Here is a 115,343-nt window from a genome sequence, read left to right on the forward strand (position 1 = left end):
TGAAAATGATTCAAGCAATCATTCGCGTGGAAAAAACGGAAGAAGTTTCAGAAGCTTTGTTAACAGCAGGCTTTCCAGCTATGACAAAAGTTGATGTTTATGGTCGAGGCAAACAACGAGGACTCCAAGTAGGTACCGTATTTTATGATGAACTACCAAAAACATTACTCATTATCGTAGCAGAAGACAAGGATGTCGAACAGATACTGGACATTATTTTAACTACGGCAAAAACAAGTAATTCCGGAAATTATGGTGATGGGCGTGTTTTTGTTAGTGAAATTGACGAAGCATACACGATCAGTACCAAAAAAGCTGAACTGTAGTGGAGGGATTATATGATTGAAATTATGGCTATTGTAAGACCAAATAAAACATCTGCAACAAAGCAAGCACTTATCAATATCAATCATCCAGGTTATACCTGTATTCGAGCAGTTGGTCGAGGGAAGAAAACTGTGGAGGTTATTTTATCCGATGGAAAAAAATTAAAAACCAAACTCGTTAGTAAACGAATGTTTTTAATTGTTGTTGAAGATAAAGCCAAAGAAGAAGTTATTCAAGCAATTATTGAAGCTAATTGGTCGGGAAATGAAGGCGATGGCAAGATTTTTGTGACAAAAATTGTCGATAGCTACAATGTACATCTAGAGTAGAAAGAAGTGAATTTATGAAAAATAGAGTAAATATTAATACGTTGATTTCCATGACAACCATTCTCGTTATTTTCGCTGTCTGGTATATTGCTACCAATTTTAATCTGGTAGATGGTCGGTTAATCCCTACACCACAAGCCACATGGACAGCATTCATTCAAGTGCTATCTGATTATAAAGGGCATTCTTTACTTGAACATTTTGGAGCAAGTATGTATCGCTTGTTATCTGCATTCTTTCTAGCTGTCATTACAGCAGTACCTATCGGATTATTAAGTGGGTATTCAGATAAAGCACGAGCAGTACTTACGCCAATCATTGAATTTTATCGTCCATTACCGCCACTAGCGTATTACACATTATTAGTTTTGGCACTAGGTATTGATGATGAATCAAAAATTGCCTTGCTTTACTTAGCTTGTTTTGCACCAATTTATATCGCTTGTGTTTCTGGGGTAACTAAGGTTAAAGCAGATTTTATTCATAGTGCTGAAACACTTGGAGCAAGTCAGCTACAAATTTTTGGATTTGTTATTTTTCCAGCTTGTCTTCCAGAAATGTTTATCGGTATTCGAACAGCAGTTGGGGTAGCCTATACGACACTAGTTGCCTCAGAAATGGTTGCTGCTCAAAGTGGAATTGGTTGGATGGTGCTAGATGCGAAAAACTGGTTTAGAAATGATGTCATTTTTGTCGGAATTATCGTAATGGGCTTAACAGGAATCTTAATCGATTTTCTACTGAGATTGTTAGAGAAAAAACTAGTGCCGTGGAGCGGCAAAGTGTAAAACGGAGGGAAAAAGATGAAATTAAATAAAAAATGGGTAATCATTGCAATGGTTAGTGTGGGTCTATTAACAGCATGTGGAAAATCAGAAGGTAGTGCAAAAGAAAGCGACACGGTTGACAAAGTGATTATCGGAACTCTTGTGATGCCAAATGATGAAGGAATTGCGAAAGCTGAAAATTATTTTGAAGAAGAAATGGGCGTACCTGTTGAAGTAAAAGTATTTGATGCTGGTCGTGATACGGCAACGGCAATGATGACAGAAGATATTGATTTTGGCTTAATGGGATCAAGTTCAGCAGCTCTTTCAATTGCGCAAGGTGTGAAATTGGAATACATTTGGACCCATGAAATTTTAGGAAGTGTAGAATCGCTAGTCGCTAAACCAGGCATCAAATCAGCCAAAGATTTAGTTGGTAAGAAAATTGCGACACCTTTTTCTTCGACTGCACATTTCTCACTTTTAAAATATCTAGAAATGAATGGAATTGAAGAAAGTAGTGTTTCTTTAGTCGATATGCAAACGGCAGAAATTTACACAGCATGGGAAAGCAATCAAATTGATGCTGCTTATATTTGGGAACCAACTTTATCTCAATTAACAGACAAAACAGTTCTAGCAACGAGCGAAGATTTAGCCAATGAAGGTTTTATGACTGCTAATGTTGAAGTTGTCTCATCTTCGTTTGCGAAAAAAAATCCTGAGTTAGTAGAAGCTTATATTCGAGCAGTCGATAAAGCCGTTAGACTGTATCAAGATAATGAAGATGAAGCAGTAAATATTATTGCTGAAGCTTTAGATTTAACACCAGAAGATGCGAAGTTTCAAATGAATGGTTCAAAATGGTTAAATTCAGAAGAACAATTATCACCAGAATATATGGGAACAACCGATAACATTGGTGATTTATCACAAAATTTATATGATTTGGCAACTTTCTTAAAAGCTCAAGGAAGTATCAGTGAAGTGCCGGAAATTGCTGTTTTTAAAGAAGCTATTAATCCATCATATATTGAAAAATTGAAATAGAAAGCAAGGTGTTTAGATGAGTAACTATTTAAGAGAAGAAGAAGTCGTGGTTTCAATTAAAGATGCTAGTCTTGTCTATCAAGGGGATAAAGCAGAAGTCATTGCCTTGCAAAACGTAAATTTAAACATTCAAAAAGGAGAATTTATCTGTGTCTTAGGGCCTAGTGGCTGTGGGAAAAGTACACTTTTAAATATCATTGCTGGCTTTCATCAACCGACTAGTGGAATGGCGATGATTGACGACAAACCTATTACTAAACCTGACTGGGATCGCGGTGTTGTCTTTCAGACACCTACGCTTTATCCTTGGCTAAATATTTATGATAATGTTGCGTTTGGTCCGAAAATGCGCAAGCAAGGTAAAGAACAAGTGAAAACAGAAGTCGAAAAATATTTAGAATTAGTGCAGCTGGAAAAGTTTCATAAGAGTAAGCCATATGAATTATCTGGAGGGATGCGGCAACGTGCATCTCTTGCTAGAGTATTGATTAATGAGCCGAAGATGATTTTGATGGATGAACCTTTTGGCGCATTGGATGCTTTAACACGAATTAATATGCAAAAATTGATTCGTGACATTTGGAATCTGACACAAAACACGATTTTCTTAATTACCCATGATGTGGATGAAGCATTAGCATTAGCAACACGTGTGATTGTGATGACTAGTCGTCCTGGGAAAATTGCGAAAGAATTTCATACAGAATTTACGTATGACATTAATGGAACCAATCAAGAGAGTGTGACCTATTCACCAGAATATACTGAATTACGAGAAGAGATCTTAAATATTATCAATGCACAACATTGAGACGGGAGACAATAATATGGGAAAATTAACAGGAACTCAAGTACAAGAACTACATCGCGATTATATTTTACAATCATGGGGAAAAGCGGGGCAAAATGCGATTCCAGTAGCTAAAGCAGAGGGGATTTATTTATACGATTACGAAGGCAATAAATATGCAGATATGTCTAGTTTATTGGTTTGTACGAATTTAGGACATGACAATAAAGAAATTGTCACAGCATTAAAAGAGCAAGCAGACTGGATGTCATTTATGGCGCCATCTTACGCAACAGAAGCTAAAAGTTTATTAGCGAAAAAGCTAGTTGATTTAGCAGGACCGACTTTCCAACGTGTTTTTTTCACAAATAGTGGAGCAGAATCCAATGAAAATGCGATTAAAATGGCACGGATGGTTACTGGACGTACCAAGATCTTTTCATGTTACCGCTCATATCATGGAGCAACACTAGGTGCAAGTAATGCCAGTGGTGATTCACGTCGTTTTGCAGCTGAATTAGGTGGTGCCAACGGATTTGTAAAATTTATGAATCCTCATATGTATCAAGATGGGTATACACGAGGTGTTGATGATGCGGAATGTACAGAAAAATATTTAAGAAATTTAGAACAACAAATTCGTTATGAAGGTCCTAATCAAATTGCTGCCATCTTAATGGAAAGCATTGTGGGAGCAAATGGTGTGATTTTACCACCAAAAGGGTATATGGAGGGGATTCGCGCACTTTGTGACAAGTATGGAATTTTACTTATTATGGATGAAGTTATGGCTGGTTTTTATCGGACAGGAACAGCATTTGGTTGGCAACATTTTGATTTAGTTCCTGATATGATTACTTTTGCTAAAGGCGTGACGAATGCTTACGTACCGCTAGGGGGTGTCATTGTAAATGAACAAATTTCTTCTTATTTTGAAGAAAATGTCTTGCAATGCGGTTTGACTTATAGTGGACATACGCTTGCTTGTGCGGTAGGGATTGCCTGTGTTGACTATTACGAAACACAGAATATCGGAGCGCATGTTGTTGAAATGGAAGCCATTTTAAAAGAATTTATGGAAAAAATGGTTGAGAAACATGCTTGTGTTGGTGAAGCACGCTGCATTGGTCTGTTTTCTGCTTTTGAGATGGTTAAAGATAAAGAAAGTAGAGTATCTATGGTCAACTACAACGAACCAAATACGATAATGCCAGCAATCATGCAACAATTAAAAGAAAGAGGATTCATTGCCTTTAATCGCGATAATTATGTAAGTATCTGTCCACCGTTAACCATTACCAAAGAAGAGTTGGAAGAATACTTACCAATTGTAGATGAAGTATTCACATGGGTAGATGAAACATTGATTTAGGAGGTGTCAAATGAATTTTGACTACGTACAACCTGTAAAGATTCATTTTGGTAATGGCCGTTTACAAGAATTACCAAAATTATTAACTAATTTTAAAGGCAAGGGCTTATTAATTTGTAGCAAACGTTCGATAAAAAATGGCTTAGCAAAACGTCTGCTTCAAGATAATCCCCAGTTGGTCACAACGTTTACCGATATTTCAGAGAATCCTGATGTTACTGAAGCGCAAGAATGTATTCATCTGATTCGACAAGAAGATATTTCTTTTATTGTGGCATTAGGTGGAGGTAGTGTCATTGACTTAGCAAAAGTTTGTGGCACATTATGTTTCTCTAATGAAGAAGTTGCTGCCTATCTTGGTTCAGGTATTGCGTTACCTAAACAACGCTTACCTTTGATTGCTATTCCAACAACTTCTGGAACAGGTACTGAAGTAACGGCTGCTGCTGTATTGACCAATCGAGAATTAGGAAAAAAATCCCCAATTGTTTCGGATAATTTTTATCCTGATATTGCGTTAGTTGATCCAGAATTAACGTTATCAGTTCCAAAGCAGGTTACTGCTAATACTGGAATGGATGCATTATGTCAATCCATTGAAGGCTATTGGTCAAAAGGGCATCAACCAATTTGTGATGCATTAGCTATTCATGCTGCACGCTTGATTTTTGACAATTTAGTGATTGCCTATAATGATCCAAATAATTTGGAAGCAAGAGAAAAAATGAGTGAAGCTGCTTTGATTGCAGGACTCGCATTTGCTTTGCCAAAAACAACGTCCTCTCATGCGTGTAGTTATCCATTAACGAATATTTATGGTATTCCACATGGTGAAGCTTGCACGCTAACAATTGATTATTTTGCAAAAATTAATGCTAATGATCGTTTGCTGTCTTTTGCACAACAAGTCGGATTTGAATCTATTGATGAGATGTGCGAAAAAATTTATGAAATGAAACTAGCGATGAACATGCGTGTGGATCTAAAAGATTTTGCTATTTCAGAAGCCCAATTAGCAGATTTAGTTTGTTTGTCACACCATCCCAACTTATTAAATAATCCAGTAGAAATTACAGATGAAATTTTAGAAACAATGTATCGGAGCATGATTTAAAAACGAATGGAGTATTGTAATGTGTAAAATACATTACAGTACTTTTTTTGAGTGATACTGTTGTATAAGTAAAAAAACAATATATTGTAATGGTTGAATTATTACAACCTGTCCTGGATGAAATCAATTGTCTTTCAAATTCAGACAGGTTGCATCATTTGAAGCTTGCCGTATTTTTGTCATTTTTTCGTAAGAATTCATCATAAAAATCGTAGAAAATAATAAAAAAACAAGAATAACTTTTTTAAAGGTCTCTGCTATTCTAAAGAGGTAGAGGAGGCAAATGAATGAAAAAGAGAAAAGCTTCAATTATTTGGGTGATTGTGCTAAGTATAGGTCTGGTTGGTTATTTGTATTTGAAAAGTCCAAAACAACCAAGGTATCTGAAGGAAGAATTACATACATTTCAAAAACAAGCAAATCAACAGTTAACGCTAAAGATGCCTTTATTGTTACAAAAAGATTCACGTTGGGCTGATATTGCGTATGGTTTTGGTTCGCAAACAGATGACTTGGCAACAAATGGTTGTGCGATTGTTTCCTTGGCAATGGTGTTATCTTATATACAAGGAGAAGAAATTTTACCTCCAGATATTTTAGATTGGGCGCAAAATAATTATTTTGTTGCAGGACAAGGAACTTCTTGGCAAATATTTGAAGATTTTAGCAAGCATTATCAAGTAAACTATCAAGCTTTAGGCAATGATTACCAAGCTGCGAAAGAACAGGCAAGAAATCATAAAGCAATTATCGTTTCTGTCAATCCAGGCACATTTACAACTACGGGACATCTGATGGTACTCATGATGAGTGAACAAGACCAAATTATTGTCTTTGACCCAAATGATTCACCCGAAAAAAAGCACTATCAGCAAATATTTTCGGATGAGATTTTTCAACAAGAAGGAATTGCTTATTGGGCATTTGGCTAGTTAAAAACGATACTATTAAATTAACAGACCTCATGTATAATAGATGTAGAAACGAACATGAGGTGAAAAGATGACAGATACGATTGTGGTAGTGGATGATGAACAAGCAATTGCCAACTTATTATCAACGTTTTTACAAAATGAAGGATACCAAGTTTACACGTTTTATAATGGACTTGATGCACTTGCATATATAAAGGAGCATTCAGTTTCGCTATTAGTATTAGATGTAATGTTACCGGATAGAGATGGATTTTCGATTTTGCAAGAAATTCGACAAAAATATTTTTTCCCAGTAGTGATGTTGACGGCTAAAGGAGAAGCAATCGATACGATTACGGGTTTGACTTTAGGTGCGGATGATTACATTACTAAACCATTCAATCCTTTAGAGGTTGTGGCTCGTATCAAAACCCAGTTACGGCGCTACCAACGCTATAATTCATCAAAGCAAGAACCAATCGATGAATTTGAAAAAGATGGATTAACTGTTTCGACAGCTAGCCATAAATGTTGGTTATATGGAGAAGAAATTAAATTAACACCCATTGAATTTAAAATCTTAGTCTGTCTTTTTGAGCAGCAAGGCAAAGTAGTGACTTCTGAAGAATTATTTGAAAGGGTATGGCAGGAAAAATATTTAGAAAACACGAATACTGTCATGGCTCATATTGCCCGACTTCGAGAGAAACTTCAGGAATTACCGCGAAAACCAAAATTTATTAAAACCGTTTGGGGAGTAGGTTATATGATTGAAAATTCAAAGTAAATTAGCTAAAAATCTATTAACGAGGTATTTTGTCAGTTTAACATTGCTGATTGTTCCAATGATTACTGTTCCCTTAGTTATCAAATACATTGCCCGTTTTCGTATTTGGTATAACGGAGATCCTATGTATGAGTTACTGAAATTTATTGAAACAATCTCATATCCGAGTATCGTCGTTTATGGATTAGGTGCTTGGATTATTTTAACGACGTATTTTATTAAAAAAGCCCTTGGGTATCTTGATGAAACGATTCAAGCCACCAATCAATTAGTAGCAGAGCCAGAGCGTCCCATTCACTTATCAGCAAATTTAGTTGAGGTTGAAAACGAAATGAATGAGATTCGTGAGCGTAATTTATTGGATCAACGAGCTGCTAAAGAGGCAGAACAGCGGAAAAATGATTTGCTTGTTTATTTAGCACACGATTTGCGCACACCTTTGACCAGTGTCATCGGTTATTTAACCTTATTGCGTGAAGAACCACAATTATCTACGAATTTGCGTGCTCGTTATACTAACATTGCTTTAGAAAAAGCCGAGCGTTTAGAACAATTAATCGGTGAATTTTTCGAGATTACTCGATTTAATTTAACAGCGATGACTTTGGAAAAGGAAAAAGTTGATTTAAGTATAATGTTAGAACAATTAAGTTATGAATTCTTGCCAGTTATGCAAGAAAAGCAGTTGACGTGGGAATTAGCATTGCAAAAAGCAGTACCTTGCTTCATTGATTCAGAAAAGATGGAACGTGCATTTGATAATTTAATTCGGAATGCGATTAATTACAGTTATGAGAATACAATCCTGCACTTATCTTTAAAGGTCATTGATAAAAAAATTAGCATTCAGTTAATGAATCATGGAAAAACTATTCCTAAAGAAAAACTATCACGGATTTTTGAGCCGTTTTATCGTATTGATAAAGCAAGACAAACAACAACTGGAGGAACGGGATTAGGTTTACCAATCACGAAAGAAATGATTGAACTACATGGAGGAACAATCCATGCAGCAAGCGAAGATAATAAAATTATTTTCACAATATATTTGGATACTATTAAATAAACGAGTAATGAGAATAAAATCATTATTCGTTTTTTATATAAAAAATTATATTAAACGGAAAAAATATAGTTTATATGCTGTTTTATTCTTATTTTTAAGAGGAGAATCATATTTTTTATATAAAAAAATATATGATAGCGTTGACAAATGAGTTTGTGAAGAGTAGAATTTGATTCGTTAAGTAATGTGAAATAATTATCAAGATAATATTTTTCCTTTAAGAGGTGAGCAAATGAATATTGAATATTTTGTGGAAGCAAGGAAAGCCTTAGGGATTTCTCAAAATGAATTAGCTGAAGGTATTTGTACACAAGCGACATTAAGCCGTTTTGAAAATAATGGACAAATCCCAACGCTGAAAATTTTATTAAAATTATGTCAGCGATTGAATTTGTCATTAGGAGAGTTGTTTCCTAAAGTAGAGATTCCTAATTCAGAACTTATTGAAAAGATGAATCAAGCTGAATTTTTCTTAATTACTAGTGAGTATCAACAAGCTGCTGATTTATTGGCAAGTATTACCTTGACTGAAGTAGAAGAAGCCAATGCTGAATTACGTTATTTTTATTTAAAAGGCTTCATTATGTTTTTTCAAAACGAGCCAATTATGGATATTATGTTTGTTTTTGATCAAATTTTATTAACAGAAAGTACACCAATTTTTCGTTTGTTAGCTTACACCGGAATAGGAATGATTTATTTAAGAGAACAGCAAGAGGAAAAAGCCGAGTTTTACTTTAATAAAGTATTGGAGCGAATTTACCAATACCCGATCAAAGATATGGAAGACACTTGGCGTGTATTACACATTGTTTTTCAAAGTGGTGTATTTTATGCACAGATTCAGGAATTAGAAATAAGCAATGCCTTATTACATTACGCTATAACCATTTGTTCAGATAATCACGTGACCTATTATTTGGCTCGTGCAGCAGTTCAAATAGCTAAAAATGCCATAACCACAAAGGAAGAGCAAGCAACAATTCTTGAATTAATTTACGATGCACGGGCGTATTCTAAAATTAATCGTAACCAAATCGCTTTGAATGAATTAGCTATCCTTGAGAAACAAGTAAAACAGAGGTAGTTCGAGGAGGAAAAATCATGCAAAGGACTAAAACGATTCGTCGAATGGGAACGGTTATTCAATTAACTATCGAGCATCCAAACCCAGAGCCACTTTTAGAAGAAGCCGATCAGCGATTAAAAGTTTATGAAGAACGTTTTAGTGCGAATACAACGACTTCTGAACTAGCTTTTGTGAACAAATGTTCAGGCGTTAAACCAGTGAAAGTTCACCCGCAATTGTACGAATTAATCAAAATTGGAAGAGAGCATAGCTGTGCAGCTAATAGTCGATTAAACATTGCAATTGGTCCTTTAGTTCAAAGTTGGCGTATTGGATTTGCTGATGCTCATATACCAAAAGATAGCGACATTCAAAACTTATTACAAATAACAGATCCGCATCAAATTCAGCTAAATGAAGAACAGCAAACCGTTTATCTAACAGAAAAAGGCATGGCTATTGATTTGGGTGCTTTAGCAAAAGGTTACTTTGCAGACTTATTAGTCAAGTATTTCAAAGAAAATGGCGCACAATCAGGAATTATCAATCTTGGTGGAAATTTAGTAGTATTTGGTGTTTGTCCGACAAGAAAAGAAGGGTATTTTAAAATTGGTATTCAAAATCCTTTTGCAGCAAGAAATGAGTTTGCACTGAATTTAAAAGTGAAAGATTGTTCAATTGTGACTTCAGGAATTTATGAACGCCATTTAGAAAAAGCGGGGAAATCGTATCATCATATTATCGATTCGACAACAGGGTATCCTGCTGAGACAGAGGTTGTTAGCTTAACGATTATTTCTACCAGTTCATTGGATGGTGAGATTTGGACTACGCGTTTGTTTGGCAAAAGCGCAACTGATATTTTAGATGAACTAAATCAATTACCAAATATTGAGGGAATTATTATTAAAAAAAATCAACACATCCTGTATTCAAACGGGATTAAAAAATATTTATAAAAATGGAAGGAAGTTATGACATGGTTAAATTTATTGGCCTCGTTGGCACAAACTCAGATTATTCAACAAATCGTCAATTATTACATTTTATGAAACAGCATTTTGCAGACAAAGCAGAAATTGAAGTCGTAGAGATTAAAGAGATTCCTATTTTTAATAAACCGGCAGAAATTCAAGTTCCAGAAATTGTTCAACAACTTGCAGATAAAATTGAAGCAGCAGATGGTGTGATTATTAGTACCCCAGAATACGATCATGCGGTACCTGCATCGTTAATGAATGCGTTAAGTTGGTTGTCTTATGGCATTTATCCATTTGTTGACAAGCCTGTGATGATTACAGGAGCTTCTTACGGGGCATTAGGCTCGTCTCGTGCCCAAATGCATTTACGCCAAATTTTAGATGCCCCCGAATTAAAAGCGCGCATTATGCCAAGCTCAGAGTTTTTACTGAGTCATTCTTTACAAGCCTTTGATAATGAAAATAAGTTAAAAGTTCCTGAACAAATTGAGCAATTAGAAGGATTATTTACCGATTTCTTGGTTTTTGTCAAGATTATGAAGCAATTAAACCATGCACATGAGATGAATAAAAAAGCAGCAGAAAATTTTTCTTGGGAAGAAGTATAAAGGAGCGAATCAATATGAGACTAGTAGGTATTGTCGGATCAAACGCAGAATTATCGTATAATCGCAAGTTATTGACTTATATAAAAAAACATTTTGGTAATTTATTTGATTTAGAAGTATTAGAGATTAAAGAGATTCCTTTGTTTAACCAAAGTGATGATCAGACCAATAGTGAAGCAATTCAAAAGCTAAGTAATAAAATTTTGCAAGCCGATGGTGTGATTATCGCAACACCAGAACATAACCATACAATTCCAGCAGCCTTGAAAAGTGTATTAGAATGGTTATCGTTCAAAATTCATCCGTTAGAAAATAAACCAGTAATGATTGTTGGCGCATCTTATTACGATCAAGGTTCATCACGTGCCCAACTCCATCTACGTCAAATCTTAGATGCTCCGGGTGTGAATGCGATGGTTATGCCAGGAAATGAATTTTTATTAGGAAAAGTCAAAGAAGCATTTGATGAACATGGCGATTTAAAAGAAAAACGCACCGTGGAGTTCTTACAAACGACTTTAGAAAAATTTGTTCAATTTATTAATGTTGTCACAGTGATGCAAGAATCAAAACCCGCATTAAAACCTGAAGATTTATTCGCTACGGGCACCATTGACACAACGGTTTCCGGCATAGATATGTATGCAGATGACTGGTTGGAGCAAGCGTCAGAGAGCGTTAAACCAGCTGCAGGCAATGATTATGTGAAATTAAATCGTGGGTTGTTAACTGTCGATCAATTGAATTATTTTCTTGCATCGATGCCGATGGAATTAACTTATGCGGATAATAACAATCAATTTTTATATTACAATTACACAAAAGAAGCTGCGGATATGTTGGCATCACGTACTCCAGGACAAGTCGGTAACCCATTAGCTAACTGTCATCCAGAACGAGTCTATAAAGGAGTTGAGTGGGTTATTCAACAACTTCGCTCAGGAGCACAAGATTGTGTTAAAGTTCATGTACCTACACATGGTCCAGATAAATATGTGGTTCATAATTATCAAGCAATGCATGATGAAGAAGGTAACTATGTTGGAATTAATGAATATATTTGGGATTTAAAACCAACGATTGATTGGTATCTACAACAAACTGGTCAAAAATTAGTTGGGGACGTGGATGCAGCAACAAGCGCATCTGTGAATGATCATCAAGACGGCGATGTCGATGCTGTCTCAGGTGCATCTGAAAAGGCTTAAAAAAAGACTCGTGGTTTTCATTTAGGAAACCTACGAGTCTTTTTCCATTTTTTTTACAAGAATACCACTTAATTCGTATAGGACAATAAGTGGTAAGGTCATTGCTAAATGTGAGGTAAGCTCTGGTGGTGCGAGAATCCCCGCAATAATTAAGATAATAAAATAGGCGTATTTCCGCTGTTTTCTCATAAAAGCGGCATTGATAAGCCCTGTTTTTGCTAGAAATAATAGCAAAACAGGCAGTTGAAACAAGATACCAAATGAAAAAACCAACTTAACTAGCAACAAAATGTAATCTTTTAAGGTAATAAGCGGTGTTAAACCTAATTCAATTGAAAAATGTAACATTGCTTCAATGGTGATAGGGAAGACAACCAGATATCCGAATCCTATACCTATCATGAATAATAAAAAGATATAGGGAAAATATTTTTTTCCAAGAAGTTGTTCTTCCGGATATAAGCCGGGCTTTACATAAGACCAAATATTCCATAAAATCATCGGGAAAATCATAATAGTACTTAAAAGAGCTGCCAATTCAAAGGATAATTCTAAACCTTCTGTAATGCGTAATGTATATAAGGTCAAGGAAAATGGAATTTGTGTTTTTAAGTAATGAACTAGAGTTGGGTTAATAAAGAAAAAAGCAACTAAAAATACGATAAAGAATAAACAAGCAATTTGAATCAAGCGTCCGCGTAACTCTGCGAGATGTTCAAGAATGGTCATTGTTCCAAGTCGTGATTATCTGATTTTTTTATAACATAGTGGGTCGTTTTTTTTGTAGAGTTCCGCTTCAACTGATAGGTTTGTTTGGATTCGTTTTTTTCTTCCTCACTCAAAATGCCAGAAGTTGCCTTTTTAAATTCGCGTAATGTTTCACCAACCGAGCGACCTAAATCAGGTAGTTTTTTTGGTCCAAAAACAATTAAGCCTGCAGTAACAATCAATGCGATACTTCCTGGTCCTAAAGCCATGATAAATTCCTTCTTTCTAAATGAGTGTCATTCTCAATTAATAAAATTTTAATCCTAAAATACTTTGATGTCAACGATTAAAAAGTATTGACAAATAAAATGTTAAAGGATTATTATGAGAATGATTCTCAATTGGATAGAATAGGAGGTTAGAAGATTATTGTGAACAAGAGAAGAATGCTTGTGCAAATTTTCTTTAGTGTAGCCGTGTTTTTTGCTTTTTTGACTACGACAAATAATTGGGCAGAAGAAATATCACTGGACATTGCTCAACCAACAGCGAGTATTGAAGAAACGCTGACGTGGGTAGATAAAGAAAATTTCGATAAAGCCAAACAAACGTATCAAGAAGTAAAGCAATGGTGGACACAGGAAAAACAAGCAGTCAAACAAAAAAATACCACTGTCGCGCAACAAATTGATTTAAAAGTCGGACAAGCATCAATTGCGTTGTTGTTAGAAGATCAAACGGATGCTAAGAAAGAGTTAATTGCTTTGGATCAAGCCATTGTAGCAATTAATCAAAAAGAGCATTCGTTAGGTGCGTATATCAATAAGCTGGCGCAATTAAAGACAATGGCTCAAGAAGAATCTTGGGAAGAAATACAAGTAACAACCGAGCAATTAGCCTCTGAATGGTTATCTGTTGAAGGGGATGTTGTTAGTCGCTCGCAAACGATTTACGATCATTCAGAAAAAAAATTATTGGATCTAAAACATGCTGCTGAGACTAAGAATAAAGAAACATTGATAAAAATTGTTGATGAAATGCAAAAAGAGTTGTCATCGATTGATTCAACGGAATATTCGATAGTTGATGTAGCCATGATCCCATTTCGTGAAGGCTTAGAAGCGATGTTAATCATCAGTTTACTGCTTTCAGTTGTTAAACAACAAAAGAAAAGTAAAAAAGCGAAACGTTGGATTCTAGGAGGCAGTGCATTAGGTGGTTTAACGAGTTTAGCGATTGGCGTAGCGGTTTATTACGTGTTATCAGTAGTTGCATTTGGTACCAATAGTCAGTTGATTAATGGCTATTCAGGTATTTTTTCAAGTGTGATGCTAGTTTTCGTCGGAATTTGGATGCACAAATCTTCAGATGTGCAAAAAATGACGAACTTTTACAAAGAAAAAAGTCAAAACTCTGCCACAGGTGGGGTTTTGGGGTTAGCTGCATTAGCCTTTTTAGCTGTGGTTCGTGAAGGTTTGGAAATCGTTATTTTTATCATTGGTTTAGTTGGAAAGGTTTCTATGCAACAATTAATTGCAGGTTTTTTATTAGGTATCTTTTTATTAGCTCTTGTTGCAATTGCTTTATTTGTTTTTGAACGACGTTTACCATTAAAAGCTTTCTTCACCTTGTCTAGCGTAGTGATTTTTTACTTAGCAATTAAATTTATGGGGTCAGGAATTCATAGCTTACAATTAGCCAATCAATTGCCAAATCAGGTAGAAAATTATTTACCAACATTTACGGCATTAAGTATTTATCCATCATGGATTTCATTTATACCCCAACTTGTGATTATTGGGATTATTATTGTCTATTTACTTCAAAGAAAAAAGGAGAATTCTCATGAAAAATAAAATTTTAGGTGTTTTATTAGTATCAACAATGGTTTTAGGCGCATGTGGAACAACAACGAAATCTGCTGATTCAACGGAAGAGCAAACTGCTACATCTACGACAACGAGTGAAGTTGCTGCAACTGATGTTGATGATGCTGCTTTAAAAAAAGAAATTCAGACAATGCGTGACGAATTACAAATTGTCAAAGATGCAGTAGATAAAAAAGATGCGAAAGCTTTACTGGACAATTCAAAAACAATGCACAAACATTGGTTAGATTTTGAAAATGATGTTCGAAAAGCTTATCCATTAGAATATAGTACAGTTGAAAAATACGAAACCCCAATTTTTTATGGTGCTCAATATGATGAGCCAGATTTTGATGCTATTGCTGAAAATGTTGCTGGTTTAGAAGATTCATTGACAAAATTAGAAAATGCAAAACAAACAAAAGCAAAAACTTCAGAAGTTTTAGATCAAGCAGTTCAAAATTATCAAATCTATTTACAAGAACAAAGTGATTTATTAGTAACTGGCACTAAGAAGTTCACAGATGCGGTACGTAGCAACGATATTGAAACTGCAAAAAATGAATATGTGAAATCACGTGTGTTCTATGAGCGAATTGAACCAGTAGCTGAAAGCTTTGGTGATTTAGACCCTGATATTGATGCCCGAATCAATGATGTTGACTCTGAAGCAGATTGGACAGGATTCCATGTGATTGAACGTGCGCTCTGGGAAAAGAATACAACAGAAGGTATGAAAGAATTTGCAGATAAACTGGACGCTGATGTTAAAAAATTAGACGACCAAGTGAAAAGTTTGGAAATGGAACCAACACAAATGGTTGCTGGTGCAATGGAATTACTTAATGAAGCAGCGACAACAAAAATCACCGGGGAAGAAGAAGCCTATTCACATACTGATTTATCAGATTTAGCTGCGAATGTGGAAGGTTCAAAAGTTGTTTATCAAGCAATTATTCCCGCTTTAAATGAGAATGATGAAGAATTAGCTAATCAACTAGATACGCAGTTCAATACAATGGAAGAAAAATTAGCAGTATATCAATCAGGTGATAGTTATGTTGATTATACAGAGTTGAGTAAAGAACAAATTCGTGAAATCAGTACAGAATTATCAACGCTAGCTGAATTAATGGCAAAAACTGGCGCGATTTTTAATTAAGGATTGAAAAAAATGAGTAAAAAAGAAGAGAATTTGTTTGAAAAAAAGATTTCTAGACGAGAAATGTTAAAATTGTCTGCGTTGACTGGTGTAGGGATTGTTGCGGCAACTTCTGGCGTGACAACTTCAATTGACTTGTTAAAACAAGCAACTAAACAAACAAATGCACAGCAAGTTGTTGATTTTTTTGGAAAGTATCAAGCGGGCATTGTCACGCCACAACAAGAATATGGTTATTTTGTCACTTTTGATTTAACTTTAAAAACCGTTAAAGAACTAAAACAATTGCTAAGAGATTGGACCATGCTTGCACAAACTGTCACTAAAGGTGAAACTATGGAGAATCCCAACAATGAGTTATTACCACCGAATGATACGGGGGATAGCTTGGGACTAAATGCCCAAAATTTGACGATTACCATCGGTTATGGATTGTCTTTATTTGAAAAAGATGGTGTCGATCGTTTTGGAATTCGTGATAAGAAACCAGTTTATCTAAATCCAATGCCTAAGATGGCTCATGATTCCTTGCAAGCGGATTTTTCTGATGGTGATATTTTATTTCAAGTCTGTTCCAATGATCGACAAGTTGCTTTTCACGCAGTTCGTAATTTGATTCGAATGAGTTCAGGACGAGCGACTGTCCGCTTTTTAGAAAATGGATTTATCAAAGGTGGTAAAGATGAAACACCTCGCAATTTATTTGGTTTCAAAGATGGTACTGCAAATGTTGAGCATGACACAAAAAAAGGGTATGACTCAGTTGTATGGACCGACCAAACAGAACCAAAATGGTTTCAAGATGGCACATATTTAGGCTATCGAAAAATCAAGATGCTTTTAGAAATTTGGGATCGCTCCAGTTTATTAGATCAAGAAGATACATTTGGCCGTAAAAAAGAATCTGGTGCAGCTTATGGCCGTAAAGAAGAATTCGAACCGGTCATTTTATCTAAGCAACCAATTGATTCACATGTTAAACTAGCTAAAGATGTTGAAAAGAAAATGCATCGGCGAGCATATTCTTATCAAAATGGCATTGACGAGATAACCGGTAATATTGATGCTGGTTTGTTATTTATTGCATTTACTCAAAATCCTGAGGAACAGTATATTCCAATGCTGCAACTAATGGGTAGAAAAGACAAGTTAAATGAATATACAATTCCAGTTGGTAATGGTTTGTATGCTTGTCAAAAAGGACTAAAAAAAGGCGAGTACTTTGGGCAACAATTATTTGCGAATTAACAGAAAAACTCTCGAAAAGAAATTTTTGAGAGTTTTCCTTTTGTTTACGTTATACTAGTGCTAAAAGGATGTGATTAAATGGTTCAATCAGAATTAACGGTTCATGGTATCATCGAAAAAATAGCAACTTTTACGACTGGACCAGTACCACAAATTACACGGTTGGTTTACCAAGAAAGCTGGATACAAGCGCAAGACTATCTCTTAGGACTTGCTCAAAAAATAGGTATGAATGTGGCTATTGATGAAATGGGCAATGGTATTTTAACGATTAAAGGCACAAAAGAAGGCGCAGTGACTTTGGGTAGTCATATTGATTCCGTAGTAAATGCTGGTAAATACGATGGGGTATACGGTGTTGCAGCAGCAATTGCTTCTGTAAAAGAATTGGTTGAGCAATATGGTCAACCGACGTATGATTTGCAAGTATTGATCTTTTCTGAAGAAGAAGGTAGTCGTTTTCCCATGAATTTCTCAGGTTCATTGAATGTGATTAATGCCTTACCAGATATAAAAAAACTGCAAGATCGCGAGGGATTCTCTTTTATCGAGGAGCGTGAAAAGGCATTGGCACCGTTAAAAGCCAAATTTCCGATAGGGGAGGCACAAATACCAATCAGTTTTGCTGAAATCCATATTGAGCAAGGGCCTGTCTTGGAGCTCAAACAAAAACAAATTGGTCTTGTAACAGGCATTGTTGCACAAAAAAAATTCACTGTAACCATTAATGGTGAAGCAAACCATGCTGGGACGACGCCTATGTCGATGCGTCAAGATGCCTTCAAACATGCGATTCAATTGATTACTTACTTAGAAAATGTTGCTCAACAAATTGGCGAACCTTTCGTTTACACTGTTGGAGAGATGCAACTAAGCCCTAATGTAGTCAATGTTGTTCCTGGAAAAGCTGTTTTCTCAATTGATGTTCGCCACATTGATGCAGAAAAATTGGATTATTTTGAAGAGAAGTTGAATCACTACATTGCAGAACAAGAAATAACCATTACAGTAGAACGTTGGTTAAACGAACCTTCTGAGAAAATGGATGAAGAATTCTTAACATTATTGGAAAAAATTTGTAATGATAAAAACGTTAGCTATGAAAAGATGGCAAGTGGTGCTGGACACGATACTCAAATTATGAACCTTGTAACTAAAACAGCTTTATTGTTTGTTCCCAGTTGCAATGGAGTTTCACATTCTCCGCATGAGTATACAACTGCTAAAGATTTAGAACAAGGTAAAGAAATTTTGAAAGAATTTATTTATCATTTAGCCTATTAAAAAAGAAACTAATTTGAGTGGGATTACTCAAATTAGTTTCTTTTTACTCTTCTTCTAAAAGAATAATCTGATGCCCTTGCTTTTGTAGTGTATTAACATGCAATTTTCCCCATTCACAGAGATTATCTAAAACTGTGCTTAGGGTTTGTCCATAATCACTTAATGAATATTCTACTTTAGGCGGTACCTGGTTATAGGATTCGCGATGCACAATATTGGCTTGTTCTAATTCTCGCAATTGTTGCGTTAGCATTTTTTGACTAATTCCGGGGATTTTTCGTTGAAGATCGCTTGGTCGCAATGGAGCATCTCGTAAATTACACAAAATAATTGGTTTCCATTTTCCACCGATAACATCCATCGTCGCTTCAACGCCAATATTATAAATTTTTTCTAGCATTTTTTTATTTACAACTCCTTTACTTATCCATTTCATACTTTTAGGTAGGTATCATACAAAAAAGTAGGTACTATACAACTGTATAGTCTCATTATATGATACTGATAGAAATTTTCAAGGAGATGAATAAAATGATTCAATCGTTAACTGATACAGTAAAATTAAACAACGGTGTAGAGATACCAGGCTTAGGCTTGGGTGTTTTTCAAATACCAGAAGAAGAGACTGCAGAAGTTGTCAAAGCAGGTATTATCAATGGCTATCGTTTAATTGATACAGCACAAATCTATGGAAATGAAATGGCAACTGGTTTAGGCATTCAGCAAGGAATAAAAGCTACGGGGATACAGCGTGAAGAGTTATTTGTTACAACCAAAGTCTGGAATAATCACTTGTCTTATGAAGAAACCAAGCAAGCATTTGAAGAAAGTTTAGCACGCTTACAGTTGGACTATTTAGATTTATATTTAATTCATTGGCCTGGCATCGATGCATTTGAGGAGACATGGCGTGCTTTAGAAACGTTATATGATGAAGGAAAAATTAAAGCTATTGGTGTCAGTAATTTTCAAATTCATCATTTAGAAAATTTATTTTCTTTTGCTAAAGTGAAACCAGTATTGAATCAAATTGAGTTACATCCGAAGTTATCACAACGAGAACTTCGTGCATTCTGTCAACAACAAGGAATCAGGGTACAGGCTTGGTCACCTTTGATGCAAGGCAGGCTACTAACCCATCCAACGATTGTAGAGATAGCTGAAAAACATCAAAAATCAGCAGCACAAGTTATTTTACGTTGGGGTGTACAACAAGATATTTTATTAGTTGTAAAATCCACACATGTAAAACGGATGCAAAGTAATGCAGCAATTTTTGATTTTGAGTTAGATCAAGCAGATATGGCTAAGTTGCATGCATTAAATGAAAATCTACGTGTTGGGCCAGATCCGGATGTATTTGATTTTTAAGGAGGAAAAAGATGGAATTATATTTAGCAAATAAGACAGTATTGGTCACTGGTTCAACGAAGGGAATAGGGAAGGCAATCGCTGTAGAATTTGCACGTGAAGGGGCAAATGTCATTATCAATGGTCGTAATGAACAACACGTGCAAGCAATTGTGGATGAATTAACGCAACAATTTCCTCAAACCACACCACAAGCTGCACCATATGATATAACCGATCAAAAAGCGCGCACAACGCTTTTTACGCAGTTCCCAGCTGTCGATGTGTTAATCAATAATATGGGGATTTTTCAGCCGATGGATTATTTTGACATTGCGGATGAGGTATGGGAAACGTATTTCCAAACCAATGTTTTAGCAGGCAATGCCCTTGCTAAATTTTACTTGCCGAAGATGTTAGCGAAAGACTTTGGTAGGATTTTATTTATTGCAAGTGAGGAAGCAATCATGCCTTCTGGTGAGATGGCGCAATATAGCATGACTAAAACCATGAACTTATCTTTAGCTAAAAGTTTATCAAAATTAACGAAACAAACAAATGTCACTATTAATACAATTTTACCAGGATCAACTTTAACAGAAGGCGTTCAAGAAATGCTAGTGACAATGTATCAAGAAAGTGGTTTAGATCAAGCTGAGTGGGAAACAGATTTTATGAAAAAACATCGGCCCTTATCACAGGTTCAGCGTTTCATTCGACCGGAAGAAATTGCTCGCTTCGTTACTTTTGTATCAAGTCCAGCTGCTCGATCTTTCTCTGGTGCAGCATTACGTTTAGATGGCGGCTTAGTTCCAACTATCTTCTAAATTAAAAAGTCAAACTGGAAAAAATAATTATTTTTTCCAGTTTGACTTTTTTTATAATAATTCTTTCCTTAAATCTTCGTCAGATTTGTCAGAGAGGTATTTTGGGGCAATATCTAGAACTGTGTAGGCACCAAAAGTTTGTTCGTTTGCTAGACGTACACAGGCACGTGCATAAGCAACAAGCACGCTGGCTGTAAATTCAGGATTACTCTCTAAATATAAATTGTATTCAATAACTTGTTTAGTCTGTTCGTGCGTAGTCCCTGTATGCAAAACGGTTCCACCATGTGGCATTGCTTTATGGTCACGATTTAGTTCTTCTTGAGAAATAAAATGTACTTCGGTATCATAATCAGCAAAATAGTTTGGCATCGTTACAATTTCTTCTCGAATGCTATCCGCATCGGCGTCGTCTGTTAACACAACAAAACATTCGCGCAAATGTTTGTCACGAGTCGTTAAAGCTAAGTCCTCGCCAGCTTTTAGTCGTTCAATAATTTCTGTATTGGGAATGGTATATTGTGTGGCATCCGCAACACCTGCGATACGTCGTAAGGCATCTGAATGTCCCTGACTCACACCTTTGCCCCAGAAGGTATAGCTTTCGCCTTGCGGTAAAATACTTTGAGCATATAGGCGATTTAAACTAAATAAGCCTGGATCCCAACCAGTAGAAATAACGGCAACCGTTTGATTCTTTTTGGCAACTTTATCAACAGCTGCAAAATGCTCTGGAATTTTTGCATGTGTGTCAAAGCTATCAACGGTATTAAATATCTGTGTGAGCTCAGGTGTTTGAACAGGTAAATCAGTAGCCGAACCGCCACATAAAATACACACATCAATTTTTCCTTGATATGAAGCTAACTCGTTCATGGTATAAGCTGGAGCTCCTTCGGTCGTAACTGTTTCTGGTGCGCGACGAGTAAATACACCGACTAATTCCATATCTGTATTTTGTTTTAATGCACGTTCAACACCACGGCCTAAATTACCATAACCAATAATTCCTACTTTTATCATTGTGACACTTCCTTTTATTAAGATAAAAAAATTATAACATGTTTCATCACCATGGTAGTAGGAGAGAAAATAATTTTTTGAATATTTTGAAAAAAACAAGAAAACAAGTCCGGAAAAAAATGGAAAAATAACAGAAAAAACTAGACAAATAAGATGGTCGATGTTATACTAATTTAGTCGTTGAAATTTAAACGGTAAATTGTTAGGTAATCTAACATGATGGCGACCGTGGCGAAGTGGTTAACGCACCGGATTGTGGCTCCGGCACTCGTGGGTTCGATTCCCATCGGTCGCCCTTTAATTTAATCTTGGGGTATAGCCAAGCGGTAAGGCAAGGGACTTTGACTCCCTCATGCGTTGGTTCGAATCCAGCTACCCCAGTTATTGAGACAATTATCATTTTGGTAATTGTCTTTTTTGTGCAATAAAATACCCGTAACGATTGTATGAATCGTTACGGGTATTTCTCAATTAACTTAATAATAACTGATCATCTTTTAACTCAGTACCACTATTTTTTTGGAACATTTCCATTAATTGTGGAACTGTTAGATTTCGTTTTTCTTCATCAGAAATATCAACGACAATTTTGCCTTGATGCAACATAATTAAACGAGTACCATATTTAATTGCGTCTTCCATATCATGTGTAACCATGAAAGCTGTTAGCTGATGTTCTTTAATTAAACGATCTGTTAATTCCATCACCGTAATGGAGGTTTTAGGATCAAGTGCAGCGGTGTGTTCGTCTAATAAAATTAAATCTGGTTGAACTAAAGTTGCCATTAGTAAAGTAATTGCTTGACGTTGTCCTCCTGAAAGTAGACCAATCTCAGCAGTTAAACGATTTTCTAAGCCTAGATTTAATGTTGCTAATTGTTCCTTGAAGAAAGGTCGATTTTTCATTTTAACAGCAAGACTAAAACCACGTCTTTGTCCACGTTTTAAAGCTAAGGCTAAATTTTCTTCAACAGTTAAACGAACAGCTGTGCCAAGTTTTGGATCTTGGAATACACGGCTAATTGATTTGGAACGTTTAATTACTGAATCTTTGGTTACGTTTTTTCCATTCAATAAAATAGTTCCTTGCTTGGGAGGAATTGCACCAGCGATGCTATTTAATAAAGTTGATTTGCCAGCACCGTTCCCACCAATAATTGTAATGAATTCGCCAGGTTGAATGGTTAAATCAATCCCTTTTAAGACATGATTTTCATTAATAGTTCCTTGTTCAAAAATTTGATGTAAGTCTTTAATTTCTAATACAGGAGTCATTTTTTTGCGCCTCCTTTTGGTTTATTTAGTCCTAATTTTCCACGAATTTGTGGTAATGATAAGCACAAGACTAGGACGATGGCAGAGGCAATTTTTGAGTCAGCGGGTTCAACATTTAATTCAAAAACGATTGCTAGAATAAAGCGATAAATAATGGCTCCCACAATAATCGTAATAAGTCTGAGCAATAAAGGTTGATTACGGAATAAAACTTCTGCAATGATAATTGAAGCTAAACCGATAACGATTGTTCCAACACCTGAGTTTAAATCAGCAAACCCATTGTTTTGAGCAATTAAGGCACCTGATAAGGCGATGCAACCATTTGAAATCATATAGCCAATCATTTTCATATTATCGGTGTTAATCCCATTGGCTTCACTCATGTCAATATTATCACCGGTTGCACGAATTGCTAATCCCGTTTCTGTTCGGAAAAATAAAAATAATAATAAAACGACAAGTGCAGCAATCAGTGAGCCGACAATAATAGTTGCATTAATTTTATTTAAGCCTAACGCTTGAAACCAGCTAAAGACGGTTTTTTCTCCTAACAATGCAATGTTCGGCGCTTGCATCACGCGTGAAGTCACGGAGTATAAACCAGTCATTGTAATAATTCCTGCTAATAAAGCCGGAATTTTCAATTTAGTATGAAGCAATCCGGAGACTAAACCTGCTAATACGCCTCCGACAAATCCTAATAATGTCGCAATCCATGGTGAATAACCATTGGTAATGCTAATTGCCGCAATTCCAGCTCCAAGTGGAAAGCTTCCTTCGGCGGTTAAATCGGCAATATCTAAAATTCGAAAGGTGATAAACACACCAATCGCTAACAATGCCCAAACGACCCCTTGAGAAGTCGCTGATTGTACTAGAATCAATATATCCATGATCATTCCTCAAATCTTATAAAATAATAGCGAGGACGAGTGAGTATTGTCCTCGCCAACACCTTATTCTGGTGCTTTAATACTTGTTGGGTCAATTCCTAAAGCTTTTGCCATATCTTCATTAACGACTAATTTTAATTCATTAGCAAATTCAACAGGCATTTTATCAGGGGTAGCATCACCATCAAGAATTTTTGCTGCCATTAGGCCGGTTTGTTTTCCTAAAGATTCATAATCGATACCGTATGTTGCTAAACCACCAGCTTCTACTTGTTCAATAGAAGCGGCAACGATAGGTGTTTTTGTTTCTTTGGCTACTTCACCTACTACAGTTGCAGCACTTGCAAAAGTATTATCTGTTGGAATATAAATACCATCAACATCTTTTGCTAAACTAGTAGTTACTTGCTGTACATCATTAGTAGTATTTGCAGTTAATTCTTTGACCTTAACGCCAGCTTTTTCTAAGGCTTCCTTGGCTAATTTTGCCTGAATTTTTGAGTTTGCTTCACCAGCATTATACATGATACCAATTGTCTTTGGGTTATCAATGATGCTTAGTAATAAATCTGTTTGCTTGCTAATATCTGGAACCATATCAGTTGTTCCTGTCACATTGCGTCCAGGTTCTTCATTTGAATCAACTAATTTTGCTTCTTCTAAGTCGGTAACGGCTGTCACAACAATCGGAATATCTTGCGTTTCATTGGCTAATGATTGAGCAGCAGGAGTAGCGATACCTAATAATAAATCAGATTTATCTTTTACTAATTTTTCACTCATACTTTTTAAATTGTCTTGATTATTTTGAGCATTTTGGTAGTCAATGACTAAGTTTTCGCCTTCTTTATAACCACCTTCAGCTAAACCTTCTTTGAAACCTTCGTAGGCTGCGTCTAATGATCCGTGTTGAACAATTTGTAAAACACCCACTTTTTTTGAATCACCAGCACCTTTTGATTCCTCGTTAGGTGTGCCGCAAGCGACTAAAGCTAATGCGCTCAAGGTAACAAAGCTAGTTGTAACTAATCTTTTCATTTTCATCTTTTTTCCCCCTAGAATAATTTTTAAAAATAAAAAATCCACTCAGACAATTGTCTAAATGGATGAAAAACATCTTAAAATCAACATTTTCAGCCATTTAGGAAGTGTCTACATGGCTAACGAAAGACCCTAGCCAAATAGATACGAAAATAATTTTTCCGCCTGTACCCAAATGCCGACTACAAGCCTATCTAAAATAGCTAAAGTAAAAGTAATTCAATTGTGTTTGCGTATTTAGATTTGTCATGATAATCCCTCCACATTGAATGTATTTAGTATAAGAGAAAATAGGGCACTAAGTCAATCGAAAATTTTAAATTTTCAGAAATTTTCGCCAATAAAAACATCCTCCCATTTTACATGAAAGGATGTTGGCACTTATTTTGTACGATAAGAACGAATAGTATTTTGAATACCTGAGATACTAAATAACGTTTCATCGTCAAAAGTAGTATTGATAGTTGTATCTAATTTATCCTTAAATAGTTTTTCATATGCATCAATTGATAATTTTACACGTTGTTCCAATAATGTAGTATGCATATCTGCTAACAGGTGTTTTTCATAACCTGCTACTAAGTGACCACTGAAAAATTCAGAAACAGCACCAGAACCATAACTAAACAGGCCGATTCGATCGCCTGCTTTTAAACTTGTAGCATGTTCCAATAATGAAATAAGCCCTAAGTATAGCGACCCTGTATAGAGATTCCCAATGCGACGACTATAAGCAATACTTTCTTCATAGCGTGCTAGGATACGTGCTTGTTCTTCTTTAGTTTCGTCTTCTAAAATAGCTAACAAGGCTTTTTTACCCATTTTTGTGTAGGGAATATGAAAAGCTAATGCTTGGTAATCAGCTAATGTATAACCGTTTCTACGTGTATTTTCTTGCCAGACTTTTTGAAAAGCGTTGATATATGTTTCATTTGATAACGGACCGTCAACTAGTGGATAATCATGGCCAACTGGTCGCCAGAAATCATAAATATCTTGAGTTAACATCACATTGTCATCATTTAGACTCAAAATTTTCGGATTAGCAGTAATTAACATTGCTACTGCACCAGCACCTTGTGTTGGTTCGCCCCCAGAATTTAACCCATAACGCGCAATATCAGTTGCTACAACTAACACTTTACTTTCAGGATGAAGACGTACATGATTTTTAGCAAATTGCAAACCTGCTGTACCACCATAGCAAGCTTCTTTGATTTCAAATGAACGAGCAAAGGGTTGAACGCCTAATAGACGATGAAGTACAACAGAAGCGGCTTTTGATTCATCGATACCTGATTCAGTTGCGACAATTACTGTATCAATTGATTCTAAGTCGTCCTCTGTTAAAATATGTTTGGCTGCATTGGTTGCAAAAGTCACGATATCTTGCGTTTTGGCATTTATAGCCATTTGATCTTGGCCAATCCCGATATGGAATTTATTTGGATCAACATCACGAGCATGAGCTAAATCCGTCATGTCAATAAAATAAGGCGGAACAAAAAAACTGATTTTATCTATACCAACAGTCATAGTTAATCTCCTTTAACGATAGTTTACTTTTATAAAGTAACATATTTTTGTGAAAATTAGGGGAAAAATAGCAGATAATTTAAAGATTGTTAAAGAATCTTTAGTAAAAAATGGTTATAATAAAGAGAAAGTTTTTTTTTAAACAGAAGAATGCTATAGTTCATTTTGGAGGTGGCAAAGTGGAAGAAGTTGTAATTATTGATGCCTTGAGAACACCGATTGGAAAGTATCGAGGTCAATTTAGCCAAGTTTCGGCTGTTGCATTAGGAACAACCGTTACACAGGCGTTATTAAAAAGAAATCCAGTGCTACAAGAAGAAGTACAACAAGTTATTTTTGGAAATGTTTTGCAAGCGGGAAATGGACAAAATCCTGCTCGTCAAATTGCTTTAAATAGTGGTTTGTCTTATGACATTCCTGCGTCAACAATCAACGAGGTTTGCGGCTCTGGTTTAAAGGCAATTGCTTTAGCAAGACAAGCAATTCAATTAGGCGAGGCGGATGTTGTATTGGCAGGTGGTATTGAAAGTATGAGCCAAGCTCCGTATTTGTCACAATACGACAAACAAACAGATTCTTATAGCCAACCAAAACCGGTAATGATTAAAGACGGCCTGACGGATGCTTTTAGCGGCAAACACATGGGCTTAACAGCCGAAAATGTAGCTGAACAATTTGGCATTACACGTCAGCAACAAGATACATTTGCTTTACACTCACAACAAAAAGCAGCCGAAGCTCAAGCGAAAGGCTATTTTATAGAAGAAATTTTACCAGTAGTAGTTGGCGAGACTGTTTACGAAAAAGATGAAGGAATTCGCCCAGAAACAGCTTTGGAAAAATTAGGAACGCTACGTACTGTATTTAAAGAAGAAGGAACGGTGACTGCTGGAAACGCATCAACTTTAAATGATGGTGCAGCGGGTGTTTTACTTACGTCAAAATCATTTGCAGAAAAACATCAATTACCCTATCTTGCTGTCATTAAAGATGTTACAGAAGTCGGAATCGATCCAAGTATTATGGGGATTTCACCAATTAAAGCGATACGATCACTTATTGAACGCAATAATTTAACCTTAGATGCAATTGATTTGTTTGAGATTAATGAAGCATTTGCAGCATCTTCTATTGTTGTTCAGCAAGAATTAGCAATCCCAGATGCAAAACTCAATATTTGTGGTGGTGGTATTTCTCTAGGTCATCCCATTGGTGCTAGCGGTACACGCATTGTCACTACTGCTGTCCATCAATTGAAACGTATAGCTGGTAAATATGCGATTGCTTCTTTATGTGTGGGCGGAGGTCTTGGATTAGCTATCTTGTTAGAAAGACCAGAAAAATCCAAAAAAAAGTTTTATGAGCTGACTAGAGAAGAACGTTTGGATCAATTAGTTGAAAGATATGTGATTACTACTAATGAAAAACAAGAATTGAGGACTATGGCATTATCGGAAGAAATCGCGGATCATTTGATTGAAAATCAAATTAGTGAAGTATCAACACCGCTGGGAGTAGGATTAAATTTTATCATTAATGATAAAAACTATGTGGTTCCAATGGCAACAGAAGAACCTTCTGTAATTGCAGCATGTAGTAATGGAGCTAAAATTGCAGCTTCTTTAGGTGGGTTTACGAGTAAAATGTCACAAAAGTTACTACGTGGACAAATCGTATTTATGAATGTCCGCAATGCACAAATGATTCGTCAAACAATTGAGAACAATCAAGCATTGTTATTTGAAACAGCTAAAAAAGTGTATCCTTCGATTGTCAATCGCGGTGGCGGACTAAGAGAAATCATTATTCGAGAATTTTCAGATGATGAAAATTTTTTATCAGTCGATTTACTCGTAGACACCCAAGATGCAATGGGCGCCAATATGTTGAATACGATTTTGGAAGGAATAGCGAATGTTTTTCGTGAATGGTTTGATGAAGAAATTTTATTTAGCATTTTGAGCAATTACGCAACAGAAGCAGTGGTTAATGCCTCTTGTGATATTTCTTTTGAGGCATTAGGTAGCAATGGGCGAGAAATTGCTACAAAAATTGCAGCAGCTTCAACTTTTGCGCAGCTTGATTCTTATCGTGCTGCAACCCACAATAAAGGAATTATGAATGGTGTTGAAGCAGTTATTTTAGCAACGGGCAATGACACTCGTGCGGCATCAGCAGCTATTCATGCCTATGCTGCGCGTGATGGACATTATCGTGGTCTGAGTCAATGGACAATGACTGATACACATTTGCATGGGATGCTTCAACTTCCATTAGCTTTGGGAACAGTAGGTGGTGCAACGAAAGTTTTACCTAAAGCACAAATTGCCCTGCGAATATTAGGTACAAATAAGTCTAGAGAATTAGCAGAAGTGATTGCTGCAGTAGGACTAGCTCAAAATCTAGCTGCCTTGCGTGCATTAGTATCAGAAGGGATTCAAAAAGGTCATATGTCATTACAAGCCCGATCTTTAGCATTGAGTATTGGTGCAAAAGGAGAAGACATTCAGAAAGTCGCTGAAGAATTGAAAAAAACAACAATGAATGAGGCTACAGCAAGGATGATTTTAGCATCTTTTAAAAAATAAACTGAAACGATCGACAAATGTTTGGTGAAAATGTCGATCGTTTTTTTGATTTTGACGTTCAGGCATGAATTTCTAACGTTTAGGACAAAAACGGTTCTTGTAAGTTTCCGATGTTATAATAGTAAAATATTGTTGGGCGAGGGGCAGGAGTAAGATGAAACGTAGAAAATCTGAATGTTTATTTCTAGCACTTATTTTATTAATTGCATTTGCATTCTTTTTTATTATAAATAATAACCAGAAATCAGAAACCTCAAAAACTGCTATTGTAAAACCAATTCCCAGTAATGAGGAAACAATCCATACATATGAAATTGTTGAACCTAAAGAAAAAAGTATTTATTTAATTAATATTAATCCTGTCCATCGGAAGATAGAACAAGAAGTGTTTAATACCACTAATTTAACTAGATCAATAGAAAAAAAGTATTATTTAGAATATACATCTGCTGATGGTTATTACTCTGTACGCTTATATGATGCCAAAGAAACTGTTCAAATAGGAACGGAAAAACAAGCTACAGATCGTATGACAGCATTTATTCCCTATGAAAAGATCCATGGTGGCGTAGTGGGGATTGTACTGACAACGACAAATGAAGAAACATTGAGCAAAGTTAAGAAAGATCCTGAAAATGCTGAAAAATATGTAAGTACTAAAGACACTATTCAAAAACAAAAAATAGTCATCAAGTAAAAAAGGTTTGCCTCTAATTAGTGGGCGGTGATTCCTTAAAGTTAGACCTTAGTTGATAGCTAATAGGCTGGTATGATTTTGGTAGTCCACTGGACGCATGCCAGTCATTTTTTTCATTGACTTATAATAAGGACCATCCGTCTCAATTTACCTTTATTAACTTTCATAAGCATAGCGACCCCCAAAAAGTTAGATTTTCTGGGGGTCGCTATGCGTTAGTTTTTGTTATAGTCGATTAATTACTTCATCTACGTTTTTGATTGTTACCGAAATCGTTCCATCGGGATTATTTACGAATTCGATTAAGTCAGGATTGCGATAAACATCTAAAGGCACAATTAATTCAATACCATTGGATAATTTTAGTTTTTGTTTTCCATATTTTTTTTCTGAGATTTCTTTAACTTCTCGTAACATAGGGGCACGATCAACAAAACCTTTTTCTACGACTTCTTCTTGAAATGCCATTTGCGCAGTAATATTATCTTTGAAAACTTTTTCGGCAATTTCTTTTGCATCAATTTGTCCAGTTTCCTCAATCGTATCAAAGACCGCTTCTTTTACATCTGCAATGATATCATAAGAGGGGGCTTCAAATTTTTGTCCTATTTTTTCAGCTACCTTTTTGATGACTTTGACATTCTCTTCTAAAGAAGGGATGGGTTGTGACTCAATTACTTTTGTTGAAAAATAAAATCCTTTGTCTCCAGAAAAAGTATATTTTTTTTCGACTAACTCATAAGCAAATGTTGCTAGATTTAAAGTTAAGCCTTCTTCTGCTTTTTGAGTTTTTCCTCCTAAGATGGCACGGTTAATAATTAATTTGTTTTGAATGCCTGTTTCATCTGCTTCAACGAAATGCGTGTACGCATCGGTGTAATTGACCTTTAGAAAAGCTATATGCATTTCTGTATCCATTTCATATAAAACGATAAAGACATCGGCACTAGGTGCGTCCTCACTTTGATGGTAGATATTATACCAATGGGCAACAAAGTGTTCGCTAAATTGAGTGAAATCTGATTCAGCCAATTTGGCCAATTGTCCAATAGTAGATTCCTCAACTAAAACGCCTGTTTTAGTTTGAGCTGTCGATAATTTTTGAATTTTTTTCGTTAAATAATCACGAATATACTCTGTAGCTAAATCTAATTCAACTTGAGAATAGACAGGATCACCTGCTTCGCGATCAATGATGTGTAAGATGGCACGTTTTAAATAAATATCCATTTGCTTCGCTCCTTCAAAGTCTAGTTTACAAGAAAATAACCTTTCTAGGAAGTAAAAGATGAAAGTTGTCAAAAGAATGCATGCTTGCTACACTAGGTAAAAAGGAGGCAACTTATATGGATATTAAAGAACGGCTGGCCAATCTACCAGTAGGAGTAACGAATGCATTTAGTGACAATTTTATTTTCTTAGTTGATGCAGATAAAGTGCAACATTATCCAGCGCGCGATTGGACGAAAGAAGAGGTTTTGGCCTCGCTAACAGAACGATTAGGTGTTGATTACACACTTGCAGAGTGGCAAGAGACAGTTATTGCAGTAAATAAAACGCAAGATTTATTTGCGATTATTCCTAAATATCAGCAGGTAAAACAATTGAAATAAGTCATTTATTTTTATATAATTCTCATTTTTTACATTTTTTCATGAAAATCTCTGTTCAATTCATCATTTTTTTCATATAATCGAAAAGGTATTGAAAGGGGAACATCATGAAAAAGAAACAATTAGAAAAATTAAAAAAACAATTTCGTCCTTCATTTGAAGTGGCACGTAAAATGCTTTTTGAAAGCTTGGAAAAGAAAACTGTTGAAAAATATAACTTGACAACAAAAGTGTATATTAAACCTGAAAGTAAACAGGAGATGGCAATTGAGCTTATTGATGGAAATACAGTAGAAAAAAATTATGTCATTACTGTACCTTTAGACGAAAACTTTAATGTTGCTGTGAAACGCGTTCAAAGTCAAGAAAAAGGATTTTTGGATCGTTTTAGTAGTAATTTAGCGGATGAAGTAGCTAGCTATTGGACAACTGCGGCACCTTCTGCTGATGAAGTTATAGAAACAAATGAAACAGAAGTAAAAGAATCAACAGTAGGATTAACTTTTGTTGAATTTAAAGAACAAATGCAAGCTTTTCCCAAATTTGATGTTGAACAAACAGAAGAAGAGATTTGTGTCATCGAAAAAACAGCCAAAGCAGATCGCTTGCTAGCAAGTATTTCAGCTATTAAAGAAAATGAGTTTATGATTGAATCTGCATTAGAACGTAAATACAAACTAAAATTAGATGTAATTCCAGTCATTGAGTCGTTTGCTCAAACACCGATTGAGAATCGATAGTAAAAATAAATGGTGACATCAGCAACAAGAAAATAAAATAGCCGAACTATGTGGAGTAGAACGTGCGAATTCTAGTGAATTCGCAACGAGAACCTGTTGCGACAGGCATGCTCTGACATAGTTCGGCTATTTTTTGTTTTATAAGAACGTTAGTTACTCCTCTTCGATTGGTTTATTATCTAAGATGAGTAGGGCAATCATTACATAAGCAATCCAACTATCTCGAGAATATAGTGTATAACGAGAAATCCATTGACTAGCATATTTTTCTTTATAATCACGTAATCCCTGGAAAGAGTAGAAATGACTGCCAAAAGAGTAGACAAGCGAAGCAAGCCGTTCTTGTAGGAAGCTTTTCCGTGATTGTCCTACATTGGCTAGCGGTGCCATACCTAAATCGAAATATTGAATACCAGTGTTTTTCATATAATCAAATAAATGAATGAAGAGAAAATCCATGCTACCAGAAGGAGCTTTTGTTGGATGGTGGCGCATCAAATCAATTGTGCCAATCTCATTGGTGTAGCTAGGAATAATATTGGCAAAAGAGACGATTTCATGTTCTGAATTTTTGACTACAGCAATAGGATTTCTTTGCAAATACGTTTCTGAGAAAAAGCCTAATGAAAACCCTCGCTCTTTCCGACCTTCTAACCATTCTTCAGAGATAGCTTGTAAGGTTGCCATCGTTTCTTCTGAGAAAGGAGGCTGTAAAACATCAAAGTAATAGCCTTCTTTCTTAATCTTATTTAATACCGCTCGTGTCCCACGCATCTTTTTACCTGAGGTGGTAAATGTGTCTAAATCAACTAATGCTTCTTCTCCCATTTTAATAAAATCATAGCCAAAATCATGTAAAATCATAACCATTTCTTCCCGTGATTCGTAAAAAACAGGGAGGTAACACCAATGGTCAGCTTCTTGAATAAATGCGTCTACTGCATCTGCAAAATCTTCACGTTTCCCAGAAGGATCGCCCATGACGACGCATTTATTATTAATGGTACTGAATTGCAAAAAAACAGTTGGTTCGTCGTTATTTTTATAAATAAAGACTGATTTATCTTCTAAAAAGACTAACTCACTATCGCTATTCCCACCGTATGTTTCAAGAATCGTTTGAACATCGGCGTGTTGGATGTCATCACCAATTTTTTTCTTAGATCCTTGTAAATAGCGAACCATCAATAACATACATGCTGCGACGACGCTAATAACGACAAAACCAGAAAGCCAAATTTTTTCAGAAGGTAATAAGAAAAAGCTCATAAAATGGTGAGGTCGATGAGGGATTTCAGGTAACTGAAAGACACCGATAATTAAATATAAAATCGTTAATGCTCCAAAAACAAGACCATCAATTGTTAACCATTCCCAAGAGTAAACTAATTGTTCTCGTGTTAATTCTGATTTTGAGACAATCACGATTAATAATAAACAAATAAGATAAAAAATTGTAATAAAACTAAAATCAATCATAAATGAATACAGTATAGCTGCGCCAATCAATAGAATTGTTGGCCAATAGGCACGTTTAACTTGAGCAGCAACGCCACGTCCCATAATTAAAAGCGTGAATCCAATCAAAATACTTGGGAATTGGACGACAATATGAAAGCGAAAAGGATTTAAATGGCTTAACCACGGAAAGTCAGTGAATGCTTGAGGGACCGTTGCTAAAAGGACCATCATAATGCCAGAAAAATAAAGTAAGCCAGATTCTACTTTATGGAAAATTTCTAATGTTAATTGCTTTGGAATGCCTTCATATTTGTCATCAAAATTTTTGAAAATATGTTTGAAGAAGAAAATCATTCCAATCCCGACTGGAATCCCATAATAACAAACACGGAATAATAAGAGCCATAAGACAACTACTTCACGCTCAATCCCTAATGCAGAAAGTCCTAAAATCATCATTACATCAAAACTGCCTAATGCCCCAGGTATCATGGACACAATTCCGATAACAATTGCAGAAATAAATAAGGGTAAGACTTCCCAAATTGAAAAAGAAACGTCTAATAAATAACCGATACTTAAAAAACTAACAATTACGCCAGTCCATTCTAAAAAAGAGGTGGCTAGTAATGCTAGGCGAAATTTTCGTTTGAGACCTCCAAGCAAACCTTCTTTTTTTAAACTAGTAACGAAATAGACGATAGGGAAATATAAACTTCCACCGACCAGCCAAGGCCAATATTGTTTAAGATATTCATTTGTATGGAAAAAATGAATGGCAGCAAACGAAATGAAGCTATAAATTGAAAGTCCTGATAAGACAAATAACAAAATTTTAGTTAAGGCACTAAAAATTTCTTTGTTAGCTTTTTTTCCATAGAATTCAGAACGCAATCCCATACTGACTAAGCCACCAAAACCAGCAATGTTATTGATCGTGTTAATTACCCAACTAGTTTCTAGAATATAGCTAGGTTTGTAATCTAATTGGAGCATCCTTTTCAAGGTGAAATCATATCCAGACATTGGTAAAATGGCAACTAGACTAATTATAACCATTGCACCAATTCGCCAAAAAGATGTTTCTTTGAATAATGTGGTTAATTGTTCAAATGAGATCGTTTTGGCAATGGATAGTAGTTCTGCGCTGACAATAATTGATAAAATTGCAATAAATAAAGTTTTTAATAAGGTCTTATGTTGAACGACCCATTGACTAATTTTTTTCAACTTTTTCCCCTCCTAAAAATGAAAGAACTTCTTGATTGAAATTATTGGCGTCTTTCCTTGCCAATGTGTGACCTTGCTTAGGCACTAATACGAATTTAGCTTGTGGGAGATGATTGACAATCATTAGTGTATGTTTCAATTTAATGTCATCGTGTTTACCTACAATTACTAAGGTTGGAGCAGTAATTTTTGCTAAATCGTTCTGACTTAAGCCGATATCATGGATCATTAAACCAATAATCGGTCGTTTTTCACGAGCACGTTCAAAGAAAAAGGCTAGTAGCCAATAAGCAAAATACTGTAAATAAGTTAGAACAATCCAATAATTTTTTAAACCCCTTACTTGGGTGTTGCCTGCATTTAAAACCATTCGATTTACTTTTTCAGGATAAGCATGTGCGAAAACCATCGCAATATTAGCCCCATCACTAAAACCTAAAATATTCGCACGAGTGATATGTTCATGTTCCATAATGGCATTTAGATCATCCGCCATTTGCTGAAAAGAAATTTTTCTGGCAGTGTTAGTTGAATGTCCTTGACCACGACTATCTAAGACAAAAACTTGGAATTCTTTCATAAAACTTTGAATCTGGTAATGGAAGTAAGTTCCATCGTTGTTGTTACCGTGTAGTAAAAAAAGTGGGAAACCTTGCCCATAAATTTCATAGAAGAGGAGACTACCATCCGCTACCTCTAAATATCGTTTTTTACTTTCCATGTTAATCACCTGTTTTCTTTTCCACTTAGAGTAAAGTATAGCGATTTTTCGATTTTTTTGATACTGAAAACCTGCGAACAATTCTGTAAGCTAATGAAAGGTTGTGTTTTTTTTAAGTTTTGTAAATTTATTTAGTCGAGATGGACATCTTTGCTGAGTCATAGTAGTCTGAAATCTGATATTAAAAAGTTTGGATGATTAGTATGAAATTAAAAAAGAAATCTTGGATTCGTTATTTATTTCAAATAGTGTTAGTCTTGCTATTAGTAGTAGGGAGTTATTTGGCCTATCGTAATTATCGGATTTTAAAACAAGTTCATCAATATGACGCACAGGTACAAGAAGCAGTTACTGCTCAAGGTATTCCTGAATATAAAGATTTAGTCTTAAGCATTATTTTTACTGAAACAAAAGGTATGGGGGATGACCCGATGCAAAGTTCTGAAAGTGCACATGGGCAACCGAATCAAATTGCTGAGACAGACCAAAGTATTAAACAAGGAGTGCGTTATTTATCTGAAGCAATTGAGAAGTCTAAAGAAGCAAATACCGATTTATGGACAGCTGTTCAAGCGTATAATTTTGGTTTAGAGTATATTGATTATGTTGCAGATAATGGAGGCAAAAATACACTTAAATTAGCGGAAGATTATTCACGGGATATTTTATCGCCGTTGTTAGGAAATGCCGATCAGACAACGTATCGTTATCTTGGTATACATTCTTTTATTTACAATGGTGGTTATTTATATCATAATGGAGGCAACCTGTTTTATGCAGAACTAATTAAATTAAACGAACAGAAAATTAAATGGACCAATTTTTTGTTTGAATAAAAACAGATGTAGGAGAGTATATCATTTATGGAAAACAAAAGTCACAACACAAAAAGCGGTGGAGCAGACTGGATTTTGCGCTTTGTGAAGGGAATGTTCATTGGCTCAGGATTCATTTTACCAGGAGTTAGCGGAGGTGCATTAGCAGCTATCTTCGGAATTTATGAACGAATCATTTCATTTTTGGCCCATATTACAAAAAACTTCAAAGAAAATGTCTTATATTTTATTCCAGTTGGCTTAGGTGGGATTACTGGCGTTTTCTTATTATCTTTTGCTGTAAGCTTTTTACTAGGTACGTACGAAACAATTATTTTATGGTTTTTCGTTGGCTGTATCATTGGTACGGTTCCTGCTCTTTGGAAAGAAGCTGGAAAAAAAGGACGTTCAAACCGCGATGTTATCATTATGATTGTTAGTTTCATTGCTGGTTTCCTTTTCTTATGGCAAGGATCAAGTCTTTTTTCTGAAGTGCCCCAAAATTTTGGTACCTGGATTATTGCAGGTGGCTTAATTGGTCTTGGGATGATTGTTCCAGGACTAAGTCCGTCTAATTTTTTAGTCTACATGGGGATGTATAAAGCAATGTCTGACGGTATTAAAAATGTTGACTTAGGTGTAATTGTTCCGATTGCTATTGGTGGTTTAGTAACAGTGTTAGGTTTATCTCGTGTTATGGACTATATTTTTAGTAAGGCCTATGCACAATTATTTCATTTTATTCTAGGTGTTGTTTTTGCTTCTACAGTAATGATTATTCCAATAAATTATGTTGGCTTTACTGCGATGAACTTCGTCATGTGTGGTGTTTTATGTCTAGCTGGTATTGCACTAGGCGCATGGATGAGCCGCTTAGAAGAACAGTATAAATAATAAAGACAGGAAATGCTTTTTTGGTATTTCCTGTTTTTTTATATCTAGAAATAATTGACTTTTACAGACTATCCGATTGATGTTTGGATAGTGGTTCTACCAATGAGTTTTATTTTTTACAATAAAAACAAATAACTTGAAAAGAAATGAGAATGTGATAGAATGAATGATGTGAAAAACTGTCTATTTTAGAATCGCGCTGATTTCGATTAGTGCGATTTTTTACCGATAGATAAGCTCATCTTACAGTAAATACAGGGGGTGAGTGTCAGTGGCAAAAATTCCACAACACGTGATTGATGATGTCCGTAGTCGAACGAATATCGTTGAAGTAATTGGTCAATACGTTCAGTTAAAAAAGTCTGGCAGTAAAAATTACACTGGTTTATGTCCGTTTCATAATGAAAAAACACCGTCATTTTCAGTTGCTGAAGATAAGCAGTTTTATTATTGTTTTGGTTGTGGTCGTGGCGGAAATGTCTTTAGTTTTATTCAAGAGCTAGAGGGGACTTCTTTTAGCGAAGCAGTGGTTAAAGTTGCGGAGATTGAAAATATCCCTATTGCTGAGAATTACCGACAAGCACCACAAATTAATCCAGAATCATCAAAAACACAACAACTGATTAAATTGCATGAAAAAGCTAGTGAGGTCTACCATCATATGCTGATTCATACGACAGCTGGTCAAGAAGCATTGGACTATTTGTTGCAACGAGGCTTGACAGAAGAACTGATTGAAGAATTTCAAATTGGATTTGCTCCAAATCAACGAGAGTTTTTAGAACGGGTTTTTCAAAATGAATCTTTAGATACTAAATATTTTGTTGAATCAGGATTATTTGTTGAAAGAGATGTTGGGTTAGCCGATCGTTTTTATCAGCGAATTATGTTTCCTATTCGTAACTTTCAAGGGAAAATCATTGGGTTTTCAGGGCGATGGTTACAAACAGAAGCTTTTCCAGGTGAGGATCAACCAAAATATTTAAATAGTCCAGAAACAAGCTTATTTAATAAACGTGAAGTATTATTTAACTTTGACAAAGCACGTAGCACAATTCGTAAAGAAGGTTCTGTCTTTTTATTTGAAGGATTTATGGATGTTTTAGCTGCTTGGCAATCAGGCATTCAAAATGGAATCGCATCAATGGGGACTAGTTTAACGAATCAACAAATTGCTGCAATTGAGCGAGTTTCCAAAGAATTGATTCTTTGCTATGATGGCGATAAAGCAGGAATTGAAGCGACTAATCGTGGAATTGAACTCTTACAAGAACATAGTCATCTTAACTTAACTATTGTGAGTGTTCCCGAACGTTTAGATCCAGATGATTATGTCCGGAAATATGGAAGTGAAGCTTTTCGTGAGTTAGCTTACCATGGTCGTGAAACGGTTTTTTCATTTAAAATGAACTATCGTAAAATGCATCGTAATCTCGCAAATGAAAAAGAACAATTAGAATACGTGCAAGAACTTTTACAAGATTTGTTACAAGTGGATTCATTGCTTGAACAAGATCGGTATTTAACACAATTATCAACTGAATTTCAAATTAGTCGGGAAACTTTGCAACAGCAATTACGTCAACTTAAACAAGCGCGTCGGAATGAAGCAAGAGTACCTACTCATATTGAACCAGAACAGATTCCACTTCCACCACCAAGTGTGGTTCGTAAAACCCAATTGGAAAAGGCGGAAGAACTTCTTTTGTATCGATTATTCAATGAAGAATCATTGAATCGTCGTTTCAAAAGTCTACAGTTAACATTTGCTCATGAAAAATATCAAGAACTATATGTCCTTTTTGACGCTTATGTTGAAATGGAAGGAGAGTTTATTGTTTCCAAATTCCTTGATTTTCTAAAAGATGAGCAAATGAAACATTTAGTCATTACAATTGCCAGGCTCAATGTTCCTGAAGAAAGTACGGAACAAGAGTTTCAAGATCTTGTACGCATTATCCAAACGTCTAGCATTGTTGAAGAAATAAATAAAAAAAGAATTCAGCAACAAGAAGCTAGTCAAAAAGGTAATCAACAGTTGGAACTTGAACTGGCAGTTGAAATAATAAATCTTACTAAGCAATTGAAACAAGCCAAATAGCACATTGAAGGGGGACTTCTTTCATGGCAGAAGAAACAAACAAAACATATGAAAAAGCAGTGGCCGAATTTATCCGCACAAACAAACCTAAAGGACAAGTTATCTATGATGAGCTGTCTAATCAACTAGCAACACCGTACTCATTAGATGCGGACGGAATGGATAAATTAATCCAAAAAGTTGAAGATGCTGGAATTAGTGTCGTTGATGAAAATGGAGAACCATCTGTTCACAGTCTAAAAACAACTGAGAAAAAAGCACCAGAGCAAGCCCAAGAAGATTTATCTGCGCCAACAGGTGTAAAAATTAATGATCCAGTGCGCATGTATTTAAAAGAAATCGGGCGTGTGCCATTATTGACTGCTGAAGAAGAAGTTGAATTAGCCCTAAAAATCGAAGAAGGCGATCAAGAAGCAAAACAACGCCTAGCAGAAGCAAACTTACGTTTAGTAGTAAGTATTGCCAAACGTTATGTCGGACGTGGAATGCAATTTCTTGATTTAATTCAAGAAGGAAATATGGGATTGATGAAAGCAGTTGAAAAATTTGATTACCGTAAAGGCTTCAAATTCTCTACCTATGCTACATGGTGGATTCGTCAAGCAATTACACGTGCTATTGCTGACCAAGCGCGAACAATTCGTATTCCGGTTCATATGGTTGAAACCATTAATAAATTAATTCGTATCCAACGTCAATTATTACAAGACTTAGGCAGAGAACCAACGCCAGAAGAAATTGGTGCTGAAATGGACTTGCCAACTGAAAAAGTTCGTGAGATTCTAAAAATTGCTCAAGAACCAGTCTCCTTAGAAACGCCAATAGGTGAAGAAGATGATTCACACTTAGGAGATTTTATTGAAGATCAAGAAGCAACAAGCCCAGCTGAGCATGCGGCTTATGAATTATTGAAAGAACAATTAGAAGACGTGTTAGATACTTTAACAGACCGTGAAGAAAATGTTTTGCGTTTACGTTTTGGAATCGATGATGGTCGTACACGTACATTGGAAGAAGTTGGGAAAGTATTTGGGGTAACAAGAGAACGTATTCGCCAAATCGAGGCCAAAGCTTTACGAAAATTACGCCACCCATCTCGTTCAAAACAGTTGAAAGACTTTTTAGAATAAACTCACATATAAAGACTTTTAAAAGCTCCTTAGACTTTTAAAAGTCTTTTTGTTAAAAAAATGGACAATTTTATAAAAAGAAGTATGAATTTTATGCTTTTTAGGAAATTTCAATATGAACTTAACAAAAACGTAATGTGAAGGGTATTGGCTAACTTTTCAATATATGGTAGATTATTTTTGAGAAAGTAAAAGGAGCAAAGATAGATTGATGAATAAATGTCCACATTGCGAATTTGAATTAATTGCTGATCAGAAGTTTTGCCCCAATTGCGGAGCTAAATTAATTGATGATATCGCAATAAAACCAGAAAATGATAATATTAAATGGTCAGAATATCAAGACGTACCTATTGAATCCGTTATTGAACATTTTTCTGAACTACATGCCGAAAATGATGAGGCAGAAGCGGATGAATTTGCAGATAATCCAATTTTAGCTGAATATATCCGTAAACATAAAGACGGTTATGCAGATGCAGTTCAAGAAGAACCAGAAATATCAGAAGACCCCGTTGCAGAAACTTCGGAAACAACAAATCCGATTGAAAAAGAACCAGAACAATCAGAAACGCCCGTTGTCCCAGTGACTAATGAGGATCCTGCAAAATCGGAAGTAGCAGAAGAGTCAGTCGAAGTAAAGGATGCCTCTGAAGAAGAGGAAGCTGAAGAACCAGTGGTAGCTCCGATTCCTGAACCAATCAAGGCATCTGAAAAAGAAGTGAAATTAGAAACTAAAACTGAAAAACAACCAACGCCACCTAAAAAATCTAAGAAAAAATATTGGTTAACTGCTGCAGCATTAGTGGTTGTTGCAGGTGGTGCTTGGATGTACTACGACAATCAGCAAAAAGCACAAGCAGAAGCGGATCGTCAAGAACAATTGCGTGTTGAAACTGCAATTGCTCGGATCGAAAGTGAGTTAGGAAACTTTTATTTAGATCCAGAAGAGCAATTTATTGTTCCTGGTAAAACAGCAGCAGATGTTGAGAAACTAATGAAAGAATTAGAATCCTATTCTTCTGAACCAAAATATGAAGAACTGCGAGATAAAGGTCAAAAAATCCAAGTTAAAATTGCTGTTTTAGATCAAATTAATAGCCACTTTTCTGAGCCAATTGTGGTTGGTGATGAATTGAAAGAAAACGTTCATGTAAAAGATGGCGATGCAGTAGATATGGCATTATTGACTGAGAATACACCTTTTGCTAAATTAATTAATCAAGCCATCAAACAAGGAAAAGAAGAGTTCAAAGAATTAGAGGCAACCGGCACAGCTGTTGAATCCTTAGCATCAAGTTATAAAGACGGACAATTAAATGAGTCTGTTACGCGTAAAAACTATGAAAGCACAAAAGAAAAAGTTGACAAACTATTTGAAGGTGAAGAGAAAAAAGCTTTTCTAGCGCAATTAGCACCGATTGAAAAAGCTTTAGATAAACGTGAAGCAGAAGCCCAAAAAATAGCTGAACAACAAGCTCAAGAAGCGGCAGCAGCCCAAAAAGAAGCTGAATTAAGTCAACAAGCTGAACAATCGCAAGCTGATTCTGAAGCATCTGCGCAAGTGCAAACACCTGCAATGCCGCAATATAATGAAGGAATAGAAATTTTAGGTCCTAATACGCCAAAAAATAGTGATAATTCACCAATTATCTCTTCACGTCAAAGTGATATTGATGATGCAAACAATCCAGCATGGAATTGGGCGCCAGGTATCTATGATAAAGTAATTAATGAATCAATTAAACGTGGTTATATTGTTGAAGGCGGGTTCTATGTTGAGCGTGTTCGAATTGAGAATGGTGAAGGATATTATAATTTATATGCAACATCAAATAAATCATCATTGCTAACAGGAATCCAAGAATCAGATTTACCAATGTATTTATTTACTATTAACGCAAAAACAGGTTTCTTCCGAGGAAATGGAAGCAATTAAAAAAAGAAGCGAGCAACTCTTGTCTCCCCCCTTTATTTTCGATATGATAGAAACTATCAATCGAAAAAAGGGGGATTCTTTTTGCAAGAAGTAAAATATGAAAGTTTTGTAGATGGTGTCAAGGCATGTGTACCCACAATTTTAGGCTATGTTGGCATTGGATTTGCAATGGGAGTCGTTGGAAAAGGGATTGGTTTAAGTGTCTTTGAAATCTTTTTAATGTCTCTAGTGGTTTATGCAGGAAGCGCGCAATTTATTATATGTGGATTATTGGCAATCAGTGCACCCATCTCATCAATTATTGTCACTGTTTTTTTAGTTAATTTACGGCACTTTTTGATGAGCCTATCTGTAGCGCCGGCTTTTCGTAAAGAAAGCATGTTTGGCAATATTGGTGTTGGAACATTGCTGACAGATGAGTCTTATGGTGTTTTAGCAACCGCATTACAAGATGGAAAACAGCCTTCTTTAAGCTGGATGAATGGTTTAAACATTTGTGCCTACATTTCTTGGATTATTGCGACAGTATTAGGTGCATTGTTAGGGAAATTTATTCCTAATCCAGAATTATTTGGCTTAGATTTTGCCCTAGTTGCGATGTTTTTAGGGCTGTTTTTATTTCAAGCGGAACGACCTTTAAAAAGACGTACCAAACAGACAATTGTTGTTTTAGTTAGTGTTGTCGTCAGTTTATACTTATTTATGTGGTGGACAACACCTGAGGTTGCGGTTATTGTAGCAACTTTAATTGGTTGTTTTGTAGGGGTGGTGACGCATGGTGAATAGTAACTTTTTATTACTGATGGTAGGCTGTTTTATTGTGACATGGATTCCGCGGATTTTGCCTTTTATTTTTGCAAAAAAATTAGAATTTCCAGAAAAACTACATTTATTTTTAAGTTATTTGCCTTTATGTATTTTAGCAGCATTACTTGTACAAAGTTTATTGGTAGTGCCCACTGGAAAAGCGCCTGTCTTAAAATTTGAAGAAACTTTGGCATGTATTCCCACATTAATTGTTGGTTATTATACGAAAGATTTGATGAAGATTGTGATTACAGGTATTATTACCATAGCGGTTATTCGCTTGGTTTTATGAATAAAAATGAGTACTTCTAAAGGAGAAGAATATGAACGAGTTATTAGCATCTGTGTTTAGCGGATTAATTATTGATGAAAATGAAACACATTATTTTGTCCAAAAAAATGGCTTAACATTTAAATTAGCAAAATCAGAAGGTGAGCATCGTTTAGGTGAAGGTGTCGAAGGATTTGGTTATCAAAATCAAAAGCAAGAATTATGTTTTGTAACAGATATTCCCAAAAGTCGTAAAGGTCATTACGCATTTGGAGAAGTAACAGATAGTCGTCGTGATTTAGGTGTTTTTGTAAATATTGGATTACCAGATAAAGACATCGCAGTATCGCTAGATGAGTTACCAACAATGCGTGAATTATGGCCTAAAAAAGGTGATCGTATAATGATTTCTTTACGAGTTGACCATAAAGACCGTATTTGGGGAACACTTGCAGATGAGAAAATCTTCCAAGCGTTAAGTAAACGTGGCAGTGAAACATTAAAAAATCAAGATATTTCAGGAACTGTGTATCGTTTGAAATTGGCGGGAACGTATATTTTAACGGATGATTTTTATATCGGCTTTATCCATCCATCGGAGCGTTTTCAAGAACCACGCTTAGGTGAACGTGTGAATGGACGTGTGATTGGTATTCGTCCTGATGGCGCATTAAACCTATCTTTAAAACCGCGTGCACATGAAGCGATTAGCGATGATGCAGCGATGATTATAGCCTTTTTAGAGCGTGCACCTGAGAATCAAATGAAGTATACTGATAAATCTTCGCCTGAGGAAATTCAACAGATGTTTGGTATTAGTAAAGGTCAATTTAAACGTGCGTTAGGAAATCTAATGAAACAACGTCGTATCGAGCAAAAAGATGGAATTACTAAATTAATTCAGGAATCTAATTGAGAATGCTTGTATAATTTTGGTTTCTAATTTATAATTATTTTAATGTTTAAAGGATTTTAAGTTCTTTAGATTAGAATGATTATAATTAAGATGGAGGATTGTATGAATACAGTTGAAGCTTTGAAAAAGACGAAAAAACAACTCCATGAATCTGGATTTAAATTAACGCCACAAAGAGAGGCAACCTTATTAGTGTTGTTAGAAAATGAGAAAGACCATTTATCTGCAGAAGAAATTTATTTTTTTGTGAAACGAAAAAATTCAGACATTGGTTTAGCGACAGTTTATCGAACATTGGAAATTTTAACTGAATTGAAAATTGTTGATAAAATTAGCTTTGATGATGGTGTAGCACGCTATGATCTACGCAAAGAAGGTGCAAAACATTTTCATCATCATTTATTATGTTTAGAATGTGGAAGTATTGAAGAAATTGAAGAAGATTTATTGGGAAGTGTGGAAGAAATCGTTGAACAACGTTTTCACTTTTTAGTGAAAGATCATCGCTTAACATTCCATGGAATCTGTCAAGCTTGCCAAAACAAAGAGCAAACCGAGGCATAAGTCTCGGTTTTTTGTTTTGTAAGAAAATTTTTATGTAAACTAAAGGAGATTTTCTGTTCTTACTTAACGGAATTTGTTATGATAGATAAGGCGAAAGTGAGGAGAAAAAATGGAAGAACAAGTAATTGATTATTTGCATTTTTTGACAATTGAACGTGGACTTGCGCAAAATACTAGAAAAAGTTATCAACGTGACTTAGAACGTTACTTAACCTTTCTTAAAAATCAAAAAATTGACAGCTGGAATAAAGTGGATCGGTTTACAGTTGTACAATTTTTACAAGAATTACAAGAAGAAAAAAAATCACCAGCTACCATTACACGAATGGTAACTAGTTTACGTCGATTTCATCAATTTCTTCGTCAAGAACGCTTTACAGACCATGATCCGATGCAACATATTGATTCTCCTAAAAAGGCTCAAAAGTTACCTGATACATTAAGTTTAAATGAGATTGAACGTTTAATTGAAACGCCTGATACTAATGAGATACTTGGTATTCGTGATCGTGCTATTTTAGAAGTGATGTATGCAACAGGTTTACGTGTCAGTGAGTTAATTGGTTTGAAATTAAATGATTTACATTTAAATATGGGGTTGTTACATACTATCGGAAAAGGAGAAAAAGAACGGATTGTCCCGCTTGGTGATTTAGCAATTCAATGGATTGAGTGTTATTTAGAAGAATCTCGTCCACTATTGACAAGCAAACATCCAGACGAATCTCATCTTTTTGTTAATAGTCATGGAACAGGTTTGTCTAGACAAGGAATATGGAAAAATTTGAAAGCTCTAGTACGTAAAGCTGGGATTACTAAAAACGTGACTCCTCATACACTCCGTCACAGTTTTGCGACACATTTGTTAGAAAATGGTGCTGATTTGCGCACAGTGCAGGAATTATTAGGACATGCCGACATTTCAACGACACAAATTTATACCCATATTACGAAGAAGCGAATGACAGATGTCTATAAACAACATTTCCCTCGAGCATAAAGGAAGGAAGTCTATGCAAGAAATTAAAATAAAATTGGATGTTTTTGAAGGACCACTAGATTTATTACTACATTTAATTAAATCCTTGGAATTGGATATTTATGATATTCCAATTGCAGATGTGACTGAACAATACATGAATTATATTCATGCGATGAAAACTCTTGAACTAGAAGTCGCAGGTGAATATTTAGTTATGGCTGCAACTTTGATGGCCATTAAAAGCCAAATGCTTTTGCCAAAAGCAGAACTGGAAGAGGAATATGACGATGTCTATGAGGAAGACCCACGTGATGCGTTGGTGGCACAATTATTAGAATATCGCAAATATAAATTCGCAGCAGAATGTTTATCTGAAAAAGCAGAAGAGCGTAGCCAGTATTTCACTAAAGACCCTATGGATGTGGATGACTATAAAGAAACGGAGCAAGAGTTAGATGAAAATCAATTGAACACGATTGATTTATTTTTAGCGTTTCATAGTATGCTGGAAAAAAAGAAAAAGCGTCAAACGTTTGAAACTACGATTCGTGCTGATGAGAGTAGCATTGAAGAAAAAATGGCGTTTATTGAAACGAAAATGCTAGAAGATACTAATCATGTGGGTCAGACATTAGATTCTTTTTTCGTGACTTTTAATAAATCGGAAATTGTGATTACTTTTATGGCATTATTAGAGTTAATGAAAAATGGCAAAATCAAAGTCGAGCAGACTGGCAACTATGAAACAATTTTGTTATACCCAGTAGGAGAGAAACATGAGTAAATTAAGTCAATTAGAAGCAATTTTATTTATCGTTGGCGATGAAGGTATTGGATTAGAAGAACTAAGCTATTTATTAGAAGAAACTACTCCAAAAATTTACCAATATATTCAAACGTTAAATCAGAATTATCAAGAAAATAGCGATGCGGCATTAAACATTTTAGAAGTAGGAAATCATTTTATTTTAACAACCAAAAAAGAATTTGCGCCGTTATTAAAGAAATATGCGCAGTCACCTATGTCGAATCGTTTGTCCCAAGCTGCATTAGAAACATTGGCAATTATTGCCTATAAACAACCAATTACACGCGTAGAAATTGATGAAATACGCGGTGTACAATCAGCTGGTTCTGTTCAGAAATTAGTTGCACGCCAATTAATTGAAGAGAAAGGTCGAGTGGAAGGCCCAGGACGAGCGATTTTATATGGAACAACTACCTATTTTATGGATTTCTTTGGTTTGAAAAATTTAGATGAATTACCTGACATTCAAACAATGGAAGATGATTTGGCAGATGAAATGCCAAACGATTTATTTTTTGATCGTTACCAAGAATTAGAAGGAGACGAATAATGGAAAGATTACAAAAAGTGATTGCTCACGCGGGGATTGCCTCACGCAGAAAAGCAGAAACATATATTTTAGATGGCCGTGTAAAAGTTAATGGCCAAATAGTAAAAGAATTAGGTACGCAAGTAAGTGCCAAAGATCGTGTCGAAGTTGACAATGTACCAATCTATCAAGAAGAGCCTGTCTATTATGTGTTTTACAAACCACGTGGGGTAATTTCTGCCGTTTCTGATGACAAGAAACGTAAGGTAGTAGTTGATTATTTATCAGATGTGTCAGAACGTATTTACCCAGTAGGACGTTTAGATTATGATACGTCTGGTTTGTTATTATTGACGAATGATGGCAATTTTTCCCAAACTTTAACTCATCCAAAACACGAAGTAGATAAAGTGTACGTTGCTAAGGTTAAAGGAATTGCAGAGAAAAAGACGATGTTACCTTTGACAAGAGGAATACGTGTTGAAGGGAAAAGATTGGCACCTGCTCGATTTGAAATTTTATCGACAGATGTTAAAGCTCAAACAAGTATTGTTCAATTGACAATCCATGAAGGTCGTAATCATCAAGTGAAGAATATGTTAAAAGCAGTCGGACTTCCTGTACAAAAATTAAAACGTGAGCAATATGGTGATTTAACTTTAGCTGGATTACGTCCAGGTGAGTATCGTGAACTAAGTAAAAAAGAAGTAAGCCAATTATTAGAAAAAGCAAAAAAATAATTTTAAGCTGAAATGGTTGAAACTACTCGCAAAATATGTATAATGAAAATGTACTAATAATTTAATAAAGGTTCGTCTTCAGGGGCAGGGTGTAATTCCCGACCGGTGGTTATAGTCCACGACCCACTTTTTATAAGTGGCTGAATCGGTGAAATTCCGATACCGACAGTATAGTCTGGATAAAGAAGATAGGGCGTATTTGATTTACCTAATTTTGTTATAATCAGATACCCTATTTTTCCCCTACGGAAAAATAGGGTATTTTTTCTTGTCTGGCGCCGATAAGAAAACAAAAAGGAAAATTTAATAGGTTCGTTTGAAGATGGGTCCTTACACTTAGGAGGATTTATAATGAAAAACAACAAAGTACAAAAAATGGTTTCGATTGCACTCTTTGCTTCGATGGGGCTGATTCTACAGTATGTCGCATTTCCTGTTATTCCAATGTTCAGTTTTTTAAAAATTGATTTTAGTGATATTCCGGTAATGCTAAGTATGTTTTTATTTGGTCCGTTGGCTGGTGTCACCACAGCGTTTCTACGTTCATCGTTGCACCTATTAACGACAGGCATATCCGCACCCAATTTGGTGGGAGATGTTGCAAGTTTCCTTGCTACCACAGCCTTTACGTTACCAATGTATTATTTCTTTAAAAAAGGCAATGGTTTACTTAACAAAGTTTATGGTACATTAACTGGTATTTTATCAATGAGTATTTTTATGAGTGTTGCAAATTATTTTGTCATTACACCACTCTATTTATTTTTCTTTGGTGTTACAGCAGACACATTTTTAGGAATGCCTCTTGCCAACTATGTGGTGATGGGAATTTTACCATTCAACTTAATTAAGGGTGGTATTGTAACAGCTGTATTTTTAGTACTGCATGCAAAATTATTGCCATGGCTATCAAAAAAACAAGCTTTTTCACAACATCAAACATTTTCAAAATAAAAAATCAAGGACATTTCACAATCGTGAGATGTCCTTTACTCTTTTTTTTGCGTATAATAGGTAGAAAGATTATTTTTCCAAGACGATTGCACGTACAGGGCATTTTTGATAGGCTTTTAATATAGCTTCTTGCTCATCTTGAATGAATTGTTGATGTGCTTCTGGCTCTTGGGCAAATAAGACAATTCCTTCTTCGTCATAATCAAATATATTAGGTGCATAGACCGCACATAACCCGCAAGCAATACAACGTTCGGGGATAATTTTACATAATTGAGACATATTGTCACTACTTTCTGGAGGTTTTATTATGGATACATTTATTTTATCGTTGTTTTCAGCAGAAGACAAGTTGAAGCCTAGTACCTTTTATCAAGTTCTAAGCGGAAAACGCACCTCTTCTGTTTTGACATACGCTTTTTTTCATAATTTATTACATCTTTCAGGCGTTTGTCCTCAATTAACTGAAGCAGCATTTTATCAAGTGATTAATCGATTAAAAAAAGAACAAAAATTAATAGAAGTAGAGGGGTTATTGCTAGTAACACAAGAAACAAATGGTGAAATAAAACAATATTTAACAGAGGTGGATTTTTTTAAGTTTGGTCGTAAAGAACAGGAAATCTGGCGTTCAATCCAATTTTTAGTTCAAGTAGCATCCTTTTTAGAAAGTGGTGAAAAGTATATTCCTTTGGAAAGTTCACCTTTTTATACTGAGCGCGTTCGCCAGTTTGTTCATCAGTATCGTGGTGTAATGAAAGAAACGCTTTATCAAGAATTAGTTACTCTGCTGAGTAACTTGCCCAAAGAAAAAGCTGATTTACTTGCACAAACATTTACAGGATTAGATCAGAATGGGGCTGTTTTTTTTCAGATTCTACCTGAAGAGGTTCAGCAACCACCTTGGTCGAATGTAGCAGTGGCCAGTGCAACACATTTGTTCTTTCAGGAAATTTCACGATATCCCGATTTTTTATTGTATCAATTTATCAAACCTCTTTTAGCCCAAAATATCAATACAAGTATGTTGAAAACTCGAAAGCTATTTAAAGAAGGTTATGCGTTTGAACAAGTGATGCAGCTCCGTCAATTAAAACAAGGAACCATTCAAGACCATGTGATTGAGTGGGCATTAGTAGATGAAAAATTTCCTTTTGAAAAATTTATTACGCATAAAAAGTTGTTAGCAGATTTGCCAGCTGATTCATGGAAATATAGTTACAAAGAACTTGTAGAGCAATATGATGTTGCTTTTTTAGAAATTCGATTGTATCAAATTTGGAGGAAGAAAAGCGTATGAAGTTAGAATCTGCTTTACAACATTATTTTCATTACGATTCTTTTCGAAAAGGGCAAAAAGAAGTTGTTTCCACATTACTTTCGGGGGAAAATACGCTGGCAGTTTTACCAACAGGCACCGGTAAAAGCTTATGTTACCAACTGACGGGGTATTTAAGAGAGGGGTTAACAATTATTGTATCGCCATTAATTTCTTTAATGGAAGATCAAGTGTTATCTTTGTTGCGGATTGGGGAAAAACGTGTAGTTGCTCTAAATGGTACTTTACAAATCCAAGAAAAAGAATTTATTTTGAAGCATCTAGATAAATATAAATTTATTTTTTTGAGTCCTGAAATGTTATTACAAGAACAAGTTTTAAGTAGTTTGCAACGTCAAAAGATAGGATTGTTTGTAGTTGATGAAGCGCATTGTGTTTCGCAGTGGGGAGTTGATTTTCGACCGGAATATCGCAACTTAGGTGATGCTCAAAAGCGTCTGAAAAATCCTTTAACGTTAGCATTGACAGCTAGTGCAACAAAGAAGGTTCGTAGCGAAATTAAAGAAATATTACTATCACCTACAGCGAAAGAGTGGGTATATTCAATGGATCGTCCAAATATTGCTTTAATGGTACGTGAATCAGAAGATAAGCTTAGTGAATTACGTCAAATGCTCACACAACAATCAGGCTCAGGAATTATTTACTGTGCGACAAGAAAACAAGTAGAAACATTATATGAAGAACTTCAATCTGAATTTGCTGTAGGATATTATCATGGGGGACTAGAAAGTAATCAGCGACGGATGTTACAACAACAGTTTTTAGATAATCAATTACAATTTTTAATTGCCACAAATGCCTTTGGAATGGGTATAAATAAAAGTGATATTCGATTAGTAGTTCATTATGAGTTGCCTGATAGTTTAGAGAATTATATGCAAGAAATTGGTCGAGCTGGAAGAGATGGTGTTCAAAGCTATGGCGTACTGCTCTATCAATTAGGGGATGAGAGAATTCACCATTTTTTACAGCGGACAACGCAAGAAGCGAGGGAGACGTTTGAAGCGCGTTTGCAATATCAAGCAATGGCTTCCTTGTCTGAAATTCAAGAAAAATGGTTACATCAAACACAACGTGAAGGAACGGAACAATTTTTAGCTCACTTAAAACGAAATGAAGAAGAGAAATGGTTAAAATTGCAACAAATGTTAGCCTATATTCATCATGATGGTTGTCGACGAGAATACCTGTTACATTATTTTGAGGAATCATTATCAGAAATTCCAGAAGTATGTTGTGATTTTCATGGCTGCCATTTACCAGAAAAAACAGAAAAAATACCAAAAAACTCAAAAGAAATAATAAATTGGCAAGATATTTTACTAAAAATGTTTAAAGAAAAAAAATGAAGATGTTTTTTTGAGACAGAGAGTATTTTTCTATGATATAATACAGCGGAAACCATAGCAGGAGGTAAGAAAAAATTGAGTAAAAAAAATAAGAAACAAAATGCACAAGAACCTTGGGAGCAACCAATCTACGAGGCTGATTCAGAAGAGCAAAATTCTCGTACCAAACAACATAACCAAAAAAAGGGGAATAGTGCTTTTTTAACTATCGTATTGATTCTATTGTTCCTTATTATTGCGGTTCCAACTGTTGCTGGATTTTTAATTATGAATCGTGACAATGAACCTAAAACAGCCGCTACTGCTGAATCTTCTAGTGTTGTAGAATCAACTGAGTCTTCGACAAAAGAATCTTCATCAACGACAGAAAAATCATCATCAACAAAAGAATCTTCTAGTGTTGAAAGTTCAGAGTCAAGTTCTTCTACAGAGGAATCGAAAGCTCCAGCATCAAGTGAAACTGCTGTAGAACCAACACCATCTTCTGAAGAAGTTGCTGTAGAACCTGAAGTTCAAATTGATGCAGATGGTGCTTATGTTGAACAACCAGCTGAAACACCACAAACTGAACAACCTACACAAGAACAAACACAGCAACAACAAGGTGCTGGACAATATAGTGAAGTTTTACCAGGTGAAGGACCACAACAAGTTGCTGCACGTAACGGAATTAGTTTGGATGAATTATTCCAATTAAACGGAATGGATCCAAATAACTTCTTGATTCACCCAGGGGATCAATTAAGAGTGAAATAAACGAACCGCTCCGGCGGTTTTTTTTATGGAAATTATCAAAATTTTGAATACAATGTTTAGGTATGGGGAGACGAAGTATGAAGAAAATCAATATTGCCATTGATGGACCTGCATCATCAGGGAAGAGTACAGTAGCAAAAATTTTAGCCAAAGAATATGGTTATATTTACACAGATACAGGTGCGATGTATCGTAGTGTGACGTATTTAGCCATTCAACATCAAGTAGATTTTGAAGATGAAGAGCGGTTAGTCGCATTAATTGAACGCTATCCAATTACATTCAAACAAACAGAAACTGGACAATTAATTTTCGTAGATGGTCAAGATGTATCAGAAGTAATTCGTCATCCGGAAGTGACCAATAACGTTTCGATTGTTTCAGCACATGAAAAAGTGCGACATGAATTGGTTCGTCAACAACAAAAAATTGCAGAAAATGGTGGCGTGGTGATGGATGGCCGTGATATCGGTACAGTAGTCTTGCCAAATGCTGAAGTGAAAATTTTCCTTGTGGCAAGCGTTAAAGAGCGTGCTGAACGTCGTTTTAAAGAAAATCAATCAAAAGGGATTGATACTGACTTTACCACATTACAAAAAGAAATTGAGCAACGCGATTACTTGGATTCGCATCGTGAAGTATCACCGTTAAAACAAGCAACGGATGCTGTTTTGATTGATACAACTGGCTTGTGTATCAAAGAAGTTGTTGACGCTATTAAACAAGTTATTGAACAAGGAGATAGATAATGAAAAAAAGTTTAGCTATTATTACTGTATTTGTTAGTATGTTAACTCTTGTAGGATGTACTTCCACAAAAGAAACAAGCAATATATCAGAATCAACTACCATTCAAAGCCAAAGTAAGGAAAACGAAATTACTTTGACCATTGCACTGACTAAAGAAGATGAAATTATAGACGAAAAAGAAGTAATTGTAGAAGAAGGTAGTAATTTAATGGATGCAGTTAAAGAAAACTTCGAGATTAAAGAAGATAATGGCATGATTACATCTATTGAAGGAATCGAACAGAACACCAAAGAAAGTTATTTTTGGACATATACTATTAATGATGAAATGATTATGACAGGCGCAAATGAAACTGAACTTCATGAAGGCGATAAAGTTGTTTTTACGTATAGTAAATTCTAAATTGAAAGCAAAACAAAAGGCTATAGCTTTTTGTTTTGCTTTTTTTAGTATAGTTTGTTTGTTTTTCACATAGTCTGGAAATAATTAAAGAAAAAGTAGTGAAAACCAATAAATTCAAGGCTTTTTTATAAAAAAAATAGAAATCGCTTTATTTTTTTTCGAGAATAGCATAAACTAGAGAGTGTAGTGCAATTATAAAACAATTGTTGGTTAGGAGGACATATGTTATGACAGAATTAGAAAACAACCAAGTAGAAAATGCTAACGAAACAATGGAAGATGCCTTAAATAGCGTCCAAGAAGTAAAAGTTGGCGATATCGTTAAAGGTGAAGTATTGGTTATTGAAGATAAGCAAGCAGTCGTTGGTATTGAAGGTGCTGGTGTAGAAGGTGTCGTACCTGCGAAAGAATTATCAACATTACCTGTGGAAGATATCAATGATGTAATTAAAGTTGGGGATGTACTTGACTTAGTTGTAATTACTACGATTGGAAAAGATAAAGAAAATGGTAGTTATTTACTTTCTAAACGTCGCTTAGATGCGAAAAAGGTTTGGGAAGATATTGAAAAAGATTTCGAAGAAGGAAAAATTATCGAGGCACCAGTTACGAACGTCGTTAAGGGCGGTTTAGTAGTAGATGTAGGTGTACGTGGATTCGTACCAGCATCAATGGTAGAAGATCATTTTGTAGATGATTTTGAAAGTTATAAAGGCCAAACATTAACGTTCAAAATTATTGAAATTGAACCTTCAGAAAATCGTTTAATTCTTTCACATAAAGCAGTTGTTGAAGCTGAAAAAACAGCGAAAAAAGCAGAATTACTTGAATCAATTAAAGAAGGCGATAAATTAGAAGGAACTGTTGCACGTTTGACAGACTTTGGCGCGTTTGTAGATTTAGGTGGTATTGATGGTTTAGTTCATGTGTCAGAAATTTCACATGCGCATGTTGCTAAACCAAGCGATGTTTTAAATGTGGGTGACAAAGTTGAAGTTGCAGTATTATCTGTAGATCCGACAAAAGAACGTGTATCATTATCCATTAAAGATACATTACCTGGACCTTGGGCAAATATCGAGGAAAAAGCTGCTAAAGACACTGTCTTAGAGGGAACTGTAAAACGACTAACAAGTTTTGGTGCATTTGTAGAAGTCTTCCCTGGTGTTGAAGGTTTGGTTCACATTTCTCAAATTTCACATAAACATATTGCTACACCTCACGAAGTATTAAGTGAAGGCGAGCAAGTCCAAGTGAAAGTATTGGAAGTAAATCCAGAAGAACACCGTATTGCATTAAGCATTAAGGCTTTAGAAGAAAAACCAGAAGCTGAAGCGGTAGTTGAAGAAGAAAGCTATGAGCTTCCTGAAGAATCAACTGGTTTCACAATGGGCGATCTTTTAGGGGATGCGTTGAAAGACCAAGAATAAGAACGAGGTTGCCTTGTGCAACCTTTTTTTATTGGCTATTTCTTTAAGTATTTGCTTTAATTCTTTTCACAATACTTGCAAGTTCTTATTTCATTGGTTAAACTAATAAGGTTAAAAGATGTCCGCATGACGAATAACAATGGATAAGAATCACTTAATATACAGAACTAGGTATTTTTGAAGAACGAATTCGTTATGCGTTTTAAGATGGAGGTAAAAAAATGGCAAATCCAACGATAGCGATTGTAGGTCGTCCGAATGTCGGAAAATCTACAATTTTTAACCGTATTGCTGGTGAACGAATTTCGATTGTAGAAGATACTCCAGGAGTAACACGTGATCGTATTTATGCAACAGGGGAATGGTTAGGTAGAGAGTTTAGTATTATTGATACAGGTGGAATCGATTTGGGCGATGAACCGTTTATGGATCAAATCAAACATCAAGCAGAAATTGCAATTGAAGAAGCAGATGTCATCATTTTTGTTTCAAGTGCAAAAGAAGGAATTACTGATGCTGATGAATTAGTTGCTCGTATTCTGTATAAGAGTAACAAGCCAGTGATTTTAGCAATTAATAAAGTAGATAATCCAGAAATGCGTTCTGAAATCTATGAATTTTACGGTTTGGGACTGGGTGAACCATATCCAATTTCTGGAAGTCATGGTTTAGGAATTGGAGACGTATTAGATGAGGCAGTCAAACATTTTAGTACTGAGCAAGAAGAAGAGGATGACTCTGTTATCAAATTCAGCTTGATTGGTCGTCCTAATGTTGGAAAGTCTTCATTAATTAATGCGATTTTAGGTGAAGATCGTGTGATTGTTTCAGACATTGAAGGAACAACGCGTGACGCAATTGATACACATTTTGTCAGTGAGAGCGGTCAGGAATTCACTATGATTGATACAGCAGGGATGCGCAAGCGTGGAAAAGTGTATGAAAGTACTGAAAAGTATAGTGTCATGCGCGCCATGCGTGCGATTGAACGCTCAGACGTCGTCTTAATGGTCTTGAACGCAGAAGAAGGTATTCGTGAGCAAGACAAACGTATCGCTGGTTACGCTCATGAAGCAGGACGAGGCATGCTAATCGTTGTTAACAAATGGGATTTAGTAGAAAAAGAAACAAATACCATGCGTGACTTTGAAGAAGAGATTCGTAAAGAGTTCCAATATTTAGATTATGCACCCATTATTTTTGTTTCAGCAAAAACAAAACAACGTTTGAATAAGGTGCCGGACTTGATTGAACAAGTAAGTATGAACCAAAACTTACGTATCCCATCTGCGTTATTAAATGATGTGATTATGGATGCTGTCGCAATCAATCCAACACCAACTGATAAAGGCAAACGGTTGAAAATTTTCTATGGTACTCAAGTTGCTGTTAAACCACCAACATTTGTTATTTTTGTAAATGAAGAAGAGCTAATGCACTTCTCATATGAACGTTTCTTGGAAAACCAAATTCGTAAGGCTTTCACATTTGAAGGTACTCCAATTCGAATTATTCCACGAAGAAGAAAATAACAAATTTTACCATAGTTTGCGTTATTTGACAAAAATAGTTGTTTATTAGTGATAAAAATTAAAAAAACAATTGAAAAACGTTAAATCCCTTGATATTATAAGGTTCTTGTGATAACGTTATAGCAGAATATTGATGATGAAAATCAATATTTGTCGCAAGGTTTGGACCACTCAAATTCTTGTGATTGATGGAAAGCATCATAAAATTTTTCAGGAGGTGAAACCATCCATGGCAAACAAAGCAGAATTAATCGAAAAAGTTGCAGAAGCTACTGATTTAACTAAAAAAGACGCAACTGCAGCAGTTGATGCTGTATTTTCAACTATTCAAGAAGCTTTAGCTAACGGTGAAAAAGTTCAATTGATCGGTTTTGGTAACTTCGAAGTACGCTCTCGCGCAGAACGTAAAGGACGTAACCCACAAACTGGTGAAGAAATCAAAATCCCTGCAAGCAAAGTACCTGCATTTAAACCAGGTAAAGCATTGAAAGACGCTGTTAAATAAGACAGTTTTTTAAGCCCTCGAGTAATCGAGGGTTTTTGTTTAAAATAACAGGGATGTTATGCCATGCTACGACTGTAGTGTGTGGATTGAAAATATGTTAATTTTTTATTTGAAAAAAGGGACTTCTTTCTTTTATGTTAAAGTGTCCCTACATAGAATATTGATGTTAAAAGGTTATTTGTCAGAACTGAAATTTTCTGATAAATAACTTTTTTATTTGTTTATAAATAAAAGTTGACAAAAATTTATTATATTTTATAATAAATTTACATAGAATGTAAAAAAATTGGTGATAAAACTTCTTTGATTAATAGGAAAGATATATGAAAGTATTTTCTTTATATTGGATTAATCAATTGAAAGAATAACTAGAAATATGGGGATATTATAAAGTTAATAAGTAAAAATATAAAATTCTAACAAAATAGGTTAAGAATACGCTGTTAAGAAAATCTATTTTGAGTACTAAAAGTATTGAAGTATAAATCAAATAATATATGTTATAATTTATTAAACAGAATTTCACAATATAAAATGTTTAGTTATTAAAAAGTTTAGAATAATGTATTGATTAACCCTAGGAAAGAAGGTTACTAAATGTATGCACATTATGAACAAGAATCAAAAAAATCCCAATTGCTAGAGGAGCATCTTTTTAATGTAGCAAAAGATGCATCTTCAATGGCAGCTGAAATTGAACAAAAAAATGTCTTGTTTTTAATAGGACTATACCATGATCTAGGTAAAGCGGATGCTCTTTTTCAAGAGAAAATTTTGAGAAAACCAGCTATGAAAGTGAATCATACTTCAGCTGGTGCACTTTATTTGTATTTAAACGTAGGTAATTTACTTAAAAAACAAATTAAAACTGACGATAGAAAATATTGTAGTGCTTTTTGTGAAACGATTGCATATGTAATTTCTGCCCACCATGGCGTATATGATATACCATTGTCTGAAAAAACAGATGATGAATTTGATCCTGAAAAATTTGGATACAGCAAATTATATGAAAGACTAGCTTATAATTCAAATGGGAAATATCAATACGAAAAAGATATTATAACTTTTGCCAAAAATTTAGAAGAAAAGATGAAAGAACTATGTGAGATTTCTTTTGAACAATTGATTTTGAAAGCGTTTTACGAGTATGTTGGGTTATGGGGAAAATTAGATTATAAAGATAATTCTGAAAAAGCATATTATCAAACATTAATTATGCGATTGTATTTATCATTATTAAAAAATGCTGATATTTTAGATACTATTAATGCATATGAGGAAATTGTTACTCCTTTTTCTTCGCAAAAATATGAAGAATTAGCTAATTCCTACTTAGATAGTATTGAAGAACGTTATGCTGGGTTTAGTAATCCAAAAAAAGCAATTAATGTTGTTCGTACTAAAGTATCGGAAACTGTTAAAGAACGTGGGATAAATGATTCACCAGGGATTTATCGTTTAGATTTGCCGACAGGCGCCGGAAAAACAAATTTAAGTATGCGTTATGGGTTTCATCAAATGGTATATCAAAAAAAGAAACGTTTTATTTATATTACAGCATATCTATCGGTATTGGAGCAGAATGCTTCTACGATTAAATCTACTGTGGGTTATGAAGTTGAAGGGGAAATAAATGCGGAGGGTGTTTTAGAACATCATTCAAATATTATTGAATCAGAAGATGACAATGAGACAAGTGATGAAAGAGAACAAGCTATGAAAGAATATTTGGTCGATACATGGGATAGTCCAATCATTTTGAGTACAATGGTTCAAATGTTTCAAACATTTTTCAAAACAAAATCAAGTAATATTCGACGATTTGCAAATTTGATTAATAGTACGATTATACTAGATGAAGTGCAAGCTTTGCCGATAGAAGTGACAACGCTTTTTAATTTAACAATCAATTTTTTAAATCGAGTGATGCAAGCAAATATTGTTTTATGTACTGCGACACAACCTGTTTATAACTCGAATAGTATTCCACATAAAATACAATATGGCGGAATCAACGGAGAGGATGCAGACATTGTTAAGTTAACGAAACAAGAACGTGAAGTTTTTAAACGTACAGCTGTTTATAAATTTGATGAAAATAATTCAATCAATTCTCTTGAAGAGGTAGCTGAAGAAGTCACTCAAAATCCAAAAGAGTCAATTTTAATTATTTTAAATACAAAAGCATCAGTTAAGCAATTATATAGGTTGATAAAAGAAAATGACTCACGGAAATGTTATCATTTATCCACGAATATGTGTGCAAAACATCGATTGGATATTATTGATACTATTAGGGAGGAACTTTCTAGCGAACCTGTGATATGTGTGAGTTCACAATTGATTGAGGCAGGGGTAGATTTAGACTTTAATCGCGTTATTCGTTCTTATGCAGGGATTGACTCGATTGTACAAGCTAGTGGACGTTGTAACCGTGAGGGAAACCTTGACATAGGGATTGTACAATTAGTAAATATTCCTTCAAAACAAGAGAATTTAACAAGATTAAAACCAATAAAAAAGAAAAAGCAAATTACAGAGCAAATTGTTCAAAATTTAGATTCACCAATAGATGTTGCGGTATTAAATGATGAATTTTTTGAACGATACTTTACCAATAGTAAAGCCTCTGAATTTGATTATCCTACTAAAAAAGATGAGCCTACAGTTTATGAATTATTATCTTTAAATAGAGAACAAATGATTGATCCTAGATGCGGTTTAAGACAATCGTTTAAAACTGCGGGAATAAAAATGGACTTAATTCAGAGTAATACAAATGGCGTGATTGTTTATTATAATGACAATCATGAAAAAATTGAAGAACTAATCACTACAGTTGAAAGCTTTGAAAATAGTTATCAAATAAAGGATTTACAAAAGATACGAAAGCTTGTTAAAGAATTGCAACCATACACGATTAATATACAGAAAGATAATACTTTAAATAAGAGCGTTGATACTAGATTAGATGGTCGCATCCGGATACTACAAGAATCATTGTATAGTTTTGATATAGGAGCAAATGAAACTGTGGAAGGTTTTATATTTTAAAATAATAAGTGGGGAGGAAGAGGAAATTGTCTAAAATGAAAGAATTTTTTGTGAAAATAAAAGGTGATTATGGGTTGATTAGTAATCCATCATCAAAAGGTGGAGGCGAAAAGTATTCTTATTCAACACCAACTAAACAGTGTTTAACAGGAATTATCGATGCGATTTATTTTAAGCCAACATTTAAAAATATTGTGACGGAAGTAAAAGTTATGAATCAAATACAAACAGAAGTAATTGGTACCAGAGCTTTATTAGGGAGCATGAAGGCTGATTTGAATTATGTTTCTTATTTAATTGATATCGAATATCTTATCCGTTTTCATATGGAATGGGATGAAAATAGGATCGATTTAACCTATGATAGAAATGCTAAAAAACATGAAGCGATTATGGAAAAATCAATCAAACGGGGTGGACGTAGAGATATATTTATAGGTACAAGAGAATGTGTAGCTACAGCAGAATATTTAACAGAGGAGGAATATATTCAAGCAAAAAGTCACTATGAAGGACAGGTAATATCTTTAGGTATTATGTTTCAAGAATTTGAATACCCATTGGAGCCTAGCGAACCCTTAAAAAGTTATTTTACTGATACATTAATGAAAGACGGTGTTATCAAATTTAAGACGCGTGAAGAATGTGAAATTGTAAATGTACTTTCAAGCTATAAATTTAAACGTCCTGAAATAATAAAACCTGTGGACGATGAACTTAATGAGTACGAACAAATGGAAAAGAGGTGAAAACTTATGGATTTTTTAACAGCTTTGTATAAAGCATATGATAAGAGTATAGCTGATGGTTTAGTAGATAATCATGACAGTGATAATACAATTTTATTACCGCTTTATCATACAAGTATGAAGTCTAGAGGAAATGATATTATACAAGCAACTTTAACAAAAGATGGTCAATTACTATATGCAGAGTATCTTTCAGAAGATGAAATAATTATTTTCCCAGTTACAAATGATTCTGTTGCTCGATCAGGTAAATACCCTCCTAGTCATCCTTTAGTCGATAAAATAAGTTATATGTTAGATGAAAATAAGGAAATGAATGAATTATATAGGAACGAATTTAGTAGGTGGTATCGTTCAATAGAAAATGATGAAATCAAATCCTATATAAAAATTATTAAAAATTTTGTTTGGAAAGAAAATTTTATTGACAGTATTTTGGACAATATCGATGGAATTGATGAATATGAAAGAAAAGGACTTGAAGTATTATACACGGAAAAAGTCAGTGGTAAAAATAAAAAAATTGATTTTTCTAAAATTTTTCTGACTTTTGCAGTAGTAGATTTTGTTGAATATAAGACAGTAAGCGTTACAGACTATGTTGCATTGCATAACGATTATATTCGGTATGTTGAGTCACAAGATACACAACAAGGAATATGCAATATTAGTAAAGAAGTACAGCAACTGACCTCTAAGCATCGAGGATTAATGGGGAATGCGAAGCTTATATCTGTAAGTAATAATATCGAAACTTATAAAGGTAGATTTCAGCATGGCTCAGATATTATTCAAATTGGCTACAAAACGTCAGAAAAAATCCATTTGATGTTAAAATATTTACTAGAAAATAAAAATAGTCGACGATGGTTAGGTGGACAACAGTATCTGATTAACTGGTTTAGTGATGATATAGCTAATGAGAGCCAAATTGATATTACACTGCCTATGTATATAGATTTTGGAGATGAGGCAGAAGAATTTGATATTCCACTTGTTTCTAAAAAGAATAAACAAGTGGGAGATTCATTTATAAAAGGCAAACAATTGTTTCGTGATGATTCTAGTTATTATGTAGCAATTATTGATAAGGCGAGTAATGGGAGAATATCTTTAAAATATTTTCGTGAATTAGAAGTATCACAATTAAAAAATAATTTAGATAAGTGGCAAAAAAATTACTCTTGGAAACAATATCACAAAGATAAACAAGAAATGAAGTTAACAACACCTTCATTATTTCAAATGTTATTAACGGCATATGGAATAGAGCGAAATGGGAAATTAGAATTGGATAATGATAACTTTAAAAAAGATCAATTCCAAAATCTAGTTATTCGTTTATTAGATGGGCAAGCTGTTCCTGCTAATATTTTAACGGCGCTTAACATGAATATTCGCAAAAGACTAAATTATTCTATAACTTGGAATCAAATTCAATTTACAACATTAGCACTTTTTAGTCATTATAGAGGGGAGATATCATACATGTTAGACAGAGAAAACAAAAATCGTTCATATTTATTTGGACGCTTATTAGCGATATTAGATCAGATAGAGGCAATGACGTATAATGTTGATAAAACCGATAAAGAAAATAAACGTGTAACAAATGCGCAAAAATTTTGGACGTCCTATACAAATCATCCTGCGACAACAATGAAAACATTAATTGATAGGACAAAAAACTATGAAAAAACGTTATTAAACTCTAAACCAGGGATTTTAATTAAGTTGAATAAAGAAAAGACAGAAATAATTAATTTGTTGTCTATCTATCTAACTGATAAAAATGAAGTTAACAAGCCCCTGGATTATCAATTTATTTTTGGATACTATGCAGAAATGCAATTTATTTTTACAAAAAAGGAAAATAGTGAAAGCGAGGAAGTAAAAAATGATAACGAATAAAGTGGATTTTATCGCAACAATTGAAGTGAGAAACGCCAATCCTAACGGTGACCCACTAGCAGGAAATATGCCTAGAACTGATTCAAGTGGATTTGGATTGATTAGTGATGTAGCCATTAAACGAAAAATTCGTAATCGTATGCAAGATCAAGGTTATGAAATTTTTGTAAAATCACGTGATCGTAGTGATGATAAATTTACTTCTTTACAGAAAAGATTTGAAGATGTATTTACATCAAAAGATTCAGATGAAAAAATTGAAAAAGAAGCAAATGAAAAATGGTTAGATGTTCGAACATTTGGTCAAGTAATTACTTATTATAAGAAATCGATTGGTATTCGTGGGCCAGTATCTATTAGTATGGCAAAATCCTTAGCTCCTATTGAAACTACAACGTTGCAAATTACCCGTAGTTCTAATAGCATGGAAGCAACAGGGAAATCCGGACGTTCATCAGATACGATGGGAAGTAAGCATTTTGTCGAATATGGCGTATATGTTGTATATGGTTCTGCAAATGCTTATTTCTCAGAAAAGACAGGCTTTGATGAAAAAGATTTGGAAATTGTTAAAGAATCTTTAGTGACATTGTTCGAAAACGATGCCTCATCTGCTCGTCCAGAAGGATCGATGTCAGTAAAAGAGGTCTTTTGGTTTACTCATTCTAGTAAGTTAGGGAATGTATCTAGTGCAAAAATTCATGATTTATTGCAATGGGAAAACCCTGATTATAATCAAGAAGTTGAATACTCAAACTACAAAATTAAGTTGAATCAAGAAAAATTGATTGGATATCAAGAAAAAGGGTTACGTGTTGAAATTCTTGAAGGTCTATGATTATGGACTATAAAGCAGATGAGTATCTAATGCTTTCGGGAATCCAACATTATGAATTTTGCCCGCGTCAGTGGGCATTGATTCATATTGAACAACAATGGGAAGAAAATCTTCGAACAGTTCAAGGACAACATCTTCATCGAAATGCGGATCAACCATTTATGAAAGAAAAACGGGGCAATAAAGTCGTTTCGCGGTCAATGCATGTCCAGTCGCATGAATTGGCAATTACAGGTATTTGTGATGTAGTGGAGTTCATAAAAGATAAAGCAGGAGTGGAGATCCCAAAATTAGGTGGAAAATACAAGATTTATCCTGTCGAATACAAACGTGGAAAACCGAAAACGAATCATTCAGATGTATTACAATTAGTTGCACAATCGATGTGTTTAGAAGAGATGCTTGTTTGTACGATTGATAGAGGCTATTTGTTTTATAATGAAGTAAAGCATCGAGAAACAGTTTTGATTACAGATGAATTAAAACATGAAGTAAAAACAGCGCTAGCAAAAATGCAAGATTTGTATCGAAAAAAGCATACACCTCGTGTGAAAACTGGAAAATGGTGTAAAAGTTGTTCTTTACAAGATATTTGTTTACCACGATTAATGACAAAAGAATCGGTGAATCGATACATTGAAAAGAGGTTAAGCGAATGAGAAGGCTTTTAAACACTTTATTTGTAACACAACCCGATCACTATTTGTCGTTGGATGGGGACAATATTGTATTGAAGAATGATGGGTCAATTGTGGGAAGAATTCCTTCCCACAATGTTGAATCTGTAGTAACTTTTGGCTATACAGGGGCAAGTCCTGCTTTGATGGGCTATTGTGCGGAACGCAATATTTCAATTGTTTTTTTAGATAGAAATGGTCGTTTTAGAGCAAGAGTTATTGGGAGTAGTCAAGGGAATGTTACTTTACGTAAAGAACAGTACCGAGTTTCTGATGATGAATATCGCTCTGCCCAAATTGCACGAAATTTTATTTTAGGAAAAGTGTATAACCAGCGATGGATTTTGGAAAGAATGACTAGAGATCATGCGTTAAGAGTTGATACAGAACGGTTTAAAATAGTTACTCAAAGTCTGGCAGATACGTTGTCTGCCGTTCGTTTGTGTGACGATTTAGACGAACTTAGAGGACTAGAAGGTCAAGCGGCTTTGATGTATAACAGTGTATTTAATGACCTTATTTTACAGCAAAAAGAAGATTTTTATTTCTATGGACGTACTAGAAGACCTCCTACAGATAATGTGAATGCGATGTTATCGTTTGCTTATACATTACTGGCAAACGATGTTGCAGCTGCTTTGGAGACGGTTGGTTTAGACGCATATGTAGGTTTTTTACATCGAGATCGACCAGGGCGAGTATCTTTAGCACTAGATGTGATGGAAGATTTACGTGGTGTTTATGCAGATCGATTTGTCCTATCACTGGTTAATAAGAAGGTAATGACTAAAGAAGATTTTTTTGAAAAAGAAAACAATGCAGTAACGATGACTGACGATGGAAAAAAGAAATTTTTACAAGCTTGGCAACAGAAGAAACAAGAAAAAATTACGCATCCATATCTTGGTGAAAAAATTAGTTGGGGATTAGTGCCATTTTCGCAAGCATTATTATTAGCGAGATATTTACGCGGCGATATAAATGGTTATCCACCTTTCTTTTGGAAGTAGGTGAAAAACTTGCTAGTATTAGTGACATATGACGTAAGTACTTCTAGTGAAGGCGGTCAAAAACGTTTGCGAAAAGTAGCTAAAGTCTGTCAAAACTATGGTCAACGTGTACAAAATTCAGTCTTTGAATGTATTGTTGATGCTGCACAATTTGAAATGATGAAGAATGAATTGAAAAAAATGATTGATGAGACAAATGATAGTTTGAGATTCTATCGACTTGGGAATAACTATAAAGCGAAAGTAGAGCATGTGGGTGCAAAAGAATCCTTAGATATTGAAGCGCCATTAATTTTTTAGTGCGAATCCTAAGCTCCCATAAATTCCCTAGGGGATTCGCACCTGAAAAATACAGTTAAATGAGAAAATGATGAGTAAATAAATACGATTATATTCAATTTTGAATGAAAATAAATATAATTGGGCGATTTTCATCGGAAATAAGTTGATTTTGACTTGTTTTTTCTACTAATCGCCGTTGCAGTCTTTATGACTGCATGGATTGAAATAGTTACCAATTCCCACTTTTTACCGCCAAACTCAAGGTTGCAGTCTTTATGACTGCATGGATTGAAATAACAGGTGCGCATTTACACTTCCAGTTTTTCCGCAATGTTGCAGTCTTTATGACTGCATGGATTGAAATCACTCTGTTAAAATCAGATAGCAATAAATTTGGGGTTGCAGTCTTTATGACTGCATGGATTGAAATTGTTACCTCGATACCGTACTGTTTTGTATATTTCTCTAGGTTGCAGTCTTTATGACTGCATGGATTGAAATTGTTACTGTCACATACTGTCTAATCATCGCGGCGGTTGCAGTCTTTATGACTGCATGGATTGAAATGTGAACTATTTACTTTGTTGTTTATTAATTGGTTGTTGCAGTCTTTATGACTGCATGGATTGAAATCAAAAAATCAATATGGTCGGTGTAAAATTCTTCGTTGCAGTCTTTATGACTGCATGGATTGAAATGAGCAAATGCTTTTACATCCATCTCGTTTGCACGTTGCAGTCTTTATGACTGCATGGATTGAAATACATAACATTTTCTTGCGTTCATGATCATACGCGTTGCAGTCTTTATGACTGCATGGATTGAAATTCCTAAAATAATCTTGATTGACCATTAGCACTGCCGGTTGCAGTCTTTATGACTGCATGGATTGAAATTGTCAGTGACTATACGGTTAGGTACAGATGATATGCCGTTGCAGTCTTTATGACTGCATGGATTGAAATAAAGAATTGCCGATGAACAAGTAATCGAATCACAACGTTGCAGTCTTTATGACTGCATGGATTGAAATATTTATTTATCTACCTCGGAAAAATACAAATTTTTGTTGCAGTCTTTATGACTGCATGGATTGAAATCACACACACACACACACGTTGCAGTCTTTATGACTGCATGGATTGAAATTATTGATGCACTTGCTCGTGACATGGGTCTCACTAGTTGCAGTCTTTATGACTGCATGGATTGAAATCAAGGTAGAAATGGCTGCTGTTATTCATAAACAATGTTGCAGTCTTTATGACTGCATGGATTGAAATTTTGGAAACAATTAATAAATATATTTTTTAATATGTTGCAGTCTTTATGACTGCATGGATTGAAATATAAATTGTTGATACAGTAGCAGCTTCCTTTCTCAGTTGCAGTCTTTATGACTGCATGGATTGAAATAATGTTTTTTGTATCGTTATCAACGTAAGGGCGACGTTGCAGTCTTTATGACTGCATGGATTGAAATTGGTAATGACTCTAAAAGGGCTTGAAATTCTTCGTTGCAGTCTTTATGACTGCATGGATTGAAATAAGGAGCGAAGGATGCGCGCAAAGAATTAAATAGGTTGCAGTCTTTATGACTGCATGGATTGAAATATCTATGCTGATACTGATTCAAATCACTTATTCAAGTTGCAGTCTTTATGACTGCATGGATTGAAATTAACATCACAAGTTGTGTATTATGCTCTTCACACGTTGCAGTCTTTATGACTGCATGGATTGAAATATTACTGTCCAACAACATGGATTATTGAATCAGACATGTTGCAGTCTTTATGACTGCATGGATTGAAATATTGGTTTTAAAATATACAGACCAGCCAACTGCGTTGCAGTCTTTATGACTGCATGGATTGAAATATGAGACGAATTAAACTTTTAGATAATTATATTAGGTTGCAGTCTTTATGACTGCATGGATTGAAATGTGGGTAGCAACTCCGCCAACGGTTGCAGCTAAGTTGCAGTCTTTATGACTGCATGGATTGAAATATAATAAACATCCATTTTTTGACCTATCACACGGTTGCAGTCTTTATGACTGCATGGATTGAAATTGTTCCTGGTCAACTACAAAAATAAAATCACCAGTTGCAGTCTTTATGACTGCATGGATTGAAATAACGGAATGAGGAATTGAAACGAAACGTCGGAGGTTGCAGTCTTTATGACTGCATGGATTGAAATCCTTTTGAAATGTTCGAAAATTTAGATGAAGATATTGTTGCAGTCTTTATGACTGCATGGATTGAAATATCACGACAAATCATCGTTAGATGCGTTAAATTTGTTGCAGTCTTTATGACTGCATGGATTGAAATGTATTAATTTGCTGTTGCTGGTCACTATCTTTTTGGTTGCAGTCTTTATGACTGCATGGATTGAAATCGATGAATCTACGCCAAATTCGACATCCATTACCAGTTGCAGTCTTTATGACTGCATGGATTGAAATTTGTTTATTGTTAAACATCTTGTCAGACTTCTGCCTGTTGCAGTCTTTATGACTGCATGGATTGAAATTTTTTATAACCTAGATGAGTAACAGTTTTTTTGGTTGCAGTCTTTATGACTGCATGGATTGAAATTTTGATATCCCCGTCAATCTTCGGATGGTCCAAAATGTTGCAGTCTTTATGACTGCATGGATTGAAATGTGCTTTTAAACTATTATCAAAATCACAATGGCATGTTGCAGTCTTTATGACTGCATGGATTGAAATTTTCCTGGCTAATCCGTGTTTAATCACAGAACATCGTTGCAGTCTTTATGACTGCATGGATTGAAATAAGGCGAATGAAAGACTTTAAAAGTCGTGGTTTGTTGCAGTCTTTATGACTGCATGGATTGAAATAATCCATATAGCTTTTATGGCTTTATTAAATGAGTTGCAGTCTTTATGACTGCATGGATTGAAATGATAGATGGACTGCCTACAACATTAGATGAAATTGTGTTGCAGTCTTTATGACTGCATGGATTGAAATTTTACTGTTGGTCTAGCAAACGGTATGGCAGATGTTGCAGTCTTTATGACTGCATGGATTGAAATAGGAGTATTCTATGACCGTTTTATCCGTGGTCTGTTGCAGTCTTTATGACTGCATGGATTGAAATTGATAAAAAAGATTAGCTTATATAGTTAGAAAGAGTTGCAGTCTTTATGACTGCATGGATTGAAGCTCAACTATATTTCCTGCATTAAAAGCGATGTTAAATAATTTCGAACAATAACCATTAAGAGGTGATTCTATGATCAAACCAAAACCATTAAAGATGGGGGATACGATTGCTTTTATCACGCTTTCTTCAGGAATGGCAGGAGAAAAAGTGTTTCAGTATCGTTGGAAAATTGCAAAAAAACGGCTAGAATTATTAGGTTATCGTGTTGTATTGACACCTAATGCGATACAAAGTGATGAGTATATTTATCAGCATCCGGATAAACGTGCGGAAGATTTAATGAATGCGTTAAAAAATCCAGAAATTGATGCTATTATTTGTATGATTGGTGGATCGGATACGATTCGATTGTTGCCATATATTGACTTTGAAGTTATTACAAACTATCCTAAATTATTTATTGGTTATTCAGATACTACGGTTAATCATTTTATGTTTTATCATGCGAACGTCGTCTCTATTTATGGCCCAACAGCACTAGTTGAATTTGCAGAAAATAAAGCAATGCATGACTATACACTCACTCATTTTTTAGAACTAGTCACAGGCGAAAATACTCGACTTTCACTGAAAGCTAGTTCGCAATGGACGAGTGAGTTTTTGGATTGGTCAAATCCTGAAAATGCTGAGATTCAACGCTCTATGCAAACTGAACAATATTTTTACGAATTTTTACAAGGAGAAGGAGTAACTCAAGGGAAATTATTGGGAGGATGCTTAGAAACTTTTCCAATGATGATGGGAACTAAAATTTGGCCTAAGCTGACAGAATGGCAAGGAAAGATTCTTTTTATTGAAACTTCAGAACTTACTATTTCTCCAAGTTTATTTGCTATTTTATTAAGAGGTCTAGCTGCACAAGGGATTTTTCATCAAATTAGCGGTATTCTTATTGGAAAACCGGTGAATGAAAAGTTCTACAATGAATACAAAGCAACACTTCTTCAAATTATTCGTGATGAATGTCAGCTAAAACAATTACCCATTGTTTATAATTTAAATTTTGGACATACTGCCCCAATCTTGAGTTTACCTGTGGGATGTACACTTGAAATTGACTGTACAAACCAGACTCTAACGCTTCTGGAAAGTCCAGTAAAATAACCAGTCCAATTAATTATAATGGACTGGTTAAATGCTAGTCTTTTTTACTTGACAGAAATAATTTGTTTTTAGGCTTCAAATAACTGAAACCTTCTCCTTCTACTTCATGAACGTTGATAATTGAAACAAAAGCTTTTTCATCTGCTTCGTGAACAATCCGTTTTACTTCAGAAATTTCACGAGGACTAACAACGATGTAAATGATATTCTTTGTTTGATTTGAATAACCGCCCTCACCATTGAAATAAGTTAGGCCACGTTCGAGTTGTTGCATTAATAAAGAAGCAATCTCTTGGTTTTTATCAGACATGATTAAAATCCCTTTGGCTGAGTAACCCCCGTCTAAAATGGAATCGATAATTTTAGTAAAGACGTAAGCGAAAATTAAGGTGTACATCATTCGGTTTAAGTTGATATAGGATAATGAAAGAATCAAAACAACTACATCAAAAATTAGTAATGACTTACCAACTGAGATTCCAAAGTTTTTTTCTACGATACGTGCAATAACATCACTACCACCTGTAGTACCACCAACTTTATAAATCATACCACTGCCAATACCTGTAATGACACCAGCTAATAAAGCTACAATCAATAAATCATGTTGTAAGTCGATAACTATCGGAACTGTTTGCCAAAATCCTAACCAAAAAGATAATCCTACAGTTCCTAAAATTGTATAATATAAAGCACGTTTACCTAAAATTCGACCGCCTATAATTATTAAGGGAATGTTTAAAAATAAAGTGCTTATTGCAGGATCAATTGAAAATAAAGCTCTTAAAATCAAGGTGATCCCAGTGATACCACCTTCTGCTAAATCATTAGGGATATTAAAAAAAACAATACCAAACCCATAGATAGCTGTACCAAAAATAATAACTAGAATATCTCTCATGGTTCTAAATGAAAAAAAGCGTTGCATAACGTACCTCCTTATAGAATAATCTTTCTTAATGTAGCATGTAAATATTCAATAGACAATAGTTCTTTCCTATGAATTCTTTTCCCAATTTGTTAAGATATAAAAGGAGAAATTTAGAGGAGTGGATAAATTTGGATAAGCAACGTTCTTTAGTATCAATGCAAGAAGAGGTTGATGCTTATATTCAACAATTTAAATCAGGTTATTTTAGCCCCTTAGCACAAATGGCGCGTTTAACAGAAGAAGTTGGCGAGTTAGCTAGAGAGGTGAATCATCATTATGGTGAAAAATCTAAAAAAACAACCGAGACTGCCAAAACTGTCGCCGAAGAACTAGGCGATGTTTTGTTTGTAACGATGATTATGGCTAATTCATTAGATATAGACTTGACAGAAGTATTTGAAGAAAATATGGAAAAATTTAATCGCAGAGATAGTTATCGTTTTGAACGAAAAGATGGGAAACAAACTGCGGAAGATAGATAAGGTGATGAGATGAAGTTAAATGTAATCCCTCAAGAATATCAAAAAGCATTGCCTATTTTAAAGAAAATTGAAGATGTAGGATTTGAAGCCTATTTTGTAGGTGGTAGTGTACGTGATGTCTTGCTGGGGCAACCAATTCATGATGTTGATATTGCGACAAGCGCTTTTCCGGCTGAGATTAAAGAAATTTTTCCTCGGACGATTGACGTAGGAATTGAACATGGAACCGTTTTGGTTTTAGATGAAGAAGAGCAATATGAAATTACAACATTTCGTACAGAGTCAACCTATCAAGATTTTCGACGTCCCGATCGTGTTGAATTTGTTCGATCATTGGAAGAGGATTTAAAACGGAGAGACTTTACGATTAATGCGTTTGCTTTAAAAGAAGATGGTGAAATCATTGATTTATTTGATGGTTTAGCTGATCTTGAAAACAAAGTGTTACGTGCAGTTGGAAATCCTCATGAACGTTTCCATGAAGATGCCTTACGAATGATGCGTGGGCTACGATTTGTTAGTCAATTAGGTTTTCAACTAGAAGAGGAAACCTTTGCATCGATTTATGAGAATCATGCTTTATTAGCTAAAATTTCAATCGAACGTATTAATATTGAATTTATTAAACTATTACTTGGCAAATATCGGCAGCAAGGTTTACAAATGTTTGTTGAGACGGAATGTTATATTTATTGTCCTCAATTGCGGTTGCATGGTGAATCATTATTGCGTTTTTCGGAATTGACTAACCTGCAAATTAATAAAGACGTTCATGCATGGGTCTTGTTAATTGATCAATTAGGTTTATCAGATAAAGAAATTCGTCCTTTTATGAAAGCGTGGAAGTGCTCTAATGAGATTATTCGGACAACACAAGCAGTATCTATGGGCTTGCGATTCAGAAAAACACAGAATTTTACAAAGCAATTACTTTATACATTAGGAAAAGAACAAGCTATCTTAACAGAAGAGCTACTGCCATATTTTGATTTAGACAGTGATGTAGTTGCGGTGAAAGAGGCCTATCAGCAATTAGTTATTCACTCTCTACATGATCTAGCGATTAGTGGGCATGATCTGTTGGCCTATTTTGATAAAAAACCAGGTAAATGGATGAGAGAAATTTTGATGCTCTGTGAACAAGCAGTTGTGGAACAAAAAGTCCCTAACGAGAAGGAATTGTTACTTGAGTATGCCGTAACTGCAATTGCAAAAATTGAATGTTAAGAAATTGCTACACAATGAGAAAAACTAGTTCTTCTCATTGTGTATTATATTTACTAGAGACAATTGTTATGCTACACTAAGTATGTGTAATTTATTAACCAATTAAGGTAAGGAGAGTTCAATATGGCTAGACAAATGAAAGCGTTAAAACTACTTTTCCGAAATGGAGAAACTTGGACAATCGATCGTCGTTACATTGGTGACTTATGGATTAAGCAAGTTTCAACAAGTTTTGGTCGTATTAAAGGCAGTGACTTTGTAGAAATTCACCCATGTGAAGCATTTAAAATTGAAATTTTCCAAGAAGGTGATCATGTATCAACTCACGATATCAACTTAGGTGGATTGGAATCAGGAATGTTTGCACGTGCCTTAAAATATGAAGATATCGAACGTATGGAATTATTATATGAATCAGGTCATCCGGATGTTATTTATTTCCCATACAAAGATAAATCAACAGATGGATTAGATAATGCGTACCAATCAACAAAAATTAGTGAAAAAACTAAAAATCTTTACATTGTAATCGATCCAAAACAAACGGTAGATGATATCTACGGCAAGCACTTCGAATAAACAACCGACGAGAATTCTTTTTAGAGTTCTCGTTTCTTTCTGAAAAAATAGAAGGTGGAATGACATGGCAAAGAAAAAAAACAATACACCTACAACTACCGTTAAAGGAGTGTTGTATTCACTCGTTGCGCTGCTTGTTTTCACAGCGACAGCTGGACAAATTGATTTGTCTAAATTGGATTGGTCTGATCCAACGACTATTTTAAATGTATTTGATGATACATCAGAACAGTTAGTAAATTATCCACAACTTGACGCACTGCCAGATTACGATGGTACAAATATTGTTGTCACGCTAAATGATAATCATACGACATTTACAGAGCAAGAAATATCACTTGTCAATGGACCGTGGCAGAGTTTTTCAGCTCTTGATTCTCTCAACCGTGTGGGTCCAGCAAATGCGCTATTACATAAAAGTTTGATGCCCAAAGAAGAACGTGGAGATATTTCGCGAGTGTATCCATCAGGTTGGAAGCAAAAGAAACTTGAAGATGGGAAGTGGTTGTACAATCGCTCACATCTAATCGCTTTTCGTTTTACTGGGGAAAATGATAATTGGCAAAATTTATTTACTGGTACTCAGCAGATGAATCAAAAACCAATGAAAGAGTATGAAGATAAAGTGGCAAATTATTTAAAAGAAACCGGAAACCATGTGCGGTATCGGGTGACGCCTTATTTTAAAGATGAAGAACTCGTTCCACGTGGCATTCAAATTGAGGCGCATAGTGTGGAAGACCAAGAATTATGCTTTAATATTTTTATTTATAATATACAAGACGGTTATAGTATTAACTATGCTACTGGCAATTCTAAAAAAGATTAAAAAAGTCACGAATTCATAGTTAGATTCAAAGGTTAGACTTTTTTGGAGTAGAGCAATCTACTCCTTTTTTTGTAAAACAAAAACGCCGAACTCTTGATAAACAAGAAGTTCGACGCTTATTTTCAAACTATTATTTAGTTTCACGGTGTAAAGTAACTTTTCTTTCACGTGGGCAATATTTTTGTTTTTCCAAACGATCAGGATTGTTACGTTTGTTTTTGTTTGTTAAGTAGTTACGTTCTTTACAAGAAGTACATTCTAATGTAATGTTTACGCGCATCTGTTTTCCCTCCCATATATCTAGAATATTCCAAGATCTCTCTCTCAGACCAAACTATAATATCACGTTTATTCAGAGAAATCTAGCCTTTTTAGCAAATTTTGTTAAGTAATTTTACTTGACGATTCTTACGTGTTTAATTGAAGGTTAGTTATAGGCGGAAGATAGGTTCCATGTTAAAATAAATGATGTGTGTAAGACTTTAATTATGAGTAAAGGAGTGTGAATTTATGGAAAAAACAAAACTGCGTCAATCTGGAATTACCACATTAAAAAAATTAGCTGAACAGCCTAATAAGAAACTAAAAAAAGAATCAATAATTTTATCACTCTTTTTCGCCTCACGAATTTGGAAAGAAGCAAAAGTTATTGGGATGGTTCGTTCAACAGCGTTTGAATTTAATACTGAACCAATTATGAAACGGGCGTGGGCAGAGAATAAGACTGTCGTTGTTCCTAAATCATTGCCAAAAAGTCAATTAGCTTTTTACGAAGTAGATGAAAGAACGGCTTATCGAACAACAAAATTCGGTGTTGATGAACCAATCAGTAATTTAAATGTCTCTAAAGAAGAAATTGATGTTTTGCTTGTTCCAGGGATTATTTTCTCTAAAGAAGGGTATCGTATTGGATTTGGTGGCGGATTTTATGACCGTTACTTAGCAGAATATCAGGGGCAAACCTGTAGTTTAGTTTTTTCAGAACAACTAAACAATCAATGGAATCCTGATCCATTTGATTTTCCGGTAGCGCGGATTTTTACTGATAGTTTTAAAGGAGTGACTTATGAATAATTTATCGTTTAATCGCCTAAAGCGAACCCCTTTTTTGACATATACTTTTTTAGCAATTCAGATTTTAGTTTACTTAATCGCTTTTCTTTTTCCAAGTTTATATTTAGAATTTAGAGGTTCTATGTTTGGACCTTTAGTCGTACAAGGACATGAATATTGGCGTTTTATTACCCCGATTTTTATTCACTATGGATTGATGCATTTTGCAGTCAATTCAGTCGTTCTTTATTTTATGGGACAACAAATTGAAGCTATCTATGGACATGTACGCTTTTTTATTATTTATTTAGTCAGTGGAATTGTTGGCAATGCTTTAAGCTTTGCCTTTAATCAAGCCGGTGTACAGTCAGCTGGATCAAGTACTTCATTGTTTGGGCTGTTCGGTGCATTTGTTATTTTAGGCGTTCATTTTAAAGGGCATCCAGCAATTCAAGGAATGGTACGTCAATTTACTTTATTTATTGGGATGAGTCTCTTATTCGGCGTTTTTGATCGTTCAATTGATATGTGGGGACATATTGGTGGATTGATTGGTGGGCTGTTATTAGGGAATGTATTAGCTGTACCTAACAACTCGAAAAGGTACTCCATTCATCTTCGAATTATTTCGGGTATGATTTTAGCGTTTTTGATTATTTTTTGTCTCGTGTACGGTTTCAAAAAATATGAAATACTTGTATAATGTTTAGGAAGTGTCTTTATGGAAACTTTGTATGATGTCCAACAGTTATTTAAACAATTCGGTTTGTATATTTATGTAGGCAAACGTATTTATGATATTGAACTGATGGCGATTGAATTAAAAAAGCTATTCGAAGCACGTGTGATTGATCGAGAGACCTATTTAAAAGCACGAGGCATCTTAAATCGAGAACATCGCATCGAAGAAAGCAGGAAGGATTTTTAGGATGGAAGAAAAGAAAATCATTGGAATTGACTTAGGAGGCACTACAGTTAAGTTTGCGATTGTGACTCTTGAAGGAGAAATTCAACAAAAGTGGAGTATCGAAACAAATATTTTGGATGAAGGTTCACATATTGTTCCAGAAATTGTTGACTCCATCAATCATCGTTTAAGTTTATATGACTTGGAAGCAAAAAACTTTATTGGGATTGGTATGGGAACTCCTGGAAGTGTTGATCGTGAAAAAGGGACAGTTATCGGTGCTTATAACTTAAACTGGAAAACATTGCAACCTGTTCGTGAACAAATTGAATCAGGAACAGGAATTCAATTTACGTTAGATAACGATGCGAATGTCGCTGCTCTAGGAGAACGCTGGAAAGGTGCTGGCGAAAATAACCCAGATGTTGTTTTCATGACGCTAGGAACTGGAGTTGGAGGCGGCATTATTGCAGAAGGTAACTTATTACATGGTGTCGCAGGCTGTGCGGGAGAAATTGGTCATGTAACAGTGGATCCTTATGGTTTTGAATGTACATGTGGTAAAGTAGGCTGTTTAGAAACAGTTGCAAGTGCAACAGGTGTTGTCCGTGTTGCTCGTCAGCTATCAGAAGAATACGCAGGCGATTCCGAGTTGAAACGTCGTTTAGATGACGGTCAAGATATTTCAAGTAAAGACGTTTTTGTTTTAGCTGAACAAGATGATCCATTTGCATTGATGGTTGTTGATAAAGTTTGCTTTTATCTAGGTCTGGCTTGTGGTAATTTAGGAAATACGTTAAATCCATCAAGTATTGTTTTAGGTGGTGGTGTATCTGCAGCAGGTGAATTCTTACGAAGCCGTGTCGAAAAATATTTTAATGAGTACACATTCCCTCAAGTAAGAGAAAGTACACAAATTAAACTAGCTCAATTAGGAAATGATGCCGGTGTAATTGGCGCAGCTTCATTGGCATTGCAATTTGTAAAATAGAAAGGTAGAAACAACATATGAATTTTTTTAATACCCTAACACTGATTTTATTATTAGTTCTAATTTTCATGGGATTGAATTGGTTGTATTATTATATCCTAGGAAAACGTTCTGCTACAATTATTGAAGAAGAAGAGTTTCGCGAAGGAATGCGTAAGGCACAAGTAATTGATGTTCGCGAGAAAGCTGAATTTGATGGAGGGCACATTTTAGGTGCACGTAATATTCCTTATACAGTTTTAGATAATTCAATTTCAGCAATTCGTAAAGATCAACCAGTTTACCTATACGATCGTTCAAAAGCATTGAGTGTTCGTGCTGCGAATAAATTGCGTAAACAAGGCTATAAAAATGTTTATATTTTAAAAGATGGGTACGATGGTTGGACAGGTAAGACTAAAAAGAAAAATTAAAGTAAAAAACGAGCTAGTTAGTAGCCCGTCAAGAAGACACGAAATATAATAAATTTTTAGAGAGCTGTTTGCGATTTTTTGCAAACAGTTCTTTTTTCACTGATGAATCGCGATGACGCTCGGTTAGTGAAGCACTTTGATGAGCGAAATCAAGAACGTTTTATCCATCGAATAGTATGTAGTCAATAGCAGTTTTCTGTGTAGGTCTATTGGTGTCCTAGAGTTCAACCAATGTTGATACCAACTGTCTTCTACCAGCGTGAGTCGCTTTTTTAAAATTTTAACTTCCCTTTTGATATACAAAATCCCCCCATACAGGACCTTTTCTATTTCAGTGTCCTATATAAGGGGAGCCGATTAATAACGTCTCTCGTTTTTTGTATTATCTTGCGAAACTTTTACGATGTGCTTTACGTCGTTTCAAGTCGTTGACAGCTTCTTTTTCTTCAATTGGATCAATGACTTGCTTTTTTATTGTGGCAATCAAGCCAATTGTTGCTGCAGTTGTAGCAAGAGAACCTACGACAAATCCTGTAACAAATTTTTTCATTGTTCCTTCACCTCACTTCATTATCTTAACTATATTATGAATGAATTTGGAGATTTTGCAAAGTAATATACCATAGTAAATTTATTTCGGTAAATAAGTTGAAAAAGTTTAGTAAATATTTTATAATAAATTTACTAATAAAAAAAGGAGTCGATAAAAATGGAAAAATTAGAGAAGATTTTCAAAGACGTTTTTGAAACACCTGCTACTGGTGCATATTTTGCTCCAGGCCGTATCAATTTAATTGGTGAGCATACAGATTACAATGGAGGTCATGTGTTTCCTGCATCAATTACTTTAGGAACGTATGGTTTAGCGAGTAAACGGGAAGATCAACTTGTTTGTTTGTATTCAGAAAATTTTCCAGATAAAGGCACGATTACTTTCTCAGTTGACGAACTGGATTATGAAAAAGCACATGATTGGGCAAATTACCCTAAAGGAATGATTCGCTTTTTAAAAGAAGCTGGACATACGATTGATTCTGGATTAAACATTGTTTTCTACGGAAATATTCCAAATGGTGCCGGACTTTCATCATCTGCTTCCATTGAGCTATTAACAGGTGTCATCTTAGAAGATTTATTTCATTTGACTATTGATCGTTTAGATTTAGTTAAAATTGGGAAACAAGTTGAAAATGATTTTATTGGTGTTAATTCAGGAATTATGGATCAATTCGCAATCGGTATGGGTAAAAAAGACCATGCATTACTATTAGATACAAATACATTGCAATATGAAGTTGTTCCAGCAATCTTTGGAGAATATGTTGTTGCTATTATGAATACGAATAAACGCCGAGAACTTGCGGATTCTAAATACAATGAGCGTCGAAGTGAATGTGAAGAAGCCTTGCGTCTATTACAAACACAATTAGACATTCAATCATTAGGTGAACTTGATGAAGCCACTTTTTTTGCAAATACAGAATTAATTGGCGACGAGACTTTAATCAAACGTGCAAAACATGCTGTAACGGAAAATCAACGAACGTTAAAAGCACGCCAAGCGTTAAAATCTGATGATTTAAAAACTTTTGGTGAGTTATTAAATGCTTCTCATGAATCATTGAAAGAAGATTATGAAGTAACAGGCATTGAATTAGATACCTTAGTTGCTGCTGCTCAAAAACATCCAAGTGTATTAGGTGCACGAATGACAGGTGCTGGTTTTGGAGGTTGTGCGATTGCTTTAGTTAAACAAGCCGATTGGCAGGATTTTGTAGCATCGGTTTCTAACGAATATCTAGACAAAATTGGTTATGCAACAGATATTTATCAAGCAAGCATTGATGATGGTGCCAGAAAGTTATAAAATAAAAAAGAGTGTTTAAAACAGAAAGCGAGGATATGAGATGTCTATTTTAGTATTAGGAGGAGCCGGCTATATCGGCTCCCATGCCGTAAATCAATTAATTCAACGCGGTGAGGATGTTGTGGTAATTGATAATTTATTAACAGGACACCGTGCTGCTGTGCATCCAAAAGCACGTTTTTATGAAGGAGATGTTCGTGACAAAGCTTTTGTTACGGAAGTTTTTGAAAAAGAAGCGATTGATGGCGTGATTCATTTTGCGGCAAGTTCTTTAGTTGGTGAATCAGTTGACAAACCATTGAAATATTTCAATAACAATGTTTACGGTATGCAAATCTTATTAGAAGTGATGCATGAACATAACGTGAAACATATTGTCTTTTCATCAACAGCTGCTACTTATGGTGAACCAGAGGTATCTCCTATCTCAGAAACAACACCAACGAACCCTAAAAATCCATATGGTGAAAGTAAACTAATGATGGAAAAAATGATGAAATGGTGTGACAATGCTTATGACATGAAATTTGTAGCGTTACGTTATTTCAATGTTGCTGGTGCAAAAGCTGATTCTTCAATTGGAGAAGATCATACACCTGAAACCCATTTAGTACCAATTATTTTACAAGTCGCTTTAGGACAACGTGATGAATTATCAATTTTCGGAGATGACTACAATACACCTGATGGGACTTGTATTCGTGATTATGTACATGTAGAAGATTTAATTGCTGCTCATCTGTTAGCTTTAGATTATTTAAAAGCAGGTAATGAAAGCAATGTCTTTAACCTAGGTAGTAATAATGGCTATTCCGTAAAAGAAATGTTAGATGCAGCAAGAGAAGTTACTCAAAAAGAAATTCCAGCAGTCATCGCGCCTCGTCGTGCAGGTGATCCAAGTACTTTAGTGGCTTCTAGTGAAAAAGCAAAAGAAGTCTTAGGTTGGGAACCACAGTATACAGATGTGAAGAAAATTATTCAAACTGCTTGGGATTGGCACGTAAGTCATCCAAACGGGTATGAAGAATAGGAGCTGAAGGGATGTTAAGTCAAACAATTGCTGATTTTGCTACACTTGCGATTGCAGCAGGCGGTTGGATGGAAATGGATCGCTTGTATTTGCATAATCGTATTTTAGGAATGATTGGTGAAGATCAATTGGAAGATTTTGATGTACGTCCTGTAACACGTCCATCAACTGAATTGTTAGATGAATTAGTAAACACTGCACAAAAAAATCAAGTGATTGATTCTACTTTGTCAGCAATTGAAATTTTAGAAGGCGAACTGATGGATTTCTTGACACCACCACCTTCTGTTGTCAATGCTTTTTTTGCGCAGCATTATGCTAAGGATCCTAGACAGGCTACAGATTACTTTTTTAATTTATGTAAAAATAATGATTATATCAAGACACGCGCCATTGCGAAGAATATTTATTTTCCTGTTCAAACACCATATGGCGAATTAGAAATCACTATTAATTTATCGAAACCTGAAAAAGATCCAAAACAGATTGCAGCAGAGCGAACTGCCGCAACTAGTAATTATCCAAAATGTATGCTTTGTATGGAGAACGAAGGGTATAAAGGTCGTGTGAACTATCCGGCACGAACGAATCATCGGATTATTAGGATGAACCTAGATGATGAATCATGGGGATTTCAATACTCTCCATATGCCTACTATAATGAACATTGCATTGTTTTATCAGAGGAACATCGTCCGATGGAAATTAGTCAGCAAACTTTTGCACGTTTATTACAAATTGTTGAAGTATTGCCACACTATTTTGCAGGTTCAAATGCTGATTTGCCAATTGTAGGAGGATCAATTTTATCTCATGACCACTATCAAGGCGGAAATCATACGTTTGCGATGGCAAAAGCACCAATTGAACATTTATTTGCCTTGAAAGATTTTCCAACAGTTGTGGCTGGAACGGTTCAATGGCCAATGTCAGTCATTCGTTTACAAGCAACAGATAAGGAGCAATTAGTTGCAGCTGCGACACATGTGTTGACGAAATGGCGCAACTATTCTGCACCTGAACTAGATATTGTAGCATTTTCTAAAGATGGAACATTGCATCATACGATTACGCCAATTGCTCGTAAAAAAGGTGATTTTTTTGAACTGGATTTAGTTTTACGAGATAATAATGTATCAGAAGAATATCCTGATGGTATCTTCCATCCACACCAAGATGTTCATCATATTAAAAAAGAAAATATTGGTTTAATTGAAGTGATGGGACTAGCAATTTTACCACCTCGTCTTAAAGAAGAATTACAAGAAGTGGAAAAATTCTTGTTAAATCAAGAAAATCAATTAGCAGAAAGTCATCGTGCATGGGCAGAGCAAATGCAAGAACGTTACACCTTTTCTCAAGAAAATGTTCGTGATGTGATGAAAGAAGAACTTGGACAGATTTTTACACGCGTTTTAGAAGATGCGGGTGTTTTCAAACGGGATGAAAAAGGACAACAAGCTTTTATTGATTTTACTCAAGCGCTGTAATAAAAGGAGGAGAGATCGTGGCAACCATTAAAGATATTGCGGATAAAGCAGGAGTCTCTCCTGCAACGGTCTCGCGTGTTCTCAACTATGATCCAGAGTTGTCTGTAGGTCAAGAGACAAAACAGAAAATTTTTGAAGTAGCTGAATCATTGAATTATACCAAGCATAAGAAAAAGCGTCGTGAACAATTTGTCATTCGTTTAGTTCAATGGTATGACACGGCGGAAGAGTTGGAAGATTTATACTATTTAGCCATTCGTTTAGGTATTGAAAAAAAAGCGGAAGAGTTAAATATTCAGTTGTTAAAAGAATCGCTTGATCAATTATCAGAAACTACAACTGTAGGCACGATTGCATTAGGTAAATTTGATCCTAAACAAATTCGTCTATTAGAAGAACTAGAAGGAATATTGTTATTTGTTGATACTAATGATACAATCCATGGTCATGATTCTATAGTTGTTGATTTTACACAAAGTGTTGAACAAGTCATCGACCATTTCATTCAAGAAAAACATGAAAAAATTGGTATTTTATCAGGGATTGAATATACAAAACAGAGCAATTATGAAATTAGTGATCCTCGGCTCAGTGCTTTTAAAGAACGTTTGACCCAATTAAAATTATATCAAGAAAGATATCACCTTCAAGGAGCGTTTACTGTTGAAGGAGGCTATCAGGCGATGAAAGAATTTTTATTGCAGGAAGACGACTATCCAACAGCTTTATTTGCTTCAAGTGATGCTTTGGCGATTGGTGCGATGCGTGCGATTCAAGAACAAGGGTTGAAAATACCTGAAGATATTTCGGTGATTGGTTTTAACGATGTAAGTGTAGCGAAATATGTTAGTCCCGCATTATCAACTATTCGTGTTTATACAGAATGGATGGGAGAATTGGCCGTATTAACATTGGTTGATTTAATTAAAGAACAGCCTCTTGTTTCCAAACGAAGTGTTTTAGCAACGGAATTAATTTTACGTCAATCAACGTTAAAAACTCAAAAAAATCAAAAGAGTCTATCATAGACTCTTTTTTATTTTGGATAGAAACTTTGGCCTCAATTCTTACTTTTGTGGTAAAATATGAAAGAACTTGAGTAAGGTAGGGAAGAAAAATGAAGATACTTGCAATAGATACATCAAATCAAACCATGGCAGTAGCTGTTACAGATGACCATCGCTTATTAGGTCAATTGCAAACAACAGTCAATAAAAATCATAGCAAAACGTTGATGCCTGCTATTGAAATACTAATGAAAGAGCTTGACTTAACGCCTCAAGATATTGATCGTATTGTTGTTGCGCAAGGCCCTGGTTCATATACAGGATTACGAATTGGGGTGACAACAGCAAAAACGTTAGCCGATACTTTGAAGATTGAACTAGTGGGTATTTCTAGTTTAAAAACTATTGCTGGAAATTGCTACGGTCGCGAAGAATGGATTGTGCCGCTTTTTGATGCCCGACGTCAAAATGTTTATGCAGGTGCATACCAATGGCAAGACGGAAAATTGGTCAATGTTTTGGCGGACCAACACATTGCGTTAGATGCGTTACTTGCACAATTAAATGACCGGGATGTCTATTTTGTAGGTGAAGATGTTCAAAAATTCCAAGAAACGATTAAAGAGGCTTTGCCAAAGGCTGTTTGTAATCCAATTATCTCTTGGAATTATCCAAATGGTGGTGTGTTGGCTGAACTTGGCAAACACGCACCAGTTAGTGCAATCCATCCGTTTTTACCGAAGTATTTAAAACGTGTGGAAGCTGAAGAAAAGTGGTTAGAAACCCACGAAGCTGGAGAAGAGAGTTATGTTGAAAAGATTTAAATTTTTTCTTTCTTTTCTAAGTAAACAAAGTGACTATCGAGAAAAAACACTCACAATTGATGGACGTGTGTATCATATTCGTGAAGTTTTTCCAAAAGATATTAAGGCATTAATGCGTGTTCAGCAATTGGTATATAAGGAATATCAACCATGGCATCGTGGGGCTTTTTTATCAGAGCTATATTCGATGCATGTCCATCGATATTTATGTGTTGTTGCGGATCAACAAGTCCTTGGATTTATAGGTATTCGTATAGTAAAAAATGATGCGCATATTACTAATATAGCTATAATCCCTGACTATCAAAATAAAGGTTTAGGAAAGTATCTATTAAAAGAAGCTGAACAATTTGCTAAACAACACAAATGTCAAACAATGTCTTTAGAGGTGCGTATAAGTAATTTGGATGCACAACGTTTGTATACAAAGTTAGGTTATGCAACACGTCAAGTTTTGATAGAATATTACAGTGAAGGCAATGAAGATGCCTTAGATATGGTGAAAGAATTAAAATGAAGATGACAAGTAAACATTTTTTTACAGCGACAGCGTTGGCGTTCGAACTGTATCAGTTAGCAGAGAGTAGCTATGCACATGGTTCCCCATGGACGACGGAGCAATTTATAGAAGATATTCGTAATGAGCAAAGTGAATATCTAATTTTAGGAAAAAAACAAATTTCTGGTTTTTTAGGCTATCATCAATTTTTAGACGAGATAGAAATTTTTAATTTAGTTGTTCATACCCAAGAAAAAAAGCAAGGTTATGGTGCGGCTTTATTAAAAGAGTTGTTCCGGATTGCTAATGAAGAGCAAATTGCTCAAATTTTATTAGAAGTTCGTGTTTCTAATTTTTCAGCACAAAATTTATATTTAAGTCATGGCTTTGAAATTATTGCTCGAAGAAAAAATTATTATCAAGCACCTGTTGAAGATGCATTGATTATGATAAAGAAAGTGAGGCCAACGTTGGTCAAATGAGAGAATTGATTTTAGCAATTGAAAGTAGTTGTGATGAAACAAGCGTGGCAGTCATTGAAAATGGTTATAAAATTTTAAGTAATATCGTTGCATCCCAAATTAAAAGTCATCAACGTTTTGGTGGTGTGGTACCTGAAGTGGCTAGCCGTCATCATGTAGAACAAATTACTTTATGTATTGAAGAAGCGCTAGCTGAAGCAGAAGTTTCAATTGATGAGTTATCTGCGGTAGCTGTGACACAGGGGCCTGGATTAGTGGGTTCCTTATTAATTGGTATATCCGCGGCAAAAGCTTTTGCTTGGGCACACCAATTACCCTTGATTCCTGTCAATCATATGGCAGGGCATATTTATGCGGCTAGATTTGTTCAACCATTAGAATTTCCGTTGATGGCATTATTGGTTAGTGGTGGGCATACTGAATTGGTTTTGATGGAAGCAGATGGATCCTATGAGATTGTTGGAGAAACACGAGACGATGCAGCGGGAGAAGCTTATGATAAAGTAGGGCGAGTTTTGGGCTTGCCGTATCCAAGTGGTAAAGAGATTGATCGTTTAGCACATCTTGGAAAGGATACCTATCATTTTCCACGTGCCATGATTCATGAGGATAATTTTGATTTTAGTTTTAGTGGCTTGAAAAGTGCTTTTATTAACTTAGTGCATAATGCTGAGCAACGTGGCGAGGCTTTATCGACTGAGGACTTAGCGGCTAGCTTTCAAGCAAGTGTTATCGAGGTACTCGTTCATAAAACGATTCATGCCTGTCAACAATATCCAGTGAAACAAATAATTGTTGCTGGTGGAGTGGCCGCTAATCAAGGGCTAAGACAGGCGTTAGAAGAAGCTGTCGAACAATTACCAAATGTTACTTTAGTTATACCACCTCTACGCCTATGTGGGGATAACGCAGCAATGATTGGCGCAGCAGCACATGTAGAATTAGCTAAAGGGAATTTTGCAGAGATGTCTTTGAATGCAGTACCAAGTTTAGCTTTTCCAGTAAAAAAATAGCAATTTTTTTAGATAAAATCAAATAAAGAAGGAACAAGTCTAGTTCAGATTTATTAGGCTTGTTCCTTTTTTATTTAGACAACAATTGCTTCTTCTTTAAAGAGTGTTTTGGTGGCACGGTAGATATTTAATGCTGTTTGTGACTGATTCATTGTGTATAAATGAATCCCTGCTGTATCTTGAGTGACTAAATCAACGATTTGATCAATAGCGTAGGCTAAGCCAGCTGCTCGCAATGACTCTGGATCATGTTCATATTTTTCTAAAATAGCAATGAATTTACGTGGCAAGGCAGTTTTAGTTGTTTTTATTAAACGCAATGCTTGATTACGATTAACAATAGGCATAATACCAGCATAAATAGGAATATCAATACCAACAATGTCGCAATTTTCGCGAAAACGATAAAAAATATCGTTGTCAAAGAATAATTGTGTGATTAAATCATCACAGCCACTATCAACTTTTTTCTTTAGATTTTGTAAATCTTCTACACGATTTTTAGCTTCAGGATGGACTTCAGGATGACAAGCACCACTGATTTGGAAAGTAGGCTCTTCTTTTTTGATAAAGTGAATTAAGTCGCTAGCGTGCTTGAAGTCATCTAAAGGCGACTTATCTTCATAAATATCACCACGTAATGCTAGAATTCGATTTGTATTGGAACGTTTTAAAATAGTAATTGCTTCCCGAATATCTTCTTTTGAAGAATAAGCCGCTGTTAGATGCGCAATGCTAGGCACATTCAAATTTTTTTGAATATAGCCTGCTAATTTTAATGTTGTTGTTTTTAAATCAGCATTTTTATTGCTACATGTCACACTGATGAAATGCGGACCTAAGTCCTGCAATTCATCGAGTGTGTCCAAAAGTAATTCGTTTGACGACTTCGTATTTGGTGGGAATATTTCAAAAGAAAGGGAAGGACGTTGTCTTTCCACATTGTCAGTCATTCGCAAGCTCCTCTCGCACTTTTTTTGCAGCTAATACCAAGTTTTCTAAACTAGCATATGTTTCTTTTTCGCCACGAGTTTTCAAACCGCAGTCAGGGTTTACCCAAACTTTATTGGTTGGAATTTTTTCTAAAATTTTACCAATCGTTTGTTTAATTTCTTCTATAGATGGAATACGTGGTGAATGAATGTCGTAAACACCAGGCCCAACTTGTGTTTGGAAATTATTCCGATTTAAAGCATCTAATAAGGCTAAGTTTGAACGGGATGCTTCAAAGCTAATTACGTCAGCATCCATATTATCAATTGCTTTAATAATATCTTCAAACTCGCTATAACACATATGCGTATGAATTTGTGTTTCTGGTTGCACTTTACTGTGAACTAAACGGAATGCAGGAATTGCCCAATCTAAATATTCGCTGTACCAGTCTGTTTGACGCAATGGCAATTTTTCACGGAGAGCAGCTTCATCAATTTGAATGATGCGAATTCCATTTGCTTCTAAGTCTAAAACTTCCTCTTGGATGGCTAAAGCTAATTGATAGGTGCTTTCTTTAATAGAAATATCTTCACGGGTAAACGACCAGTTTAAAATTGTTACGGGACCAGTAAGCATTCCTTTAACAATTTGCTCTGTTTTGCTTTGTGCATATTTAGACCATTGCACGGTAATTGCTTTTGAGCGAGCAATATCGCCCCAAATGATTGGCGGTTTTACACCACGAGTGCCATAAGATTGTACCCAACCATTTTTAGAGAAGAGGTAACCATCTAACGCTTCACCAAAAAATTCAACCATATCATTACGTTCGAATTCGCCATGTACTAAAACATCTAAGCCGATTTTTTCTTGGAAAGCGATACATTCATCAATTTTCTTCGCAACAAAAGCGTCATATTCTTCTTGATTAATCTCGCCACGTTTGAACTTTCCACGAGTAATTTTGACTTCTTTTGTTTGTGGGAATGAACCAATTGTCGTTGTTGGTAATGTTGGCAATTGTAATAACCCAGTTTGTAAGGCTTCACGCTCTGCAAATGCAGGTAAACGAACGAAGTCAACATCTGTTAGTTGCGCAATTTTTTCTTGTAGGGCTTTATTAGCAGTAATTCGTTCCTGTTTGAAAATACGATTATTTTTCTCAATTGCTGCTTGATCAGTCTTGTCTAAAGCGACTAACTCTGCCAATTTCTCTTTTGCAAAAGCAAAATATTGTTTGATTTCATCTGAGAAAATTTCATTTTCAACAGAGTATGGAACATGTAACAATGAACAAGAAGTTGTTAGTACCACATTTTTAGGTAATTTAGCTAACAAATCAAAGGTACTGGTATAGTTATTTGTCCAAATGTTTTTACCATTTATTACGCCAGCAAATAATAGCTTGTCTTCTGGAAAAGGTGTTTTAGTGATTAGATTCAGTGTTTCTTTTCCTTCAACAAAATCTAACCCAACGCCATCAAAATCTAGAGCAATGATTTCTTCATAAATGTCACGAATATCACCAAAGTAGGTTTGTAATAGGACATTTAAACCTTGTTTATTTGCCAGTAAGGTTTGATAGAATTCTTTGAAACGAGCAATGTCTTCAGTAGTTAAGTCTAAGACTAAACCAGGTTCATCAATTTGAATCCATTCTGCTCCGGCTTCAGCTAGCTGTGCAAATACTTCTTGATAAGCAGTTAATAAATCAGCAGAAAAATCTGCACTTGTTGTGCCATCATGGTATTGACCTAATTGCAATAAAGTAAACGGTCCTAAAATCACTGGACGAGTAATGATTCCTAACTCTTTTGCTTCGATAAATTCATCAATAATTTTAGTCGTGTTTAATTGGATTTTTGTTGTTTTTTCAAATTGAGGGACTAGATAATGATAGTTCGTATTAAACCATTTTTTCATCGGTAAGGCATGAACATCACCTTTATCACCTTGGTAGCCGCGAGCCAAAGCAAAATATTCTTCTAGTTCATTAAAATCTAAATCTTTTACTTTTTTAGGGATGATATTAAATAATACAGATGTATCTAACGTATTATCATAAAAAGAAAAATCATTACTTGGAATTTGATCGATACCAGCTTCTTTAATAACATTCCAATGTTTTTTACGTAATTCTTTTGCAAAACCTTTTAAATCCTCTGCTGAAATTTCGTTTCTAAAATATTTTTCTGTTTCAAACTTTAATTCTCTAAATTCACCTAAACGGGGAAAGCCGATAATTGTTGTTGTCATTAACCAACACTCCTTTTTTTGTGTTGAAGATAATGTATCATGAAAGAAAAAAATTGGATAAGTGGAGATTTCTATGGTAGGTTATAAATGAAATCTATAACAAAGTGGGTTTGTATAAGGAGGATTAATTATGAGAATACAACAATTAGAATATTTAGAGAAAATTGTCGCATTAGGTTCGATGAATGAGGCAGCTAAAGCATTATATATGACACAGCCTAGCTTATCTAGTGCGATTAAAGAACTGGAAAATGAAATGAATATTCAAATTTTAGTTAGAAGTAAGAGCGGTGTTCGTTTGACAGAAGAGGGACGCGAGTTTATGTCTTATGCGCAACAGATTATGGATCAAGTCCAATTATTGGAAGAAAAATATAAAGACACACGTCCTCGTAAGCAAACCTTTTCAGTTTCAGCACAACATTACGCTTTTGTCGTGCATGCCTTTGTTGAATTAATTAATAGTTTAGATGTGGAAGAATATCAGTTTAAGTTGCGTGAAACAGAGACAGAAAATATTTTAGAAGATTTAAGTCGTTTCAAAAGTGAGTTGGGTATTTTATATTTAAATTCATTTAATGAGAAAGTTATGATGAAACTGTTTAAAGAACGGGAATTGATTTTTCAACCGCTTTTTCATGCCAAGCCGCATGTTTTTGTAAGTAATACCTCACCTCTAGGGCAGAAGGATTTAGTAGAACTATCTGACCTGGAAGATTATCCTTATTTGTCTTATGAACAAGGAGAACGTAATTCATTTTACTTTGCTGAAGAAATTTTAAGCACTTTAGAGCATCGTAAAGATATTAAAGTCAGTGATCGTGCGACTATTTTTAATCTGATGGTTGGAGTGAATGGTTATACAATTAGTTCAGGTGTTTTGAGTAAAAAATTAAATGACGATAAGATTATTGCAGTACCTTTAAATATCAAAGACGAAATGACAATTGGCTATTTAAAGCATAAGCAAAAGGAATTATCGCCAATTGCTCAACAATATTTACAAATGTTAGAAGACCATATTCAAGGATATGGCTTTGAAATTTTATAAGGAATAGTTGCGTGTGTTGGATAAAAAGTGTATATTTATTCAAAAGATGAGATCTTGTTAATAAAATATCCGTTTCTAATTAAGAAGGGGTTGGTTAGTGGCGAGACTTTAATACAAATTAGGAGTGATTGATATTGGGAAATTATTTATTTTCAAATTATGCAAGAAAGCCTTTTGAGATTATGGAAGGCAGTGGTTGTTATGTAACTGACAATCAAGGAAAAAAATATTTGGATTTTACCAGTGGAATTGGTGTAATGAATTTAGGCTACAATCAAACTCACTTAAATCAAGTATTAGCAGAACAAGCACAAAAAATCTGGCATACGCCGAATCTTTATGAAAACCATTTGCAAGAAATTGTTGCAGAAAAATTAATTCAAGACAAAGACTATTTAGCTTTCTTTTGTAATTCAGGAGCAGAAGCAAATGAAGCGGCGATTAAGTTAGCTCGTAAAGCAACCGGTAAATCTCAAATTATTACTTTTACAAATTCATTTCATGGGCGTACATATGGCGCGATGTCAGCGACTGGTCAAACAGCGATTCATAAAGGTTTTGAACCATTAGTTCCTGATTTTAGCTATGTTCCTTATAACGACTTTTCAGCTTTACAAAATCAAGTTTCAGACCAAACAGCAGCTATTATGCTTGAACTCATTCAAGGAGAAGGCGGTGTAACGGTTGCTGATCAAGAGTGGATTCAGCAGATTGCAACACTTTGCCAAGAGCAAGAGATTTTATTGATTGTTGATGAAGTACAGACGGGAATTGGTCGTACAGGTAGCCTATTTGCATTTGAACAATTTAATATCGAACCAGATATTTTTACTTTAGCAAAAGGGTTGGGTAATGGTTTTCCAATTGGTGCAATGTTAGGAAAAACGGCTTTGGGTGACGCCTTTGGTCCAGGGAGTCATGGTACAACTTTTGGCGGAAATAAATTGGGAATGGCTGTAGCAAGTGAAATCTTAGATAACTTATCTTCTGAATTTTTAATGACTAGTCAACAAAAGAGTCAGCAACTATTTGCAGGTTTAAATAAAATTAAATCAGACAAGATTAAAGAAATCCGTGGTAAAGGCTTAATGATTGGAATTGAACTTCATTCGGATGTTTCTGTGGCTGATATATTGGAAGAGTTGGAAGAAGAAGGACTGTTGGCTTTACGGGCAGGAGCAAATACTTTGCGTTTATTACCACCGTTGATTATTTCTGAGGAAGAAATTAGTTCAGGTCTTGAAAAATTAACTAAAGTTTTAGAAAAATAATAGGAAGAGTTATTTTGTCTAGGCAAAATAACTTTTTTTGTATAAAAATGTAGTTAATATTCGTCTTTTTTACATATTTTTACAAAAAAATACATATTTTTTTATAAAAAACCATTGACCTTTAATGAATAACTCTCTATAATTCTAATTACTTTATAGAAGGAGTGAAGAGGATGAAAGCAGCAATCGTTGGCGTAACAGGATATACAGGGATAGAGTTGGTACGTTTAATCCATCAACACCCTTCATTAACATTGGGGACATTACATAGTCATTCAATGCATAAAAACTCAATTTCAGACTTATATCCACATCTACAACAGCTTTGCGAGCAAGAAGTTGAAGTATACGATGCAGAAAAAATCATGGAAAATAATGATCTCGTCTTTTTTGCAACTCCTTCAGGAATTAGTAAGGATTTAGTCCATGAATTTGTAGCACAAGATTTTCCAGTTATTGATTTATCTGGTGATCTTCGCTTAAAAGATTTAGAAAGTTATCAAACATGGTATAACAAAGTACCTACTACACAGGATATTGTAGATAAGGCAACTTATGCCTTACCAGAGTTTTCAGCAATTGAAGGGAATTTAATATCAAATCCAGGATGTTACGCTACAGCAGCGATTCTTTCGTTGGTTCCTTTGATTAAAGAACAACTTATTGATTTGGATACAATTATTTTAGATGGTAAATCGGGCTTGTCTGGTGCAGGGAAGCAATTATCAGATAGTAGTCATTATGTGACAGTTGATGAAAATATGACGATGTATAAGTTAAATCAACATCAACATATTCCAGAAATTATTCAATTTTTACAAACATTCGATTCACAACTGTCAACTATTCAATTTACAACTAGTTTGATTCCTATTAAGCGTGGAATTTTTATGACACTTTATGCCAAAGTCAAACCAAATGTAACGATTGAGCAAATACAACAAGCATTTGACAGCTATCAAACCAAACCGTTTGTCCGTGTACAACCAGTTGGTAGTTTACCAGAAATACGCCAAGTAACAGGAACGAATTTTTGTGATATTGGTTTTGGTTTAAATGAAGAAAATCAAACGCTAACTGTAGTAGCAGTCATTGATAATTTGATGAAAGGTGCTGCTGGTCAGGCGATTCAGAATTTTAACTTATGGGCGGGAATTGAAGAGACTTGTGGGTTAACCCAAATACCATTATTCCCGTAAGGAGCGAATAAACTAAATGGAAAAAATTAAAGGTTCGATTGCTAGTCCAATTGGTTTTTATGCGGATGGCATTCATTGTGGATTAAAAAGAAAAAAATTAGATCTAGGTTGGATCTATTCAGAAGTACCAGCGAGTGTGGCTGGCGTTTTCACAACAAATCAAGTACAAGCGGCACCTATTAAATTGAGCAAAGAAGTAATACAGACTGGTAAAATTCAAGGGATTATTGTAAATTCAGGAAATGCAAATGCTTGTACTGGCGAAGAAGGTTTGATAAATGCACAACAAATGCAAAATTTAGCAGGCAAAAAATTAGGAATTGATTCTTCCTTAATTGCAGTTGCTTCAACAGGGGTGATTGGCCATCAATTACCGATGCCAAAAATTGTAACAGGAGTTGAATTATTACATCAATCGAATCATCAGCAACCAGAAAATTTTCAAAAAGCTATTTTAACGACAGATACGATTGAAAAAGCAATTACTGTAACAGGAGTTATTGACAATCAGCAAGTGACGATTTCTGGATGCAGTAAAGGTTCAGGAATGATTCATCCCAATATGGCGACAATGTTAGGCTTTGTTACTACGGATGTGGCAATTTCATCCATATTGTTACAATCTTTATTAAAAGAGTTGACAGAGGTGACTTTTAACCAAATTACAGTTGATGGTGATACTTCGACCAATGACATGGTAGTTGTAATGGCAAATGGATTGGCTAAAAATCAAGAAATTACTGAAAAAAATACAGCCTATAAACAATTTAAAGAAATGCTAGCAGTTGTACTCACAGAATTGGCAAAATTAATTGCAAAAGATGGTGAAGGGGCAACTAAATTAATTGAAGTGGATACAGTTGGAGCAAAAACCGCTAGCGATGCTCGAATGATTGCGAAAGCGATTGTTGGTTCAATGCTAGTAAAATCAGCTATTTTTGGTAAAGATCCAAATTGGGGGCGTATTTTATGCGCAATTGGTTATAGCGGTGTTGAATTTAATCCAACAAAGGTAACGATTGAACTTGCGGGAATCCCCGTATTTAAAGCAGGCGAGCCACTTGAATTTGATATAGAACAAATGGAAGAAAATTTAAGTGAAGAAGAGATTAAAATAAGCGTGTATCTAAATGATGGCGATCAATTTGGACAGGCTTGGGGCTGTGATTTGACGTATGATTACGTTAAAATTAATGCACTTTATCACACATAGGAGGAAATGAATATGAAAACAATAGTAGTAAAAATGGGCGGTGTTGCTTCAGATAATTTAAATGATGCTTTTTTTCAGAAAATTTCTTCTTGGCAAAACCAAGGATATCGTGTGATTATTGTTCATGGAGGAGGACATTATATTTCAAAAATGATGGATACTTTAGGCGTTAAAGTAGAAGTCAAACAGGGATTACGTGTCACCTCTGAAAAAACCTTAGAAATCACTCGGATGGTTTTATTAGGTCAAGTGCAACCAATGATTACAACACATTTTCAACAAGCAGGTTTTCCTACGCTGGGGGTGAATGCTGGCTGTGATCAATTAATTCAAGGGAAAGTTATTGATGAAGAAAAATTGGGTTTCGTTGGTGAAGTAACAGCAATCAATAGTCAACTTTTAAACATCCTAATTGAAAAAAAGCATATCCCGATTATTGCACCATTAGGAATCACTGAATCTGGACAATGGTTAAACATCAATGCTGATGAAGTCGCTTGTAAAGTTGCTGCGAGTATTAAGGCAGAAAAATTATATCTGTTAACAGATGTTCCAGGAATAAAAAAAGAATCTGAATGGTTAAAAGAAATTTCTGTGGCAGAAATTTCTCAATTAAAGACAGAAAAAGTAGTTACTGGTGGCATGCTACCAAAACTAGATAGTGCGCACAAAGCTCTATTGGCGGGTGTGAAATCAGTGTTTATCAGTAATACAATTGATTCGTTTGGAACAGAAATAAAAGTAGCTGTAGGTTGAATTGGATGGAGGAAAACGATGGAATTTCAAGGAAAAAGTTTTTTAGCAGAAAAAGATTTTACACAACAAGAATTACAGTATTTAATTGATTTATCCCAACATTTGAAAAAACTAAAAAACCAAGGGATTGCTCATCGTTATTTAGAAGGGAAAAACATTGCCTTACTATTCGAAAAAACTTCAACACGAACACGGGCAGCATTTACCGTTGCTTCTGTTGATTTAGGTGCGCATCCGGAATTTTTGGGTGCCAACGATATTCAATTAGGGAAAAAAGAATCAGTTGAAGATACTGCGAAAGTTTTAGGAAGTATGTTTGACGGTATCGAATATCGTGGCTCAAGCCAAGCAGTGGTTGAAGCTTTAGCAGAACATGCGGGCGTCCCTGTATGGAATGGTCTGACGGATGAATGGCATCCAACACAAATGATTGCGGATTACTTAACGATTCAAGAGAATTTTGGTAAAGTCAAGGGGATTAATCTCGTCTATTGTGGTGATGGACGTAATAATGTTGCCCGTTCACTTTTAATTACAGGAGCTATTTTGGGGACAAACGTTCGAATTGTTGCGCCAAAAGAATTACAGCCTGACGAACAGTTAATTGCTTTAGCAAAAGAGTATGCTCAACAATCAGGTGCTGAAATTTTAGTGACAGCGAATGTAGATGAAGGTGTTTTACATGCAGACGTATTATATACCGATGTTTGGGTATCGATGGGTGAAGAGGATAAATTTGCTGAGAGAATTGAACTATTACTTTCTTATCAAGTCAATCAAGCAATGGTTGAAAAAACACAGAATGAACAAGTGATTTTCCTGCATTGTTTACCTGCTTTTCATGATGCAGAGACGGATTATGGTCAAAGTATTCAAGATAAGTTTAACTTAAGTGAAATGGAAGTTACCGATGAAGTCTTTCGTGGGAAACATGCTAAACAATTTGAGCAAGCAGAAAATCGGATGCATTCAATTAAAGCAATTATGGCTGCAACTTTAGGCCACTTATTTATTCCAAATAGTTAAAATTGAACACAAGACTAGCGCAATAAAAAAAGATTTGCTATAATCAGTGTACATTTCATACATGATTTAGTGATCAAGAGAGTAACTTTTTATTTTTTTACTAGCGAATTCGGGAGGGTGGAAGCCGAATAAAAGAAGAAAAGCGAAGCGTACTTGTGAAAATTTGCTAAGCAAACGGTGTCTACCGTTATCAGATAAAGTGGGTTCGATTTTTTCGAACAATCAGAGTGGTACCGCGGGAATTCTCGTCTCTAGTGTTTTTTACACTAGGGACTTTTTGTTTGCTGTCGCATAAAAAATCAATGAGACTAATTTTAGGAGGAAATAATTTATGAATAACAAAGACATTGTATCAAAAGCAATTTTTGATGTTGTCAAAGAAGATTTATCATTAGAACAAGTCCAACAATTGCTAGAAAATCCCAAATCAGCTGACCATGGAGACGTAGCGTTTCCAGCATTTGCCTTGGCAAAAGTTTATCGTAAAGCCCCGCAACAAATTGCTGCTGATTTAGCTGAAAAAATTGATGGTTCATCTTTTGAAAAAATTGAAGTAGTCGGACCGTATTTGAATTTCTTTATGAATAAAGCGGTAATTAGTCAAAATGTTTTAGCAGCTGTTGTGAAAGAAAAAAATCATTTTGGTGATAGTAATGAAGGAAATAATGCGAATGTTCCAATCGATATGTCATCTCCTAATATTGCTAAACCAATTTCAATGGGACATTTACGTTCAACTGTTATCGGAAATTCAATTGGCTTTATTTTAGAGAAAGTGGGCTACCAACCCATTCGTATTAATCACCTAGGAGATTGGGGCACTCAGTTTGGTAAATTAATTGTAGCTTATAAAAAATGGGGGTCAGAAGAAGCTGTTCGTAATGAGCCAATTACTGAATTATTGCGTCTCTACGTAGATTTCCATGAAAAAGCAGAAGAAGATAAAACTTTAGAAGATGAAGCACGTGCTTGGTTTAAAAAATTGGAAGATGGCGACGAAGAAGCTATCGCATTATGGCAATGGTTCCGTGATGAATCAATGAAAGAATTTAATAAAATCTATGATATGTTAGAAGTATCTTTTGATTCCTTAAATGGGGAGGCTTTCTACAACGATAAGATGGATGAAGTTGTAGAAATGTTGGAAGAAAAACATTTGCTAAAAGAGGACCAAGGAGCAGAGATTGTTAATTTAGCAAACTATGATTTGAATCCTGCACTAATCCGTAAATCAGACGGTGCAACCTTATATATCACACGTGATATGGCAGCGGCAATTTACCGCAAGCGTACGTATAATTTCGGTAAATCATTGTATGTTGTTGGTAATGAACAAAGTTATCATTTCAAACAATTAAAAGCTGTATTAAAAGAAATGGGCTTTGATTGGGCAGATGATATGTACCATATTCCATTTGGTCTAATTACTAAAGATGGGAAAAAATTATCGACACGTAAAGGTAAAATTGTTTTATTAGAAGAAGTATTAAACGAGGCAATTGCTTCAGCTAAAGAACAAATTAGTGAGAAAAATCCAACCTTGGAAAACAAAGAAGAGGTCGCTAAGCAAGTAGGAGTAGGGGCAGTTGTTTTCCATGATTTGAAAAATGATCGCTTAAATAACTTTGATTTCACTTTAGAAGAAGTCGTTCGTTTTGAAGGGGAGACAGGACCGTATGTTCAATATGCACATGCGCGTGCAATGAGTTTATTAGCCAAAGCTGAATTTATTCCAGATGAAACAAAAAGCTATGCTTTAAATGATGAGGAAAGCTGGGATGTAATTAAATTAATTCAACGTTACCCAGAAACAATTCAACAAGCAGCAGACAAATACGAACCATCTATCATTGCGAAACATTCCATTAAATTGGCACAAGCATTTAACAAATATTATGCAAATACGAAAATTTTAGCAGAACATGAGCAAAAAGAAGCACGTTTAGCATTAGTTTATGCAGTTACTGTTTTGTTAAAAGAAGATTTACGTCTCTTAGGTTTGCATGCACCAGATAAAATGTAAGTAAAAATAGTCTGTAGGTCTGTGACATAAGTAAAAATAAGCCGAAAATATCCGAACAAAATAGAATGAGTTACGCCAAATCGAGGCGAAGTTACAACGAGGACCAATCTTCTATTGTTCGGATATTTTACTGTCAATCAACTTATGTCACAGTCCTTTTTGTATAGACAATTATTTAAAATCATGTAGAACTTAATTTGGTTGTATTATAGATTTAGTCAATACTATTGTCGAGAGGGAGATAGATGCGTAAAATAATATTATTTTTTTTAATACCAATCTGCTTTTTTTATTCTAAAGAAATTTTTGCTCAAGAAAATGTAAAACAAGACGTTTTAGTCATCTATTCAACAAAAGACGAGCAAAAGTTAAATGAATTACGCATGTTAGATACTATTTTAGGTCGATTCAATATAAACTATCAATTTATTAAGGAATCAGATATCCAAATTGATACAATTCAAAATAGTTCACACATTATTTATTTTGGATTAGACAAAACGACTTTTTCTTCAGAAACAAAAAAAGCATTAGACACATTTGATGGAAAGTTTTATGTGATAGGCCATAATGCAGAGCAATTGGCTAAAATGAATGTGTTTCAAATAGAAGGCGAGCTATTGGTTGATCAGATTATTTTAGATGATTTCGTTCAAAGGTTACCTGAACAAAGGATTATTTATCATGTGCAAGCATCAAAAGATGAGGTTGAACAAAAAGTGTCAGCTACCTTAGAAAAAGAGCAGCAAGTACCCTTAATCGTTCAAAATGATGAGAATTATTTTTTTGCTGCAGAAACAATGTTTGCACCATTTGGTCAATTAGTAGCAGACTCTCTGTATGATTTTTTAGGTGAAAGCCAACAAGGATTTGTTCGTTATTTACGTTTGGAAGATGTTCATCCCAAAGCAGATGCTCAGCAATTACGCCAGCAAGCAGAATATTTAAAGGACAAAAATATTCCTTACATGGTGGCGGTTATTCCTATATATACGAATAAAGATGGTGAGACGATTCATTTTTCAGATTCGCCCAAATTATTGAATACGCTCAAATACATGCAAGAAAACGGAGCAAGCATTATCTTACACGGTTACAAACATCAATATCGCAGTTCGGAAACAGGTGAAGGCTTTGAATTTTGGGATGTTGAAAATGACCGACCTATTTATCAAGAGGATGAAGCACCTGTAAAAAAACAAAGTGATTTTTCAACGGAAAAAGCATACAAAGAATTTATAAAATCTGGAGAAGAATTTGAAAGAGGCTATATAGAAGAAGCTATTACTAAAGGCGTATCTGAATTAGTTGAGCAAGGTTTATATCCACTAGGGTTTGAAGCACCGCATTATGCTATTTCTCAACAAGGGTATGAAGTTGTTGCAAAACATTTTAGTTCATATATTGGACGTCTTCAATTAACGGATCAAACTTATCAAAGCGAATATCAGCCGACATATGCCTCACAACCATCTTTTTTACACGGTATGACTGTTTATCCAGAGACACTTGGTTTTATTGAAGAAGGGGACAAACAAGCATTTTCTGCTATGGAAGAACGGGTACACATGCTTTCCAACTATCGTCAATCTTATATTTCAGCGTTTTATCATCCTTATTTAGGATTAGATGGGTTAAAAAAAGTAGTAGGCATGTTAGAATCGGTAAAACAAGCCACATGGTTAGATTTGAAAGAAGAAAATAATCAAGTTCAAGTAGATAACTATTTAATTACTTCGCAAAAAGGCCAAGTTCGTGTTAATTATACAGATGTTTCACAATTAAATTCACATAAGAAACAAGTCATGTATTATGGTATTGTAGGTATCGTCATATTTGCGAGTATTCTAGTCTTATTTTTTAAGAAAAGAAATTAAAAATGACATCAACTATTAAAATAAATACCCAACGATAGAAAGTGTGTTCTATCGTTGGGTATTTTTACTAAATGGCATGTATTTTAAAATAGTTTTCGATAGTTTTAGCATCTTCTTCCGTGCGCGAGATGATAACTACAATATCAAAACCAGCTAAGGTACAAACTTTTTCCTTCATTGAAACCTCATCGATTGCCGCAGATAAGATGGGGGCATTATCAGGAATCGTATTAATTAATGTTAAAAATTGTACGCGGTCAACTTTTGTTACCACATCTTGAATAATGTGGATGAGGCGTTGATTTTCTGATTCTTCTGTTTGACCTTGATTTTCTTGGAATAACTCAAACTTTGCTTGTCCGGTTCCGTCAGGTGATTTAACAATTTGTAAATCACGAATATCACGTGAAATAGTTGCTTGAGTTGCAGTGACTCCTTCTTTTTCTAAAAGATGTAACAACTCTTCTTGTGTACGTATGGTATGGTTATTCACAAGTTGTTTAATTAATACATGGCGATCCGCTTTACGCACATGCTTCAGCTCCTTTTTGCATATAAATTCATTTTCTATCATAGCAAAAGATGGTTGAAATAGATAGCTTTAAAGTACGTAAAATTGAGAATTAAATGGATAATTCCATCATTAAGTCGGAATCCAAATATTTATTATTCACCATTGGGATTTCTTGAAACCCAAATTTTTGATAAAGCACAAGTGCCGTAGCTAATTTATGGTCGGTGTATAAAATAATTTTAGTTGCTTGTTGCGCTCTAGCTTTTTGGATAGCTGTTTCCATTAATAAATTTCCTAATTTTAACCCTTTATACTTTTCAGTTACCGCTAGTTTTGCTAATTCAAAAGTTGTTTCATTTACTTTAATTAAAGAGACCGTACCGACTATTTCATCCTGATATTTTGCAAAAAAGATACAACCACCTGTATCCAAAATAATTTCTTTGGGAGAATTTAAAATTTTTATATCTTCAGGTTCTACGGTAACATATTTTTCTAGCCACTCGTATCCTAAGCGTTTGAAATCATCCTGATATTTCTCTTCGTAAGTAATAATTTTAATGTGTTCCATCCAATCACCTTCCATCTTCTAACTAATAAAAAGTATATCATACTAGCTGTAATTTCAGATTAAAATAAAAACAGGTGATTTAATGGTTGCATATTTTGTAATGCTGTTATATACTATCAAAGGTGTATTAAGTCATTCTTAAGACACTCTATAAATCCACATTCTAAGAATATTTTTTGTGAGGTGCTTAGAAATTCTGAGTCCACAGAAGAGTTTTAAAACTTAGGAGAGGAAAAAATAAAAACCAAATTGGAGGAAACACAAAATGGCAGTAATTTCTATGAAACAATTACTAGAAGCCGGCGTACACTTTGGTCACCAAACACGTCGCTGGAACCCAAAAATGAAGAAATATATCTTCACAGAAAGAAACGGAATCTACATCATTGACTTACAAAAAACAGTTAAGTTAGTAGATGCTGCTTATGACTACATGAAAGAAGTCGCTGAAGATGGCGGAATCGCTTTATTTGTAGGTACTAAAAAACAAGCACAAGAAGCTATTAAAGAAGAAGCTATCCGCTCTGGTCAATACTATGTAAACCACCGTTGGTTAGGTGGAACTTTAACAAACTGGGAAACAATCCAAAAACGTATTGCTCGTTTGAAACAAATCAATGCAATGGAACAAGATGGAACATTTGATGTTTTACCTAAAAAAGAAGTTGCCGGTTTGAACAAAGAACGTGAACGTTTAGAAAAATTCTTAGGCGGTATCGCTGATATGCCAAGAATTCCAGACGTAATGTACGTGGTTGATCCTCGTAAAGAACGTATTGCAATTCAAGAAGCACACAAATTAAATATTCCAATCGTTGCTATGGTTGATACAAACTGTGATCCAGACGAAATCGACGTAGTAATTCCTTCAAATGACGATGCTATCCGTGCCGTTAAATTGATTACTTCTAAAATGGCAGATGCATTTATCGAAGGCAACCAAGGTGAAGATCAAGTAGTTGAAGAAGATTTCGTAGCTGAAGAAGCTGCAACTTCAATTGAAGAAATTGTTGATGTAGTAGAAGGCGACAACGCATCAGCTGAATAATTTTTAAACGACGGAGCTGTTTCAAAGGCTAGGCGAAAAGCCGCACTCTCCTTTGAAACAGCTTTTTTTAAAAAAACTAACATATATTTCAGGAGGAAATTCAAAAATGGCTCAAATCTCAGCTAAATTAGTAAAAGAATTACGCGACATGACTGGCGTAGGTATGATGGATGCTAAAAAAGCATTAGTAGAAGTAGAAGGCGACATTGATAAAGCAGTTGACTTTTTACGTGAAAAAGGTATGGCAAAAGCTGCTAAGAAAAATGATCGTATCGCGGCTGAAGGTTTAGCTGCAGTTGCAGTTAACGGAAATACTGCTGCAATCGTAGAAGTAAACTCTGAAACAGACTTCGTTTCTAAAAATGAAAAATTCCAAACTTTAGTAAAAGAAATCGCTGAAGCAATTGCTGCTAACAAACCAGCTGACATGGATGCTGCGGTGGAACTAGAAATCTCTACTGGCGTAATCAAAGATGCTTTAATCGAAGCAACTCAAGTAATTGGTGAAAAAATCAGCTTCCGTCGTTTTGAGGTTGTTGAAAAAGAAGATAACGCAGCATTTGGCGGATACTTGCATATGGGTGGCCGTATCGCAGTGTTAACTGTTGTAGAAGGTACAACTGATGAAGAAGTTGCAAAAGACGTAGCAATGCACGTTGCAGCAATCAACCCTCGTTATGTTGACGAAACTCAAATTCCTGAAGAAGAATTAGAACATGAAAAATCAGTATTAACTGAGCAAGCATTAAACGAAGGTAAACCAGCAAATATCGTTGAAAAAATGGTTGTTGGCCGTTTGAATAAATTTAAAGCTGAAATTTCATTAGTAGACCAACCATTCGTTAAAGATCCAGATATGACAGTAGCTAAATATGTCGCTTCAAAAGGCGCTACTGTGAAATCATTCACTCGTTTTGAAGTGGGCGAAGGTATCGAAAAACGTGAAGATAACTTTGTAGAAGAAGTTATGAGCCAAGTTAAAAAATAAATCTGTTCCTGGAACAGATGGGAACGCATGGAAATGCGCTCCCTTTTTTTAAGCAAAATTAGATTAATCAATGGATGCTCATAGCTGAGCAAGTTGCTACTATAGGAATAGAGAATTTACGGAGGAATCATCATGGTAAAACCAAAATATCAACGTGTTGTTTTAAAATTAAGTGGGGAAGCTTTAGCAGGAGATGAAGGGTTTGGTATTAAACCACCAACTATTCAAGAAATTGTTAAGGAATTGAAACAAGTTCATGATTTAGGCGTAGAATTAGCTATCGTTGTTGGTGGTGGAAATATTTGGCGTGGACAAATCGGTGCGCAAATGGGAATGGAACGCGCACAAGCAGATTATATGGGGATGCTTGCAACAGTGATGAATGCATTAGCATTACAAGATACATTAGAAAATGCTGGTGTACCAACTCGTGTGCAAACTTCAATTGACATGCGTCAAATTGCAGAACCTTATATTCGTCGTCGCGCTGAACGTCATCTAGAAAAAGGACGAGTAGTTATTTTTGCTGGTGGAACAGGAAATCCTTATTTCTCAACTGATACAACTGCGGCATTAAGAGCAGCTGAAATTAATGCGGATGTTATTTTAATGGCAAAAAATAATGTTGATGGTGTCTACTCTGCTGATCCTAAATTAGATACAAATGCTGTTAAGTTTGAAGAATTAACACATTTGGATGTAATTTCTAAAGGATTGCAAGTAATGGATTCTACCGCAAGTTCTTTAAGTATGGATAATGATATTCCGTTAGTTGTATTTAACTTAAACGAACCTGGTAATATTCAACGTGCTATTTTAGGTGAAAATATTGGTACAACTGTACGCGGAAAATAATATTAAAAATCGTTAATTACTCACAAAGTAGTTAACGATTTTTTTATAAACTAAAAAGCAGAAGAATTGAGTTTTTAATGGTTAAAGGTTGTATATTCGACCGATAATCACGTATAATAAAGATATTGGCAAAGCTTGAGTATTTCAACAATAAAAGCTATTTTCGCAAAATGAGGGCATTATTTATCAAGTTTTGTGCAAAGAAATTATTCTAAAATAAAATTTAGGGTTTCCATACATATGTTTGGAAACTATTAGTGAGGGGAAATAAAATGGCAGATCAAATTTTAACAGAAGCAAAAGAGAAAATGCAAAAAGCAGCAGATAGCTTGCAGCGTGATTTAGGGCAAATTCGTGCCGGGCGTGCGAATGCTAGTCTTTTAGATCGCGTATCAGTAGTTTATTATGGTGTACCAACACCATTGAATCAAATGGCTTCAATTACTATTCCAGAGGCACGTGTATTGATGGTTACACCATTTGATAAGACAATGTTACAAGAAGTTGAAAAAGCAATTATGGCATCTGATTTAGGAATTACACCAACAAATGATGGAAATGTGATTCGTCTAGTACTTCCTCAATTAACTGAAGAACGTCGTAAAGAATTAGCAAAGGATGTTAAAAAATCAGCCGAAAATGCCAAAGTTGCTGTTCGTAATGCTCGTCGTGATGCGATTGATGCTTACAAAAAACAACAAAAAGCAAGCGAAATTACAGAAGATGATTTGAAAGATTCAGAAAAAGAAATTCAAGCAGCAACTGATGACAGCATCAAAAATTTAGATGCTATTGCAGCAGAAAAAGAAAAAGAACTATTAGAAGTTTAATTTTTTAGGCGAAACTATGCAAAACTGGTTTCGCCTTTTTTATTATTCTATTAAAAAACAGCTGAAATTATTCGTTTTCTATTAATTAATTAGCGTAAATTCTTTTTTTTATAGGCAATATTTCTTATTATTGCTATAATGTATAGGATGAATTTTTTAAATTGGGATGATAGGAGAGAACAAGATGCTACGTTTTTTTCCACAAAAGAACAAGTACATCCAAGAAGAAGGGGAATTTGAGTTTCAAGAAGAGTTACCAATTCCCAAACATATAGCAATTATTATGGATGGAAATGGACGATGGGCCCAAAACCGTCGTTTGCCTCGTGTAGCGGGGCATAAGGAAGGAATGGAAACAGTCAAAAGAATTACGAAACATGCCTCTCATCTAGGTGTACAAGTTCTAACTCTTTATGCGTTTTCGACAGAAAATTGGAAACGTCCAACTGAAGAAGTAGACTTTTTGATGCAGTTGCCAGTAGATTTTTTTGATACATTTGTACCTGAACTAATTAAAGAAAATGTTCGTGTAAATGTGATGGGATACAAAGAATTTTTACCTACGCATACACAAAATGCTGTAGAACAGGCAATTGAGCAAACAAAGAATAATACAGGTATGATTTTAAATTTTGCACTGAATTATGGGAGTCGAGCTGAAATTATATCGGCTGTAAAAGAAGTCTATCAGGAAGTTACTGATAAGTCAGGCGATGTAGAATTGATTAATGAAGAGATGTTCGCTAAACATTTAATGACAGGTTTTTTACCGGTTGAATTGCGTGATCCAGAACTTTTAATTCGTACAAGTGGTGAGGAACGTATCAGTAATTTTCTTCTTTGGCAGATTGCCTATAGTGAATTATTTTTCACTGATGCTTTATGGCCAGATTTTAACGAATCGTTATTGGAAACTTCCATTGCAAGTTTTCAAAATAGGGATCGCCGTTTTGGCGGGTTAAAACATAAGGAGGAGAAGAAATGAGACAACGTGTGATTACAGCTGTTGTGGCATTAGCTCTATTTTTACCAATCATTTATTTTGATTTTGGTGGAATAGCAGTGGCTTTATTAGGGGCAGCATTAGCTGTTGTAGGTGTTTATGAGCTATTCCGAATGAAAGGATTAGCAATGTTGAGTTTTGAAGGTGTACTTTCGGGACTGGGGGCAGTTATTTTAGTTTTACCAAGAGAATGGTTTGTTTTCTTGCCAGAAAAAACGGATAAATTTATGTTGTTTTATTTTGTTGTGATGTTATTATTGGGGATTTCAGTGATTTCAAAAAATACGTATACAATTGATGAAGCCGCATTTCCAGTTATTGCCAGTCTATATGTTGGTGTTGGCTTTGAAAGCTTTGTCAATGCTCGCACAGAAAGTTTAATTGTTTTATGTTTTGGCTTGTTTATTGTTTGGGCCACAGATATTGGTGCATATATGGTCGGTAGACAGTATGGTAAAAATAAGTTATGGCCAGATATTTCGCCCAATAAAACGATTGAAGGTGCTCTAGGAGGTATTTTAAGTGCGGTAGTTGTTGCGACAATTTATCTAATAATATTCCATGGAAGTGAATATTTTGGATATAATTCATTTATTATGATCTTACTAACAATTATTTTTTCTATCGTTGGCCAATTTGGTGATTTAGTAGAATCTGCAATTAAACGTCATTATAAAGTCAAAGACTCAGGCACGATTTTGCCAGGGCATGGTGGAATTTTAGATCGTTTTGATAGCTTATTGTTTGTTTTTCCAATCATGAGTCTTTTAGGCGTATTTTAAACAAAAAGCGTTTCAGTCTAGTGTACTGAAACGTTTTTTTGTTTAAAGACATGTTTTCTTCAATAAATTTCTATAAATTATTTGAATTTGTTTGATAGTATTCATTGATGGTGTTGATTTATCAAGGTTAATTCTACTTATAGTGGGTTATTTAAGTAGATCAACGTTAAATTCTTGTTACAAAGTGGGGGAATAATTGTGAAATGGTAAAGATATGATAAAATAGTGGAGTGTTTAAACAATTAATCTTCTACTGTTTGTAGAAGGAAAACAAAGAGAGGAGCAAACAGATGAAGACTGTTTTAGTATTTTTAATTGTCTTCTCGGTCGTGGTAGTTATTCATGAGTTTGGTCATTTTTATTTTGCAAAACGTGCTGGTATTTTAGTTCGGGAATTTGCGATTGGGATGGGACCAAAACTATTTAGTCATCAAGGGAAAGACGGTACGACGTATACTATTCGTGCTTTGCCAATGGGCGGATATGTCCGGATGGCTGGTTACGAGGAAGAAGAAGAAATCAAAGCAGGTATGCAAGTTGGTCTAGTACTTGATGCTAATGATACTGTCATTAAAATTAATACGAGCCATAAAGTACAACTGACAAATGCCATTCCTTTAGAAGTTGCCAAACAAGATTTAGTTGATGAATTGACGATTACTGGCTTTGTAAATGGTGATGAGAATCAAACCGTTACATATGCTGTAGCTCATGATGCGCTTCTTATTGAAGAGGATGGCACAGAAGTGCGAATTGCTCCACGGGATGTTCAATTTCAATCTGCTAAGTTATGGCAACGCATGTTAACTAATTTTGCAGGACCGATGAACAATTTCTTATTAACAATTGCTATCTTTATTTTAGCAGCCTTTTTAAATGGTGGCGTTGTAGATAGAAATTCAACAACTATTACTGTGGTTGAAAACGAGGTTGCTGCGACTGCAGGCTTAAAAGATGGAGATGAAATTGTTGCAATTAATCAAGAATCTGTAGCCAATTGGTCACAAATCAGCCAAATTGTACAAGCAAATCCGAATAAAGAGTTACAAATTGAAATAAAACGTGAGAATCAGACACAAATAATTACGGCAGTACCTAAATCAGTGGAAGCCGGCGAACAAAAAGTTGGGCAACTAGGAATTCAAGCCCCAATGAAAACAGGCTTTTTCGATAAGATTATTGGAGGTTTCCAAGATAGTATTGCATCGTTTTTCCGAATAATTGATGCATTACGTTCTTTGCTAACTAATTTTAGCATTGATCAATTAGGCGGACCAGTTGCAATTTTCCAACTATCATCAGAAGCTGCGAAACAAGGACCAATGACTGTATTAATGATGACAGCAATGATTTCAATCAATTTAGGGATTTTCAATTTATTGCCGATTCCAGGCTTGGATGGTGGAAAGTTATTATTAAATATCATTGAAGGTGTTCGGGGGAAACCTTTAAGTCAAGAAAAAGAAGGGATTATTACATTAGTTGGTTTTGGACTACTGATGTTATTAATGATTCTTGTTACTTGGAATGATATTCAGCGCTTTTTCTTTTAACGAAAATAGTTGAAGATAGTAAAGGAGATAAAAATGAAACAGTCGAAACTTTTGATTCCAACATTACGAGAAACACCTTCAGAAGCAGATATAAGAAGTCACCAGCTTTTAGTCCGTGGGGGATTTATTCGTCAAGTTTCTAGTGGAGTCTACATGTATCTGCCCTTAGCTCATCGAGTAATTGGAAAAATCAAGAAAATCATTCGAGAAGAATTTACAAAAATTGATGCAGTTGAAATGACAATGCCAATTATTCTTCCCAAAGAGTTGTGGGAAGAATCTGGACGGTATGATTCATATGGTGAAACATTATATCGTTTAGAAGATCGTAATCAACGTACGTATGTTTTGAGCCCAACCCATGAGGAAGCTTTTACAGAATTAATTGGTAATGAGGTTTTTTCATATAAGGATTTACCACTAAATCTTTATCAAATTCAAAATAAATATCGCGATGAAATTCGCCCACGGTTTGGTTTGTTACGTAGTCGTGAATTTTTAATGTGTGATGGTTATTCGTTTCATGCTTCTGAAGAGAGCTTGGAAATACAGTATCGTCAATACGAACAAGCATACCGTGAAATTTTTACACGTTGTGAAGTTGTTTTCAAGAGTGTTTTAGGGGACAGTAGTACAATGGGTGGGAAAGAATCCAAGGAATTTTTAGCAATTTCTGATGTTGGTGAAGATATAATTTGTGCATCGACCGAAAGTGATTATGCAGCGAATCGTGAGATGGCTACGAGTTTGTATGCTTCTAAAAAGTCACATGCAACCTTTTTAGAAAAAGAAAAAATAGCGACACCGAATGTACGAACTATTCAAGAAGTCTCGGAATTGTTAGAAGTTGCCCCAGAGAAAATTATTAAATCACTCTTTTTCATGGCAAATGAACAGCCAATACTTGTATTGATGCGTGGCGATCATGAATTAAATCTAATGAAATTAAGAAATTATCTAGGAAACCAAACCTTACGTGAGGGATCTCAACAAGAAGCACAACAAATTTTTGGTGCTTCTTTTGGTTCTCTTGGTCCAGTAGACGTGCCAGAAGAGGTTCGTATTTTAGCTGATCTATATGTCCAAGATTTGGTAAATAGCATCGCTGGCGCAAATGAAGATAATCACCATTTCATTAATGTAAATGCGGGGCGAGATTTTAAAGTAACGGAATATATTGATTTGCATTTGGTACAAGAAGGCGATCTTTCGCCAGATGGTGTTGGAGAAATCGTTTTTCATCGAGGAATTGAAATAGGACATATTTTTAAACTAAGAACCTATTATAGTAAAAAAATGGATGCAAAAATAGCTGATAAAACAGGAGTAAAGCTACCAGTTTTAATGGGAAGTTATGGAATAGGTGTTAGTCGTTTATTAGCAACAATAGCTGAACAACACAGCGATGACAGCGGCATTACTTGGCCTAGAGAAATTGCGCCATTTGATGTACATTTATTACAGATGGACATGACAGACGACTATCAAACAAATTTAATTAGTGAAGTAGAAATTGCTTTACAAGTAGCTGGTTATGAAACGTTGACTGATGATCGGTCTGAACGACCAGGGGTAAAATTTGTTGATGCAGATTTAATTGGTTGTCCAATTCGTATTACAGTTGGAAAAAAAGCTGTTGAGGGTATTGTAGAAATTAAAATCAGAAAAACAGGTGCGGCAATAGAAGTTCGTAAAGAGGAATTAGCCTCGACACTAAGTATTTTATTGAGTACGGAATAAAAATTAAAGTCTAGGGTACTCGTCAAATGATGAATGTCCTAGACTTCTTTAATGAAAACTAAAGAAAAAAAGAGTATACTAAAATGTACGAAATAAAAGGGGAGGAGTCAACTTGTCTAAAGAAAGAGAGAAGTTTGAAATATTATTGGATCAAATGAAATTAGATCCAGAGTTACAAAAACATCCCTTATTACAAACAGGAAAAATGACCCAAGTCGTGGTTCATCGCCAGTCTAAATGTTGGTCATTTACCTTGGGATTTGAAAAAATATTGCCAGCAGAATTGTATCAAAATTTTTATCAACATCTCGAGCTTGCGTTTAAAGATATTGCAGAAGTCCAATTACAACTCGAAATAGCAGATAAACAATTTGATGAGCAATTACTACAAGATTATTGGTCAATAGCTTTAGCCAATCAAAACTGTGATACGCCGCTTGTCAAACAAGTTTTGAAATCTCAATTTCCGAAAATAGATGGGAAGAGAATTGTTTTACCAGTTACAAATGATGCGGTTATCTCCATACTACAACAGCAATATTTACCCGTTATTGAAGCTAATTATCAAAAATTTGGCTTTGATCGATTCCGTATTCAACCGATTTTGGATCATAAACAAGCAGAAGCCGATTTACAAGAGTTAGCACAACGTCAACAAGAACAACAAGCAGCATTCATGCAGCAAGCTGCTGAAAATATTGCCTCACATGAACAACGTAGAAAAGAAAAGAAACAAGCTCCTGCTGCGTTGGAAGGGCCGATTATGTTAGGACGGAATATTCCTGCAGATGAATTAGTTACACCAATGGGAAATATTCTAGAAGAAGAACGTCGTGTGACCATTCAAGGGTATGTTTTTGATAAGGAAGTTCGTGAGTTGCGTTCTAAACGAAAAATCTTAATTGTAAAAATTACAGACTACACATCATCATTCATCGTTAAAAAATTCTCAAATGGTGAAAAGGATGAACAAGTATTTGATGCTATTTCAAAAGGTAGCTGGTTAAAAGTACGTGGAAGCATTCAAGAAGATACCTTTATGCGTGATTTAGTAATGAATGCGCAAGATTTGGTGGAAGTTAAACATGAGACACGTAAAGACTATGCTCCTGATGGCGAAAAGCGAGTGGAGTTACATTTGCATTCTAATATGAGCACGATGGATGCAACGAATAATATCAGTGATTTAGTCGCACAGGCTGGTAAATGGGGACATAAAGCCATTGCGATTACCGATCATGGCGGAGCACAAGCTTTTCCTGATGCGCATCAGGCTGGAAAAAAAGCGGGTGTTAAAATTATCTACGGTGTTGAAGCAAATGTAGTTGATGACGGCGTTGAGGTTGCTTATAATGCCAAACCTGTTCCGTTAAATGATGCAACTTATGTCGTTTTTGATGTGGAAACAACTGGTTTATCTGCAGTTTACGATACGATTATTGAATTAGCTGCCGTAAAAATGCATAAAGGGAACGTGGAAGATTCTTTTGACGAATTTATTGATCCTGGACATCGTCTATCAAATACAACAGTTAATTTAACAGGGATTACAGATGAAATGGTTCGTGGCTCAAAATCAGAAGAAGAGGTTTTACGACTGTTCCGTGAATTTTCAGAGGGAGCTATTTTAGTTGCCCATAATGCATCTTTTGATATGGGTTTTTTAAATATGAGTTACAAAAAGTATGGTATTCCCGAAGCTGATAATCCTGTTATTGACACACTGGAATTGGCTCGTTACCTTTATCCAGAGTTTAAACGTTTTGGTTTAGGTGTACTATCGAAAAAATTTGGTGTTTCATTGGAACAACATCACCGTGCAATTTATGATGCAGAAGCAACGGGTCATTTGGCTTGGATTTTTGTAAAAGAAGCTATAGAAAAGCATGAGATGTTATTACATGAAGACCTGAATCGCCATGTAGGGGGAGCAAATTCAATTAAAGCGGCACGACCTTTTCATGCAACTATTTTAGTCAAAACCCAGGCAGGCTTGAAAAATCTCTTTAAATTAATTTCAATGTCCAATATTACGTATTTTCATGATAAAGCACCACGTATTCCTCGTTCAGAGCTAGGAAAATTACGTGATGGCTTGCTCGTGGGAAGTGCTTGTGACAAGGGCGAAGTTTTTGTTGCGATGATGCAAAAAGGGTATGAAGCAGCCAAAGAAAAGGCTAAATTTTATGACTATATTGAAGTTATGCCAAAACCCGTTTATGCGCCATTGATTGAACAAGAATTGGTAAAAAGTGAAAAAGATTTAGAAGACATTATTCAAAAATTAATAGCGATTGGCGATGAATTAGGAAAACCAGTTGTCGCAACTGGAAACGTTCATTATTTAAATGAAGAAGATGCAATTTATCGTAAAATATTGATTAATTCAATGGGCGGAGCCAACCCTTTAAATCGTCATAGTTTGCCAAAAGTTCATTTTAGAACAACGGATGAAATGCTAACAGAATTTCAGTTTCTAGGAAACGACCTTGCGAAGAAAATTGTTGTTGAAAATCCAAATCATTTAGTTGAGAGTTGTGAGGTTGTAATTCCTGTCAAAGATGAATTATATACACCAAAAATTCCTGGGTCAGAACAAGAAATTACTGATTTAAGTTATACTCGTGCTAAAGAGCTGTATGGAGATCCATTACCAGAAATTGTTGAGAAACGATTAGAAAAAGAATTAAATTCCATTATCGGTAATGGGTTCTCTGTGATTTATTTAATTTCACAAAAATTGGTACACAAGAGTAACCAAGATGGTTATTTAGTAGGTTCTCGAGGCTCTGTTGGTTCAAGTTTTGTTGCTACCATGACAGGTATTACTGAAGTAAATCCCTTAGCACCACATTATTTTTGCCCCAAATGCCAATATTCAGAGTTTTATGAAGATGGTTCATATGGTTCCGGTTTTGATATGCCTGAAAAAGCTTGTCCCAAATGTGATGCTCGTTTGAAAAAAGATGGCCACGATATTCCATTTGAAACGTTTTTAGGATTCCACGGAGATAAAGTACCCGATATCGACTTGAACTTTTCAGGTGAATATCAACCCGAAGCACACAATTATACCAAAGTTTTATTTGGAGAAGAGTATGTTTATCGTGCGGGAACAATCGGTACAGTGGCAGATAAAACAGCTTACGGTTTTGTGAAGGGGTATGAACGCGATCATAATCTTCATTTTAGAGGTGCTGAGGTAGATCGCTTAGCCAAAGGTGCTACTGGGGTCAAACGAACAACTGGTCAGCATCCAGGAGGAATTATTGTTATTCCTGATTATATGGATGTATATGATTTTACGCCAATTCAATATCCAGCCGATGATTTAGATGCTGAATGGCGAACAACCCATTTTGATTTCCATTCGATTCATGATAACATTTTAAAACTAGATATTCTGGGACATGATGACCCCACCGTGATTCGGATGTTACAGGATTTATCAGGAATTGATCCAAAAACAATACCAACAGATGATCCCGAAGTTATGCGTATTTTTGAAGGAACTGAAGTATTAGGGGTCGATGCTGAAAATATTTACTCGAAAACTGGTACATTAGGAATTCCAGAATTTGGCACACGTTTTGTTCGCGGAATGTTAGAACAAACGCATCCTTCAACTTTTGCAGAACTACTACAAATTTCTGGTCTATCACATGGAACTGACGTGTGGTTAGGGAATGCTGAAGAATTAATTCGACAAGGAACTGCGGATTTGGCTAATGTAATTGGCTGTCGTGATGATATTATGGTGTATCTAATGCATGCGGGGCTTGATGATGGTTTAGCATTTAAAATCATGGAGAGTGTTCGTAAGGGGAAAGGGATACCTGATGATTGGCAAGCGGAAATGAAGAAACAAAATGTTCCTGATTGGTATATTGAATCTTGCTTGAAAATCAAATACATGTTTCCAAAAGCCCATGCAGCGGCGTATGTATTAATGGCATTACGTGTTGCGTATTTCAAAGTTTATTTCCCGATTTTATATTATTGTGCTTACTTCTCAGTTCGTGCAGATGACTTCGATTTAGTTGCTATGGCTAAAGGCAAAGAAGCAGTCAAAGAACGTATGAAAGAAATCACAGATAAAGGAATGGATGCTTCGACAAAAGAAAAGAATCTCTTGACTGTTTTAGAGTTATGTAATGAAATGCTAGAGCGTGGCTATGAATTTGGAATGATTGACTTATATAAGTCAGATGCAGAAAATTTTGTCATTGATGGTAATAAATTAATCGCACCATTTCGTACCGTACCAAGTTTAGGACTTAATGTAGCTAAACAAATTGTTGAAGCCCGTAAAAATGGTCCATTTCTTTCAAAAGAAGATTTAGCCAATCGTGGGAAAGTATCTAAAACATTGATAGAATATATGACAGATAATGGTGTTTTAAAAGACTTGCCTGATGAAAATCAATTATCATTATTTGATATGTTATAAACAGAAAACGAACCGTTCAGTATATGTAGTGAACGGTTCGCTTTTTTTAAATACGAGTTAATTTAGCTACAACTTCGCAACGAGCTGTTTGTGGAAACATATCTACTGATTGCAGATAGTCTACTTTAAATACTGTAGAAAGTTTTTTTAAGTCTTTCGCTAAAGTAGAGACATTACATGAAACATATACGAGTTTTTTTGGGGTATGTTTTAAAATTGCTTGTAGTAATTTATCATCTAATCCAGTACGAGGGGGATCGACGACAATACTGTCAGGTGTAAAACCGTCATTTAGCCATTTAGGCAATAAATCTTCAGCGGTTCCAGTCTCATAGTGAGTATTTTCATAACCCATACGCTTTGCATTACGTTTTGCATCCTCGATAGCCTGTGGAATAATATCCATCCCACGTACTTCTTTCGCTTTATTAGCGATACTTAAGCCGATAGTACCTACACCACAATAGGCATCAACCACAGTTTCATTTTCTGTAACGTTGAGTGCTTTAATTGCTTCATTGTATAAAACACTAGTTTGTTTTGGATTCAATTGGAAAAAAGCACGTGCAGATAAATCGAAAATCAAGCCATTTAAATGTTCTTCAATCGCTTCTTTTCCCCATAAATGAAGCGTATCATCACCCATGATAAGAGAAGTTTTCTTGCTTTGGACATTTTGCATGATAGAGACAACTTCTGGCAATCGTTGATTGATTTCACGAATTAATGCATTTTTTTGTGGTAATTTTGGTGAATTGGTAATAAATACTAGTTGTGTCTCACCAGTCTCAATTCCAATTCGTACCATCAATGTTCTTAAAATCCCTGAATTTTTACGTTCATCATAAATAGGAATTTGATATTTATTTACCAATTGCATGACGGTATTAATTACTTTTTGTGTTGTTTCTTCTTGAACTAAACAATCATCAATTGCAACTAAGCGATGAGAGTTTTGTTCGTATAAACCAGCTTCAGCACGCAGTTGTTTTGGATTGTACCGTAGTTGAAATTGTGCTTTGTTTCGATAGTGCCAAGGGTCATCCATGCCTAAGGTTTCGCGTAATTCATATTTTTGATAGTTTTTGGGTTTAAACTTGGCTAATGCCTGCGCTAATAGATCCTTTTTGAAATCCAATTGTTTATTGTAGGCTAAATGTTGTAATTGGCAACCACCACAACGGTCATAAAAGTTACAAGGTGGTTGCACACGATCGCGACTTTTTTTTACAATTTTTGTTAAGGCTGCTTCTGCAAAAGTAGGGGTTGCTTTCGTTACTTTGGCAATAATTTCTTCTCCTGGTAAGGCGCGAGGTACAAAAACGATTAGACGCTTATAGTAGCCAATCCCTTCACCGTTGATGCCTAGACGTTTGATTTTTAATTGCAAGGTCTGTCCAGTATTTAATTGTATAGTTGACATAAGTGCTCCTTTATGTAGATTAATCTTATCCATTTTAACACAATTCAGTTGTCTTGCATAAAAAAGTAGAACAAAAGAAAGATCCGATGTTAGGGAAAGAAAAGTTTGATTTCAGTTCTAGCTTTAAAAGGAATTTTTATTGGATGGAGATTAACAGTTTTGTAATAAATAAAATATTAAGAATTGCTAAGGGGAAGTTAGCAACTCTTATACACTCGTTTCGATAAAATGGTATACTTTTTATTGGTGATTTAAGAATGTTTTGTATAAAATAGAATGTATGTTCGTGAGGTGAGAGGATGTTAAAGGTAATCAGTGTTCGCAAAGAAAAAAGTGGATTCTACCAGGTGAGATT

The 115,343-nt window shown here is 35.1% G+C and carries 109 protein-coding genes, 2 tRNA genes, 2 CRISPR repeat arrays, 1 riboswitch and 1 other annotated feature (2 of these 115 running past the window's edge); of the genes, 91 read left to right on the forward strand and 20 right to left on the reverse strand.

All coding sequences use genetic code 11. The annotated features are described in order from the left end of the window. The 14 genes from AC4BC5_RS12140 to AC4BC5_RS12205 all read left to right on the forward strand — a co-directional run. Positions 1-326: the 3' portion of a P-II family nitrogen regulator gene (locus AC4BC5_RS12140; protein ID WP_490495625.1), read on the forward strand. 1 nt of this gene lie to the left of the window's left edge; only the last 326 of its 327 coding nucleotides appear in the window; its start codon straddles the left edge of the window (only 2 of its three bases are visible, at positions 1-2); it ends in the stop codon at positions 324-326. Between the two features lie 12 nt (positions 327-338). After that, positions 339-656, forward strand: a complete 318-nt coding sequence (locus AC4BC5_RS12145) for a P-II family nitrogen regulator (RefSeq protein WP_490495626.1) — start codon at positions 339-341, stop codon at positions 654-656. A 14-nt stretch (positions 657-670) separates the two neighbouring features. Further along, positions 671-1,444: an ABC transporter permease gene (locus AC4BC5_RS12150; protein WP_490495627.1), complete on the forward strand. Its 774-nt coding sequence runs from the start codon at positions 671-673 to the stop codon at positions 1,442-1,444. A 15-nt stretch (positions 1,445-1,459) separates the two neighbouring features. Beyond that, complete coding sequence (locus tag AC4BC5_RS12155) at positions 1,460-2,473, forward strand: taurine ABC transporter substrate-binding protein (protein WP_490495628.1); 1,014 nt, start codon at positions 1,460-1,462, stop codon at positions 2,471-2,473. A gap of 16 nt (positions 2,474-2,489) precedes the next feature. Beyond that, positions 2,490-3,284 carry an ABC transporter ATP-binding protein gene (locus tag AC4BC5_RS12160; protein ID WP_490495629.1) on the forward strand — a complete coding sequence of 265 codons (795 nt, stop codon included), beginning with the start codon at positions 2,490-2,492 and terminating at the stop codon, positions 3,282-3,284. A gap of 16 nt (positions 3,285-3,300) precedes the next feature. After that, the gene (locus AC4BC5_RS12165; RefSeq protein ID WP_490495630.1) at positions 3,301-4,635 is read left to right on the forward strand and encodes an aminotransferase class III-fold pyridoxal phosphate-dependent enzyme; all 1,335 of its coding nucleotides are present in this window, start codon (positions 3,301-3,303) and stop codon (positions 4,633-4,635) included. A 10-nt stretch (positions 4,636-4,645) separates the two neighbouring features. Then, complete coding sequence (locus AC4BC5_RS12170; RefSeq protein ID WP_490495631.1) at positions 4,646-5,749, forward strand: iron-containing alcohol dehydrogenase family protein; 1,104 nt, start codon at positions 4,646-4,648, stop codon at positions 5,747-5,749. Between the two features lie 287 nt (positions 5,750-6,036). Beyond that, positions 6,037-6,681: a C39 family peptidase gene (locus tag AC4BC5_RS12175; protein WP_490495632.1), complete on the forward strand. Its 645-nt coding sequence runs from the start codon at positions 6,037-6,039 to the stop codon at positions 6,679-6,681. Positions 6,682-6,751: 70 nt separating this feature from the next. Next, complete coding sequence (gene vanR / locus AC4BC5_RS12180) at positions 6,752-7,450, forward strand: VanR-ABDEGLN family response regulator transcription factor (protein WP_490495633.1); 699 nt, start codon at positions 6,752-6,754, stop codon at positions 7,448-7,450. Continuing rightward, a complete protein-coding gene (vanS, locus tag AC4BC5_RS12185) occupies positions 7,434-8,516 on the forward strand; it encodes a vancomycin resistance histidine kinase VanS (RefSeq protein WP_490495634.1) in 1,083 nt (360 codons plus the stop codon). The genes vanR and vanS overlap by 17 nt, the downstream gene beginning before the upstream one ends. Positions 8,517-8,748: 232 nt before the next feature. Beyond that, positions 8,749-9,603 (forward strand): helix-turn-helix domain-containing protein, encoded by an 855-nt coding sequence (locus tag AC4BC5_RS12190; RefSeq protein WP_490495635.1) that lies wholly within the window; start codon positions 8,749-8,751, stop codon positions 9,601-9,603. Positions 9,604-9,620: 17 nt separating this feature from the next. Then, positions 9,621-10,544: an FAD:protein FMN transferase gene (locus AC4BC5_RS12195; protein WP_490495636.1), complete on the forward strand. Its 924-nt coding sequence runs from the start codon at positions 9,621-9,623 to the stop codon at positions 10,542-10,544. Positions 10,545-10,564: 20 nt separating this feature from the next. Then, the gene (locus AC4BC5_RS12200) at positions 10,565-11,173 is read left to right on the forward strand and encodes an NADPH-dependent FMN reductase (RefSeq protein ID WP_490495637.1); all 609 of its coding nucleotides are present in this window, start codon (positions 10,565-10,567) and stop codon (positions 11,171-11,173) included. 14 nt (positions 11,174-11,187) lie between these two features. Next, a complete protein-coding gene (locus AC4BC5_RS12205; RefSeq protein WP_490495638.1) occupies positions 11,188-12,381 on the forward strand; it encodes an NAD(P)H-dependent oxidoreductase in 1,194 nt (397 codons plus the stop codon). Positions 12,382-12,411: 30 nt separating this feature from the next. Here AC4BC5_RS12205 and tatC read toward each other — a convergent pair whose 3' ends face one another. Continuing rightward, positions 12,412-13,110 (reverse strand): twin-arginine translocase subunit TatC, encoded by a 699-nt coding sequence (gene tatC, locus AC4BC5_RS12210; protein ID WP_490495639.1) that lies wholly within the window; start codon positions 13,108-13,110, stop codon positions 12,412-12,414. After that, entirely contained in the window at positions 13,107-13,358 is a 252-nt protein-coding gene (locus AC4BC5_RS12215; protein WP_490495640.1) for a twin-arginine translocase TatA/TatE family subunit, read from the reverse strand. The genes tatC and AC4BC5_RS12215 overlap by 4 nt, the downstream gene beginning before the upstream one ends. Before the next feature lie 162 nt (positions 13,359-13,520). On the opposite strand from AC4BC5_RS12215, the gene AC4BC5_RS12220 reads away from it, so the two are divergent. The 4 genes from AC4BC5_RS12220 to AC4BC5_RS12235 all read left to right on the forward strand — a co-directional run bounded on the left by AC4BC5_RS12220 (position 13,521) and on the right by AC4BC5_RS12235 (position 18,651). Then, positions 13,521-14,945: an FTR1 family iron permease gene (locus AC4BC5_RS12220; protein ID WP_490495641.1), complete on the forward strand. Its 1,425-nt coding sequence runs from the start codon at positions 13,521-13,523 to the stop codon at positions 14,943-14,945. Further along, entirely contained in the window at positions 14,935-16,119 is a 1,185-nt protein-coding gene (gene efeO, locus AC4BC5_RS12225; RefSeq protein WP_490495642.1) for an iron uptake system protein EfeO, read from the forward strand. Before AC4BC5_RS12220 ends, efeO begins: the two co-directional genes overlap by 11 nt. A gap of 12 nt (positions 16,120-16,131) precedes the next feature. Then, complete coding sequence (efeB, locus tag AC4BC5_RS12230) at positions 16,132-17,367, forward strand: iron uptake transporter deferrochelatase/peroxidase subunit (RefSeq protein ID WP_490495643.1); 1,236 nt, start codon at positions 16,132-16,134, stop codon at positions 17,365-17,367. A gap of 78 nt (positions 17,368-17,445) precedes the next feature. After that, complete coding sequence (locus AC4BC5_RS12235; RefSeq protein ID WP_490495644.1) at positions 17,446-18,651, forward strand: M20 family metallo-hydrolase; 1,206 nt, start codon at positions 17,446-17,448, stop codon at positions 18,649-18,651. A 43-nt stretch (positions 18,652-18,694) separates the two neighbouring features. Here AC4BC5_RS12235 and AC4BC5_RS12240 read toward each other — a convergent pair whose 3' ends face one another. After that, complete coding sequence (locus tag AC4BC5_RS12240; RefSeq protein ID WP_490495645.1) at positions 18,695-19,051, reverse strand: winged helix-turn-helix transcriptional regulator; 357 nt, start codon at positions 19,049-19,051, stop codon at positions 18,695-18,697. Positions 19,052-19,182: 131 nt separating this feature from the next. Between AC4BC5_RS12240 and AC4BC5_RS12245 the strand changes: the two genes are divergently transcribed. Both AC4BC5_RS12245 and AC4BC5_RS12250 read left to right on the forward strand, forming a co-directional pair. Next, positions 19,183-20,022, forward strand: coding sequence for an aldo/keto reductase (locus tag AC4BC5_RS12245; protein ID WP_490495646.1), 840 nt, complete (start codon positions 19,183-19,185; stop codon positions 20,020-20,022). An 11-nt stretch (positions 20,023-20,033) separates the two neighbouring features. Beyond that, positions 20,034-20,828: an SDR family NAD(P)-dependent oxidoreductase gene (locus tag AC4BC5_RS12250; protein ID WP_490495647.1), complete on the forward strand. Its 795-nt coding sequence runs from the start codon at positions 20,034-20,036 to the stop codon at positions 20,826-20,828. 51 nt (positions 20,829-20,879) lie between these two features. Here AC4BC5_RS12250 and AC4BC5_RS12255 read toward each other — a convergent pair whose 3' ends face one another. Then, positions 20,880-21,851: a diaminopimelate dehydrogenase gene (locus tag AC4BC5_RS12255; protein ID WP_490495648.1), complete on the reverse strand. Its 972-nt coding sequence runs from the start codon at positions 21,849-21,851 to the stop codon at positions 20,880-20,882. Positions 21,852-22,073: 222 nt separating this feature from the next. Here AC4BC5_RS12255 and AC4BC5_RS12260 point away from each other — a divergent pair. Together AC4BC5_RS12260 and AC4BC5_RS12265 are read left to right on the forward strand one after the other, a co-directional pair. Then, positions 22,074-22,146 (forward strand) — tRNA-His (locus AC4BC5_RS12260). A 14-nt stretch (positions 22,147-22,160) separates the two neighbouring features. After that, positions 22,161-22,232 (forward strand) — tRNA-Gln (locus AC4BC5_RS12265). Positions 22,233-22,322: 90 nt separating this feature from the next. On the opposite strand, the gene AC4BC5_RS12270 is transcribed toward AC4BC5_RS12265, so the two are convergent. The 4 genes from AC4BC5_RS12270 to AC4BC5_RS12285 all read right to left on the reverse strand — a co-directional run bounded on the left by AC4BC5_RS12270 (position 22,323) and on the right by AC4BC5_RS12285 (position 26,599). Continuing rightward, positions 22,323-23,126 carry an ABC transporter ATP-binding protein gene (locus AC4BC5_RS12270; RefSeq protein WP_490495649.1) on the reverse strand — a complete coding sequence of 268 codons (804 nt, stop codon included), beginning with the start codon at positions 23,124-23,126 and terminating at the stop codon, positions 22,323-22,325. Then, a complete protein-coding gene (locus AC4BC5_RS12275; protein WP_490495650.1) occupies positions 23,123-24,022 on the reverse strand; it encodes an ABC transporter permease in 900 nt (299 codons plus the stop codon). The genes AC4BC5_RS12270 and AC4BC5_RS12275 overlap by 4 nt, the downstream gene beginning before the upstream one ends. Positions 24,023-24,085: 63 nt before the next feature. Continuing rightward, a complete protein-coding gene (locus AC4BC5_RS12280; RefSeq protein ID WP_490495651.1) occupies positions 24,086-25,066 on the reverse strand; it encodes an ABC transporter substrate binding protein in 981 nt (326 codons plus the stop codon). A gap of 378 nt (positions 25,067-25,444) precedes the next feature. Beyond that, the gene (locus tag AC4BC5_RS12285) at positions 25,445-26,599 is read right to left on the reverse strand and encodes a hydroxymethylglutaryl-CoA synthase (protein ID WP_490495652.1); all 1,155 of its coding nucleotides are present in this window, start codon (positions 26,597-26,599) and stop codon (positions 25,445-25,447) included. Positions 26,600-26,778: 179 nt separating this feature from the next. Between AC4BC5_RS12285 and AC4BC5_RS12290 the strand changes: the two genes are divergently transcribed. After that, positions 26,779-29,187, forward strand: a complete 2,409-nt coding sequence (locus tag AC4BC5_RS12290; RefSeq protein ID WP_490495653.1) for a hydroxymethylglutaryl-CoA reductase, degradative — start codon at positions 26,779-26,781, stop codon at positions 29,185-29,187. A 154-nt stretch (positions 29,188-29,341) separates the two neighbouring features. Beyond that, complete coding sequence (locus AC4BC5_RS12295; protein WP_490495654.1) at positions 29,342-29,884, forward strand: hypothetical protein; 543 nt, start codon at positions 29,342-29,344, stop codon at positions 29,882-29,884. Positions 29,885-30,109: 225 nt separating this feature from the next. Here AC4BC5_RS12295 and AC4BC5_RS12300 read toward each other — a convergent pair whose 3' ends face one another. After that, positions 30,110-31,114, reverse strand: a complete 1,005-nt coding sequence (locus AC4BC5_RS12300) for a nucleoid-associated protein (protein ID WP_490495655.1) — start codon at positions 31,112-31,114, stop codon at positions 30,110-30,112. A gap of 116 nt (positions 31,115-31,230) precedes the next feature. Between AC4BC5_RS12300 and AC4BC5_RS12305 the strand changes: the two genes are divergently transcribed. Beyond that, the gene (locus tag AC4BC5_RS12305) at positions 31,231-31,497 is read left to right on the forward strand and encodes a hypothetical protein (RefSeq protein WP_490495656.1); all 267 of its coding nucleotides are present in this window, start codon (positions 31,231-31,233) and stop codon (positions 31,495-31,497) included. A 107-nt stretch (positions 31,498-31,604) separates the two neighbouring features. Further along, positions 31,605-32,237 carry a hypothetical protein gene (locus AC4BC5_RS12310; protein ID WP_490495657.1) on the forward strand — a complete coding sequence of 211 codons (633 nt, stop codon included), beginning with the start codon at positions 31,605-31,607 and terminating at the stop codon, positions 32,235-32,237. 153 nt (positions 32,238-32,390) lie between these two features. Here the strand turns inward: AC4BC5_RS12310 and mprF are convergent, their stop codons facing one another. Further along, positions 32,391-34,928, reverse strand: coding sequence for a bifunctional lysylphosphatidylglycerol flippase/synthetase MprF (mprF, locus tag AC4BC5_RS12315; protein WP_490495658.1), 2,538 nt, complete (start codon positions 34,926-34,928; stop codon positions 32,391-32,393). After that, positions 34,915-35,649, reverse strand: a complete 735-nt coding sequence (locus AC4BC5_RS12320) for an alpha/beta fold hydrolase (RefSeq protein ID WP_490495659.1) — start codon at positions 35,647-35,649, stop codon at positions 34,915-34,917. Before AC4BC5_RS12320 ends, mprF begins: the two co-directional genes overlap by 14 nt. A 203-nt stretch (positions 35,650-35,852) precedes the next feature. Here AC4BC5_RS12320 and AC4BC5_RS12325 point away from each other — a divergent pair, with 203 nt between their 5' ends. The 14 genes from AC4BC5_RS12325 (at position 35,853) to AC4BC5_RS12390 (ending at position 49,099) form a co-directional block, all read left to right on the forward strand. Continuing rightward, the gene (locus AC4BC5_RS12325; protein WP_490495660.1) at positions 35,853-36,485 is read left to right on the forward strand and encodes a lysozyme family protein; all 633 of its coding nucleotides are present in this window, start codon (positions 35,853-35,855) and stop codon (positions 36,483-36,485) included. A gap of 27 nt (positions 36,486-36,512) precedes the next feature. After that, positions 36,513-37,358: a DUF368 domain-containing protein gene (locus AC4BC5_RS12330; RefSeq protein ID WP_490495661.1), complete on the forward strand. Its 846-nt coding sequence runs from the start codon at positions 36,513-36,515 to the stop codon at positions 37,356-37,358. A 271-nt stretch (positions 37,359-37,629) separates the two neighbouring features. Then, positions 37,630-39,459, forward strand: a complete 1,830-nt coding sequence (gene dnaG, locus AC4BC5_RS12335) for a DNA primase (protein ID WP_490495662.1) — start codon at positions 37,630-37,632, stop codon at positions 39,457-39,459. A 23-nt stretch (positions 39,460-39,482) separates the two neighbouring features. Further along, positions 39,483-40,589, forward strand: coding sequence for an RNA polymerase sigma factor RpoD (rpoD, locus tag AC4BC5_RS12340; RefSeq protein WP_490495663.1), 1,107 nt, complete (start codon positions 39,483-39,485; stop codon positions 40,587-40,589). A 211-nt stretch (positions 40,590-40,800) separates the two neighbouring features. Next, complete coding sequence (locus tag AC4BC5_RS12345) at positions 40,801-42,528, forward strand: cell division site-positioning protein MapZ family protein (protein WP_490495664.1); 1,728 nt, start codon at positions 40,801-40,803, stop codon at positions 42,526-42,528. 81 nt (positions 42,529-42,609) lie between these two features. Then, complete coding sequence (locus AC4BC5_RS12350) at positions 42,610-43,314, forward strand: AzlC family ABC transporter permease (RefSeq protein WP_490495665.1); 705 nt, start codon at positions 42,610-42,612, stop codon at positions 43,312-43,314. Then, positions 43,304-43,627 (forward strand): AzlD domain-containing protein, encoded by a 324-nt coding sequence (locus tag AC4BC5_RS12355; protein ID WP_490495666.1) that lies wholly within the window; start codon positions 43,304-43,306, stop codon positions 43,625-43,627. The genes AC4BC5_RS12350 and AC4BC5_RS12355 overlap by 11 nt, the downstream gene beginning before the upstream one ends. Positions 43,628-43,658: 31 nt before the next feature. Beyond that, positions 43,659-44,522 carry a CvfB family protein gene (locus tag AC4BC5_RS12360; RefSeq protein WP_490495667.1) on the forward strand — a complete coding sequence of 288 codons (864 nt, stop codon included), beginning with the start codon at positions 43,659-43,661 and terminating at the stop codon, positions 44,520-44,522. A 102-nt stretch (positions 44,523-44,624) separates the two neighbouring features. Beyond that, complete coding sequence (gene fur / locus AC4BC5_RS12365) at positions 44,625-45,086, forward strand: ferric iron uptake transcriptional regulator (protein WP_207940066.1); 462 nt, start codon at positions 44,625-44,627, stop codon at positions 45,084-45,086. A gap of 109 nt (positions 45,087-45,195) precedes the next feature. Then, positions 45,196-46,086, forward strand: coding sequence for a site-specific tyrosine recombinase XerD (gene xerD / locus AC4BC5_RS12370; RefSeq protein WP_490495668.1), 891 nt, complete (start codon positions 45,196-45,198; stop codon positions 46,084-46,086). Positions 46,087-46,099: 13 nt separating this feature from the next. Continuing rightward, positions 46,100-46,852 carry a segregation/condensation protein A gene (locus AC4BC5_RS12375; protein ID WP_490495669.1) on the forward strand — a complete coding sequence of 251 codons (753 nt, stop codon included), beginning with the start codon at positions 46,100-46,102 and terminating at the stop codon, positions 46,850-46,852. Further along, a complete protein-coding gene (gene scpB / locus AC4BC5_RS12380) occupies positions 46,845-47,426 on the forward strand; it encodes an SMC-Scp complex subunit ScpB (RefSeq protein ID WP_490495670.1) in 582 nt (193 codons plus the stop codon). Before AC4BC5_RS12375 ends, scpB begins: the two co-directional genes overlap by 8 nt. Continuing rightward, entirely contained in the window at positions 47,426-48,145 is a 720-nt protein-coding gene (locus AC4BC5_RS12385) for a pseudouridine synthase (RefSeq protein WP_490495671.1), read from the forward strand. The genes scpB and AC4BC5_RS12385 overlap by 1 nt, the downstream gene beginning before the upstream one ends. Before the next feature lie 70 nt (positions 48,146-48,215). After that, a riboswitch (FMN riboswitch) is annotated at positions 48,216-48,339 on the forward strand. A gap of 157 nt (positions 48,340-48,496) precedes the next feature. Further along, positions 48,497-49,099 (forward strand): ECF transporter S component, encoded by a 603-nt coding sequence (locus tag AC4BC5_RS12390; RefSeq protein ID WP_490495672.1) that lies wholly within the window; start codon positions 48,497-48,499, stop codon positions 49,097-49,099. A 69-nt stretch (positions 49,100-49,168) separates the two neighbouring features. On the opposite strand, the gene AC4BC5_RS12395 is transcribed toward AC4BC5_RS12390, so the two are convergent. Further along, entirely contained in the window at positions 49,169-49,381 is a 213-nt protein-coding gene (locus AC4BC5_RS12395) for a ferredoxin (protein ID WP_490495673.1), read from the reverse strand. 28 nt (positions 49,382-49,409) lie between these two features. Between AC4BC5_RS12395 and AC4BC5_RS12400 the strand changes: the two genes are divergently transcribed. The 16 genes from AC4BC5_RS12400 to AC4BC5_RS12475 all read left to right on the forward strand — a co-directional run bounded on the left by AC4BC5_RS12400 (position 49,410) and on the right by AC4BC5_RS12475 (position 69,999). Continuing rightward, positions 49,410-50,399 (forward strand): helix-turn-helix domain-containing protein, encoded by a 990-nt coding sequence (locus tag AC4BC5_RS12400; RefSeq protein ID WP_490495674.1) that lies wholly within the window; start codon positions 49,410-49,412, stop codon positions 50,397-50,399. Continuing rightward, complete coding sequence (locus AC4BC5_RS12405; protein WP_490495675.1) at positions 50,396-51,790, forward strand: RecQ family ATP-dependent DNA helicase; 1,395 nt, start codon at positions 50,396-50,398, stop codon at positions 51,788-51,790. Before AC4BC5_RS12400 ends, AC4BC5_RS12405 begins: the two co-directional genes overlap by 4 nt. Positions 51,791-51,865: 75 nt before the next feature. After that, positions 51,866-52,546, forward strand: coding sequence for a LysM peptidoglycan-binding domain-containing protein (locus AC4BC5_RS12410; protein ID WP_490495676.1), 681 nt, complete (start codon positions 51,866-51,868; stop codon positions 52,544-52,546). Positions 52,547-52,623: 77 nt separating this feature from the next. Then, a complete protein-coding gene (gene cmk / locus AC4BC5_RS12415) occupies positions 52,624-53,295 on the forward strand; it encodes a (d)CMP kinase (RefSeq protein ID WP_490495677.1) in 672 nt (223 codons plus the stop codon). Then, entirely contained in the window at positions 53,295-53,699 is a 405-nt protein-coding gene (locus tag AC4BC5_RS12420) for a DUF4430 domain-containing protein (RefSeq protein WP_490495678.1), read from the forward strand. Before cmk ends, AC4BC5_RS12420 begins: the two co-directional genes overlap by 1 nt. A 227-nt stretch (positions 53,700-53,926) precedes the next feature. Further along, positions 53,927-55,129: a 30S ribosomal protein S1 gene (rpsA, locus tag AC4BC5_RS12425; protein ID WP_490495679.1), complete on the forward strand. Its 1,203-nt coding sequence runs from the start codon at positions 53,927-53,929 to the stop codon at positions 55,127-55,129. A gap of 221 nt (positions 55,130-55,350) precedes the next feature. Beyond that, the gene (der, locus tag AC4BC5_RS12430; RefSeq protein ID WP_490495680.1) at positions 55,351-56,661 is read left to right on the forward strand and encodes a ribosome biogenesis GTPase Der; all 1,311 of its coding nucleotides are present in this window, start codon (positions 55,351-55,353) and stop codon (positions 56,659-56,661) included. Between the two features lie 229 nt (positions 56,662-56,890). Further along, entirely contained in the window at positions 56,891-57,166 is a 276-nt protein-coding gene (locus tag AC4BC5_RS12435) for an HU family DNA-binding protein (protein ID WP_016175478.1), read from the forward strand. 597 nt (positions 57,167-57,763) lie between these two features. Next, the gene (gene cas3, locus AC4BC5_RS12440) at positions 57,764-60,223 is read left to right on the forward strand and encodes a CRISPR-associated helicase Cas3' (protein ID WP_490495681.1); all 2,460 of its coding nucleotides are present in this window, start codon (positions 57,764-57,766) and stop codon (positions 60,221-60,223) included. Positions 60,224-60,249: 26 nt separating this feature from the next. Further along, positions 60,250-60,972 carry a type I-C CRISPR-associated protein Cas5c gene (gene cas5c, locus AC4BC5_RS12445; protein ID WP_490495682.1) on the forward strand — a complete coding sequence of 241 codons (723 nt, stop codon included), beginning with the start codon at positions 60,250-60,252 and terminating at the stop codon, positions 60,970-60,972. Positions 60,973-60,978: 6 nt separating this feature from the next. Next, positions 60,979-62,883: a type I-C CRISPR-associated protein Cas8c/Csd1 gene (gene cas8c, locus AC4BC5_RS12450; protein WP_490495683.1), complete on the forward strand. Its 1,905-nt coding sequence runs from the start codon at positions 60,979-60,981 to the stop codon at positions 62,881-62,883. Then, positions 62,870-63,721 carry a type I-C CRISPR-associated protein Cas7/Csd2 gene (gene cas7c, locus AC4BC5_RS12455; protein WP_490495684.1) on the forward strand — a complete coding sequence of 284 codons (852 nt, stop codon included), beginning with the start codon at positions 62,870-62,872 and terminating at the stop codon, positions 63,719-63,721. Before cas8c ends, cas7c begins: the two co-directional genes overlap by 14 nt. 2 nt (positions 63,722-63,723) lie before the next feature. Then, the gene (cas4, locus tag AC4BC5_RS12460) at positions 63,724-64,380 is read left to right on the forward strand and encodes a CRISPR-associated protein Cas4 (RefSeq protein ID WP_490495685.1); all 657 of its coding nucleotides are present in this window, start codon (positions 63,724-63,726) and stop codon (positions 64,378-64,380) included. Continuing rightward, complete coding sequence (cas1c, locus tag AC4BC5_RS12465) at positions 64,377-65,408, forward strand: type I-C CRISPR-associated endonuclease Cas1c (protein WP_490495686.1); 1,032 nt, start codon at positions 64,377-64,379, stop codon at positions 65,406-65,408. Before cas4 ends, cas1c begins: the two co-directional genes overlap by 4 nt. Positions 65,409-65,417: 9 nt before the next feature. Then, positions 65,418-65,708 (forward strand): CRISPR-associated endonuclease Cas2, encoded by a 291-nt coding sequence (gene cas2, locus AC4BC5_RS12470; protein WP_490495687.1) that lies wholly within the window; start codon positions 65,418-65,420, stop codon positions 65,706-65,708. A 177-nt stretch (positions 65,709-65,885) separates the two neighbouring features. Continuing rightward, positions 65,886-66,791: a CRISPR direct-repeat array (repeat unit 32 nt; unit sequence GTTGCAGTCTTTATGACTGCATGGATTGAAAT). Between the two features lie 83 nt (positions 66,792-66,874). After that, positions 66,875-68,895: direct repeats of the CRISPR family, unit length 32 nt; unit sequence GTTGCAGTCTTTATGACTGCATGGATTGAAAT. A 69-nt stretch (positions 68,896-68,964) separates the two neighbouring features. Next, on the forward strand, positions 68,965-69,999 hold the full coding sequence (locus tag AC4BC5_RS12475; protein WP_490495688.1) for a S66 family peptidase: 1,035 nt from the start codon (positions 68,965-68,967) through the stop codon (positions 69,997-69,999). A 34-nt stretch (positions 70,000-70,033) separates the two neighbouring features. On the opposite strand, the gene AC4BC5_RS12480 is transcribed toward AC4BC5_RS12475, so the two are convergent. Continuing rightward, a complete protein-coding gene (locus tag AC4BC5_RS12480; protein ID WP_490495689.1) occupies positions 70,034-70,927 on the reverse strand; it encodes a YitT family protein in 894 nt (297 codons plus the stop codon). A gap of 131 nt (positions 70,928-71,058) precedes the next feature. On the opposite strand from AC4BC5_RS12480, the gene AC4BC5_RS12485 reads away from it, so the two are divergent. The 4 genes from AC4BC5_RS12485 to AC4BC5_RS12500 all read left to right on the forward strand — a co-directional run bounded on the left by AC4BC5_RS12485 (position 71,059) and on the right by AC4BC5_RS12500 (position 74,047). Then, the gene (locus tag AC4BC5_RS12485) at positions 71,059-71,412 is read left to right on the forward strand and encodes a nucleotide pyrophosphohydrolase (RefSeq protein WP_490495690.1); all 354 of its coding nucleotides are present in this window, start codon (positions 71,059-71,061) and stop codon (positions 71,410-71,412) included. Between the two features lie 9 nt (positions 71,413-71,421). After that, positions 71,422-72,639, forward strand: coding sequence for a CCA tRNA nucleotidyltransferase (locus AC4BC5_RS12490; protein WP_490495691.1), 1,218 nt, complete (start codon positions 71,422-71,424; stop codon positions 72,637-72,639). Positions 72,640-72,762: 123 nt separating this feature from the next. Continuing rightward, positions 72,763-73,218 (forward strand): hypothetical protein, encoded by a 456-nt coding sequence (locus AC4BC5_RS12495; RefSeq protein ID WP_490495692.1) that lies wholly within the window; start codon positions 72,763-72,765, stop codon positions 73,216-73,218. A 64-nt stretch (positions 73,219-73,282) separates the two neighbouring features. Beyond that, positions 73,283-74,047, forward strand: coding sequence for a DNA/RNA non-specific endonuclease (locus AC4BC5_RS12500; RefSeq protein ID WP_490495693.1), 765 nt, complete (start codon positions 73,283-73,285; stop codon positions 74,045-74,047). Positions 74,048-74,177: 130 nt separating this feature from the next. Here AC4BC5_RS12500 and rpmG read toward each other — a convergent pair whose 3' ends face one another. Beyond that, positions 74,178-74,327: a 50S ribosomal protein L33 gene (gene rpmG, locus AC4BC5_RS12505; RefSeq protein ID WP_002356321.1), complete on the reverse strand. Its 150-nt coding sequence runs from the start codon at positions 74,325-74,327 to the stop codon at positions 74,178-74,180. A 230-nt stretch (positions 74,328-74,557) separates the two neighbouring features. On the opposite strand from rpmG, the gene AC4BC5_RS12510 reads away from it, so the two are divergent. The 5 genes from AC4BC5_RS12510 to AC4BC5_RS12530 are packed head-to-tail and all read left to right on the forward strand — an operon-like array spanning position 74,558 to position 77,411. Next, positions 74,558-75,121: a 5-formyltetrahydrofolate cyclo-ligase gene (locus tag AC4BC5_RS12510; RefSeq protein ID WP_490495694.1), complete on the forward strand. Its 564-nt coding sequence runs from the start codon at positions 74,558-74,560 to the stop codon at positions 75,119-75,121. Then, positions 75,114-75,803, forward strand: a complete 690-nt coding sequence (locus AC4BC5_RS12515; RefSeq protein WP_490495695.1) for a rhomboid family intramembrane serine protease — start codon at positions 75,114-75,116, stop codon at positions 75,801-75,803. Before AC4BC5_RS12510 ends, AC4BC5_RS12515 begins: the two co-directional genes overlap by 8 nt. An 18-nt stretch (positions 75,804-75,821) precedes the next feature. After that, positions 75,822-76,028 (forward strand): YqgQ family protein, encoded by a 207-nt coding sequence (locus tag AC4BC5_RS12520; RefSeq protein ID WP_490495696.1) that lies wholly within the window; start codon positions 75,822-75,824, stop codon positions 76,026-76,028. 1 nt (position 76,029) lies between these two features. Further along, positions 76,030-76,998, forward strand: coding sequence for an ROK family glucokinase (locus AC4BC5_RS12525; RefSeq protein ID WP_490495697.1), 969 nt, complete (start codon positions 76,030-76,032; stop codon positions 76,996-76,998). A 17-nt stretch (positions 76,999-77,015) separates the two neighbouring features. Further along, positions 77,016-77,411 carry a rhodanese-like domain-containing protein gene (locus AC4BC5_RS12530; protein ID WP_490495698.1) on the forward strand — a complete coding sequence of 132 codons (396 nt, stop codon included), beginning with the start codon at positions 77,016-77,018 and terminating at the stop codon, positions 77,409-77,411. Positions 77,412-77,793: 382 nt separating this feature from the next. Here the strand turns inward: AC4BC5_RS12530 and AC4BC5_RS12535 are convergent, their stop codons facing one another. After that, positions 77,794-77,961 (reverse strand): DUF3042 family protein, encoded by a 168-nt coding sequence (locus AC4BC5_RS12535; RefSeq protein WP_490495699.1) that lies wholly within the window; start codon positions 77,959-77,961, stop codon positions 77,794-77,796. A 159-nt stretch (positions 77,962-78,120) separates the two neighbouring features. Here AC4BC5_RS12535 and AC4BC5_RS12540 point away from each other — a divergent pair, with 159 nt between their 5' ends. The 8 genes from AC4BC5_RS12540 (at position 78,121) to tsaD (ending at position 85,623) form a co-directional block, all read left to right on the forward strand. Beyond that, on the forward strand, positions 78,121-79,278 hold the full coding sequence (locus AC4BC5_RS12540) for a galactokinase (RefSeq protein ID WP_490495700.1): 1,158 nt from the start codon (positions 78,121-78,123) through the stop codon (positions 79,276-79,278). A 40-nt stretch (positions 79,279-79,318) separates the two neighbouring features. Beyond that, positions 79,319-80,308 (forward strand): UDP-glucose 4-epimerase GalE, encoded by a 990-nt coding sequence (gene galE / locus AC4BC5_RS12545; protein ID WP_490495701.1) that lies wholly within the window; start codon positions 79,319-79,321, stop codon positions 80,306-80,308. A gap of 11 nt (positions 80,309-80,319) precedes the next feature. After that, a complete protein-coding gene (gene galT / locus AC4BC5_RS12550; protein WP_490495702.1) occupies positions 80,320-81,798 on the forward strand; it encodes a UDP-glucose--hexose-1-phosphate uridylyltransferase in 1,479 nt (492 codons plus the stop codon). Between the two features lie 17 nt (positions 81,799-81,815). Continuing rightward, positions 81,816-82,826, forward strand: coding sequence for a LacI family DNA-binding transcriptional regulator (locus tag AC4BC5_RS12555; RefSeq protein WP_490495703.1), 1,011 nt, complete (start codon positions 81,816-81,818; stop codon positions 82,824-82,826). 89 nt (positions 82,827-82,915) lie between these two features. Next, on the forward strand, positions 82,916-83,629 hold the full coding sequence (tsaB, locus tag AC4BC5_RS12560; RefSeq protein WP_490495704.1) for a tRNA (adenosine(37)-N6)-threonylcarbamoyltransferase complex dimerization subunit type 1 TsaB: 714 nt from the start codon (positions 82,916-82,918) through the stop codon (positions 83,627-83,629). Next, complete coding sequence (rimI, locus tag AC4BC5_RS12565; protein ID WP_490495705.1) at positions 83,613-84,146, forward strand: ribosomal protein S18-alanine N-acetyltransferase; 534 nt, start codon at positions 83,613-83,615, stop codon at positions 84,144-84,146. The genes tsaB and rimI (AC4BC5_RS12565) overlap by 17 nt, the downstream gene beginning before the upstream one ends. Further along, positions 84,143-84,610 (forward strand): ribosomal protein S18-alanine N-acetyltransferase, encoded by a 468-nt coding sequence (rimI, locus tag AC4BC5_RS12570; protein ID WP_490495706.1) that lies wholly within the window; start codon positions 84,143-84,145, stop codon positions 84,608-84,610. The genes rimI (AC4BC5_RS12565) and rimI (AC4BC5_RS12570) overlap by 4 nt, the downstream gene beginning before the upstream one ends. Beyond that, positions 84,607-85,623: a tRNA (adenosine(37)-N6)-threonylcarbamoyltransferase complex transferase subunit TsaD gene (tsaD, locus tag AC4BC5_RS12575; protein WP_490495707.1), complete on the forward strand. Its 1,017-nt coding sequence runs from the start codon at positions 84,607-84,609 to the stop codon at positions 85,621-85,623. The genes rimI (AC4BC5_RS12570) and tsaD overlap by 4 nt, the downstream gene beginning before the upstream one ends. A gap of 74 nt (positions 85,624-85,697) precedes the next feature. On the opposite strand, the gene metF is transcribed toward tsaD, so the two are convergent. Together metF and metE are read right to left on the reverse strand one after the other, a co-directional pair. Beyond that, a complete protein-coding gene (gene metF / locus AC4BC5_RS12580; RefSeq protein WP_490495708.1) occupies positions 85,698-86,576 on the reverse strand; it encodes a methylenetetrahydrofolate reductase [NAD(P)H] in 879 nt (292 codons plus the stop codon). Then, entirely contained in the window at positions 86,569-88,815 is a 2,247-nt protein-coding gene (gene metE, locus AC4BC5_RS12585) for a 5-methyltetrahydropteroyltriglutamate--homocysteine S-methyltransferase (RefSeq protein WP_490495709.1), read from the reverse strand. The genes metF and metE overlap by 8 nt, the downstream gene beginning before the upstream one ends. Positions 88,816-88,945: 130 nt before the next feature. On the opposite strand from metE, the gene AC4BC5_RS12590 reads away from it, so the two are divergent. The 8 genes from AC4BC5_RS12590 to AC4BC5_RS12625 all read left to right on the forward strand — a co-directional run bounded on the left by AC4BC5_RS12590 (position 88,946) and on the right by AC4BC5_RS12625 (position 99,231). Further along, positions 88,946-89,866: a LysR family transcriptional regulator gene (locus AC4BC5_RS12590; RefSeq protein ID WP_490495710.1), complete on the forward strand. Its 921-nt coding sequence runs from the start codon at positions 88,946-88,948 to the stop codon at positions 89,864-89,866. A 128-nt stretch (positions 89,867-89,994) separates the two neighbouring features. Continuing rightward, positions 89,995-91,137: an acetylornithine transaminase gene (argD, locus tag AC4BC5_RS12595; RefSeq protein WP_490495711.1), complete on the forward strand. Its 1,143-nt coding sequence runs from the start codon at positions 89,995-89,997 to the stop codon at positions 91,135-91,137. A 173-nt stretch (positions 91,138-91,310) separates the two neighbouring features. After that, positions 91,311-92,336, forward strand: a complete 1,026-nt coding sequence (gene argC, locus AC4BC5_RS12600) for an N-acetyl-gamma-glutamyl-phosphate reductase (protein ID WP_490495712.1) — start codon at positions 91,311-91,313, stop codon at positions 92,334-92,336. A gap of 16 nt (positions 92,337-92,352) precedes the next feature. Then, positions 92,353-93,549: a bifunctional ornithine acetyltransferase/N-acetylglutamate synthase gene (argJ, locus tag AC4BC5_RS12605; protein WP_490495713.1), complete on the forward strand. Its 1,197-nt coding sequence runs from the start codon at positions 92,353-92,355 to the stop codon at positions 93,547-93,549. A gap of 12 nt (positions 93,550-93,561) precedes the next feature. Next, positions 93,562-94,305 (forward strand): acetylglutamate kinase, encoded by a 744-nt coding sequence (argB, locus tag AC4BC5_RS12610; RefSeq protein ID WP_490495714.1) that lies wholly within the window; start codon positions 93,562-93,564, stop codon positions 94,303-94,305. 18 nt (positions 94,306-94,323) lie between these two features. Continuing rightward, positions 94,324-95,331, forward strand: coding sequence for an ornithine carbamoyltransferase (gene argF, locus AC4BC5_RS12615; RefSeq protein ID WP_490495715.1), 1,008 nt, complete (start codon positions 94,324-94,326; stop codon positions 95,329-95,331). A 60-nt stretch (positions 95,332-95,391) separates the two neighbouring features. Then, positions 95,392-95,587: a binding site (T-box leader), on the forward strand. 75 nt (positions 95,588-95,662) lie between these two features. Then, the gene (gene argS / locus AC4BC5_RS12620) at positions 95,663-97,354 is read left to right on the forward strand and encodes an arginine--tRNA ligase (RefSeq protein WP_490495716.1); all 1,692 of its coding nucleotides are present in this window, start codon (positions 95,663-95,665) and stop codon (positions 97,352-97,354) included. A gap of 245 nt (positions 97,355-97,599) precedes the next feature. Then, positions 97,600-99,231 carry a DUF2334 domain-containing protein gene (locus tag AC4BC5_RS12625; RefSeq protein ID WP_490495717.1) on the forward strand — a complete coding sequence of 544 codons (1,632 nt, stop codon included), beginning with the start codon at positions 97,600-97,602 and terminating at the stop codon, positions 99,229-99,231. 67 nt (positions 99,232-99,298) lie between these two features. Here the strand turns inward: AC4BC5_RS12625 and AC4BC5_RS12630 are convergent, their stop codons facing one another. Next, positions 99,299-99,763, reverse strand: a complete 465-nt coding sequence (locus AC4BC5_RS12630; RefSeq protein ID WP_490495718.1) for an arginine repressor — start codon at positions 99,761-99,763, stop codon at positions 99,299-99,301. A gap of 91 nt (positions 99,764-99,854) precedes the next feature. Continuing rightward, positions 99,855-100,316, reverse strand: coding sequence for a GNAT family N-acetyltransferase (locus AC4BC5_RS12635; RefSeq protein ID WP_490495719.1), 462 nt, complete (start codon positions 100,314-100,316; stop codon positions 99,855-99,857). A 265-nt stretch (positions 100,317-100,581) separates the two neighbouring features. Between AC4BC5_RS12635 and rpsB the strand changes: the two genes are divergently transcribed. From rpsB to AC4BC5_RS12680, 9 genes are all read left to right on the forward strand, one after another. Further along, a complete protein-coding gene (gene rpsB / locus AC4BC5_RS12640) occupies positions 100,582-101,364 on the forward strand; it encodes a 30S ribosomal protein S2 (RefSeq protein WP_490495720.1) in 783 nt (260 codons plus the stop codon). A 106-nt stretch (positions 101,365-101,470) separates the two neighbouring features. Next, the gene (gene tsf, locus AC4BC5_RS12645) at positions 101,471-102,352 is read left to right on the forward strand and encodes a translation elongation factor Ts (RefSeq protein ID WP_490495721.1); all 882 of its coding nucleotides are present in this window, start codon (positions 101,471-101,473) and stop codon (positions 102,350-102,352) included. A 132-nt stretch (positions 102,353-102,484) separates the two neighbouring features. Further along, on the forward strand, positions 102,485-103,207 hold the full coding sequence (pyrH, locus tag AC4BC5_RS12650; protein ID WP_490495722.1) for a UMP kinase: 723 nt from the start codon (positions 102,485-102,487) through the stop codon (positions 103,205-103,207). 272 nt (positions 103,208-103,479) lie between these two features. Then, positions 103,480-104,037: a ribosome recycling factor gene (gene frr, locus AC4BC5_RS12655; protein ID WP_490495723.1), complete on the forward strand. Its 558-nt coding sequence runs from the start codon at positions 103,480-103,482 to the stop codon at positions 104,035-104,037. A gap of 184 nt (positions 104,038-104,221) precedes the next feature. Continuing rightward, a complete protein-coding gene (gene uppS / locus AC4BC5_RS12660; protein ID WP_490495724.1) occupies positions 104,222-105,022 on the forward strand; it encodes an undecaprenyl pyrophosphate synthase in 801 nt (266 codons plus the stop codon). Beyond that, complete coding sequence (locus tag AC4BC5_RS12665; protein WP_490495725.1) at positions 105,019-105,822, forward strand: phosphatidate cytidylyltransferase; 804 nt, start codon at positions 105,019-105,021, stop codon at positions 105,820-105,822. Before uppS ends, AC4BC5_RS12665 begins: the two co-directional genes overlap by 4 nt. Positions 105,823-106,112: 290 nt before the next feature. Then, entirely contained in the window at positions 106,113-107,375 is a 1,263-nt protein-coding gene (rseP, locus tag AC4BC5_RS12670; protein WP_490495726.1) for an RIP metalloprotease RseP, read from the forward strand. Positions 107,376-107,408: 33 nt separating this feature from the next. Next, positions 107,409-109,115, forward strand: a complete 1,707-nt coding sequence (locus tag AC4BC5_RS12675; RefSeq protein ID WP_490495727.1) for a proline--tRNA ligase — start codon at positions 107,409-107,411, stop codon at positions 109,113-109,115. A gap of 112 nt (positions 109,116-109,227) precedes the next feature. Then, the gene (locus AC4BC5_RS12680; protein ID WP_490495728.1) at positions 109,228-113,565 is read left to right on the forward strand and encodes a PolC-type DNA polymerase III; all 4,338 of its coding nucleotides are present in this window, start codon (positions 109,228-109,230) and stop codon (positions 113,563-113,565) included. A gap of 46 nt (positions 113,566-113,611) precedes the next feature. On the opposite strand, the gene rlmD is transcribed toward AC4BC5_RS12680, so the two are convergent. Next, on the reverse strand, positions 113,612-114,988 hold the full coding sequence (gene rlmD / locus AC4BC5_RS12685) for a 23S rRNA (uracil(1939)-C(5))-methyltransferase RlmD (protein WP_490495729.1): 1,377 nt from the start codon (positions 114,986-114,988) through the stop codon (positions 113,612-113,614). A 299-nt stretch (positions 114,989-115,287) separates the two neighbouring features. On the opposite strand from rlmD, the gene recX reads away from it, so the two are divergent. Next, positions 115,288-115,343: the 5' end (the start) of a recombination regulator RecX gene (gene recX, locus AC4BC5_RS12690; RefSeq protein WP_490495730.1), read on the forward strand. The gene runs 727 nt beyond the window's last position; only the first 56 of its 783 coding nucleotides appear in the window; the start codon lies at positions 115,288-115,290; its stop codon lies beyond the right edge, outside the window.

This window comes from Enterococcus sp. AMC2644 (genome assembly GCF_058216475.1).

What these genes read in the sequence shown, in the direction of transcription:
- AC4BC5_RS12145 (WP_490495626.1), top strand. Translation starts at nt 339, where the DNA reads ATGATTGAAATTATGGCTATTGTAAGACCAAATAAAACATCTGCAACA.
- AC4BC5_RS12150 (WP_490495627.1), top strand. Translation starts at nt 671, where the DNA reads ATGAAAAATAGAGTAAATATTAATACGTTGATTTCCATGACAACCATT.
- AC4BC5_RS12155 (WP_490495628.1), top strand. Translation starts at nt 1,460, where the DNA reads ATGAAATTAAATAAAAAATGGGTAATCATTGCAATGGTTAGTGTGGGT.
- AC4BC5_RS12160 (WP_490495629.1), top strand. Translation starts at nt 2,490, where the DNA reads ATGAGTAACTATTTAAGAGAAGAAGAAGTCGTGGTTTCAATTAAAGAT.
- AC4BC5_RS12165 (WP_490495630.1), top strand. Translation starts at nt 3,301, where the DNA reads ATGGGAAAATTAACAGGAACTCAAGTACAAGAACTACATCGCGATTAT.
- AC4BC5_RS12170 (WP_490495631.1), top strand. Translation starts at nt 4,646, where the DNA reads ATGAATTTTGACTACGTACAACCTGTAAAGATTCATTTTGGTAATGGC.
- AC4BC5_RS12175 (WP_490495632.1), top strand. Translation starts at nt 6,037, where the DNA reads ATGAAAAAGAGAAAAGCTTCAATTATTTGGGTGATTGTGCTAAGTATA.
- vanR (WP_490495633.1), top strand. Translation starts at nt 6,752, where the DNA reads ATGACAGATACGATTGTGGTAGTGGATGATGAACAAGCAATTGCCAAC.
- AC4BC5_RS12190 (WP_490495635.1), top strand. Translation starts at nt 8,749, where the DNA reads ATGAATATTGAATATTTTGTGGAAGCAAGGAAAGCCTTAGGGATTTCT.
- AC4BC5_RS12195 (WP_490495636.1), top strand. Translation starts at nt 9,621, where the DNA reads ATGCAAAGGACTAAAACGATTCGTCGAATGGGAACGGTTATTCAATTA.
- AC4BC5_RS12200 (WP_490495637.1), top strand. Translation starts at nt 10,565, where the DNA reads ATGGTTAAATTTATTGGCCTCGTTGGCACAAACTCAGATTATTCAACA.
- AC4BC5_RS12205 (WP_490495638.1), top strand. Translation starts at nt 11,188, where the DNA reads ATGAGACTAGTAGGTATTGTCGGATCAAACGCAGAATTATCGTATAAT.
- tatC (WP_490495639.1), bottom strand. Translation starts at nt 13,110, where the DNA reads ATGACCATTCTTGAACATCTCGCAGAGTTACGCGGACGCTTGATTCAA.
- AC4BC5_RS12215 (WP_490495640.1), bottom strand. Translation starts at nt 13,358, where the DNA reads ATGGCTTTAGGACCAGGAAGTATCGCATTGATTGTTACTGCAGGCTTA.
- efeO (WP_490495642.1), top strand. Translation starts at nt 14,935, where the DNA reads ATGAAAAATAAAATTTTAGGTGTTTTATTAGTATCAACAATGGTTTTA.
- efeB (WP_490495643.1), top strand. Translation starts at nt 16,132, where the DNA reads ATGAGTAAAAAAGAAGAGAATTTGTTTGAAAAAAAGATTTCTAGACGA.
- AC4BC5_RS12235 (WP_490495644.1), top strand. Translation starts at nt 17,446, where the DNA reads ATGGTTCAATCAGAATTAACGGTTCATGGTATCATCGAAAAAATAGCA.
- AC4BC5_RS12240 (WP_490495645.1), bottom strand. Translation starts at nt 19,051, where the DNA reads ATGCTAGAAAAAATTTATAATATTGGCGTTGAAGCGACGATGGATGTT.
- AC4BC5_RS12245 (WP_490495646.1), top strand. Translation starts at nt 19,183, where the DNA reads ATGATTCAATCGTTAACTGATACAGTAAAATTAAACAACGGTGTAGAG.
- AC4BC5_RS12250 (WP_490495647.1), top strand. Translation starts at nt 20,034, where the DNA reads ATGGAATTATATTTAGCAAATAAGACAGTATTGGTCACTGGTTCAACG.
- AC4BC5_RS12255 (WP_490495648.1), bottom strand. Translation starts at nt 21,851, where the DNA reads ATGATAAAAGTAGGAATTATTGGTTATGGTAATTTAGGCCGTGGTGTT.
- AC4BC5_RS12270 (WP_490495649.1), bottom strand. Translation starts at nt 23,126, where the DNA reads ATGACTCCTGTATTAGAAATTAAAGACTTACATCAAATTTTTGAACAA.
- AC4BC5_RS12275 (WP_490495650.1), bottom strand. Translation starts at nt 24,022, where the DNA reads ATGGATATATTGATTCTAGTACAATCAGCGACTTCTCAAGGGGTCGTT.
- AC4BC5_RS12280 (WP_490495651.1), bottom strand. Translation starts at nt 25,066, where the DNA reads ATGAAAATGAAAAGATTAGTTACAACTAGCTTTGTTACCTTGAGCGCA.
- AC4BC5_RS12285 (WP_490495652.1), bottom strand. Translation starts at nt 26,599, where the DNA reads ATGACTGTTGGTATAGATAAAATCAGTTTTTTTGTTCCGCCTTATTTT.
- AC4BC5_RS12295 (WP_490495654.1), top strand. Translation starts at nt 29,342, where the DNA reads ATGAAACGTAGAAAATCTGAATGTTTATTTCTAGCACTTATTTTATTA.
- AC4BC5_RS12300 (WP_490495655.1), bottom strand. Translation starts at nt 31,114, where the DNA reads ATGGATATTTATTTAAAACGTGCCATCTTACACATCATTGATCGCGAA.
- AC4BC5_RS12305 (WP_490495656.1), top strand. Translation starts at nt 31,231, where the DNA reads ATGGATATTAAAGAACGGCTGGCCAATCTACCAGTAGGAGTAACGAAT.
- AC4BC5_RS12310 (WP_490495657.1), top strand. Translation starts at nt 31,605, where the DNA reads ATGAAAAAGAAACAATTAGAAAAATTAAAAAAACAATTTCGTCCTTCA.
- AC4BC5_RS12320 (WP_490495659.1), bottom strand. Translation starts at nt 35,649, where the DNA reads ATGGAAAGTAAAAAACGATATTTAGAGGTAGCGGATGGTAGTCTCCTC.
- AC4BC5_RS12325 (WP_490495660.1), top strand. Translation starts at nt 35,853, where the DNA reads ATGAAATTAAAAAAGAAATCTTGGATTCGTTATTTATTTCAAATAGTG.
- AC4BC5_RS12330 (WP_490495661.1), top strand. Translation starts at nt 36,513, where the DNA reads ATGGAAAACAAAAGTCACAACACAAAAAGCGGTGGAGCAGACTGGATT.
- rpoD (WP_490495663.1), top strand. Translation starts at nt 39,483, where the DNA reads ATGGCAGAAGAAACAAACAAAACATATGAAAAAGCAGTGGCCGAATTT.
- AC4BC5_RS12345 (WP_490495664.1), top strand. Translation starts at nt 40,801, where the DNA reads ATGAATAAATGTCCACATTGCGAATTTGAATTAATTGCTGATCAGAAG.
- AC4BC5_RS12355 (WP_490495666.1), top strand. Translation starts at nt 43,304, where the DNA reads ATGGTGAATAGTAACTTTTTATTACTGATGGTAGGCTGTTTTATTGTG.
- AC4BC5_RS12360 (WP_490495667.1), top strand. Translation starts at nt 43,659, where the DNA reads ATGAACGAGTTATTAGCATCTGTGTTTAGCGGATTAATTATTGATGAA.
- fur (WP_207940066.1), top strand. Translation starts at nt 44,625, where the DNA reads ATGAATACAGTTGAAGCTTTGAAAAAGACGAAAAAACAACTCCATGAA.
- xerD (WP_490495668.1), top strand. Translation starts at nt 45,196, where the DNA reads ATGGAAGAACAAGTAATTGATTATTTGCATTTTTTGACAATTGAACGT.
- AC4BC5_RS12375 (WP_490495669.1), top strand. Translation starts at nt 46,100, where the DNA reads ATGCAAGAAATTAAAATAAAATTGGATGTTTTTGAAGGACCACTAGAT.
- scpB (WP_490495670.1), top strand. Translation starts at nt 46,845, where the DNA reads ATGAGTAAATTAAGTCAATTAGAAGCAATTTTATTTATCGTTGGCGAT.
- AC4BC5_RS12385 (WP_490495671.1), top strand. Translation starts at nt 47,426, where the DNA reads ATGGAAAGATTACAAAAAGTGATTGCTCACGCGGGGATTGCCTCACGC.
- AC4BC5_RS12390 (WP_490495672.1), top strand. Translation starts at nt 48,497, where the DNA reads ATGAAAAACAACAAAGTACAAAAAATGGTTTCGATTGCACTCTTTGCT.
- AC4BC5_RS12395 (WP_490495673.1), bottom strand. Translation starts at nt 49,381, where the DNA reads ATGTCTCAATTATGTAAAATTATCCCCGAACGTTGTATTGCTTGCGGG.
- AC4BC5_RS12400 (WP_490495674.1), top strand. Translation starts at nt 49,410, where the DNA reads ATGGATACATTTATTTTATCGTTGTTTTCAGCAGAAGACAAGTTGAAG.
- AC4BC5_RS12405 (WP_490495675.1), top strand. Translation starts at nt 50,396, where the DNA reads ATGAAGTTAGAATCTGCTTTACAACATTATTTTCATTACGATTCTTTT.
- cmk (WP_490495677.1), top strand. Translation starts at nt 52,624, where the DNA reads ATGAAGAAAATCAATATTGCCATTGATGGACCTGCATCATCAGGGAAG.
- AC4BC5_RS12420 (WP_490495678.1), top strand. Translation starts at nt 53,295, where the DNA reads ATGAAAAAAAGTTTAGCTATTATTACTGTATTTGTTAGTATGTTAACT.
- rpsA (WP_490495679.1), top strand. Translation starts at nt 53,927, where the DNA reads ATGACAGAATTAGAAAACAACCAAGTAGAAAATGCTAACGAAACAATG.
- der (WP_490495680.1), top strand. Translation starts at nt 55,351, where the DNA reads ATGGCAAATCCAACGATAGCGATTGTAGGTCGTCCGAATGTCGGAAAA.
- AC4BC5_RS12435 (WP_016175478.1), top strand. Translation starts at nt 56,891, where the DNA reads ATGGCAAACAAAGCAGAATTAATCGAAAAAGTTGCAGAAGCTACTGAT.
- cas3 (WP_490495681.1), top strand. Translation starts at nt 57,764, where the DNA reads ATGTATGCACATTATGAACAAGAATCAAAAAAATCCCAATTGCTAGAG.
- cas8c (WP_490495683.1), top strand. Translation starts at nt 60,979, where the DNA reads ATGGATTTTTTAACAGCTTTGTATAAAGCATATGATAAGAGTATAGCT.
- cas7c (WP_490495684.1), top strand. Translation starts at nt 62,870, where the DNA reads ATGATAACGAATAAAGTGGATTTTATCGCAACAATTGAAGTGAGAAAC.
- cas4 (WP_490495685.1), top strand. Translation starts at nt 63,724, where the DNA reads ATGGACTATAAAGCAGATGAGTATCTAATGCTTTCGGGAATCCAACAT.
- cas1c (WP_490495686.1), top strand. Translation starts at nt 64,377, where the DNA reads ATGAGAAGGCTTTTAAACACTTTATTTGTAACACAACCCGATCACTAT.
- AC4BC5_RS12475 (WP_490495688.1), top strand. Translation starts at nt 68,965, where the DNA reads ATGATCAAACCAAAACCATTAAAGATGGGGGATACGATTGCTTTTATC.
- AC4BC5_RS12480 (WP_490495689.1), bottom strand. Translation starts at nt 70,927, where the DNA reads ATGCAACGCTTTTTTTCATTTAGAACCATGAGAGATATTCTAGTTATT.
- AC4BC5_RS12490 (WP_490495691.1), top strand. Translation starts at nt 71,422, where the DNA reads ATGAAGTTAAATGTAATCCCTCAAGAATATCAAAAAGCATTGCCTATT.
- AC4BC5_RS12495 (WP_490495692.1), top strand. Translation starts at nt 72,763, where the DNA reads ATGGCTAGACAAATGAAAGCGTTAAAACTACTTTTCCGAAATGGAGAA.
- AC4BC5_RS12500 (WP_490495693.1), top strand. Translation starts at nt 73,283, where the DNA reads ATGGCAAAGAAAAAAAACAATACACCTACAACTACCGTTAAAGGAGTG.
- rpmG (WP_002356321.1), bottom strand. Translation starts at nt 74,327, where the DNA reads ATGCGCGTAAACATTACATTAGAATGTACTTCTTGTAAAGAACGTAAC.
- AC4BC5_RS12510 (WP_490495694.1), top strand. Translation starts at nt 74,558, where the DNA reads ATGGAAAAAACAAAACTGCGTCAATCTGGAATTACCACATTAAAAAAA.
- AC4BC5_RS12515 (WP_490495695.1), top strand. Translation starts at nt 75,114, where the DNA reads ATGAATAATTTATCGTTTAATCGCCTAAAGCGAACCCCTTTTTTGACA.
- AC4BC5_RS12520 (WP_490495696.1), top strand. Translation starts at nt 75,822, where the DNA reads ATGGAAACTTTGTATGATGTCCAACAGTTATTTAAACAATTCGGTTTG.
- AC4BC5_RS12525 (WP_490495697.1), top strand. Translation starts at nt 76,030, where the DNA reads ATGGAAGAAAAGAAAATCATTGGAATTGACTTAGGAGGCACTACAGTT.
- AC4BC5_RS12530 (WP_490495698.1), top strand. Translation starts at nt 77,016, where the DNA reads ATGAATTTTTTTAATACCCTAACACTGATTTTATTATTAGTTCTAATT.
- AC4BC5_RS12535 (WP_490495699.1), bottom strand. Translation starts at nt 77,961, where the DNA reads ATGAAAAAATTTGTTACAGGATTTGTCGTAGGTTCTCTTGCTACAACT.
- AC4BC5_RS12540 (WP_490495700.1), top strand. Translation starts at nt 78,121, where the DNA reads ATGGAAAAATTAGAGAAGATTTTCAAAGACGTTTTTGAAACACCTGCT.
- galE (WP_490495701.1), top strand. Translation starts at nt 79,319, where the DNA reads ATGTCTATTTTAGTATTAGGAGGAGCCGGCTATATCGGCTCCCATGCC.
- galT (WP_490495702.1), top strand. Translation starts at nt 80,320, where the DNA reads ATGTTAAGTCAAACAATTGCTGATTTTGCTACACTTGCGATTGCAGCA.
- tsaB (WP_490495704.1), top strand. Translation starts at nt 82,916, where the DNA reads ATGAAGATACTTGCAATAGATACATCAAATCAAACCATGGCAGTAGCT.
- rimI (WP_490495705.1), top strand. Translation starts at nt 83,613, where the DNA reads ATGTTGAAAAGATTTAAATTTTTTCTTTCTTTTCTAAGTAAACAAAGT.
- rimI (WP_490495706.1), top strand. Translation starts at nt 84,143, where the DNA reads ATGAAGATGACAAGTAAACATTTTTTTACAGCGACAGCGTTGGCGTTC.
- tsaD (WP_490495707.1), top strand. Translation starts at nt 84,607, where the DNA reads ATGAGAGAATTGATTTTAGCAATTGAAAGTAGTTGTGATGAAACAAGC.
- metF (WP_490495708.1), bottom strand. Translation starts at nt 86,576, where the DNA reads ATGACTGACAATGTGGAAAGACAACGTCCTTCCCTTTCTTTTGAAATA.
- metE (WP_490495709.1), bottom strand. Translation starts at nt 88,815, where the DNA reads ATGACAACAACAATTATCGGCTTTCCCCGTTTAGGTGAATTTAGAGAA.
- AC4BC5_RS12590 (WP_490495710.1), top strand. Translation starts at nt 88,946, where the DNA reads ATGAGAATACAACAATTAGAATATTTAGAGAAAATTGTCGCATTAGGT.
- argC (WP_490495712.1), top strand. Translation starts at nt 91,311, where the DNA reads ATGAAAGCAGCAATCGTTGGCGTAACAGGATATACAGGGATAGAGTTG.
- argJ (WP_490495713.1), top strand. Translation starts at nt 92,353, where the DNA reads ATGGAAAAAATTAAAGGTTCGATTGCTAGTCCAATTGGTTTTTATGCG.
- argB (WP_490495714.1), top strand. Translation starts at nt 93,562, where the DNA reads ATGAAAACAATAGTAGTAAAAATGGGCGGTGTTGCTTCAGATAATTTA.
- argF (WP_490495715.1), top strand. Translation starts at nt 94,324, where the DNA reads ATGGAATTTCAAGGAAAAAGTTTTTTAGCAGAAAAAGATTTTACACAA.
- argS (WP_490495716.1), top strand. Translation starts at nt 95,663, where the DNA reads ATGAATAACAAAGACATTGTATCAAAAGCAATTTTTGATGTTGTCAAA.
- AC4BC5_RS12625 (WP_490495717.1), top strand. Translation starts at nt 97,600, where the DNA reads ATGCGTAAAATAATATTATTTTTTTTAATACCAATCTGCTTTTTTTAT.
- AC4BC5_RS12635 (WP_490495719.1), bottom strand. Translation starts at nt 100,316, where the DNA reads ATGGAACACATTAAAATTATTACTTACGAAGAGAAATATCAGGATGAT.
- rpsB (WP_490495720.1), top strand. Translation starts at nt 100,582, where the DNA reads ATGGCAGTAATTTCTATGAAACAATTACTAGAAGCCGGCGTACACTTT.
- tsf (WP_490495721.1), top strand. Translation starts at nt 101,471, where the DNA reads ATGGCTCAAATCTCAGCTAAATTAGTAAAAGAATTACGCGACATGACT.
- pyrH (WP_490495722.1), top strand. Translation starts at nt 102,485, where the DNA reads ATGGTAAAACCAAAATATCAACGTGTTGTTTTAAAATTAAGTGGGGAA.
- frr (WP_490495723.1), top strand. Translation starts at nt 103,480, where the DNA reads ATGGCAGATCAAATTTTAACAGAAGCAAAAGAGAAAATGCAAAAAGCA.
- uppS (WP_490495724.1), top strand. Translation starts at nt 104,222, where the DNA reads ATGCTACGTTTTTTTCCACAAAAGAACAAGTACATCCAAGAAGAAGGG.
- AC4BC5_RS12665 (WP_490495725.1), top strand. Translation starts at nt 105,019, where the DNA reads ATGAGACAACGTGTGATTACAGCTGTTGTGGCATTAGCTCTATTTTTA.
- rseP (WP_490495726.1), top strand. Translation starts at nt 106,113, where the DNA reads ATGAAGACTGTTTTAGTATTTTTAATTGTCTTCTCGGTCGTGGTAGTT.
- AC4BC5_RS12675 (WP_490495727.1), top strand. Translation starts at nt 107,409, where the DNA reads ATGAAACAGTCGAAACTTTTGATTCCAACATTACGAGAAACACCTTCA.
- rlmD (WP_490495729.1), bottom strand. Translation starts at nt 114,988, where the DNA reads ATGTCAACTATACAATTAAATACTGGACAGACCTTGCAATTAAAAATC.